This is a genomic window from Marinobacter fuscus (assembly GCF_003007675.1).
GTDB classification, from domain to species: Bacteria; Pseudomonadota; Gammaproteobacteria; order Pseudomonadales; family Oleiphilaceae; genus Marinobacter; species Marinobacter fuscus.
Map to the genome: position 1 here is coordinate 114,276 of NZ_PXNP01000076.1, position 112,851 is coordinate 227,126.

At 58.3% G+C, this 112,851-nt stretch carries 113 protein-coding genes, 3 pseudogenes and 1 riboswitch (2 of these 117 running past the window's edge); of the genes and pseudogenes, 68 read left to right on the top strand and 48 right to left on the bottom strand.

Annotation, left to right across the window (positions count from 1 at the left end; all coding sequences use genetic code 11):
• Window positions 1–214, top strand: partial view of a succinate dehydrogenase iron-sulfur subunit gene (locus C7H09_RS10065; protein WP_106762392.1) — the final stretch only. Its footprint begins 500 nt before the window's first position; only the last 214 of its 714 coding nucleotides appear in the window; its start codon lies beyond the left edge, outside the window; it ends in the stop codon at window positions 212–214.
• 43 nt (window positions 215–257) lie between these two features.
• Here the strand turns inward: C7H09_RS10065 and C7H09_RS10070 are convergent, their stop codons facing one another.
• Window positions 258–572 carry a hexameric tyrosine-coordinated heme protein gene (locus tag C7H09_RS10070; protein ID WP_201785338.1) on the bottom strand — a complete coding sequence of 105 codons (315 nt, stop codon included), beginning with the start codon at window positions 570–572 and terminating at the stop codon, window positions 258–260.
• 342 nt (window positions 573–914) lie between these two features.
• On the opposite strand from C7H09_RS10070, the gene C7H09_RS10075 reads away from it, so the two are divergent.
• The 4 genes from C7H09_RS10075 to C7H09_RS10090 are packed head-to-tail and all read left to right on the top strand — an operon-like array spanning window position 915 to window position 6,052.
• A complete protein-coding gene (locus C7H09_RS10075; protein ID WP_106762393.1) occupies window positions 915–2,522 on the top strand; it encodes a cbb3-type cytochrome c oxidase subunit I in 1,608 nt (535 codons plus the stop codon).
• Window positions 2,519–3,124 (top strand): cbb3-type cytochrome c oxidase subunit II, encoded by a 606-nt coding sequence (locus tag C7H09_RS10080; RefSeq protein WP_058341682.1) that lies wholly within the window; start codon window positions 2,519–2,521, stop codon window positions 3,122–3,124. The genes C7H09_RS10075 and C7H09_RS10080 overlap by 4 nt, the downstream gene beginning before the upstream one ends.
• An 8-nt stretch (window positions 3,125–3,132) precedes the next feature.
• Window positions 3,133–3,729 carry a c-type cytochrome gene (locus tag C7H09_RS10085; RefSeq protein WP_206074303.1) on the top strand — a complete coding sequence of 199 codons (597 nt, stop codon included), beginning with the start codon at window positions 3,133–3,135 and terminating at the stop codon, window positions 3,727–3,729.
• A gap of 1 nt (window position 3,730) precedes the next feature.
• On the top strand, window positions 3,731–6,052 hold the full coding sequence (locus tag C7H09_RS10090) for a heavy metal translocating P-type ATPase (RefSeq protein WP_206074304.1): 2,322 nt from the start codon (window positions 3,731–3,733) through the stop codon (window positions 6,050–6,052).
• Here the strand turns inward: C7H09_RS10090 and C7H09_RS20220 are convergent.
• Window positions 6,032–6,139 (bottom strand): annotated as a pseudogene (locus C7H09_RS20220) (DUF2892 domain-containing protein); the annotation flags it as partial. The gene C7H09_RS10090 and the pseudogene C7H09_RS20220 overlap by 21 nt on opposite strands.
• A 64-nt stretch (window positions 6,140–6,203) precedes the next feature.
• Here C7H09_RS20220 and C7H09_RS10100 point away from each other — a divergent pair.
• Window positions 6,204–6,653, top strand: a complete 450-nt coding sequence (locus tag C7H09_RS10100) for a hypothetical protein (protein ID WP_106762394.1) — start codon at window positions 6,204–6,206, stop codon at window positions 6,651–6,653.
• A 128-nt stretch (window positions 6,654–6,781) separates the two neighbouring features.
• Here C7H09_RS10100 and C7H09_RS10105 read toward each other — a convergent pair whose 3' ends face one another.
• The 5 genes and pseudogenes from C7H09_RS10105 to C7H09_RS10125 form a co-directional block, all read right to left on the bottom strand.
• Complete coding sequence (locus C7H09_RS10105) at window positions 6,782–7,147, bottom strand: DUF488 domain-containing protein (protein ID WP_106762395.1); 366 nt, start codon at window positions 7,145–7,147, stop codon at window positions 6,782–6,784.
• Between the two features lie 37 nt (window positions 7,148–7,184).
• Entirely contained in the window at window positions 7,185–7,889 is a 705-nt protein-coding gene (locus tag C7H09_RS10110) for an anaerobic ribonucleoside-triphosphate reductase activating protein (protein ID WP_206074305.1), read from the bottom strand.
• A gap of 1 nt (window position 7,890) precedes the next feature.
• Window positions 7,891–8,037 (bottom strand): anaerobic ribonucleoside-triphosphate reductase, encoded by a 147-nt coding sequence (gene nrdD, locus C7H09_RS10115; protein WP_106762396.1) that lies wholly within the window; start codon window positions 8,035–8,037, stop codon window positions 7,891–7,893.
• 97 nt (window positions 8,038–8,134) lie between these two features.
• Window positions 8,135–9,844, bottom strand: a pseudogene (locus C7H09_RS10120) (ribonucleoside triphosphate reductase); the annotation flags it as partial.
• A 145-nt stretch (window positions 9,845–9,989) separates the two neighbouring features.
• Window positions 9,990–10,193: riboswitch (cobalamin riboswitch) on the bottom strand.
• 68 nt (window positions 10,194–10,261) lie between these two features.
• Window positions 10,262–11,272 carry a YeiH family protein gene (locus C7H09_RS10125; protein WP_106762509.1) on the bottom strand — a complete coding sequence of 337 codons (1,011 nt, stop codon included), beginning with the start codon at window positions 11,270–11,272 and terminating at the stop codon, window positions 10,262–10,264.
• Between the two features lie 252 nt (window positions 11,273–11,524).
• Between C7H09_RS10125 and C7H09_RS10130 the strand changes: the two genes are divergently transcribed.
• Entirely contained in the window at window positions 11,525–12,511 is a 987-nt protein-coding gene (locus C7H09_RS10130; protein ID WP_106762398.1) for a carbon-nitrogen hydrolase family protein, read from the top strand.
• Window positions 12,512–12,520: 9 nt separating this feature from the next.
• Here the strand turns inward: C7H09_RS10130 and C7H09_RS10135 are convergent, their stop codons facing one another.
• Entirely contained in the window at window positions 12,521–13,852 is a 1,332-nt protein-coding gene (locus C7H09_RS10135) for a ferredoxin reductase family protein (protein ID WP_106762399.1), read from the bottom strand.
• 201 nt (window positions 13,853–14,053) lie between these two features.
• On the opposite strand from C7H09_RS10135, the gene C7H09_RS10140 reads away from it, so the two are divergent.
• From C7H09_RS10140 to C7H09_RS10150, 3 genes are read left to right on the top strand one after another with little or no spacing between them, the layout of a single operon-like run.
• Window positions 14,054–14,692, top strand: coding sequence for a TetR/AcrR family transcriptional regulator (locus C7H09_RS10140; protein ID WP_165794814.1), 639 nt, complete (start codon window positions 14,054–14,056; stop codon window positions 14,690–14,692).
• Complete coding sequence (locus tag C7H09_RS10145; RefSeq protein ID WP_106762401.1) at window positions 14,676–15,998, top strand: efflux RND transporter periplasmic adaptor subunit; 1,323 nt, start codon at window positions 14,676–14,678, stop codon at window positions 15,996–15,998. The genes C7H09_RS10140 and C7H09_RS10145 overlap by 17 nt, the downstream gene beginning before the upstream one ends.
• A complete protein-coding gene (locus tag C7H09_RS10150) occupies window positions 15,995–19,087 on the top strand; it encodes an efflux RND transporter permease subunit (protein WP_106762402.1) in 3,093 nt (1,030 codons plus the stop codon). The genes C7H09_RS10145 and C7H09_RS10150 overlap by 4 nt, the downstream gene beginning before the upstream one ends.
• 39 nt (window positions 19,088–19,126) lie before the next feature.
• Here the strand turns inward: C7H09_RS10150 and C7H09_RS10155 are convergent, their stop codons facing one another.
• Both C7H09_RS10155 and ubiU read right to left on the bottom strand, forming a co-directional pair.
• Entirely contained in the window at window positions 19,127–20,020 is an 894-nt protein-coding gene (locus C7H09_RS10155) for a U32 family peptidase (RefSeq protein WP_106762403.1), read from the bottom strand.
• 13 nt (window positions 20,021–20,033) lie between these two features.
• The gene (ubiU, locus tag C7H09_RS10160) at window positions 20,034–21,029 is read right to left on the bottom strand and encodes a ubiquinone anaerobic biosynthesis protein UbiU (protein ID WP_106762404.1); all 996 of its coding nucleotides are present in this window, start codon (window positions 21,027–21,029) and stop codon (window positions 20,034–20,036) included.
• A gap of 283 nt (window positions 21,030–21,312) precedes the next feature.
• Between ubiU and C7H09_RS10165 the strand changes: the two genes are divergently transcribed.
• Window positions 21,313–23,334, top strand: a complete 2,022-nt coding sequence (locus tag C7H09_RS10165) for a methyl-accepting chemotaxis protein (protein ID WP_106762405.1) — start codon at window positions 21,313–21,315, stop codon at window positions 23,332–23,334.
• Between the two features lie 46 nt (window positions 23,335–23,380).
• Here the strand turns inward: C7H09_RS10165 and C7H09_RS20225 are convergent, their stop codons facing one another.
• The 3 genes from C7H09_RS20225 to hemN form a co-directional block, all read right to left on the bottom strand.
• Window positions 23,381–23,515: a putative transporter small subunit gene (locus C7H09_RS20225; RefSeq protein ID WP_240616553.1), complete on the bottom strand. Its 135-nt coding sequence runs from the start codon at window positions 23,513–23,515 to the stop codon at window positions 23,381–23,383.
• Entirely contained in the window at window positions 23,512–25,188 is a 1,677-nt protein-coding gene (locus C7H09_RS10170; protein WP_106762406.1) for a sodium:solute symporter family protein, read from the bottom strand. Before C7H09_RS10170 ends, C7H09_RS20225 begins: the two co-directional genes overlap by 4 nt.
• A gap of 475 nt (window positions 25,189–25,663) precedes the next feature.
• Window positions 25,664–27,073: an oxygen-independent coproporphyrinogen III oxidase gene (gene hemN, locus C7H09_RS10175; protein WP_106762407.1), complete on the bottom strand. Its 1,410-nt coding sequence runs from the start codon at window positions 27,071–27,073 to the stop codon at window positions 25,664–25,666.
• Between the two features lie 197 nt (window positions 27,074–27,270).
• On the opposite strand from hemN, the gene C7H09_RS10180 reads away from it, so the two are divergent.
• Window positions 27,271–28,803, top strand: coding sequence for a cryptochrome/photolyase family protein (locus tag C7H09_RS10180; protein ID WP_106762408.1), 1,533 nt, complete (start codon window positions 27,271–27,273; stop codon window positions 28,801–28,803).
• Between the two features lie 91 nt (window positions 28,804–28,894).
• Window positions 28,895–30,166, top strand: coding sequence for a transporter substrate-binding domain-containing protein (locus C7H09_RS19885; RefSeq protein ID WP_106762409.1), 1,272 nt, complete (start codon window positions 28,895–28,897; stop codon window positions 30,164–30,166).
• Here C7H09_RS19885 and C7H09_RS10190 read toward each other — a convergent pair.
• Window positions 30,163–31,851: an HAD family hydrolase gene (locus tag C7H09_RS10190; RefSeq protein WP_106762410.1), complete on the bottom strand. Its 1,689-nt coding sequence runs from the start codon at window positions 31,849–31,851 to the stop codon at window positions 30,163–30,165. The two genes, C7H09_RS19885 and C7H09_RS10190, sit on opposite strands and share 4 nt — an antisense overlap.
• A 67-nt stretch (window positions 31,852–31,918) precedes the next feature.
• On the opposite strand from C7H09_RS10190, the gene C7H09_RS10195 reads away from it, so the two are divergent.
• The 6 genes from C7H09_RS10195 to C7H09_RS10220 all read left to right on the top strand — a co-directional run bounded on the left by C7H09_RS10195 (window position 31,919) and on the right by C7H09_RS10220 (window position 36,906).
• Window positions 31,919–32,059, top strand: a complete 141-nt coding sequence (locus C7H09_RS10195) for a DUF2256 domain-containing protein (protein ID WP_106762411.1) — start codon at window positions 31,919–31,921, stop codon at window positions 32,057–32,059.
• On the top strand, window positions 32,059–32,232 hold the full coding sequence (locus C7H09_RS10200; protein ID WP_106762412.1) for a deoxyribodipyrimidine photo-lyase: 174 nt from the start codon (window positions 32,059–32,061) through the stop codon (window positions 32,230–32,232). The genes C7H09_RS10195 and C7H09_RS10200 overlap by 1 nt, the downstream gene beginning before the upstream one ends.
• A complete protein-coding gene (locus C7H09_RS19760; protein WP_133166223.1) occupies window positions 32,216–32,533 on the top strand; it encodes a hypothetical protein in 318 nt (105 codons plus the stop codon). The genes C7H09_RS10200 and C7H09_RS19760 overlap by 17 nt, the downstream gene beginning before the upstream one ends.
• Window positions 32,534–32,854: 321 nt before the next feature.
• Window positions 32,855–33,973, top strand: coding sequence for a helix-turn-helix domain-containing protein (locus C7H09_RS10210; RefSeq protein ID WP_106762414.1), 1,119 nt, complete (start codon window positions 32,855–32,857; stop codon window positions 33,971–33,973).
• 160 nt (window positions 33,974–34,133) lie between these two features.
• The gene (locus C7H09_RS10215) at window positions 34,134–35,636 is read left to right on the top strand and encodes a parallel beta-helix domain-containing protein (protein ID WP_240616554.1); all 1,503 of its coding nucleotides are present in this window, start codon (window positions 34,134–34,136) and stop codon (window positions 35,634–35,636) included.
• Between the two features lie 64 nt (window positions 35,637–35,700).
• Window positions 35,701–36,906, top strand: a complete 1,206-nt coding sequence (locus tag C7H09_RS10220) for an SO2930 family diheme c-type cytochrome (RefSeq protein ID WP_106762416.1) — start codon at window positions 35,701–35,703, stop codon at window positions 36,904–36,906.
• Here the strand turns inward: C7H09_RS10220 and C7H09_RS10225 are convergent.
• Window positions 36,866–37,561 carry an MFS transporter gene (locus C7H09_RS10225; RefSeq protein WP_206074307.1) on the bottom strand — a complete coding sequence of 232 codons (696 nt, stop codon included), beginning with the start codon at window positions 37,559–37,561 and terminating at the stop codon, window positions 36,866–36,868. The genes C7H09_RS10220 and C7H09_RS10225 overlap by 41 nt on opposite strands.
• Before the next feature lie 131 nt (window positions 37,562–37,692).
• On the opposite strand from C7H09_RS10225, the gene cadR reads away from it, so the two are divergent.
• Both cadR and C7H09_RS10235 read left to right on the top strand, forming a co-directional pair.
• Window positions 37,693–38,163, top strand: coding sequence for a Cd(II)/Pb(II)-responsive transcriptional regulator (gene cadR, locus C7H09_RS10230; protein WP_106762417.1), 471 nt, complete (start codon window positions 37,693–37,695; stop codon window positions 38,161–38,163).
• A 124-nt stretch (window positions 38,164–38,287) separates the two neighbouring features.
• Entirely contained in the window at window positions 38,288–38,938 is a 651-nt protein-coding gene (locus C7H09_RS10235; protein ID WP_106762418.1) for a cation efflux transmembrane domain-containing protein, read from the top strand.
• Here the strand turns inward: C7H09_RS10235 and C7H09_RS10240 are convergent, their stop codons facing one another.
• Window positions 38,939–39,856: an AEC family transporter gene (locus C7H09_RS10240; protein ID WP_106762419.1), complete on the bottom strand. Its 918-nt coding sequence runs from the start codon at window positions 39,854–39,856 to the stop codon at window positions 38,939–38,941.
• 187 nt (window positions 39,857–40,043) lie between these two features.
• Between C7H09_RS10240 and C7H09_RS10245 the strand changes: the two genes are divergently transcribed.
• The 8 genes from C7H09_RS10245 (at window position 40,044) to C7H09_RS20530 (ending at window position 47,193) form a co-directional block, all read left to right on the top strand.
• Window positions 40,044–40,493 (top strand): c-type cytochrome, encoded by a 450-nt coding sequence (locus C7H09_RS10245; protein ID WP_106762420.1) that lies wholly within the window; start codon window positions 40,044–40,046, stop codon window positions 40,491–40,493.
• Window positions 40,494–40,503: 10 nt separating this feature from the next.
• Window positions 40,504–41,919 (top strand): cbb3-type cytochrome c oxidase subunit I, encoded by a 1,416-nt coding sequence (locus C7H09_RS10250; RefSeq protein WP_106762421.1) that lies wholly within the window; start codon window positions 40,504–40,506, stop codon window positions 41,917–41,919.
• 65 nt (window positions 41,920–41,984) lie between these two features.
• The gene (locus C7H09_RS10255; protein WP_106762422.1) at window positions 41,985–42,935 is read left to right on the top strand and encodes a 4Fe-4S binding protein; all 951 of its coding nucleotides are present in this window, start codon (window positions 41,985–41,987) and stop codon (window positions 42,933–42,935) included.
• Window positions 42,936–42,948: 13 nt separating this feature from the next.
• The gene (locus C7H09_RS10260) at window positions 42,949–44,772 is read left to right on the top strand and encodes a nitric oxide reductase activation protein NorD (RefSeq protein ID WP_106762423.1); all 1,824 of its coding nucleotides are present in this window, start codon (window positions 42,949–42,951) and stop codon (window positions 44,770–44,772) included.
• 11 nt (window positions 44,773–44,783) lie between these two features.
• Complete coding sequence (locus C7H09_RS10265) at window positions 44,784–45,359, top strand: cytochrome c oxidase subunit 3 (protein ID WP_106762424.1); 576 nt, start codon at window positions 44,784–44,786, stop codon at window positions 45,357–45,359.
• Window positions 45,360–45,369: 10 nt separating this feature from the next.
• Window positions 45,370–45,609, top strand: a complete 240-nt coding sequence (locus tag C7H09_RS10270; protein ID WP_106762425.1) for a cytochrome C oxidase subunit IV family protein — start codon at window positions 45,370–45,372, stop codon at window positions 45,607–45,609.
• Window positions 45,610–45,765: 156 nt separating this feature from the next.
• A complete protein-coding gene (locus C7H09_RS10275; RefSeq protein WP_106762426.1) occupies window positions 45,766–46,875 on the top strand; it encodes a DNA cytosine methyltransferase in 1,110 nt (369 codons plus the stop codon).
• Window positions 46,876–46,968: 93 nt separating this feature from the next.
• Window positions 46,969–47,193, top strand: coding sequence for an HNH endonuclease (locus C7H09_RS20530; protein WP_420844189.1), 225 nt, complete (start codon window positions 46,969–46,971; stop codon window positions 47,191–47,193).
• A 45-nt stretch (window positions 47,194–47,238) separates the two neighbouring features.
• On the opposite strand, the gene C7H09_RS10285 is transcribed toward C7H09_RS20530, so the two are convergent.
• The 5 genes from C7H09_RS10285 to C7H09_RS10305 are packed head-to-tail and all read right to left on the bottom strand — an operon-like array spanning window position 47,239 to window position 50,708.
• A complete protein-coding gene (locus C7H09_RS10285; RefSeq protein WP_106762427.1) occupies window positions 47,239–47,613 on the bottom strand; it encodes a hypothetical protein in 375 nt (124 codons plus the stop codon).
• On the bottom strand, window positions 47,585–48,367 hold the full coding sequence (locus tag C7H09_RS10290; RefSeq protein ID WP_106762428.1) for a CbbQ/NirQ/NorQ/GpvN family protein: 783 nt from the start codon (window positions 48,365–48,367) through the stop codon (window positions 47,585–47,587). Before C7H09_RS10290 ends, C7H09_RS10285 begins: the two co-directional genes overlap by 29 nt.
• A 12-nt stretch (window positions 48,368–48,379) precedes the next feature.
• Window positions 48,380–49,105, bottom strand: a complete 726-nt coding sequence (locus tag C7H09_RS10295; RefSeq protein WP_206074308.1) for a substrate-binding domain-containing protein — start codon at window positions 49,103–49,105, stop codon at window positions 48,380–48,382.
• The gene (locus tag C7H09_RS10300) at window positions 49,106–50,326 is read right to left on the bottom strand and encodes a cytochrome D1 domain-containing protein (RefSeq protein ID WP_106762429.1); all 1,221 of its coding nucleotides are present in this window, start codon (window positions 50,324–50,326) and stop codon (window positions 49,106–49,108) included. It abuts the gene before it with no gap.
• Window positions 50,327–50,342: 16 nt separating this feature from the next.
• Window positions 50,343–50,708: a c-type cytochrome gene (locus C7H09_RS10305; RefSeq protein ID WP_106762430.1), complete on the bottom strand. Its 366-nt coding sequence runs from the start codon at window positions 50,706–50,708 to the stop codon at window positions 50,343–50,345.
• Between the two features lie 224 nt (window positions 50,709–50,932).
• On the opposite strand from C7H09_RS10305, the gene C7H09_RS10310 reads away from it, so the two are divergent.
• The 9 genes from C7H09_RS10310 (at window position 50,933) to C7H09_RS10350 (ending at window position 59,287) form a co-directional block, all read left to right on the top strand.
• Window positions 50,933–52,660, top strand: coding sequence for a nitrite reductase (locus C7H09_RS10310; RefSeq protein WP_106762431.1), 1,728 nt, complete (start codon window positions 50,933–50,935; stop codon window positions 52,658–52,660).
• Window positions 52,661–52,689: 29 nt separating this feature from the next.
• Window positions 52,690–53,154 (top strand): AsnC family transcriptional regulator, encoded by a 465-nt coding sequence (locus tag C7H09_RS10315; protein ID WP_106762432.1) that lies wholly within the window; start codon window positions 52,690–52,692, stop codon window positions 53,152–53,154.
• A complete protein-coding gene (gene ahbB, locus C7H09_RS10320; RefSeq protein ID WP_106762433.1) occupies window positions 53,151–53,687 on the top strand; it encodes a siroheme decarboxylase subunit beta in 537 nt (178 codons plus the stop codon). Before C7H09_RS10315 ends, ahbB (C7H09_RS10320) begins: the two co-directional genes overlap by 4 nt.
• A complete protein-coding gene (locus tag C7H09_RS10325) occupies window positions 53,671–54,162 on the top strand; it encodes an Lrp/AsnC family transcriptional regulator (RefSeq protein ID WP_106762434.1) in 492 nt (163 codons plus the stop codon). Before ahbB (C7H09_RS10320) ends, C7H09_RS10325 begins: the two co-directional genes overlap by 17 nt.
• Complete coding sequence (ahbB, locus tag C7H09_RS10330) at window positions 54,137–54,655, top strand: siroheme decarboxylase subunit beta (protein WP_106762435.1); 519 nt, start codon at window positions 54,137–54,139, stop codon at window positions 54,653–54,655. The genes C7H09_RS10325 and ahbB (C7H09_RS10330) overlap by 26 nt, the downstream gene beginning before the upstream one ends.
• A gap of 133 nt (window positions 54,656–54,788) precedes the next feature.
• On the top strand, window positions 54,789–55,988 hold the full coding sequence (nirJ, locus tag C7H09_RS10335) for a heme d1 biosynthesis radical SAM protein NirJ (protein WP_106762436.1): 1,200 nt from the start codon (window positions 54,789–54,791) through the stop codon (window positions 55,986–55,988).
• 11 nt (window positions 55,989–55,999) lie between these two features.
• Window positions 56,000–56,857, top strand: a complete 858-nt coding sequence (cobA, locus tag C7H09_RS10340) for a uroporphyrinogen-III C-methyltransferase (RefSeq protein WP_106762437.1) — start codon at window positions 56,000–56,002, stop codon at window positions 56,855–56,857.
• A gap of 97 nt (window positions 56,858–56,954) precedes the next feature.
• Window positions 56,955–58,403, top strand: a complete 1,449-nt coding sequence (locus C7H09_RS10345) for a cytochrome D1 domain-containing protein (protein WP_420844190.1) — start codon at window positions 56,955–56,957, stop codon at window positions 58,401–58,403.
• A gap of 170 nt (window positions 58,404–58,573) precedes the next feature.
• Complete coding sequence (locus tag C7H09_RS10350; protein WP_106762439.1) at window positions 58,574–59,287, top strand: Crp/Fnr family transcriptional regulator; 714 nt, start codon at window positions 58,574–58,576, stop codon at window positions 59,285–59,287.
• Window positions 59,288–59,326: 39 nt separating this feature from the next.
• Here C7H09_RS10350 and wrbA read toward each other — a convergent pair whose 3' ends face one another.
• Complete coding sequence (wrbA, locus tag C7H09_RS10355; protein WP_106762440.1) at window positions 59,327–59,926, bottom strand: NAD(P)H:quinone oxidoreductase; 600 nt, start codon at window positions 59,924–59,926, stop codon at window positions 59,327–59,329.
• Window positions 59,927–60,128: 202 nt separating this feature from the next.
• On the opposite strand from wrbA, the gene trhA reads away from it, so the two are divergent.
• On the top strand, window positions 60,129–60,797 hold the full coding sequence (gene trhA, locus C7H09_RS10360) for a PAQR family membrane homeostasis protein TrhA (protein ID WP_106762441.1): 669 nt from the start codon (window positions 60,129–60,131) through the stop codon (window positions 60,795–60,797).
• Window positions 60,798–60,801: 4 nt separating this feature from the next.
• On the opposite strand, the gene C7H09_RS10365 is transcribed toward trhA, so the two are convergent.
• Window positions 60,802–61,365 (bottom strand): YIP1 family protein, encoded by a 564-nt coding sequence (locus C7H09_RS10365; RefSeq protein ID WP_106762442.1) that lies wholly within the window; start codon window positions 61,363–61,365, stop codon window positions 60,802–60,804.
• Window positions 61,366–61,474: 109 nt separating this feature from the next.
• On the opposite strand from C7H09_RS10365, the gene C7H09_RS10370 reads away from it, so the two are divergent.
• The 3 genes from C7H09_RS10370 (at window position 61,475) to C7H09_RS10380 (ending at window position 65,223) form a co-directional block, all read left to right on the top strand.
• The gene (locus C7H09_RS10370) at window positions 61,475–62,629 is read left to right on the top strand and encodes an NnrS family protein (protein ID WP_106762443.1); all 1,155 of its coding nucleotides are present in this window, start codon (window positions 61,475–61,477) and stop codon (window positions 62,627–62,629) included.
• Between the two features lie 253 nt (window positions 62,630–62,882).
• Window positions 62,883–64,475, top strand: a complete 1,593-nt coding sequence (locus C7H09_RS10375; RefSeq protein WP_106762444.1) for an MFS transporter — start codon at window positions 62,883–62,885, stop codon at window positions 64,473–64,475.
• Between the two features lie 217 nt (window positions 64,476–64,692).
• Window positions 64,693–65,223 (top strand): ATP-binding cassette domain-containing protein, encoded by a 531-nt coding sequence (locus C7H09_RS10380; RefSeq protein WP_106762445.1) that lies wholly within the window; start codon window positions 64,693–64,695, stop codon window positions 65,221–65,223.
• Window positions 65,224–65,299: 76 nt separating this feature from the next.
• On the opposite strand, the gene C7H09_RS10385 is transcribed toward C7H09_RS10380, so the two are convergent.
• Together C7H09_RS10385 and C7H09_RS10390 are read right to left on the bottom strand one after the other, a co-directional pair.
• Window positions 65,300–66,805: an MFS transporter gene (locus tag C7H09_RS10385; protein WP_106762446.1), complete on the bottom strand. Its 1,506-nt coding sequence runs from the start codon at window positions 66,803–66,805 to the stop codon at window positions 65,300–65,302.
• 44 nt (window positions 66,806–66,849) lie between these two features.
• Window positions 66,850–67,311, bottom strand: coding sequence for a universal stress protein (locus C7H09_RS10390; RefSeq protein ID WP_106762447.1), 462 nt, complete (start codon window positions 67,309–67,311; stop codon window positions 66,850–66,852).
• Between the two features lie 268 nt (window positions 67,312–67,579).
• Between C7H09_RS10390 and C7H09_RS10395 the strand changes: the two genes are divergently transcribed.
• The 3 genes from C7H09_RS10395 (at window position 67,580) to C7H09_RS10405 (ending at window position 71,816) form a co-directional block, all read left to right on the top strand.
• Window positions 67,580–68,938 carry an MFS transporter gene (locus tag C7H09_RS10395; RefSeq protein ID WP_106762448.1) on the top strand — a complete coding sequence of 453 codons (1,359 nt, stop codon included), beginning with the start codon at window positions 67,580–67,582 and terminating at the stop codon, window positions 68,936–68,938.
• Window positions 68,939–69,042: 104 nt separating this feature from the next.
• Window positions 69,043–69,852 carry an ion transporter gene (locus C7H09_RS10400; protein WP_106762449.1) on the top strand — a complete coding sequence of 270 codons (810 nt, stop codon included), beginning with the start codon at window positions 69,043–69,045 and terminating at the stop codon, window positions 69,850–69,852.
• A gap of 362 nt (window positions 69,853–70,214) precedes the next feature.
• Window positions 70,215–71,816: a Fic family protein gene (locus C7H09_RS10405; protein WP_106762450.1), complete on the top strand. Its 1,602-nt coding sequence runs from the start codon at window positions 70,215–70,217 to the stop codon at window positions 71,814–71,816.
• Between the two features lie 50 nt (window positions 71,817–71,866).
• Here C7H09_RS10405 and C7H09_RS10410 read toward each other — a convergent pair whose 3' ends face one another.
• The 3 genes from C7H09_RS10410 to C7H09_RS10420 form a co-directional block, all read right to left on the bottom strand.
• A complete protein-coding gene (locus C7H09_RS10410; RefSeq protein WP_106762451.1) occupies window positions 71,867–72,199 on the bottom strand; it encodes a tRNA-binding protein in 333 nt (110 codons plus the stop codon).
• A gap of 124 nt (window positions 72,200–72,323) precedes the next feature.
• Window positions 72,324–73,055: an AraC family transcriptional regulator gene (locus C7H09_RS10415; protein ID WP_106762452.1), complete on the bottom strand. Its 732-nt coding sequence runs from the start codon at window positions 73,053–73,055 to the stop codon at window positions 72,324–72,326.
• A gap of 86 nt (window positions 73,056–73,141) precedes the next feature.
• Entirely contained in the window at window positions 73,142–74,041 is a 900-nt protein-coding gene (locus C7H09_RS10420; protein ID WP_106762453.1) for a DMT family transporter, read from the bottom strand.
• Between the two features lie 125 nt (window positions 74,042–74,166).
• Here C7H09_RS10420 and C7H09_RS10425 point away from each other — a divergent pair, with 125 nt between their 5' ends.
• Both C7H09_RS10425 and C7H09_RS10430 read left to right on the top strand, forming a co-directional pair.
• Window positions 74,167–75,006 carry a helix-turn-helix domain-containing protein gene (locus tag C7H09_RS10425; RefSeq protein ID WP_106762454.1) on the top strand — a complete coding sequence of 280 codons (840 nt, stop codon included), beginning with the start codon at window positions 74,167–74,169 and terminating at the stop codon, window positions 75,004–75,006.
• Between the two features lie 192 nt (window positions 75,007–75,198).
• A complete protein-coding gene (locus C7H09_RS10430; RefSeq protein ID WP_106762455.1) occupies window positions 75,199–75,354 on the top strand; it encodes a DMT family transporter in 156 nt (51 codons plus the stop codon).
• 51 nt (window positions 75,355–75,405) lie between these two features.
• Here the strand turns inward: C7H09_RS10430 and C7H09_RS10435 are convergent, their stop codons facing one another.
• Window positions 75,406–75,909: a hypothetical protein gene (locus tag C7H09_RS10435; RefSeq protein ID WP_133166224.1), complete on the bottom strand. Its 504-nt coding sequence runs from the start codon at window positions 75,907–75,909 to the stop codon at window positions 75,406–75,408.
• A 186-nt stretch (window positions 75,910–76,095) separates the two neighbouring features.
• On the opposite strand from C7H09_RS10435, the gene C7H09_RS10440 reads away from it, so the two are divergent.
• Window positions 76,096–76,689, top strand: coding sequence for a LysE family translocator (locus tag C7H09_RS10440; RefSeq protein WP_106762457.1), 594 nt, complete (start codon window positions 76,096–76,098; stop codon window positions 76,687–76,689).
• Here C7H09_RS10440 and C7H09_RS10445 read toward each other — a convergent pair.
• Both C7H09_RS10445 and C7H09_RS10450 read right to left on the bottom strand, forming a co-directional pair.
• The gene (locus C7H09_RS10445) at window positions 76,651–77,508 is read right to left on the bottom strand and encodes an AraC family transcriptional regulator (protein WP_106762458.1); all 858 of its coding nucleotides are present in this window, start codon (window positions 77,506–77,508) and stop codon (window positions 76,651–76,653) included. The two genes, C7H09_RS10440 and C7H09_RS10445, sit on opposite strands and share 39 nt — an antisense overlap.
• Before the next feature lie 25 nt (window positions 77,509–77,533).
• On the bottom strand, window positions 77,534–77,911 hold the full coding sequence (locus C7H09_RS10450; protein WP_106762459.1) for a SirB2 family protein: 378 nt from the start codon (window positions 77,909–77,911) through the stop codon (window positions 77,534–77,536).
• A gap of 123 nt (window positions 77,912–78,034) precedes the next feature.
• Between C7H09_RS10450 and C7H09_RS10455 the strand changes: the two genes are divergently transcribed.
• A complete protein-coding gene (locus tag C7H09_RS10455) occupies window positions 78,035–79,219 on the top strand; it encodes an NnrS family protein (protein WP_106762460.1) in 1,185 nt (394 codons plus the stop codon).
• An 84-nt stretch (window positions 79,220–79,303) separates the two neighbouring features.
• Here the strand turns inward: C7H09_RS10455 and C7H09_RS10460 are convergent, their stop codons facing one another.
• Window positions 79,304–79,819, bottom strand: coding sequence for an SRPBCC family protein (locus tag C7H09_RS10460; protein WP_106762461.1), 516 nt, complete (start codon window positions 79,817–79,819; stop codon window positions 79,304–79,306).
• 201 nt (window positions 79,820–80,020) lie between these two features.
• On the opposite strand from C7H09_RS10460, the gene fabA reads away from it, so the two are divergent.
• Both fabA and fabB read left to right on the top strand, forming a co-directional pair.
• Window positions 80,021–80,530: a bifunctional 3-hydroxydecanoyl-ACP dehydratase/trans-2-decenoyl-ACP isomerase gene (gene fabA, locus C7H09_RS10465; protein ID WP_106762462.1), complete on the top strand. Its 510-nt coding sequence runs from the start codon at window positions 80,021–80,023 to the stop codon at window positions 80,528–80,530.
• 11 nt (window positions 80,531–80,541) lie between these two features.
• The gene (gene fabB, locus C7H09_RS10470; protein WP_106762463.1) at window positions 80,542–81,753 is read left to right on the top strand and encodes a beta-ketoacyl-ACP synthase I; all 1,212 of its coding nucleotides are present in this window, start codon (window positions 80,542–80,544) and stop codon (window positions 81,751–81,753) included.
• Here fabB and C7H09_RS10475 read toward each other — a convergent pair whose 3' ends face one another.
• Window positions 81,754–82,110: a helix-turn-helix domain-containing protein gene (locus C7H09_RS10475; RefSeq protein WP_106762464.1), complete on the bottom strand. Its 357-nt coding sequence runs from the start codon at window positions 82,108–82,110 to the stop codon at window positions 81,754–81,756.
• Between the two features lie 188 nt (window positions 82,111–82,298).
• Here C7H09_RS10475 and trhP point away from each other — a divergent pair, with 188 nt between their 5' ends.
• From trhP to C7H09_RS10515, 8 genes are all read left to right on the top strand, one after another.
• Entirely contained in the window at window positions 82,299–83,621 is a 1,323-nt protein-coding gene (trhP, locus tag C7H09_RS10480) for a prephenate-dependent tRNA uridine(34) hydroxylase TrhP (RefSeq protein ID WP_106762465.1), read from the top strand.
• 252 nt (window positions 83,622–83,873) lie between these two features.
• Window positions 83,874–85,322 carry a Fe-S cluster assembly protein SufB gene (gene sufB, locus C7H09_RS10485; protein WP_106762466.1) on the top strand — a complete coding sequence of 483 codons (1,449 nt, stop codon included), beginning with the start codon at window positions 83,874–83,876 and terminating at the stop codon, window positions 85,320–85,322.
• 254 nt (window positions 85,323–85,576) lie between these two features.
• Window positions 85,577–86,335: a Fe-S cluster assembly ATPase SufC gene (sufC, locus tag C7H09_RS10490; protein WP_106762467.1), complete on the top strand. Its 759-nt coding sequence runs from the start codon at window positions 85,577–85,579 to the stop codon at window positions 86,333–86,335.
• A 15-nt stretch (window positions 86,336–86,350) separates the two neighbouring features.
• Entirely contained in the window at window positions 86,351–87,637 is a 1,287-nt protein-coding gene (gene sufD, locus C7H09_RS10495) for a Fe-S cluster assembly protein SufD (protein ID WP_106762468.1), read from the top strand.
• Window positions 87,638–87,641: 4 nt separating this feature from the next.
• On the top strand, window positions 87,642–88,895 hold the full coding sequence (locus C7H09_RS10500; RefSeq protein WP_106762469.1) for an aminotransferase class V-fold PLP-dependent enzyme: 1,254 nt from the start codon (window positions 87,642–87,644) through the stop codon (window positions 88,893–88,895).
• Window positions 88,896–88,907: 12 nt separating this feature from the next.
• Window positions 88,908–89,264: a HesB/IscA family protein gene (locus C7H09_RS10505; RefSeq protein WP_106762470.1), complete on the top strand. Its 357-nt coding sequence runs from the start codon at window positions 88,908–88,910 to the stop codon at window positions 89,262–89,264.
• A 35-nt stretch (window positions 89,265–89,299) separates the two neighbouring features.
• Window positions 89,300–89,842, top strand: coding sequence for a putative Fe-S cluster assembly protein SufT (gene sufT, locus C7H09_RS10510; protein WP_106762471.1), 543 nt, complete (start codon window positions 89,300–89,302; stop codon window positions 89,840–89,842).
• A complete protein-coding gene (locus C7H09_RS10515; protein WP_106762472.1) occupies window positions 89,839–90,300 on the top strand; it encodes a SufE family protein in 462 nt (153 codons plus the stop codon). Before sufT ends, C7H09_RS10515 begins: the two co-directional genes overlap by 4 nt.
• Window positions 90,301–90,303: 3 nt before the next feature.
• Here the strand turns inward: C7H09_RS10515 and C7H09_RS10520 are convergent, their stop codons facing one another.
• On the bottom strand, window positions 90,304–91,518 hold the full coding sequence (locus tag C7H09_RS10520) for a flagellar assembly protein T N-terminal domain-containing protein (RefSeq protein ID WP_106762473.1): 1,215 nt from the start codon (window positions 91,516–91,518) through the stop codon (window positions 90,304–90,306).
• A gap of 23 nt (window positions 91,519–91,541) precedes the next feature.
• Window positions 91,542–92,093 carry an LPP20 family lipoprotein gene (locus C7H09_RS10525; protein WP_106762474.1) on the bottom strand — a complete coding sequence of 184 codons (552 nt, stop codon included), beginning with the start codon at window positions 92,091–92,093 and terminating at the stop codon, window positions 91,542–91,544.
• Window positions 92,094–92,295: 202 nt separating this feature from the next.
• Between C7H09_RS10525 and C7H09_RS20230 the strand changes: the two are divergent.
• The 5 genes and pseudogenes from C7H09_RS20230 to trmL all read left to right on the top strand — a co-directional run.
• Window positions 92,296–92,427: pseudogene (locus C7H09_RS20230) on the top strand (conjugal transfer protein TraF); the annotation flags it as partial.
• A 130-nt stretch (window positions 92,428–92,557) separates the two neighbouring features.
• Window positions 92,558–93,679: a tRNA nucleotidyltransferase/poly(A) polymerase-related protein gene (locus C7H09_RS10535; protein ID WP_106762475.1), complete on the top strand. Its 1,122-nt coding sequence runs from the start codon at window positions 92,558–92,560 to the stop codon at window positions 93,677–93,679.
• A 13-nt stretch (window positions 93,680–93,692) separates the two neighbouring features.
• Window positions 93,693–94,433 carry a pteridine reductase gene (locus tag C7H09_RS10540; protein ID WP_106762476.1) on the top strand — a complete coding sequence of 247 codons (741 nt, stop codon included), beginning with the start codon at window positions 93,693–93,695 and terminating at the stop codon, window positions 94,431–94,433.
• A 109-nt stretch (window positions 94,434–94,542) separates the two neighbouring features.
• Window positions 94,543–95,721 (top strand): acetyl-CoA C-acetyltransferase, encoded by a 1,179-nt coding sequence (locus C7H09_RS10545; protein ID WP_106762477.1) that lies wholly within the window; start codon window positions 94,543–94,545, stop codon window positions 95,719–95,721.
• A complete protein-coding gene (gene trmL / locus C7H09_RS10550; protein ID WP_106762478.1) occupies window positions 95,721–96,185 on the top strand; it encodes a tRNA (uridine(34)/cytosine(34)/5-carboxymethylaminomethyluridine(34)-2'-O)-methyltransferase TrmL in 465 nt (154 codons plus the stop codon). The genes C7H09_RS10545 and trmL overlap by 1 nt, the downstream gene beginning before the upstream one ends.
• Here trmL and C7H09_RS10555 read toward each other — a convergent pair.
• From C7H09_RS10555 to C7H09_RS10590, 8 genes are all read right to left on the bottom strand, one after another.
• Window positions 96,143–96,958, bottom strand: coding sequence for a heme ABC transporter ATP-binding protein (locus tag C7H09_RS10555; RefSeq protein WP_106762479.1), 816 nt, complete (start codon window positions 96,956–96,958; stop codon window positions 96,143–96,145). The genes trmL and C7H09_RS10555 overlap by 43 nt on opposite strands.
• Window positions 96,958–97,992, bottom strand: coding sequence for a FecCD family ABC transporter permease (locus C7H09_RS10560; protein ID WP_106762480.1), 1,035 nt, complete (start codon window positions 97,990–97,992; stop codon window positions 96,958–96,960). Before C7H09_RS10560 ends, C7H09_RS10555 begins: the two co-directional genes overlap by 1 nt.
• Entirely contained in the window at window positions 97,989–98,837 is an 849-nt protein-coding gene (locus tag C7H09_RS10565) for a heme/hemin ABC transporter substrate-binding protein (protein ID WP_240616555.1), read from the bottom strand. The genes C7H09_RS10560 and C7H09_RS10565 overlap by 4 nt, the downstream gene beginning before the upstream one ends.
• Complete coding sequence (locus C7H09_RS10570) at window positions 98,834–99,910, bottom strand: hemin-degrading factor (protein WP_106762481.1); 1,077 nt, start codon at window positions 99,908–99,910, stop codon at window positions 98,834–98,836. Before C7H09_RS10570 ends, C7H09_RS10565 begins: the two co-directional genes overlap by 4 nt.
• A 16-nt stretch (window positions 99,911–99,926) precedes the next feature.
• Entirely contained in the window at window positions 99,927–101,036 is a 1,110-nt protein-coding gene (locus tag C7H09_RS10575) for an HmuY family protein (RefSeq protein ID WP_106762482.1), read from the bottom strand.
• Between the two features lie 45 nt (window positions 101,037–101,081).
• Window positions 101,082–103,082, bottom strand: coding sequence for a TonB-dependent receptor plug domain-containing protein (locus C7H09_RS10580; RefSeq protein ID WP_106762483.1), 2,001 nt, complete (start codon window positions 103,080–103,082; stop codon window positions 101,082–101,084).
• A 149-nt stretch (window positions 103,083–103,231) separates the two neighbouring features.
• On the bottom strand, window positions 103,232–103,729 hold the full coding sequence (gene secB / locus C7H09_RS10585) for a protein-export chaperone SecB (protein WP_106762484.1): 498 nt from the start codon (window positions 103,727–103,729) through the stop codon (window positions 103,232–103,234).
• A 132-nt stretch (window positions 103,730–103,861) separates the two neighbouring features.
• Entirely contained in the window at window positions 103,862–104,278 is a 417-nt protein-coding gene (locus C7H09_RS10590) for a rhodanese-like domain-containing protein (protein ID WP_106762485.1), read from the bottom strand.
• A 208-nt stretch (window positions 104,279–104,486) separates the two neighbouring features.
• Between C7H09_RS10590 and gpmI the strand changes: the two genes are divergently transcribed.
• The 4 genes from gpmI to C7H09_RS10610 all read left to right on the top strand — a co-directional run bounded on the left by gpmI (window position 104,487) and on the right by C7H09_RS10610 (window position 109,469).
• Entirely contained in the window at window positions 104,487–106,034 is a 1,548-nt protein-coding gene (gene gpmI / locus C7H09_RS10595) for a 2,3-bisphosphoglycerate-independent phosphoglycerate mutase (protein WP_106762486.1), read from the top strand.
• 16 nt (window positions 106,035–106,050) lie between these two features.
• Window positions 106,051–107,190: a murein hydrolase activator EnvC family protein gene (locus C7H09_RS10600; RefSeq protein ID WP_240616562.1), complete on the top strand. Its 1,140-nt coding sequence runs from the start codon at window positions 106,051–106,053 to the stop codon at window positions 107,188–107,190.
• 84 nt (window positions 107,191–107,274) lie between these two features.
• Entirely contained in the window at window positions 107,275–108,660 is a 1,386-nt protein-coding gene (locus C7H09_RS10605) for a S41 family peptidase (RefSeq protein WP_106762487.1), read from the top strand.
• On the top strand, window positions 108,657–109,469 hold the full coding sequence (locus tag C7H09_RS10610) for a divergent polysaccharide deacetylase family protein (protein ID WP_206074309.1): 813 nt from the start codon (window positions 108,657–108,659) through the stop codon (window positions 109,467–109,469). Before C7H09_RS10605 ends, C7H09_RS10610 begins: the two co-directional genes overlap by 4 nt.
• Here the strand turns inward: C7H09_RS10610 and hisF are convergent.
• The 5 genes from hisF to C7H09_RS10635 all read right to left on the bottom strand — a co-directional run.
• Entirely contained in the window at window positions 109,466–110,239 is a 774-nt protein-coding gene (hisF, locus tag C7H09_RS10615; protein ID WP_106762488.1) for an imidazole glycerol phosphate synthase subunit HisF, read from the bottom strand. The genes C7H09_RS10610 and hisF overlap by 4 nt on opposite strands.
• Before the next feature lie 14 nt (window positions 110,240–110,253).
• Window positions 110,254–110,991, bottom strand: a complete 738-nt coding sequence (hisA, locus tag C7H09_RS10620; RefSeq protein WP_106762489.1) for a 1-(5-phosphoribosyl)-5-[(5-phosphoribosylamino)methylideneamino]imidazole-4-carboxamide isomerase — start codon at window positions 110,989–110,991, stop codon at window positions 110,254–110,256.
• A gap of 206 nt (window positions 110,992–111,197) precedes the next feature.
• The gene (hisH, locus tag C7H09_RS10625; RefSeq protein ID WP_106762490.1) at window positions 111,198–111,839 is read right to left on the bottom strand and encodes an imidazole glycerol phosphate synthase subunit HisH; all 642 of its coding nucleotides are present in this window, start codon (window positions 111,837–111,839) and stop codon (window positions 111,198–111,200) included.
• A gap of 30 nt (window positions 111,840–111,869) precedes the next feature.
• The gene (gene hisB / locus C7H09_RS10630) at window positions 111,870–112,463 is read right to left on the bottom strand and encodes an imidazoleglycerol-phosphate dehydratase HisB (RefSeq protein ID WP_106762491.1); all 594 of its coding nucleotides are present in this window, start codon (window positions 112,461–112,463) and stop codon (window positions 111,870–111,872) included.
• 104 nt (window positions 112,464–112,567) lie between these two features.
• Window positions 112,568–112,851: the 3' portion of an SRPBCC family protein gene (locus C7H09_RS10635; protein ID WP_106762492.1), read on the bottom strand. 178 nt of this gene lie beyond the right edge of the window; only the last 284 of its 462 coding nucleotides appear in the window; its start codon lies beyond the right edge, outside the window — the gene reads right to left on this strand; its stop codon occupies window positions 112,568–112,570.

Below are 112,851 nucleotides of genomic sequence, written 5' to 3' on the forward strand. Positions count from 1 at the left end.
GTACATCGGGCCTTCCGGGCTGTTACAAGCCTACCGTTTTCTGGTGGATTCCCGCGATACCGCCACCCAGGAACGACTGGTCCGACTGGAAGACCCATTCAGCGTGTTCCGCTGTCGGGGCATCGGCAATTGTACCGCCTACTGCCCGAAAGGCCTGAATCCGATGAAAGCCATTGGCCATATCAAGACCATGCTGGTAAAAACACGGGTGTGAGACAGACCCGGCCAGACGCGGTACTGGTCGGGTGCTCAGCGTTTTATTTCCAGTAGTTATTGGCAGCAGCCACGGTCTGAAAGTGCACCGCAATCACTTCTGAGGCGTGGATCAGTGCCTCACCATCCTGGGAATACTCGGCTCGCTCACGAAACAGCACCTCCTTGTTCGACTGGGTACTTTTCACGCCCATACGGGACAGCTTGATCGCCAGTTCAAATCCTTGCTGCGGGGTTTCGGTGATCAGGCTCGGCAGCCAAACGTCGGTCTTTTTTTCGTCTTCGGCGTGGCCAGCCAGGGGAAACGCTAACAGTACAGCAGCCAGTATCATCAATGACTGTCGTTTTAGATGGGTCATCTGAAGCTCCTTGATCTCATCTCTTGTTATTTGGACATCCAATGGCGGCCCCTTAACCGAATACCAAGGCCACCCTCTCAACATTAAGAACTACGATAGAGCCATTTTCAATACACCTTAAGTGCCAAAAGAAATCATCAAAAAGCGCTTCTCCCCGAAAAATCGCCTTCACGGCCAGGGTAAATTGATCTGAATCAATTTACCGTTCGATACTTCCGCCGGTTAATCTTATGGTTACCAAGGGTTGTGCTGAAAAGAGCCTGTCAGGCACATCCGTTTCACTCACTCACATTGAATACGGTCAAATTAACGCATTTTAAATAAATCTAATCGGGAAGATCTATGACGCCCACCATTGCCGTTCTCCTGATCATCACCTTTCTGCTCTCGACTGTCGGCCTGTTACTGCTGATCTGGTCGATCGCCAACAATCAGTTCAGTCACGGCCAGCAATCGGCCCGAACGATTTTCTCGCCCGGCGAGGAAGGTATCGGTGAAGACCCCGCAGAAGCACCACAACGGCAAAAACAGGAATTGCCCGATGCCGAATACCGGGCGCGGCACGATGCCGACCAATCCTCCCGCCTGGCAACCCTGAGTTGGCTGTCGTCCAGCGTCTTCTGGTTATTACTCGGTTCTGCCTACGGCTTGCTTTCATCGGCCAAGATGCACATGCCGGAACTGCTGGCGAACAGCGAGTTTCTGACCTTTGGCCGGGTTCGCCCCATGCACCTGAATGCGGTCACCTATGGCTGGGCCTCCATGGCCGGGATTGCCATTGCCCTTTTTCTGATTCCGCGGTTGTTCAAAACCCGCCTGGCCGGCGGCCGGTTTGCCGTTATCGGTGCCGTGCTCTGGAACATCGGCCTGGTGCTCGGGCTGGGGGCCATCAACCTGGGCCTGTCTGATGGTAAGGAATGGCTGGAGTTTCCCTGGCAGATTGACCTGTTGTTCGTGATCGGGGGTGCCCTGGCCGCGATTCCATTGCTACTGACCGCAAAACAACGAACCGTTTCCCACCTTTACGTCACCAGCTGGTATTTCTTGGCGGCGTTGGTGTGGTTTCCGTTCCTGTTTCTGATCGCCAACCTGCCCTACACCTTTCCGGGCACCTCCGGTGCCACGGTTAACTGGTGGTTTGCCCACAACGTGCTCGGGCTCTGGGTAACACCCATCGGCATCGGCATCGCCTATTACATGATCCCGAAAATAATGGGGCGGCCGATTATTTCCTATCAGCTATCGCTCATCGGCTTCTGGTCGCTGGCACTGTTCTACAGTCAGGTGGGCATCCATCACCTGGTGGGCGGCCCGATTCCCACCTGGCTGGTCACCCTGTCAATTGTGCATAGCGTGATGATGTCGATCCCGGTTATTACCGTCGCCATCAACCACCACGGCACCATGATGGGCAACTTTCACCGGTTGAAAGACTCACCCACACTGCGATTTGTCTGGATCGGCGCGTTGATGTACACCGTGTCGTCGTTACAGGGTTCCATGGAAGCCCTGCGCAGCGTCAATGTGATTACCCACTTCACGCATTACACCGTGGCCCACGCCCACCTGGGCATGTACGCCTTCCTCAGTTTTATTCTGTTTGGCGCGGTCTATTTCATCATGCCCCGGCTGATGAACTGGGAATGGCCGTGGCGGCGGTTGATTGCCCTGCACTTCTGGCTGGTAAGCATCGGCATCCTGATTTACGTGGTGTCTCTGACCATTGGTGGCTGGAAACAGGGCGTGGAACTGCTCACCGCCGACACACCGTTTATGGATATTGTAAGAATGACTCTGCCTTACCTCGAAGCAAGAACCATCGGTGGCAGCCTGATGACTGCTGGCCACATCGTTTTTGCGTTCCATTTTGTCGCCATGCTGTTGCGAAAAGGCCGGCTGCAAGACCAGCCCACCCTGTTTCGTAATCCGGCCCGGGAGGTAAGCCAATGAAACGCGCACTCGCAATCATGGTCGGCGCCGCGCTGATTCTGCTGCTGGCCACACTGACACTGGTGGTTATGCCCTATCTGCAAATGTCGGCAGAACAGGTGCCACCAGACTTGAAACCCTACACCGAGCGGCAACTCGAAGGGCGGCAAATCTACATTGCCAACGGCTGCGTTTACTGCCACAGCCAGCAGCCCCGCGATCCGTCCTTCGCCAGCGGCGACAAAGACCGCGGCTGGGGCCGCCCGTCGGTGCCCGGCGACTATGCCTACGACACGCCCCACCTGCTGGGCACCATGCGTACCGGGCCGGATCTGTTCAATATCGGTGCCCGCCAGCCCAGTAAAGACTGGCACCTGCTCCATCTTTATAACCCGCAGGCGGTGGTGAAAGACAGCATCATGCCACCCTACCGGTTCCTGTTCCGCTGGGTTCGCTCGGTGGGTGAGGACGACACTGTCGTCCGCTTGCCGGAACCCTATGCTCCGGAAGAAGGCTACATCGTCCCCACAGAACAGGCGCTGGCCCTGGTGGACTATCTGCTGGCTCTGGATCGAACCTATCCGGCACCGACGCTGCCCGAACCTGAAAAGACCCAGGAGTAACTGCCACCGTGATAACCGACAACGAACGCGCACGCCAGAGAGAAAACCCGGAACCCGAAGAAGGGATGCGGAAGACCCCGATGATCGTTTTGCTGTGGATTGCCGTGCTGATTGTCTGGGGGGTGGGCTACTACGCCTACAACATCGGCAAGCCATTACTGGGCGGCGACAGCCGCACGGCGCCAGAGGTAAACGTCAGCAGTGCCGGCGGCGAAGGCGGCAGTGGTATCAACGGAAAAACCGTATTCAATGCCCAGTGTGCAGCCTGCCATCAGGCTAATGGCCAGGGTGTGCCAGGAGCCTTTCCACCGCTCGCCGGCAGCAAGTGGGTGGTGGCGGCCCGCGATATTCCGATCGCTATTGTTCACGACGGGCTGCAGGGCCCGGTGGAGGTAAAAGGTCAGACTTACGAGGGCATGATGCCCGCGTTCAAAGGCACCCTGAGCAATGACGAAATTGCCGCCGTGCTCAGTTACATTCGTCAGGAATGGGGCAACCAGGCGGAACCCATCACCGGGGCCCAGGTGGAGGAACATCAGGCTGGCGTTGGCGAACGAGGGCCCTGGTCAGCCGATGAACTGAAGGAAACCTATCAGGCCCCCTGATGTGAACGCGCCACGCGTAGCAAGCAAGCAACAACCGGACGACACCATCCTGTTCGTTCGGGGCATGTACTGCGGCAGCTGTGCAGCCGCGGTGGAAAGCCTGCTCAAACGCCAGCCGGGGGTGCTGGATGCGGCCGTCAACTTTGCCGCCGGCACCGCCCTGCTGCGCTGGGACACCTCTCAAACCGGCATTGCAGCGTTGGCGCAGGTGGTTCACCGGCTGGGTTATCGACTGCAGGATGCGCCGCCGAGCGCTAATAGCCAGGGGGTCGATCTGGCCCGTAAGAAACTGCAGTGGCGACTGGCCGCTGCCGTAGTGTTCGGGATGTGGTGCATGATGCCCGCGCTGCTGGTTTACCTTGCGCCTCTGGGGCTGGTGGAGCCGGAGGCAACCTGGCCACTGGCGCTGGCCAGCGGCGTGTTTGCCCTGCCTGTCATCACCTACTCCGGCGCCCACTTCTACCACGCTGGCTGGCGCACGCTGCGCATGGGGGTGCCCGGGCTGGATACCCTGATTACCTTCGCGGTGGTGGCCGCCACCCTGCTATCCGCCTGGCGCCTGAGCCAGGGCGAGAGCCACGTCTACTTTGATGCGGCGGTCATGCTGATTACCTTTCAACTGATTGCCCGGCTGCTGGATACCAATGTACGGCGCCGGGCCACCGACATCATTCACCGCTATCTGGGTCAGAGCAACAGCAGCCCGGTGACTCTCGACGACGGCAGTTGCCGGCAAATACCGGCAGACCAGGCAACACCGGGCATGCATATTTTGCCGGAGGCCGGGCAACCGCTCTGCCTGGATGGCCAGATCGGCGCGGGCGAAGCACTGATCGATTTTGCGCTGATCACCGGCGAGAGCCAGCCCGTCCCGGTTCGGCCCGGCGACCGGGTGTATGCTGGCTGTGTAGTTATTGAGGGCTGCCCGAAAATCCAGGTAACCGCAGGGGTCGGCCAGCGGCGAATCGATGGTATTACCCGTGCCATACATCAACTCTTGTGCCGGAAAACTTCGCTGCAACGGCTGACCGATCGCATTGCCCGGGTGCTTTTACCCACCGTAGTGGTTGCAGCGTTGGCCTCGGTGGTGCTGGCCTGGTTTCAGGGAACAGCGCCGGGTGAATCACTGGCCCGGGGGCTGGCCGTGTTGATCATCAGTTGCCCCTGCGCCCTGAGCCTGGCCATTCCATTGGTGATAATGATGGGGTATGCCCGGCTGGCGACCCGGGGCATTTTGTTGCAGGATCCAGCCGCCTTTGAGTTGGCGGCTGATATTGAGGTGGTGGTTTTCGACAAAACCGGCACGCTCACCACCGACCGCCCCGCCATCGCAGCCTGCCATCCACAACCCGGCTGGACACCTCAGGCCCTGTTGCAACTGGCCATCAATACCCTGCAGGGCTCCAGCCATCCCACGGCCCGGGGCCTGGCACTGGAAGGTGCCCCCAGCCTGCCCGAAGACATGGGGACCCGCACCGCCATACCCGGCCAGGGAACCCTCTGGCGGTTAGCCGAGCATCGGGTACTGGCTGGTCGAAGTCGCTGGCTGGCACAGCAGGGAGTGAGCCTGCCAGAGTTGGCAGATACCGGCATGAGCCTGCACCTGGCCTTCGATGGCCAGTACGCAGGCCGGATTGATTTTCAGGAACGGCTGAATCCCGAGGCTGCCGGGCTAATCGAACAGCTCAAAGCCCGGGGCATCGCCATCTATATGCTCAGTGGCGATACCCGACGCTCCAGCCTGGCGCTGGCAAAACGCCTGAACATACCGCCAGCCAGGGTGATATCCGAAGCGTCACCGGAGCAAAAACTGCGGGTTGTCGAAAACCTGCAGAATCACTACCCCACCGCATTTATCGGCGATGGACTGAACGATGGCCTGGCGCTGGCTTCTGCCCGCATCGGCATCGCCATCAACACCGCCCCGGAGGCCGCTCAATCGGCCGCGGCGGTGCAGCTTACCGGTGGCCTGGGCACCGTTGCCAGCACGCTTGATTTTGCCCGCCAGGCGCGGCGGCTGATGCGGCAGAACCTGGTGTGGGCCATCGCCTACAACGGCCTGGCTCTGCCGCTGGCGGTAGCAGGCTGGGTGCAACCGGTGATCGCCGCAGTGGCTATGTCCCTGAGCAGCCTGTGTGTGCTCGGCAACAGCCTGCGCATTCACCACGGCGATCAAACCCCGATCAACACCTCCGAACCCGGTCAAACCAGGTCTGAATCACGCATCCCGCAGCCCGAGCTTGCGCAAGATCATCATCGCCGGGCACCATCGGGTAAACGCCGACTGAATCAGGTTGAGTGCTATAAAGCCGGTGAACAATAACCAGTAAGGGCTTACGTAATGGGCAAGCAGGATCGACACCAGGGTAAATACCCCGGCCATCAGGCGAAGGCCTTCATTAACCGTCATAATCAATCTCCCAAGTTGGTATAAAAACCTAAACCATCCCCTTTATCCAAAACAGGACGTGTTCATGTCACTGGCCGAAAAACTCTGCCTCAGCGCCGCTGCGCTTTTCTTTATCACCGGCCTGCTGACCGGTGTCTGGAAGTACGCCTGCATAGCCCGAAGCCCCAGGGCTGCGGCACCGCGCTATGTGGACATTGCCCACCGCAGCTCCCTGATGTACAGCTTTGCCGCGCTGTTACTGGCCTGGCTGGCCCGCTACAGTGTTTACCCGGATTGGCTGAACACCCTGGCGGCCGCTTCTGCCCTGAGCTTTTTCGCACTGGCCATTGGCACCTACATAATCCACGGCATTCTGCGCGACACCAGCAACCAGTTACGCAAGCCACACCGGCTGGGCACAGCCTCCCTGCCTGGCTGGCTGATACACGGCTTTATGGTGGCCCTGATTGTTGCTGAAATCGGCGGCTCGCTGATTCTGAGCACAGGCGCCCTGACCGGAATCTGGAACCTGTAACCAAGCTTATCGCCATTACCCGCCCGGCTCAGTGACAATGTCACCAAGCGCTCGGGCCTGTTGGCGAATCCGATGTCTGTGTGGGCGAGGTGTTCCGGCTGGATGATGCGGAGTAGGGAAATTTAATGTTACGGCAGGCGATTGGTTAACAGAAAATCCCGCAGCGCCACCGCATTGTTGTGTTCGGTATCTTTGGCGGCGAACACCAGCGTGATTCGCTTGTGGTCTTCCAGGAGTGCCATAAAAGCCTGCAGATCTTCGTCTGCCTCGGCTTGCTTCAGCTCTTCCAGATACCGGTTCTGAAACTCCGGCCACTTATCCGGGTCATGGCCAAACCATTTACGCAGCTCGGTGGAGGGCGCCAGCCCTTTCAGCCAGTGATCGATGCCAGCATCTTCCTTGGCTACACCTCTGGGCCAGATGCGATCCACCAGCACCCGGGGCCCGTCGGAGCGGGCGGCGGTGTCGTAGGCGCGTTTCAGGCGAATATCCATCAATGCTCCCCTTTATCGTGAACATAGCAATTCCAGCCTACTCCCGAAACTCCAGGGTTTCAAAGAGCGGACGCAGGGTGCTACAAACTCGCTGGCGATCTTCGCCGCTCAGGGCTTTGGTGCCAAGTTGTTCATTCAGCATCTGCTCACTCCGGGCTGGCTGTACTGCAAATCGGCGAACTCCCCGTTCTGCCAAACGTTGGCCCACACGCACCACCTGCTCGGCACTCTGCAGCGCAGCATGCCAGGTTAACCGGCACTCGAAGTCAACACTGGCCGCTTGCAACACATCAATCGCGGCCCAGCTATCCAGCCCGGCCCGGCGATTAGTGGTGATCACTTCGTAGTCGGAAGGTAACGCCTTGATATCCAGCCCAACCCAGTCCAGATACGGCAGTAAAGGCGTCAGCCGTTTGAGTTGCGGCACACCGGTATGAAGGCCGTTGCGGAATCCGAGTGCCCTTGTCTGCTGCAGGGCAGGTAACAGCGCCGCCTGGATTGTCGGTTCTCCGCCGCTGAACACCACCGCATCCAGCAGGCCTCGGCGCTTTAAAAGATGCTCTAACGCTTGCTGCCAGTTGATTCCCCCCGCCACCTTCCGCCGGGGAATCAAGTGGAGGTTATGGCAATAGTGGCAACGCCAGGGACAACCCTGCAGAAACAGGGTTGCCGCCAGGTGTTGCGGATAATCGACGGTGGAGAAGGCGGCCATGCCTCCAATCACCAGGTTATCCGCCGTCATTTCAACGCTCCCGGAAGTGGGTGCGTTCGCGGTGCTCGGACTGTTTGCCTTTATTGAAGGCAGAAACCGGGCGGTGGTAGCCCATCACGCGAGTCCAAACTTCACAACGCTGGCGCTGGCTGTTTTCAAGTGGCTTCTGGTTTTCCATGTCGTTCTCCTTTTGCTTTACAAAAAAGCCGGTGTCGACGATGGCTTACGGCAACACCGGCGAGTCAGGAACCAGGCAAACTGCCTGGTTCCACGATTCATACCGATGTTGTGGCCTTGTCAGGCAATGCCTGGCCAGCCAGCAACAGCTCGTCGCACCTGGGGCAGAACTCATGTTCGCCATTCAGGTAACCGTGTACCGGGCAGATGGAGAATGTCGGGGTGACAGTAATGTACGGCAGCCGGTAGTTCTCCAGAACGGTTTTCACAAACCGGGCACAGGTGGCGGCATCGCTGATGCGCTCGCGCATATATAAATGCAGCACCGTGCCACCGGTATAGCGGGTTTGCAGTTCATCCTGCAAATCCAGCGCCTCAAACGGGTCGTCGGTATAGCCCACGGGCAGTTGGCTGGAGTTGGTGTAGTAAGGTGCCTCGTCGGTGCCCGCCTGCAGTATGTCGGGAAAACGCTTACGATCTTCCCTGGCGAACCGGTAGGTGGTGCCCTCGGCAGGTGTAGCCTCCAGGTTGTAAAGATGCCCGGTTTCTTCCTGGTACTGCTTCATTCTGTCCCGCACATGATCCAGCAATTCCAGAGCGAACTCCCTGCCCCAGTCACTGCTGATATCTTCCCGGTCATCGGTGAAGTTCCGGATCATCTCATTCAGGCCATTGACCCCAATGGTTGAAAAGTGGTTTCTCAGGGTACCCAGATACCGCTTGGTATAGGGAAACAGACCTTCCAGCATCAGTTGCCCGATGACCTGTCGCTTGGTTTCCAGGCTGTCACGGGCCAGATCCATCAATTGATCCAGCCGGGCCATCAAAGCAGGTTTGTTACCTCTATACAGATAACCCAGGCGGGCGCAGTTCACGGTCACCACGCCCAGCGAACCGGTCTGCTCGGCCGAGCCGAACAGGCCGTTGCCACGCTTGAGCAATTCGCGCAGATCCAACTGCAGGCGACAACACATGGAGCGCACCATGTTTGGCTCAAGATCCGAGTTCAGAAAGTTCTGAAAATACGGCAGGCCGTAACGGGCGGTCATCTCGAACAATCGCAGGGCGTTTTCGGAGTGCCAGTCAAAATCCCGGGTTATGTTGTAGGTGGGAATGGGAAAGGTGAACACCCGCCCCATGCTGTCACCGGCGGTCATCACCTCGATATACGCCCGGTTGATCATGTCCATTTCAGCTTGCAGATCACCATAGCTGAAAGGCATCTCCTCGCTCGCAATCACCGGAATCTGATCCCGCAAATCCTCCGGGCACACCCAATCAAAGGTGATGTTGGTAAAAGGCGTTTGGGTGCCCCAGCGGGAAGGCACGTTCAGGTTGTAGACAAACTCCTGAATGCACTGGCGCACGGTGGCGTAGTCGAGATTATCCTTACGGATAAACGGTGCGAGATAGGTATCGAAAGAGCTGAAGGCCTGGGCTCCGGCCCATTCATTCTGCAACGTGCCGAGGAAGTTCACCATCTGGCCGATGGCGCTGGAAAGGTGTTTCGGCGGTGCTGACTCCACTTTGCCCGGCACTCCGTTCAGACCTTCATGGAGCAGTGTCCGCAACGACCAGCCTGCACAATATCCGCTGAGCATATCCAGATCGTGTATATGAATATCGGCGTTTCGGTGAGCTTCCCCAATGGCGGGCGTGTAAACGTCGTTCAGCCAGTAGTTGGCGATGACTTTGCCCGCTGTATTCAGGATCAGCCCGCCGAGCGAGTAGCCCTGATTGGCATTGGCGTTTACCCGCCAGTCACTGCGGTGCAGGTATTCCCGGACCGTGCCGGAGATATCCAGTTTCGAGGCGTCTGAAGACGGTGCATGGGATGGGGTGGCGGGCATGTTTCCTCCTGAAAGCGCGTCGGGGGCAGCCTCTCGCGCTGTCAGGAGATCAGGCACAGCTACGCCATGCCAGATCATCTGATCACCCTGAGCCGCGAAGGTGCCATTTATCATTTGCCTGGCAGGTCTTCGGACTCAGGGGCTGTGAACCTTCCGGTTCGGCCTTGCGGGGCGACTTCCCGGCAATTGCCAGTGTCTCGCTGCCCCACTCGTTCCCCAATACCGCTGCGCGTCAGTTCCGGAGTCTCACCGGATTCCGCACCACAATCACAACATGTTGTGGATTACCAGAACGCAAACACTATATACGGGACTTTCGGTCAACTCAAGATATTATTTATTTTATTTAAATGTTTAGAAATTACGGTAACCGGATTAGCCCAGAATCAGCGGCGTCACCACAGCACCACCCACCAGCAAGGTAATGAACAGACACAATGCCAGCACAAAGGGCTTTACACCCAAACTTCTAAGGGCTTCGATCCGGGTCTGGAAACCCAGCGCCGCCATGGCCATGGTCATGGCGACCTGCCCCGCCAGTACCAGCCCGCCCTGAATCTGGCCAGGTAACTGAAGCACACTGTTGAGCCCGACAACCGCCATGAAGCCAAAGGCAAACCAGGGGATAATCAGTTTCTGCGCGCCCTCTCCTGCATATTCGGCAGCTTCCGCATGAGCAGCACGGTGGCGATTCCAGATTTGCCCGATGACCAATAGGAAGGGCACCAGGAGCATCACCCGAACCAGCTTCACAATCACCGCATTGGTGAGGGCATCCTGGCCCACCGCACCACCGGCAGCGACCACTTGCGCCACCTCATGCACAGTAGAGCCGATGTACACTCCGTACAAACCTTCATCCCAGCCCATGATCGGGTAAAGAACCGGATAGACAAACATCGCCAGGGTACCAAACAGCACCACAGTGGCCACCGCCATAGACGTTGCCGCCGGTCGTGACCGGATGGTGCCTTCGGTGGCCAGTACCGCAGCCGCCCCGCAAATAGCACTGCCGGCACTGGTCAGAATGGCGGTGTCGCGGTCCAGTTTCAGCCAGCGGGTACCCAGCCAGTAACCTGCCGTGGTAATGGTCACTACCACCAGGCTATCCAGCAGCACCACTTTTGGCCCAAGGGCCATCAGTTGTTGTACCGTGAGGGAGAAACCGAACAGCACGATACCGCCTCGCAGCAACCAGCGGGCAGAAAACCCCAGGCCCGGCGCCACGCCCTTTAACCGTTTCCCTGCGGCCAGGTTACCAAACAAGAGCCCCAGCAACAGGGTAAACACCAGAGGCCCCAGGCCGGTTTGCTGCACCGGCGGCAAAGCGGCAATGCCATAGCCTGCCAGTGTCAGAAACGCACACCATGCCAATCCCCTGAACATCTCCATCTCCGAACTTTTTAATATATGGATATTCTATAGTTTGCGAATATATTTCAAAAACGGGCGTTTTGCATTTGTTTAATCGATTCTATCGATATAATCCGGCATGACTCTGACCATCCCGGAGCAGGCCTCGCATTGACCTACAATGCCACGGTGAACTGTGAACAAGCGTGATAGGCTGCCCCCAACCTTGCGACCAGAAGGCGATAGACCAGAACCTCCACCATCAGCCATACAACTGGAGACAGAGTGTCGGGTGCAAAAAAGGAAACCCCAGAACTGACTCGCGTGGCAGCCCTGCAGATGCAAGGCCGGGTTGGTGATATCCAGTATAACCTCCACCACGTGAGAGAGTTACTGGATGAAGCCATACACCAGAAGGCAAAAGTGATTGCCGTGCCAGAATTCTTCACCACGCCCGTCGTGGAGAATCCCAGGCTGTGGGCCGCCAGTCTGCCCCCGGAAAACCCGGCACTGGACCTGCTGAAAGAGTACGCGAGGGATCATCAACTCCTGATTGGCGGCTCCTACCTGGAGCACCGCCCGCAGGGTGATGTGTATAACTGCTATACCCTGGTACAACCGGATGGCCAGGTGAGCCGGCACGACAAAGACCAGCCCACCATGATCGAGAATGCTTATTACACTGGCGGACGCGATGACGGCATACACCAAACCTGCTTTGGCCGGGTCGGCACGGCCGTTTGCTGGGAAACCATTCGCACCCGCACCCTTGAACGCTTGCACGGCAAGATTGATTTTGCCATGACCGGCAGCCACTGGTGGTCGCCGCCATTCAACTGGTCAGTTCTGAAAGGCTTTATCGACACCATGGCCAGCATGAATGCCGACTACATGGCGGAGGCACCGGGTCAGTTTGCGCGTATGCTTGGTGTTGCCAACCTACACGCGGCACATTGCGGATCACTGGGAGGCACCATCCCGATGGCACCTTTCGGCCTGCCCTCTCCCCGATATCAGGGAGAACTGATGGGCGAGGCGCAGATTATCGACAACACAGGCAACCAGCTGGCTCGCCGCCACCGCCACGAAGGCCCCGGGGTAATTACCGCGGACCTGGAGTTGACACCCGGAGAGCCTTCACTGGAAACGCCCGATCGCTTCTGGATTCCAGGGCTCGCCTGGCGCTTCCGGTTCTTCTGGCAGCAGCAGAACTGGTGTGGGCGAAGCCTTTATCAGAAAGCCCGGAAGCAAGGCTGGCTGCAGCACCAGTAAGCACACCTGTCAACGCATATCAAAAAACTCCCGGTGCATCCGGCGGGCCGGGATACCCCATTTCCGGAACTGGCTGAACAGGGTCTTGGCCAGACCTACCGGGCCGCAGAACCAAAGACTGGCCTGCTGCCAGTCGGGCACGGCATCCCGGATTTCCTCCGGTGTCAGTCGGCCCTCGGTACGACTGCATCGAATAACCAGGTTAACGCCCGCGGCTTCAGCATCCGCCCGCAGCTTTGTCAGAGCCTCCTCGCTGACATCGGCAGTGGGGTGGAACAGGTAGATAGTACGATTATCCGGTTTGCTGGCCAGGCGCCCCATCCGGGCAATAAACGGCGTGATCCCTATGCCCGCGCCTACCCAGATCTGAGTGCGGCAATCATCTTCAAAATCAAAACCGCCATAGGGCCCCTCCAGTGTAACCGGCATGCCCTCGCAGATCCGGTGGCTGGCCCGGCGAGTATGGTCCCCCAGTTCCTTGACCACGAATTTCAGACACCGGGTTTCCGGGTTCCAGTCTGAAGCAATGGTATAAGGGTGAGGGCCCTCCGCAGCATCCGACGTAATAAAGGCGAACTGCCCGGGGTTATGGAGGGACCAGTCCTGCTCGACCCTTACCAGAAACTCGAAGACTCTCAGCTCCGGATATCGGGTTACCGAAACCACCTCCCCCGGCACCTTCCGGACCTTGCCCGGCCAGCCAAGCAGAAGTAAAACCGCTGCGATACTGCCGGCGACAACAGCGAACTGGGTCAGCCAGCCAATCGGCGCCGCCCAATAATCAAACTTCATCAGGATAAAGCTGTGCCAGGCCAGGGGCAGAAAAGCCACCGCCAGCAGTTTGTGAGTTTTACGAAACAGGTGGTAAGGAAAGGCTTTTACCAATGCCAGCACAATCAATACGGCCGCGGCGTAGAAAGCCCATTCTCCCAAAGTTTCTGCCAACCCCCTTTGGCCGCGGAACCAGGCTTCAAGGCCAGTGAGTTGCTGTCCCGCCCCTTTGCCGGCCGGCTTCTCCAGCCAGCCCCAGCCCACCATCCACTTGGTGCCCTTGGCCCACCACCAATGCAACGTAGCCAGCACCAGTGAACCAATGCCCAGCCATTTGTGCAGCCGGTACACCTTGTCGAGACCACCAACCCAACGCTCCAGAATCCGGAGCCGCAGCGCCAGCACCAAAGCCACCGCCATCATGACCACAGCAAGAACCCCCGAATACTGGACAAACACCGACCGGAACGGGAAGTAAGCAAACGGGCTCACCCAGAGGCTATCGGCTGCGAACCAGACAGCACTGACGACTGCAACCAGCCCCCAGAAAAACAACGGAATACGCGACATGACAATTTCCTCTGCGTCGCCATCAACAAATAGCAAACTACGCTTACCACCGATCGTAATGCTTGAGGTAAATCAAACCGGATGGCCTTTACACGGCTTTTACCTACACCCTGAACCATGACTTGCCCACCTTGCTTCTTGCGTAATCGGCAACCACCTACCAGAATAAAGCAATTGATTACTTTCTTCAGGGAAGCTCCAATGGCAACCACAAAAGCGCCCGAAAAACGAACCTACCAAAGCACCGAACTGCGCCAGTCCGCCACTATCGAGGCGGTCGTCCAGCTGTGTGCCGAACAGGACCCGGCCACCCTGACCACCGCCCGGATTGCCGATGAAGTGGGGCTGTCGCAGGGTGCGCTGTTCAAGCATTTCCCGAACAAGAACCGGTTGTGGGAATCCGTGGCCGGCTGGGTTTCGGAGCAGCTGACCAGTCAGGTATTCCGCGAGGCAGACCGGCACAAGCACGCTGACCAGGCCCTGGAAGCCATGTTTCGCGCCCATGTGGGCTTTATCGCCCGACACCCGGGCATTCCCCGCCTGATGCTGGGTGAGCTGCAAAAACCCGGCAACGGCCCCGCCAAAACCATCGTCCGCCAGGCCCTTGCCCGCTACCGCAAAAAGGTGGTCGGTTTACTGAAGCTAGGCATCGAACAGGGGCGCATAGCCGCCGGTATCGATACCGAAGCGGCGGCGGTGTTGTACCTCGGCGCCATTCAGGGGCTGGTGGTTCAGGCAATGGTCAGCGGAGAGATTGCGACGCTTGAGCAGACTGCCCCCCGAATTTTCAAACTTTACAGCGCCAGTTTTCAGGAGATGAGCAATGACCCGGAAAAATAAACTGACGCTGGCGCTGGCCCTGATTGCCGGCATTGCCTTTGTGGTCATCATGGTAAAGCTGAAACAGCCACCGGAAAGGGTCGAGGCGCAGGCAACCGCAACGCCAGTGCGGATTATGGAGGTCACGCCCCGTGAGTTCCGTACCGAAGCCCGCGGTTATGGTCAGGTGCTGCCGGCCCGAAGCTGGAATACGGTGGCCAACGTGGGTGGCCGGGTTGTCTGGAAACACCCGGAGCTGGAGAGCGGCAATATCATCTCGGAGGGCACGCGGCTGCTAGAGATCGACCCGACCCGCTATGAGCTGGCCGAAGCCTCCGCCAGGGCCGACCTGGCTGGCATTGAAGCGGAGCTGCGACAACTGGACCAGGAAGAACGCAATACCGGCGAGTTACTCAAGCTGGAAGAACGCCGGTTAACACTGGCACGGCGGGAGCTGGACCGGGCTGAAACCCTGGTGGCTCGGGGGGCCCTGTCGCAAACCCGCTACGAAGAACAACAACGGGCCACCCTGCAACAGGAGCAGGCAGTCCAGACCCTGCGCAACCAGCAGAACCTGATTCCTGCCAGGCGGGAGACCCTGCAAGCCCGTATGGCCAGAACCGAGTCTGCCCTGGCCAGTGCCCGGGAAGACCTGGACGACACCCGTTTTGAAGCGCCCTGGGATCTGCGTGTCCACCAGGCCGACATCGACACTGGCCAGCATGTCAGCCCCGGGCAGACGCTGTTCATTGCCGACGACATCACCCGCGCCGAAGCCACCGTGCAGCTGGAAGTGGCGGAACTGCGCCGGGTGCTGTCGCAGTTGTCCGGGGGCAGCCTGCCGGAAACCGGCTCCAACAACCGCTTCGCCGACTTTCATGACCAATTACCCCTGGACGACCTGAATATCCGGGTAACCCCCACCAACGTGCCGGATGCCCACTGGCCGGGCAAACTCACCCGGGTCACCAGCAGCCTGAACCAGGCCACCCGCACCGTTCAGGCCGTTATTTCTGTAGACGAACCCTACCGAAACGCCAACCCGCCGGCACGCCCGCCCCTGGTCCGCAACATGTTTGTGCAGGCCAGCATTACCGCGCAGACTCCCGAGCCCGTCATCGTTATCCCGGCCAGCGCGGTGCATCAGGGCGTGGTGTACCTTGCCGACGACGACAACCGCCTGCAGCGCCAGCCCGTGTCTGTCGCCTGGCAACAAGGTGAAGATGTCGTTATCGATAAGGGGCTGGCACCGGGAGACCGGCTGGTTCTGGATGACCTGGTTCCGGCCATCGACGGCACTCTGCTGGCTCCGGGAGATCAGCCATGATCCGCTGGTTCGCGGGCCACCCGACCGCCGGTAACCTGCTGCTGATTCTGATTCTGGCAGCAGGCCTGTTCGCTGCCCCCAACCTGACCCGGGAAACCTTCCCCGACTACCTGCCGCCGGAAGTCAGCATCACCATGGAATACCGGGGTGCCACCGCTGCGGATGTGGAGGAAGCCATCTGCCAGCGGCTGGGCGAAGCGCTGCAGCGGGTGGATTACATGAGGGAGGTTTCCTGCACCGCCCGGGACAACCAGGCCCAGACCATTGCCAGCATGGAACCCCGGGGTGATATGGGCCGGTTCCTGGACGATATCCGCACGGAAATCGAAGCCCTGACCGACCTGCCCGAAGAAGCCGAAGACCCGGTCATCCGTGAGCTTTACCGCACCAGCCTGGTCGCCGCCATCGCGGTGTACGGGCCCATGAGCTTCTCTCACCTGGAAGCCTACACCAGCCAACTGGAAGACCGCCTGTTCGCCATGGACGGCGTGGCCGATGTGATTCCCGTGGGCCTGTCCCAGCGCCAGTGGCACATCGAAGTATCCCGCGACCTGCTGCGCCAGTATGGCCTCGGCGTACGCGACATAGCCCGGGCCATCAACAGCCAGAACCTGGACATGCCCCTGGGCACCATCGAGACCGACAGCCAGGACATCCAGCTGCGGTTTGTGGATGAACGCCGTTCCCTGCAAGCCCTCGCCGAGTTGCCGGTTATAGGCGGACAAGCCGGCGCTGTGCTGACGCTGGGCGACATTGCCACCATCACCGAGGCCCACGAACGGGAAGAGGAACGGGTGGACTTCAACGGCCAGCGCGCCATCGTTCTGGAGATCCACAAAAACCGCCATGACGATGCCCTGCGGGTGATGGATTCCCTGGAAACCTTTATCGACGAGGAAAAAGCCCGCCGTGGTGGCAATGTCGAGCTGAAAATCACCCAGAACATGACCTCGATTGTGAGGGACCGCCTGCAAATGCTGGTGGGCAATGGCATCACCGGGCTGCTGCTGGTAGGCCTGGTGATGGCCCTGTTCTTCCGCCCCCGCCTTGCCTTCTGGGCGCTGTTCGGGCTGCCGACTGCGTTTACCGGTGCCTTTGTGGTTATGGCCCTCACCGGCCTGTCCCTGAACATGATCACCCTGGTGGCCCTGCTGATGGCCATCGGTATCGTGATGGACGACTCGGTGGTGATCACCGACAACATTGCCCAGTGGCACGCCGACGGCAACAATCCGCTGGAAGCTGCCGCCAGAGGCACTCAGGAAATCCTGCCCGGCGTGCTGTCATCGTTCCTGACCACCATTTCGGTCTTCATTCCCCTGGCCTTTCTGGCCGGCGAGCTGGGAGCCGTGCTGGAAGTCTTGCCGGTGGTTTTGATCGCCGCACTGGCCGCATCGCTCATCGAAGCCTTCTGGATACTGCCCCACCACCTGAAAAGTGGACTGGGCAAGAGGCGCGTGAACCCCCCTTCCCCTTTTCGCACCGCCTTCGACAACGGCTTTGAAAAAGCCCGAGAGCACGTCGGGCGGCTGGCCGACGGCGCTATCCGTTTCCGGTATGGCGTACTGGCGGCCATGCTGTTGATACTTCTTGGCTCTGTGGGGCTGATGGCCGGTGGCCATGTGCGTATGGAAGCCATGCCAGAAATCGACGGCGACGTACTGGAAGCCCGGGTGCTGATGCCCCAGGGCACGCCCCTGCACCAGACCCGGGCTATTACCGAACGCATCACCTCGGCCATGCTCCGGCTCAACGAGGAATACACGCCAGACCAGCCCGACCAGCAAGCACTGGTACAGAACATCCAGACCCGCTTCAACCAGCACGCCGGTGCCGGCGAAAAAGGCGCCCACGTGGCCACGGTGATGGCCGATTTGCTGACCGCGGAGCTGCGCACTGTGGACCTGGCCACCCTCACCGACCGCTGGTACGAAGAGATCGGTGAGATACCCGGGCTGATTGCCCTGAACATCCAGGAGCCCGGATTCGGCCCCGCCGGCATTCCGATCGAAATCCGCCTGCAAGGCAGCGACCTGGGTGAACTAAAAGCCGCTGCCCGGTACCTGGGTGCCGAAATCGCCCGCTACAACGGCACCTTCAACGTGCTGGATGACCTTCGGCCCGGCAAGCCCCAGCGCATACTGTCACTGAACGACACAGCACTGTCCCTGGGATTAACCGCCGCCGAAGTGGCCAGCCAGGTTCGCACCGGCTTGCTCGGTGATATCGTGGATACCGTACAGATTGGAGACCAGCACATAGAAATCCTGCTGCGCCAGACCAGCGCTGAACGCAACACACGGCAATTCCTGGAAGATACGGTGATCACCACCGGCAAAGGCCAGATGGTGCCGCTGCGGGAAGTGGCCACCATCACCGAGGAACGGCAATGGTCGCAGGTCACCCGCATTGACGGCCTGCGCACGGTGACGGTCTCGGCCGATGTCAACGGCCGGAAGACCAATGCCGATGCCATTATCACCGACCTTCAGAACACGGTATTCCCAGAGCTGCGCGAACAATGGCCGGAGGTCACCCTGCAGGTGGAAGGTCAGACCGCCCGCTCCCGGGAAACCGGCCAGTCCATCGCCCGGGGGTTGCTGATCGGGCTGCTGGGAATTTTCCTGATCCTGTCGTTCCAGTTCCGCAGTTACCTGGAACCGATCATCGTGATGCTGGCCATCCCGGTGGCCTTTATGGGAGCCGTGTGGGGCCACATGCTGATGGGCTATAACCTGTCTATGCCCTCGCTGATCGGAGCCGCCTCACTGGCCGGGATTGTCGTGAACAACGCCATTCTGCTGGTGCAGTTCATCAAGAGTTACCGGGAACAGGGCATGAACGCGCGGGAAGCGGCCGGTGCCGCCAGCCGTGCCCGGTTCCGGGCGATCCTGATTACCACCAGCACCACCGTCGCCGGCATGCTGCCCCTGCTGGCAGAAACCAGTACCCAGGCCATGGCGGTGATTCCGCTGGTGATCTCGTTGGTGTTCGGCTTGCTGGTGTCCACCGTGCTGATCCTGGTGGCCTTGCCAGCGCTCTATGCCATTCTTGAGGATCTGGGCTGGGCCCGTAATAACGGGTCCTGACGTAAAGGCCGGGTTCAGTGTCCCAGCCTTTGCTATTGTTCAGGCACCCACCAGGTCCATTCCCGGCTTGCCATACCAGTACCCGTTACATGGCGGGGCCTCCACCAGCTGCAGCGGGTCCGCGGCCGGCACTTCTCCCCGTCGCACCTGATCAAAGCGTTTGACCACCTCGTCCATGCCCTGATGCTCCGGGCTCAGGCGCACGGTGCTGACCCCCATGCGCTCCATATCCGGCAGTTCCCGCATCAGGTCGTAGCGGGAGCCGGAGAGCGTGGAGATGCCGTTAATGCGGAACAACTCCTGGCTTTCCCGGGAACGCAGTTCCATGCCATCCGGATGCTCAAGGCAACGGAATTCGCAGTTGTCTTTGGGCAGGTTGTAATGGCGAGCTGTGAAACAGCGGGACGACCATGCAAGTGGCAGAAAGCCCCAGGAGAACACCTCGGCGGGCAGATCCAGGCCGTCGGTCTTCAGCTCCCGGATCAGCTGTTCCAGGGTCTCCTTGCCCAGTTCCACCGGCAGGTTCCAGCCCACCAGCCCCTGCCGGGCGAGGATGTTCAGCGTGGCCACATTGTAGATGTTCATGGACGGGCCGGTGATGAATTTCAGCCCGTTGCGGATGGCCACCTGCACGGCGCTCTGATCGTTAGCCTCCACCAGAAATTCATCCTGCTCGCAGAACCGGCGCAGGCGGCGCAAGTCGGCTTCGGACTCAATCAGTGTCAGTGTCGAGAGCACCACGTTCTTGCCGCAGGCTTTCAGATCCCGGGCCAGATCCAGCCAGTCATCAGGCTTGAGTTCCCGGCGGCGGGAGCAGACCACCTCGCCCAGGTAAATGGTCTCCACCGGCCACTCGGCAGCTTTAGCGTAGAAATCAAATACCGACTGCTTGGACCAGAACCACAGAATCGGGCCCAGAGATAAGTTCATCATAAACAACGAAACCTTATTTCCACTTGCGATGGTAGGCGCCAATGGTGGTCAGACCGCCCTCGGATAATCCCGCCAGCGTGCTGTTCCAGGCACTCTCTACAGAAAACTGATCCGGATTCGTCTGCACCCGGTTCAGAGCCTGGCGCCAGGTGCTGGCCACATCGGCAATGTAAGCCGGGCTGCGCTGGCGGCCTTCGATCTTCACCGCACTGATGCCCAAAGCTTTCAGTTCCGGCAACAAGTCCAGCGTATTAAGGCTGACCGGCTCTTCAATGGCGTGGTACACGCTACCCTCTACCTCAAACCGCCCTTTGCACAGGGTCGGGTAACCGGCCGACTCGCCCTGTCCGTAGCGGTCAATCAACACATCGTTCAGGCGGGACTCCAGGCCCTGGGGCGTTTCCTGCCAGCGCACCGCTTTGGCGGGTGAACAGGCACCCCGGGTGTTGGGGGATTCATCGGTCAGGTAGGACGACAGATAACAGCGGCCTTCGGCCATGATGCACAGGCTGCCGAAGGCGAAGACTTCCAGTTCAACCGGGCTGTGTTTGGCCACGCCCCGCACCTGGTCCAGCGACAGCACCCGGGGCAACACAGCCCGGCGGATGTCGAAGTTGTCCTTGTAGAACGACAGGGCCTCATGGCTGGTGGCCGAGCCCTGCACCGAAAGGTGGCGCGGAATGTCCGGGTGCTTGTTGGCGGCATAATCCAGCAGGCCCATATCCGCCAGAATAATGGCATCCACGCCAAGGCTGGCGGCACGATCCACCGCCGTTTTCCATTGTTCCCAGCCGTCTGGCTGCGGATAGGTATTGATGGCGCAGAATACCCGGCTGCCTTTGGCATGGGCGTATTCGATGCCTTCTGCGGCGCGTTTGTCATTGAAGTTCAAACCGGCAAACTGACGGGCGTTGGTGCTGTCCCGAAAGCCGAAATAGACGGCATCGGCGCCGTTATCAACGGCGGATTTCAGCGCGGGAAGACTGCCCGCCGGGCATACAAGTTCCATGGGGTTCTCCGCTGCTCAGGTTGGCCGCACCATACCCGCCAAAGCGCGCCTCCACCTTGACCTTTGTCACCGGATTGCCCGAAAACTTACTAACTACCTCTTGAGGAATACCCCAAGGCATTTCGCCGCCCCTTATAAAGCACCATAAAATCAGTTAATTAAACCACTGAAACATGACGTTACAGGGGACGACTTACCTCTTCGCCTACCCCGATGCGCCAATGGTAAGAACTGCTACACTTGCCCAGAATGGAATCTGTTCTCAATGAAGAGGCCCCCACCTATGTCATTGCTCAATAACCTGTCCATGCGCGGCAAGCTGGTCACGCTTGTGCTGCCAGCGCTGCTGGTCATCCTTTTTTTCGCCATTCAGAACATCAGCCGTAATCTGGACACCCTGACAGATATGCAGGAATTTCAGGCCATGGCCAGGCTGGCGGAACTGGGGGACCCCCTGGTAGCAACGCTGCAGCGGGAGCGCGGTCGCTCCGCCATTTTCCTGTCTACCTACACAGACTCGGATGAGGAGCAACCCGCCGCGACGGCACTGGCCAGCCAACGCCGGGAAACCGATCAGACACTGCAACAATACCTCAGCGGTATTGAGGCTTTGACGGCAGACAGCGATTTTGATGCCACCATCAGCCGCAGCATTGAGCAGTTCCGTCACAGCATCAGCAAACTGGCGGAACTGCGCCGCGCCATTGACGCACGGGCCTTGGCCAATTCCGACTCAGTAAGCCGGTACAGCGGGCTGATCATGCAAATGATCGAACGGGTGCCCCTACTGGTACGGCGGGCCTCAGACCCGGCGCAAACCCGGCAGATCAGCGCCTATTTCTCGCTGGCGCTCGCGGCAGAGATGGCAGGCAGGGAACGGGCAGTGGGTGCCGGGGTGATCGAGAGCGGCGGCTTTGAACTGCCCACAATCAGTGGCATCGCCAACCTGTGGGGGCAGCAGAACGCATTCTTCCAGAGCGCCATTGAAATGCTGCCCGGCGAGTCTGATATGCGGGCAAAGCTCGAGCGCTTTGCTGACAGCCCGGAGAACCAGAACTTTCAGGCTCAGCGCACAACACTGTTCAGCAACCCATCGGGTATGTATTCCCTGAATGCCAATGACTGGTTCAGCGCTGCCACCCAACGCATTCAGTCCATCAACCAGATTCGCGGCGAACTGCTGGCCACGCTCGATACTCTGGCAAACGAGAAAGTCAGCGAAGCCAGAACCGACCTGATCAGCGCGGGCATAATTTCTCTGGTCGCCATTCTGGTGGTGATTCTGCTGATGGCGGTTATCATCCGGGCGATCAGCCTGCAGGTGTCCAGCTTGCTGGATGGGGTTCGCCACGCCCGGGACGAGAAAGACCTGTCCAGGACCATCCCGGTGTCCAGCAAGGATGAAACCGGCACCATTGCCCAGGCCATCAACGAACTGTTCGGCCGGTTCAGTGACGCCCTGCTTCAGATCGACAAAGCCGCCGTCCAACTGGCCACCTCCACCGAGGAAACCAGTTCCACCGCCGGGCACAATGCCACCCAGGTAAAAGGGCAACAGCAACAGATCGAGCAGGTCGCGGCGGCGACCGAGGAAATGACGGCCACCTCGGAAGAAATTTCCCAGAACACTCTGCAGGTGGCCGACGCCTCCAGCCGGGCCATGGAGCGCAGCCGTACCGGCGAGGCGGCACTGCGCACCAGCGTCAGCCAGATTCATTCACTGGCGGCTTCGGTACAGGAGGTTAACCAGGTCATCACCGAGCTTGAGGCGCGCAGCAGTACCATCAGTGATGTGGTGGACGTTATCCGGAAGGTTGCCGACCAGACCAACCTGCTGGCGTTGAACGCCGCCATTGAGGCGGCCCGGGCGGGCGAGCATGGTCGCGGCTTTGCGGTGGTGGCCGATGAGGTTCGTACGCTGGCCCAGCAAACCCACGAATCCACCACCCGTATTGAGGAGATCATCAACGGCTTCCGCGATATTACCGACAGCGCCAGCAGCTCCATCAGCGCCAGCCATCGTCTGGCGACGGAGACCAGCGAGCAAACGGCGGAGATGGAGAAGACCTTCGCTGAGATTATTACCGATGTAAACAGCATTTCCGATATGGCCACGCAAATCGCCACCGCGTCGGAGCAGCAGGTCGCCGTCACGCGGGAGCTGGCTGGCAGTATGGAGTCGGTCAGCGAAGTGGCCATTCTGACCCTGACCGGCTCCCAGGAAATTACCCAGGTAACCCAGGAGCAGGCCAGGCTGGCACGGCAACTTCAGGATCTGGCAAACGAGTTCCGTGTTGCCGATTAACCGAAAAGTCCGGGTGCCCCAGGGCAGCCCGGACACTTCCTCTGCCCTACACCAGGTCTTCGTCGGTCTTCCGGGCGCGGCGGACATCACGGACAACCGCGCCGCAAATCACCGCCAGAACGCCCAGCGTTAACGCTGGCCAGACAAGAATATAAGCACCGTAGACAAGTTCGTTGGTCATTTTGCACCCTCCGGTAAGTAGTCTGAGTGGTCTTCAATTTCCACCTCGTCGTAGCTGCCAACGCGCTGGCGAATGAGGTCGAAATCAAACTTTTCTTTGCTGAACAAAGTCATGGCTGTGCACACAATGGTGCTGGTTCCGTAAGCGGTCAGGGAGGCCATCAACACGCCGTAATCCCGCAGGAAACCGGTGGCATAAACCAGCATAGCCAGCAAGGTCAAAGAACCAGCCACCAGGCCCGCCGTGCGCCCGAAAAAGCCAAACACCATCAGGCCGATTACCACCGCACCACCAACCGACGCCAGCACTTCAAAGGCCAGCACGGTCAGCCCGGTCATCTCCAGCAGTTCAAAGCGGGCGATGCAGAACAGCGCCATGGCAATGGCCACCGACCAGGTAAATGCTGCGTTGGTGACTCTGTCCCAGTAACAGCTCACGATCACCGGGAACACAATGGCGCCCCACAGAGCCCCCACGAACACCAGCATCACCAGAATATCCAGCGAGAAGCTGGCAAAAATAAGGCCTGCTGCGGTGGCCACAATCATGGTGATGCGCCCAACCAGCATCATGGTTTTGGGATTGGGGTTATCACCCGCCAGGTTCTTGCCATAGACATCCGCCATCATGATGGTGGAGAGCGCAGACAGGTCGGAATCGGCCGTCGATGACAGGGAACCGATCACCAGCACAAAAAACAGCGCCACAAAGAACGGCGACAGATAGGTCGACACCATCTGCGGAATCAGGTTGTTCATCTCGCCGTCAATGGGCGTCATGCCCACCGACAAGGCCATCAGGCCAATCATGCCCAGGCCAATCACAATGGCGCCGTAACCCAGTGTGGCAGTAACGAAGGTGGATTTGATGTGCTTTTCCCGCACCGCAAACAAGCGCTGGGAAATGGTCTGGTTACCAATGGCGTAGGCCAGCACGGCCACAAAGAAGGGCGCCCCCTGATTCATGATGGCGTCCACCGAGAACAGGCTGGCCTGCTCGTCGGTCATGCGGCTCAGGCCTTCCACCATGACTTCGGTGCCACCGGCAGAAAACAGCACGGCGGGAATGATAATGATGGCGATGGCCATCAGTGCCACCAGCTGGGCGAAGTCGGTGAACACCGAGGCCCGGAAGCCGGAGGTCAGGGTATAGGCCAGAACCCCCACGCCCGCCACAATCACACCGGTCTCAAACGACAACGGCGACAGCACCGATACCAAAGCTCCGGCGGCGGTGAAGTTCACCATCAGGCTGATGATGCTGCCCATGATATTGGAGACCGCCAGAATCAACTGGCTTGAGGAGCCATGACGGGCATGAATCAGTTCACCCAGGGTGTGGCCGTTGGGGGCCAGTTGCCGGAAACGACGACCGAAGGGATAAATGAACAGAATCATCAGCGCGCCCCAGAACCCGTAATGAATGGGGCCGGACACGCCGTATTTATAGCCGGAAGTGGCGGCGGCATAAAAAGAAGCGGCCCAGATCCAGGTGGCCGTCATACTCGCCGCACCCATGCCGAAACCGACATGGTGGCCAGCCACCATGAAGCCGGAGGTATCTTCTTTGTCTTTCTTGATCAGCAATGTCAGTAGATAGGTACCGCCGTAAAAGGCGGCCAGCAACAGCAAGACGGTCGCTGTTGAAAACTGCGTAAAACCGTTCTCGTTCAAACCGGACCTCGTATTTTTTACAACATCAAACACCCTCCCCCACAGGTACGAACGGCACGCGTCCGCGACCGTAAAGACCGATGCAGGTTCCGGAAGGGCAAACGGATAACAAAGGCGCTGAGCAGCACCGAAAATCAGGAGAAAGCTAAGCTAAGGAAAGCTCAGAAGGCACAGCAGCCTGTTGAAGTATTTAGACGTCATTATAGTTTCCATCCTGTTTAACGGACGCGCGTGAGTGCTGCGGGAGTCACCGTTTTCCGGAGAACACCAGAATTAGCGGAAAACCTGTATTGCAGGCAAGCACATCCAACACTATGGGTAAGGAGGGCCAAACCATACGCAAAAACCACACCAGAGTCCAGTCTTTAGACCTCATAACATTAGCGTGCATCATTTCTGACAAGGTCGGATATAACGATCATCAACAAAAAAGGCTGCACAAGGCAGCCTTTCAGAGACATCCGGCGATACCGGTTCAGATAATTCGCGAGAACCGCTGGCTGGCGCCATCCTTGCGGTACAAATCGAAGATCTGGCAAATGGCACGGATCAACAAACGCCCCGCAGGCTGCACCTGCAAGCTGGCTCCGTCATCCGCGATCAGTTCATCCTGAATCATCGGCTTGAGCCGGTTCAACTCGTCGGCAAAGTAGCGATCAAAGTCCTCACCCCAGGCCGTCGTGAACTGCTGGCGATCCAGCCGGAACTGGCAAATCAGCTGCCCGATCACCCAGCGGCGAATGCGGTCGTCTCTGGTCAGGGTAATGCCACGCACGGTGGCCAGCTGGCCAGCATCGATTGAAGCTTCCCAGGATGGCAGATCGTGATTATTCTGGAAGTAGGCGTCGTCGGTCTGGCCAATGGCAGAGACCCCCAGCGACACCAGATCGCAATCGGAATGGGTGGTGTAGCCCTGGAAGTTGCGGTGCAACCGCCCTTCTCGCTGGGCCACGGCCAGGCTGTCGTCCGGCTTGGCAAAGTGATCCATACCAATGTACTCGTAGCCTGCATCCAGCAAACGGTTGATGGTGTTGTGCAAAATGGTCAGCTTTTGCTGGGGCGTAGGCAGGGTGTCGCCCTGGATTCGGGTTTGCGGGTAGAAGCGATCCGGCAAGTGCGCGTAACTGAACACCGACAGCCGATCAGGCGACATCTCGATAACCGCTTCGAGGGTTTCGGCAAAGCTCTCCGGCGTCTGATAGGGCAGGCCATAAATCAGATCCAGGTTGATGGAGCGGAAGCCCAGGCGCCGGGCTTCGTTCAGCACAGCTTCGGTCATATCCCGGGGCTGGATCCGGTTGACCGCCTTCTGTACCTCGGGGTTTACGTCCTGAACCCCCAAACTGATGCGGTTAAAGCCCAGATCCCACAGGGTCGACAGGGTATCCTGGTCGACTTCCCGGGGATCAATCTCCACGCTGTAGTCGCGCTCGTCGCCGGTTTCCAGATTGAACAGCTCACCATAACCGGCCATCAGATGCTGCATCACATCTTTCGGCAGGAAGGTCGGGGTACCACCGCCCCAATGCAGCTGTTGTACCGGGCGATCGGCGCCAAACAGTTTTGACTGAATCGCCGCCTCTTTCAGCACCCGCTCGACATAAGGCATGGCTTTGTCGCGTTTCTTGGTGATCACCTTGTTACAGGCGCAGTAGTAACAGAGGTGGGCACAGAACGGCAGGTGGGTATACAGGGAAATCGGCCCACCCGCCGCCTTGCTCCGACCTGCGGCCTTGACCATATCCTCCACTTTATAACTCTGAGTGAACTCCACCGCGGTCGGATAAGACGTGTAGCGGGGGCCGCTCAGATCGTAACGACGGATCAGATTTTCATCCCAGATAAAGGCGGGAAGGGTATTTGCTGCAGAGGTATCGGAAGCCATAGAGAACTCGACTATCAAAGAATTCGGTAACCCGGAAAGCGGCCATTATGCCCCATGGCGCTGGGTTATCAGTTGATGCGGGTCATCGCCACGCACGCTGTAGTGTTCAAGTGTACCAGCATAACCACTGAACCACCCTTGCGCCCATGGCGTATTCTGCCTACCTCTAAAGGAACATTTCACACGGAGCCTGCGCCATGGCCAACCTCATCCTGATCCTCGGGGATCAACTGACCACCCGGCTCTCGGCACTGGAAAACGCCGACAAGAACAACGACCTGGTAGTAATGGCGGAAGTCAAAGAAGAAGCCAGTTACACCAACCACCACAAGAAAAAATTGGTATTCATTTTCAGCGCCATGCGCCACTTCGCCCAGGCACTGACCGGGCAAGGCTGGCGGGTGCACTACCAGGAATATCAGCCGGACAACGAAGCAACCTCCCTCGGCCAGGTACTCACGCAACGGGTAAAAGAACATCAACCGGCGCGGATAATCGCCACCGAATGCGGCGAGTGGCGCCTGCACCAGCAAATGAGCCAGTGGCAAGACACGTTAAAGGTTCCGGTAGAGATTCGGCCGGACACCCGCTTTGTCTGCAGCAAACCCGAGTTCGCCGACTGGGCGCAAGGCCGCAAACAATTGCGCATGGAGTTTTTCTATCGCGAGATGCGCAAGAAAACCGGCCTGCTGATGAGCCCGGACAACGAGCCCGAGGGCGGCAACTGGAACTACGATGCCGACAACCGCAAGAAGTGGTCCGGCAAGCCGCCAGCACCGGCGCCGTTCCGGATGGAACCGGACGACATCACCCGGGATGTCATCAAACTGGTCGAACGCCACTTTTCAGACCACTTCGGCAGCACCGAAGATTTCCACTTTGCCGTAACCGAACAGCAGGCCTGGCAGGCCCTGGAGCACTTCATTGACTACGCCCTGCCCTGTTTCGGTGATTATCAGGATGCCCTGTCCGATACCGAAGACTGGCTGTTTCATTCCATTCTGTCGCCCTACCTGAACACCGGCCTGCTGGACCCATTGGATGTGTGCGAAGCGGCCGCCCGGGCCTGGCATTCCGGGCAAGCACCGCTGAACGCCGTGGAAGGGTTTATTCGCCAGATCATCGGCTGGCGCGAATTCGTGCGCGGCATCTATTGGCTGCTGATGCCGGACTATGCCGACGAAAACCGGCTGGGCAACACCCGCAAACTGCCCTGGTTCTACTGGACGGGCGACACCCGCATGCGCTGCATGCACAAAGCCATCGATGCCACCCGGCGCAACGGCTACGCCCACCATATTCAACGGCTGATGGTTACTGGCAACTTCGCGCTGCTTACCGGCATCGAGCCAAAAGAAATTTGCGACTGGTATCTGGCGGTGTACATCGACGCCTTCGACTGGGTGGAACTGCCCAACACACTGGGCATGGTGATGCACGCCGACGGAGGCTATCTGGGCTCCAAACCCTATGCCGCCAGCGGCAAATACATTCAAAGAATGTCGGATCACTGCCAGAACTGCCACTACCGGGTTCAGGATGCCACCGGCGATAAGGCCTGCCCGTTCAACAGCCTGTACTGGCACTTTCTTGACCGCCACCGCAAGGCGTTCGCCAGCAACCCCCGCATGGCCATGATGTACCGGAACTGGGATCGCCAGGCAAGCGACAAGAAGCAGGCGCTGATCGCCCGTGCAGAGTGGCTGCTGGATAACCTGGACAGCCTCTAAACCTGTGTGTCCAAAGCGAATTGCAGAAAACACCGCCTAACACTGCTATGCTTTTCCAGTTGCGACAAACCCTTCGTTGCTGGAGACCTCCATGAAATTTCGGGCCCTGATTATCGGGATACTACTCATCGCCGCTTCAGGCACTGCGCGGGCCCACCATGAGATCATCAGCCTTTACACCTTTTCCGCCCCCCCATATCAACACAGCGAAGCCAACATCCCCGTGGTGATTGGCGAGACCACCACCACAGTCCGATGCGCCATGGAGCGTGCCGGTTTTCAGAGTAAAATAAGCCTGATGCCGCAGAGTCGCGCCAGATATTCGCTGGAACGCAACCTGGTTGACGGCTATTTTGCGGTCGAGTCGTCGCCAGTAATGGACGCAATGGCAGAACCCACTCATCCGGTGGCACTTGAGGAATGGTACTGGTTCTACACCGCCTCCTCGTTGCCCGCTCCGGAACAGGTCAGAATTGGTGTCGTCAGAGGCAGTAACGAAGCTCTATGGATGGAAGGCCATGGTCTGAAACCTTTTATCAGCGTGGCCAGCGCAGAACAGTTGCCAGCGCTGCTTGAGCGCAGACGTATTGACCTGGCGCTGATGGATCAGCGCGCCATGGCAGATCTACAGGAGCCCGGGGAAAAAGAATCTGTACGATTGAATTCCAGTTTCGTTCGCTATGCGCCCTTGCACCTTTACGTTAATCGCCCCTTTACTGATCTACACCCGGAATTTTTAACCCGCTTCAACGATGAACTGGCCCACTGCTCGGCCCCCAACGTAGCGCTTTCAGAACAGGAAACCGCCCGAATACAGTCAGTGGCCAAGGCCCTGGCAAAGGATCTTTCAGCAACCCTCAACCTGGAAAATGCCATCGCCCAGGGCCCCGAGTCGGGCAACCTCACCAGTATTCTCAATAAGGATATGCTCTGGCAGGTTCTGGCCCCTCACCACCCGACACCACTGGCCGACGAAATCCTGCAGTTACCGGCATCCCGTACGCTGGCCAGGTGGCAATCAGAACAGGCTTCTCTGGTAACAGAAGTCCTGCTGACCAACGAATCCGGCGCTATGGTGGCCATGAGCCAGCTATCATCCGACTACTGGCAAGGGGATGAAAACAAGTTCAAAAACCTCGTAATGGAAACCGAACACGGACCCAAAAGCCGAACGTCCATGCTGATTTCACCGGTCGACTACGACCCCTCCACGGGCCGTTACCAACTGACCGTGAGCTTCCCGGTTCCTCTTGCCGAGCCAAACAACGGCCTGCTTGGTGTGCTGATTTTTGGCCTGGATATAGAGCAGGCATTGAAGGACGAAACGATACCGATGCCGCCTGAGCGCCGAATCGAACCCTAAGGCGGCCCGATTTCACAGGCCAGTACCAGCGCCCAGAACTCGGAAAAATCATTCACCACCACATCCGGCTTGTCCGGGTGCTTATGGGTGCCCGGGAAGATCCGGTTCAGCCAGGGCAGATCCCACTGGGCGCCGTTAAAGAAGACCGCCGTCATGCCCGCGCGTTTTGCCGCAATAATATCCGTGGTGGAATCCCCTACGTACCAGACACTGGGGTCCGGCGGGTAATCCAGTTTCTGCACCGCCAGCAGCAATTGGTCGGGATGGGGCTTGCGCAGCGGCGTGTCGTCACCGCACACGTCCACATTGAACAGGCTCGTCCAGCCAACCTCTTCCACCGCCGCCAGTTCATGCTCGAAGAATTCCCGGTCCCGGTTGGTTATCACCCCTACCTGTATGCCCAAGCGGCGCAGGCCTTCCAGCATCTCCCGCACCCGGGGCTCAAACGCCTTCACCGTACCGTAGTGGTTGCGATAGTGATGATTGAAGGCTTTGTGGGCGATTTGTTTCGCCTCCTGATCTTCTCCGAACAGCACCTCGAAAATATCGGTGCGTGAGATCTTCCGGTCTGCCTTCACTTTCGGGTGCAGCTTGGCAAACTCCCGCACATAGGCCACCAGGCGGGCGTCTTCCGGCGTTTTGCTGTCCTCCGGCGCCACCATACGGCTCATCAGGCCCAGGTGATGGAAGTCCGGCAGCATGTCATCCACCGCGTGGTACATGGCGTCTAGCGTATCCACCAGAGTCGCGTGCCAGTCAAACAAAATCACCGCGGGCCGGATCAGCCGCACCACCGCCGGATGCCAATCGGGCTCGATGCGGGGCTCCGGGCGCTCGGGCGGTGGGAAAGGTGCTGGCCGTACGCTGGCCAGCGACGCACTGAAGACATCCGGCTGCCGGGCCTGCAATTCCACCAGCAAGTCCATCAAGGCTTCAAAACTGTCGACCACCGCCGCAGGCCCATCCCGCCGGGTAAACCAGCTGGCAATGCGCTCAGGATCCCAGCAGGCCCCGTTGTAAAAAATACCGGCCACACCCGCCCGGTGGGCGGTCAGCATGTCGATGTAGCTATCCCCCACGTACCAGGCGTGTTGATTCGCCGGGAGTCCCAGCTTTTCCAACGCCTTCAGGATCACCTGGGGATCGGGCTTGTATTCGGTTACGTCGTCGGCGCAGACGGTCGCATCAAACAGGTCGAGCCAACGGCCGTTGTCCAGAATCTGCAGTTCTTTGTCGAGAAACTCCCGGTTGCGGTTGGTGGATACCGCCAGCTTGATGCCCGCAGCCTTCAGGGCCGACAGATACTCACGGGCACCGGGCTGAAACGGCTTCACCTTCCCGAAATACTTGCGATAAGCCTGGTTGTAGGCATGGTGGGCAATGCGTTTGGCGGGGACATTGTCGCCAAAGATGGCGTTGAAGATATCGGTACGAGATACCCGGCGCTCGGCGAGAATGCGCGGGTGCAGGCGCCGATAGATGCGGATGTAGCGCACCAGCCGGGCATCGTCTTCGGTACGGCAGGCGTCTTCGGGCAGAAGCTGCTCCACCAGCCCCAACTCTTCGAGTTGTGGCAGCATATCCTCCATGGCACTGAACATGGCATCATGGGTATCCACCAGGGTGCCGTGCCAGTCGAACACCATCACTTTAGGTGGCAGAACACGCTGTTCAGGTCGAAACATGAAAACCTCTGCAAAGTCAGCTGCGTATATCTACAGAAATCTCTTTGATTAAAGCCAGAATACGTCAATGCACAAGAAAAGCCACTTACCCAATAAAACCTGCCCGGTGTGCCAGCGCCCGTTCAACTGGCGGAAAAAATGGGCCAGAGACTGGGATCAGGTAAAGTACTGCAGCGAGCGCTGCCGGCGCCAGCGAGGGCACCACTAATGGCGATTGTCGTCTGGTTCAAACGGGATTTGCGAGTGGCAGATCACGGGCCTTTGCTGGCGGCTGCCCGCAGCGGGCAGCCGGTTATTCCGCTGTATGTGGTCGAACCGGGATACTGGCAACAGCCGGACACCTCGCAACGGCAATGGGCGTTCGTTGAAATTACGGGATAGGGATACCTGGGGCTCACACTGGCACCGCCTTATCCAAGACCCGGACATTGAGGATGCTCCAAAATCCCTGTCGGCTCCGGATACGTCCGGGTGGCCGGAGCAGATTCCGCAACCGCCGAAGTTGAACCCTGACGCCTGCCCGAACCGGCAGGCGGGCGGCAGTGACCGGGCAGACGCCCTGCTGAACTCATTTCTGGAACGCCGCTGCGTGGGCTATCAGTACAATATGTCGTCGCCGCTCACCGCCCACCGGGCCTATTCCCGACTGAGCCCCACCTGGCCTGGGGTACCATCAGCCTGAAAACCGTGTACCAGCATTCCAAACAGGCGGGTGAACACCACAACACCCTGCCCAGAAAGAAGAAATCAGCCGCAACGTACAGAACATCGCCGAACTCAGCAGTCTGTCCGCCGAGGATATGGCTGCCAGCCTGAAGGAAGTCGAAGCACTTCGGAAACTGGCTGAAGAGTTGTCCGGGGCGATGAGTGCGTTCAAGCTCTGAGTTGATCAAGCGGGTGTAGGGTTGCCGCCTCGCCTGGCTAACCGGTCGATGTTCTGCCCTGGAAAACTCCTTTATACTGGGCTCACGATAAAAAAAAAGAGTCTTTGCAAAGGTTCTCCATGCTCACGCTCACCGGCTTTGGCCTGGGATGCCTGGCATCCCTGTTCATGATTTCCTGGCGGGATCTTAGGCACTTGCTGGTTGGAAAGCTGTTTCTGCTGATCATTGTGGCAGCTTCCGCCTATCTGACCGATCCGCTCGTTCCGTCTGGCTGGCGCTGGATCACCTCGGATCTGCAAACGGCACTGCCACTGCTGTTCTGGCTGATGTGCCAGCTAATCTTCGCGCCTCGCCCGAAACTGCTCAGCCCCTGGGGGGCGATGGCACTTTACAGTTTTCTGGCACCGGCTCTGTCCCGGCCGTTTATTGAATCCGGAGTCTGGACAGGCTGGGCGGTCTATCTAGGCTGGAATCTGGGGCAATGGTTCGAATACATTGTCGTGTTACATGGCGTTGCCCATGTTATCCGCCATTGGCGGGATGACCTGGTTGAAACCCGACGCACGGCCCGTCTTGCGCTGCTGTTGATTCTCGGTAGTGCCGTGGGTGTTGCAACGATCAGCCTGAATTTCGGGATCTATCACGATGCGTCCCGGGGCCTCATTGTGAGCCTTGCATCGCTGGCAATTCTGTTTTGCATCGCAACCGCCCGGCCAGGCTTGCTGGAATTATCCGCCATTGCAATGCCGGAGGGCCCGCCGGCTCAACCGGGAAGTTTCGAATCCCACAGCCAGGTTCCGGCACCCGCAGCAGCTCAACAAGCCAGGCTTTCGTCAACTCCGACAGAAGACAATGATGCCCGACAACTGCAGTCCCTGATGCAAGACGGTTTCTTTCGACAGGAAAAGCTCACCCTTGCCAAACTGGCCGATGCCCTGAAGATTCCGGAATATCGGGTTCGCAAAGTGATCAACCAGACACTGGGCTATCGCAACTTTAATGATTACATCAACCAACTACGCATCGCCGAGGCAAGGGATCGCCTGGTTCAAACGCCCGAAGAGCCCATCCTGAACATTTCTCTGGACGTGGGCTACCGAACGCTAAGCTCGTTTAACCGGGCGTTCCGGGACTGCACAGGCACCACGCCCACCGCCTTCAGGGAGCAGAAACTGGCAAACCGGAGCTGTGCAAATAATGAAATTTCACTTTTTAACCAGCCACGAAGTCCAACATAGATGAACGCGCAACACCTTGATAAAAAGCATTTTTCATAATTTGCACAGTGGTTGAACGCTTCTGCACAACGCTTCCATTGGCCTGCACTGACCCCTGACTCCTATTGTGGTAGTGCCTGATCAGCAACAGGCACCTATAACAACAATGGAGAACGTTCAAATGACTGCAGACCAAGGCAAGCGCCAGAGCGCTGGCGTGATTGGATTGACCCTGGCACTCGCCCTGACCGGCTGCGGGGGCTCAGATAATGACAACAACGATTCTGCTTCTCAAAATCCTGCCTTCCCTGATGATGCCATCATGCTGCCTGCCGACGACCTGACACGGGCCGCCAAGGAAGCCTTTATCACCGCGGAATCCGGCGACGTGATCGTGTTCCCCGAAGGCCGCTTCCAGATCAGTGACACCCTGACCTTTGACGGCGACTCTGCCGGAACCGGAACACCAATCTCCAATATCACCATTCTCGGCTACGGCAAAGACAAAACCATTCTCGACTTCAGCCAATCCACCGGCGGTGACGGACTGTTCGTACAGAATGGCCAGGGTATCGAGATTCGGAATCTCGGCGTTTACGAAGCCGCCAACAACGCCATCAAGCTGATCAATACCGACGGCATTGTTCTGGATTCTGTTGCCACGGTCTGGGAAGGTGAACTGAACAAGGACAACGGCGCCTACGGCCTGTACCCGGTTCAGAGCAAGAACATTCTGATCCAGAACTCCTATGTGCGGGGCTCAGCCGATGCCGGTATCTATGTTGGCCAGGCAGAGAACATTGTGGTTCGCCGCAACATAGCGGTTGAAAACGTGGCCGGTATCGAGGTGGAAAACTCCATTAACGCCGATGTGTATGACAACGAAGCCAGAGGAAATACCGGTGGCATTCTGGTCTTCGACCTGCCTATCGGCCAGGGCTACTACGGCTCCAACGTCCGGGTGTTCGATAACCAGGTCACCGATAACAACACCGATAACTTTGCCAACGCCAGTGAGTTCGCCGCAGGTGTTCATATCGTGCCTCCCGGCACCGGCATCATTGTGCTCTCAACCCCGGATGTGGAAATCTACAACAACACCATCACCAACCACGACACCTTATCCGTCGCCATCACCAGCTACCTGCTGGCCGATGATACCCTGCTGACCACAGGTGCCGCGGAATATGCCCCGGTTGTTGCAGACGGCTGGACTCCGGTGCCAAGAAACATTCAGCTTCGCGACAACGACATCTCAGAATCCGGTGCCAGCCCAAGGGGCAAACTGATTGAAGACATCATTGCGGGGTACACCGCGTTTCACGGCGGGCTTCCGGCCGTACTCTACGACGGTATTGGTGAGCTAATGGCCAATTCGGGCATGGCAGCGGCCCTGCTCGGCGCACCATTTGGCGACGGCGAACGCATCTGCGCTTCGAGTAATGGCGGTGTCAGCTACGGCCAGGTGTATGGTACCGACCCGACTGACCCGGCCAACGGTTTGCAAAACACGCCATCAGCCCCTGAAGCAACCCTGAAGTTTGAAGCAACGCAAACCGGGCTTCTCGCCTGCAGCACACCGCCAACTCGGCTGGCGCCAGCCAAAGCCACCATCAACGGCAAAGCGTACGGCTGCGCAAGCAATGAGACTGGCGATCCAAGTGCCGCGTCCTGCGCCCTCTGACCCATTCCTCAGCATTAACCCACACACCCTCTGCAACACGGGGTGTGTGGGCGGAGAGAGTTTCATGACAACAATAAAACGAAGCGTTATTTTCTCCAGCTTGCTGGCTCTTGCAGCCTGCGGCGGAGGCAGTGGCAGCAACGATACCGCCACACCACCAACCCAGCCCGAGTCGGCGTGCGCCAATAGCAGCGGTGTTATCAACGCCGCAGCACTTGCCAGTGAAAACTGCGAAGCGTTATCTGACTATCGACTATTCCAGAACCCGAGCGACCCCACCCGCAACCCGAATGGTGGCGGCATCCCCTACGACCTGAACACGCCCCTGTTCAGTGATTACACCAGCAAATACCGTTTTGTCTTCGTTCCCGAAGGCACCAAGGCGGCCTATTCAGAGCAAGAGAGTTTCGACTTTCCCGTCGGCACAGTGATCACCAAAACCTTTGCCATGCCTGCCGACACCGCCTTCCGGGGCATCGACAATGAAACCAAGCTCGAAACCCGGCTATTGATTCGCCGGCAAGCGGGCTGGGCCGCCCTGCCCTATATCTGGAACGATGAAGGCACCGAAGCCACTCTGGCCATTGCCGGAGACAGCCTGCGGCAAACCGTGATCCATAACGGCAAGCAACTGGGCCCCTTCACCTACAGCGTGCCGGATATGAACCAGTGCAAGCAGTGCCATCAGCTCAAAGCAGATTCCAACAGCTCCGTCAGCCGGTTTGAGCCCATTGGCCCCAAAGCCAGACACCTCAACGGCAACTTCGACTACGGTACAGAAGGCACGCAGAACCAGCTGATGTTCTGGCAGCAAGCGGGCATTCTGGAGGGGCTTCCGGCCGACCTATCGACGGTCGACAAGGTGCCGGTGTATCAGGACAGCGACCTGCAAAGCCTGGGCAGCAAAACCGAGGCGGAGATACAGGCCCTGGCGAAAGGTTATCTGGACAGCAACTGTGCCCATTGCCATCGCCCGGAGGGCGGCGCCAGCAATACCGGCCTGAACCTGGAATACTGGCGGGACTTCGAAACTGCAAAATTCGCCCACGGTGTGTGTAAGAAGCCGGTTGCCTACGGCGGCGGCAGCCTGAGTTTCGACATCAAACCCGGCGACGCTGAAAACTCGATTTTGCATTTCCGAATGCAAGCCACCAACCCGGGCGACCGGATGCCGGAAATCGCCCGTTCTCTGACCCACGAGGAAGGTGTCGCCCTGGTGGCGAAGTGGATCAATAACCTGACCGGAGACTGCACCAACTCTCAACCCTGAGCGCCATTGCGCCTCGGCCAACCCCGAACCGGGCAATCAAACTGCCGGTGAAAAAGGATGGCGCATACATACCCAGAACATGCCACTGCATGATAAACGCCACGTCGGACATGGCGTAGCCCGCGCTTCGCATGGCCAGCGGAGTGGCCGTCATCACCAGCACCATAATGCCGTAACCGATGGCACCCGACACCAGGGCAACCAGAAACGCGGCCAGCACGCCTCCGGCCAGCACAAACGATATGGCCCGGCTGCGAAAGGCCGGGCTGGCCACATCTACCGCGGCAAACCGGTAATACATGGCGAACCCCTGGTACAGCCCCAACAATGCACTGCCCGCACAGAATAACCAAAAGGATTCCACCGCTACCGCCCAGAAACTCAGCGCACCACCGGCTACGCCACCGAACACTGCACCGGTAACAAACCCGGCACGTCGACCGACCCGCTTCATGAACAGCGAAGCTGGCAGAGTGGACACCACGGTTCCAATCATCATGATGGCAATGGGCAAAGTGGCCAGGCTGGAGTCCGGGCTCAGGCGCTGGCCGATCACACCGCTGAGGGTCATCACGGTGATCGCGGTAATCATAAACATTACCTGACTGACAACCAGGTTGGCGACGTTGCGTTTTTCCAGACGGTAGGGGTTCAAAGCATGGCTCCGGGGCTTACGAGCGGTGAAAACAATTCACTCACAGGTGTTGCCAGTGTGGCGGGACATCGGCGAGGCTATAAGGTAATCGCTGGCGAATAACAGCAGGTAGATAATAGCAGGAACGGGACATGAAAATCGGCGCACTTTCCCGACAGGCAGAAGTCCCTGTCGAAACCATCCGCTACTACGAGAAGATCGGACTGATGCCGCCCCCTGAGCGCGGTGAGAACGGTTATCGCAGTTATCGTCAGGATCACCTGGATCGTCTGCTGTTCATCCGGCGCTGCCGGAATCTGGATATGGCGCAAGACGAGATCCGCGAGTTGATCCGGCTGGCGGAAAACCCCACCGCCGATTGCTCGGAAGTGGATGCCCTGCTGGAACGCCACCTGCACCACGTGCGCGCCAGGCTCCGAGAACTGGCCAGCCTGGAAGGTATATTGGTCAATCTGCAACGGGCCTGCGCCACTCCGGGCACCATACAGGAGTGCGGCATCCTTGGTGGCCTGTCAGCGGAAATAGGCCGGGTTGCAAACGCCCAGTCACCGTCAGCAGAGCACAACCATGTACCCGGCACCCATGGCAACGGGAACACCTGATGGCCATTGATAACCCGTTCGCCTTCTCGCTCGCGCCCGATGAATTCGAAAAAATCGGCACAAGCCTTGACCCTGTAGCAACTACAGGGTTTTAAATAGAAACAAAGATTCATTGGAGGTTTCTATGGCTTGTTCCTGTTCGGCTCCCGAACCCAAATTTCCTGCCCCGGGCTTTCGCAAAGCTCTGTGGATTGCCCTTTGGGTCAACCTGGCGATGTTTCTGGTGGAAGGGGTCGCCAGTATCCAGTCCGGATCGGTTTCACTGATGGCCGATGCCATCGACTTCTTCGGAGACAGTGCCAACTACGTGCTGTCGCTCAGTGTGCTCAGTATGGGCATGCTCTGGCGCGGCCGGGCGGCGATGGTCAAGGGGCTGACCATGACGGTTTTCGGGTTTATCGTCTGGGGCCGGGCGCTCTGGGTGATGCAGAGCGGAGTGGCACCGGAACCGCTGACCATGGGCGCCATTGGGATGCTGGCGCTGGTCGCTAACGTTGTGGTGGCGGTAATTCTGTTCCAGTTCCGCGAGGGGGATTCCGATATGCGCTCGGTCTGGCTATGCAGCCGCAACGACGCCATTGGCAACCTGGCAGTTATGGGTGCCGCTCTCGGTGTATTCGGTACCGGCAGTGCCTGGCCGGACCTGATCGTCGCGGCCATTATGGGCACTCTCGCCATTACCGCCGGCATCAGTGTGGTGCGGCACGCCCGGGTCGATATCGACGGGGCCAGAGCTTCAGCCGCCCAACCCGCCGAGGTGCCCTGCAATAACTGATCAGAACACCCAGGCGACCATCAGCGGAATGTACAGCAGCGCAAAGAAGGTGCTCAGCAACGTGGTGCCTGCTGCCTGTTTCGGAGAGGCATCCAGCAGAGTGGCAATCACCACGGTATTCGCGGCGATGGGGACAATGGAAATCAGGAAAATGGCCCGATGCACCGCCGGGCCGTAAATGCCCAGTACCTGGCTGTCCAGCCACCAGAACCCCAGCGCAAACAGCGGCCAGACAACAAACTTGCCGAAAAACGCCAGGCCGGTAAACCGGAGATTACCCGCCAGCCCCCTCAGGCTGACAATCCCCATTCCGATAATCATCATGCCCAGCACACTGTAAGCACCCCGCAAGTTATCGAACAGGGGCTCGAAGACCTCCGGGATTGAGGCACCAGACAGGTTCAACGCCACCGCCAGCAAAAATGCATACACCGACGGCAGCCGCGCCACCCGCACCAGGGCATCACCGATGCTGTATTTGCCCCGGGCCGCCAGATAGAAGCCTACGGAGTTCTCGAACAGTGTGGTGCCCAGCATACAGACGATATAAAGCGCCAGGCCCTGCTCCCCGAACAGCAACAAAGCCACCGGTATCCCAAAATACCCCGTGTTCCCCGTGCCCACAGACAAGGGAATCACGGTGGCACTGCCATCGGACAACCAGCGGCGGGCAATCGGCATATGCAGCAGGGCGATGACGGTACAAAACCCGAATACCAACAATGGCAGCAGAATCACTTCGGTACTCAGGGGCGCAGCCATCACCCCGGAAAACACTACCGAGGGCGTCATGATGTAGAGCATGATGCCCGCAATGTGCTTGCCACTGGCCTCCAGAAAACGCCCCGCCAGCCAGCCCAGCAGCACCGTGACATACAGGGGCAAAAGCTTGAGCAACAGAGCCAGGGCTGCAGACATGGGGTCTCCGGTTTCGGGGCTGAAGATACGTCGGGCGGGCAGTCTATCATCTACCTCCCTGGAGGTAACTCCCCAGCGCAATGGAGAAAGTTCCAACCATCTTTGATAATCATCAATAGCATTGGGGATACATCTTTATATCCTAGTGGGGCAGTCAGGTATTTCAAACAACCAAGGAGAGAGACCTATGGCCGAGCGCTTTACCAAAAGCATGGCCAGGAACATATATCTGGGCGGGAGTGCGTTCTTCGTCCTGTTGTTCCTGGCTCTGACTTTTGACACTCAGCTGCGTGCTATGCCCGAGCGGGATAACCGCGAGGAGCTCACCGAGCAGGTAGTCCGTGGCAAACATCTGTGGGAAAAGAACAACTGTGTCGGTTGTCATTCCATCATGGGCGAGGGTGCCTACTTCGCGCCTGAACTGGCCAACGTGTTTGATCGCCGGGGCGCCGGTGATACCGAGGTCTTCAAGTCTTATATGAAAGCCTGGATGAACGCCATGCCCACCAACATTCCCGGTCGCCGCCAGATGCCGAACTTCGGCCTGACCGACGCGGAAATCGAGGACCTGGCTGCCTTCCTGGAGTGGACATCCAAGATCGACGACAACAACTGGCCACCCAACATCGAAGGCTGAGGGAGCAGATATGAAATACGAATCTCAAAGGGTCGCCATGCCCTACTTCATCTTTGCCCTGATTCTGTTTGCCGGCCAGATTGTGTTCGGCCTGATTCTGGGTCTCCAATACGTTGTGGGCGATTTCCTGTTTCCGGAAATTCCATTCAACGTTGCGCGGATGGTGCATACCAACCTGCTGATTGTCTGGCTGCTGTTCGGCTTTATGGGCGCCACCTACTACCTGGTACCGGAAGAAGCCCAGACCGAGCTGCACAGCCCGTTGCTGGCGTGGATTCTGTTCTGGGTATTCGCCGCTGCCGGCACCCTGACCATTCTGGGCTACCTGTTTGTGGACTACTCCACCCTGGCGGATATCACCATGAACAAGCTCTTGCCCACCATGGGCCGAGAGTTCCTGGAGCAGCCCACGATCACCAAGATCGGCATAGCCGTGGTGGTTGTCGCCTTCCTGTACAACATCGCCATGACTGCGCTGAAAGGCCGCAAGACCGTGGTCAACATTGTACTGATCACCGGCCTGGTGGGCCTGGCCGTACTCTGGCTGTTCTCTTTCTATAACCCGGGCAACCTGGCCACCGACAAGTACTTCTGGTGGTTTGTGGTTCACCTCTGGGTAGAAGGCGTGTGGGAACTGATCATGGGTGCCATCCTGGCCTATGTACTGATCAAACTGACCGGTGTTGACCGCGAAGTGATCGAGAAGTGGCTGTACGTGATCATCGCCATGGCCCTGATTACCGGCATCATCGGTACCGGCCACCACTTCTTCTGGATCGGGCCGCCCGAGTACTGGTTGTGGCTGGGCTCTGTGTTCTCTGCGCTGGAGCCGCTGCCGTTCTTCATGATGGTGGTCTTCGCCTTCACCATGATCAACCGTCGCCGCCGGAACCACCCGAACAAGGCCGCCACCCTTTGGGCCATGGGGACAACCGTTATGGCCTTCCTGGGCGCTGGCGTGTGGGGCTTCCTGCACACCCTGGCACCGGTGAACTACTACACCCACGGCAGCCAAATCACCGCCGCCCACGGCCACATGGCCTTCTACGGTGCCTACGTGATGATTGTACTGACCATCATTTCCTACGCGGTGCCGATCATGCGTGGCCGTCCATACGGCAACAGCAACACGGCGCAGATTGTGGAAATGTGGGGCTTCTGGCTGATGACCATCTCTATGGTGTTCATCACTCTGTTCCTGACCGGCGCCGGAGTGTTGCAGGTGTGGCTGCAGCGGATTCCGGAAAGCGGCGAGGCACTGTCTTTCATGGCGGGCCAGGATCAGATTGCCCTGTTCTACTGGATGCGATTCGTCGCCGGTGCCTTCTTTATGGCTGGCCTGGTGGTGTACTTCGGCAGCTTCTTCATCAAGGGCGCAGCCAGCCCGGCTGAAGAAGTCCGCGGTCCCGCCACAGCCGATGCCTGATAGATAAGGCTTAACCGCCGGGGCTATCGGGCCCCGGCACATTCCCTGAACCCTGGACCGTTTCCGTGCATGCGCAGACCGTTAACCCGAAAGACACCCTGCAACAGAAGCGCCTGATTACCCGCTGCGCCTTCTTTCTGTTGTTTCTGCTTGCGCCTGTACTGAATATTTTCCGTTACGACCTGACCGAAACCCACTTTGTTCTTTTCGGGTTTCCCCTCTCATTCAACCTGAATCTGAACTGGGTTGCCCAGAGCACCCCCACCGAAGTGGCCGGGCAGATTCTGTTCTGGTTCATACTGCCGATTATGGTGCTGGTGCCTCTGGTGCTCTGGATAGCGTTCAAATGGGGCCGTCTGTACTGTGGCTGGCTGTGCCCGCATTTCTCTGTGGTGGAAACCATCAACGGCCTGATGACCCGCATTACCGGCCGCCCCACCCTCTGGGAAGCCCTGAAAAAAGGCAGTACCGGCAAAATTATCCACTGGGTAGGCCTTACCCTGGTGTGTGGCCTGATCGGTTTTTCCTGGGCGCTGGCGATGTTGTCCTATCTGCTGCCGCCCATTCCCCTGTACACCGACCTGGTCACCGGCCAACTCAGCCTTTACCCGAGCATTTTTCTGGCGGTCGCCACCTCGGTGTTTACCTTTGACTTTCTGTTTGCCCGGCACCTGTTCTGCAAATACGGCTGCGCCTTCGGCATTGTGCAGAGCATTGCCTGGATGACCAACGGCAAGGCGCCGGTGGTCACGTTCGATACCGCACGGGCCGCGGCCTGCCGGGACTGCACCAAAGCCTGTGACGAAGCCTGCCCGATGCGACTGCCAACCCGCAGCCACAAACGGGCGAAATTCAGCTGTACCCAGTGCCTGCAATGCGTAAGCGCCTGCCGGGAAGTACAGAAAGACAACCCGGAAGGCTCCCTGCTGACCTGGGAGCCTGGCCAACCCGGCAAGCAGACGGTGCTGATACCGGTTCGCCAGGTCGATGTTGCGCCGCGCCAAACGCGGGCCTGAAAGAGGATACAAAATGGAAGAGTGGGTCGGACTCAAATGGCATGATTATGTTACCCGCCAGGCCATGGGAGAGTTTCCCGAATACGCCGTGCACCTTAAAGACGAGGCCCGAACCCTTGGTGTGCTGTTTCGCGCCATGGGCGGCGATCCGGCGCTGAGCCTGGTGACCGCCGAGCCCCGGCACTTCCAGATCCGGCGCCGCTTCCTGCAGAAGCTGGCAGGCACCCACCGCAAGTTCGAACTGGCCTGGCGCGACGAAGAAAGCCTGCGCCTGCCTGACCGCCTGGCGCTGTTCCCTTCGAAGAAAATCAACCGGGAACTCTACCTCTGGCTGGCCGCGCTCGCCTCGCTGGGGGAAATTCATCACCACAGCTGGCTGCAGGGCAATCAGGCCATGGTGCAACAACTGCTGGCGCGCTGGCCGGGACTGGAGCCGGTGTATCAGCGGTTGGTCAAACACACCCTGCAATGGCGGCCAGACCCGGACAGCCTGCCCGCCAACGAAGGCAAACGGGAGCAGGCGATCCGCCAGGCCCTGATTCACCCGGGCAGCGTGGAGGAACTGCCAGACGCTCTCACCGACCCCTGGCCGGTGATTCTCTGGCTATATCCGGTACTGGCCCGAGGCAAAGTCAAAGGCCAGGTTCTGGGCGATGACAACACCAGTTCCCAACCCGGCGGCCTGGCCAAAAAACGCAAACGCCGCCGTGCCGAACGGGTGGATGCCTTCGACAAAGACCAGGGTCTGATGCTGTTCCGCCTGGAAAACCTGTTCTCCTGGTCGGAATTCATTCCGGTAGACCGGGCCGGTGATGACAGCGAAGAGGAAGACGCCGACGCCGTGGCGGACGACATGGATATGATCTCGGTGTCGCAAGACCGGCGCGAGGCGTCTTCCGCGATCAAGTTCGACCTGGATCTGCCTTCCGAAGAGCACGACGACCTGCGCCTGGGGCCAGGCATTCACCTGCCCGAATGGGACTGGCGCCGACAGGCGTTCCGGGAAAAATTCTGCTGCCTGCAACCCATGCTCAGCAAAGAAGCCGTCCCCAGCCCACTGCCGGAACACCTCAAGCGCCCGGCTCAAACCCTGCGCCGCCAGTTCAGCGCACTCAAACCGCTGCGCCAGTGGGAACGGCGGCAACTGGAAGGCGAAGAGCTGGATCTGGATGCCTGCCTGGAGCGGGCCGTGGAGTTTCAGCGCGGCAGCGGCGAACTCCACCAGAAGCTGTTCCGCCAGTGCAAGCAAAACCAGCGGGATCTGGCCTGCCTGATTCTGGCCGACGTGTCCTTGTCTACCGACACCTACATCAACAACCACCAGCGGGTGATCGACATTGCCCGGGATGGCCTGCAACTGCTCAGTGAGGCCCTCACCGCCAGCCGCGACCCCTTCGCCCTGTTCGCGTTTTCCTCAAGACGACGGGATCACATCCGTTTCCATCACCTCAAAGGCTTTGATGAACCCTACAACGATGTCAGCCGGGGCCGCATTCAGGCGCTGGAGCCGGGCTATTACACCCGCATGGGTGCAGCCATCCGGCAATCCATCAAACTGCTGCAGGCGCGGCCGGAAAGCCAGAAAATCCTGCTGTTGCTGACCGACGGCAAACCCAACGACCTCGACCTGTACGAAGGCCGCTACGGCGTGGAAGACACCCGCATGGCCGTTCAGGAAGCCCACAAGGCAGGCCTTATCCCCTTCTGCGTCACCATCGACGAAGAAGCCAACGAATACCTGCCCTACATCTTCGGCAGCAGAAACTTTGTAGTGATCAAAGACCCGGTACAGCTGCCGGGCCAACTGCCCAAACTCTATATGAACCTGACCCGCTAACGGAGACCGAAATGACCGAACTTCAGGCCCGGCGCCCAGCACACCTGCCCGGAGACATCGCCGTCTGGATTTTCATTTTTGCCGAACTGGCCGTGTTTGCCATCATGTTTATCGGCTTTGGCATCGCCCGCAGCCTCGACCCGGACACCTTCCACGCCGGGCGCCAGGCCCTGCATCCCTGGACCGGGCTGATCAATACCTTCGGCCTGATCACCGCCAGCTATCTGGTGGCCCTGTCGGTACATCGCCTGCGCGACCGCAAACCCGGCACCGCCGCCCTGCTCTGGGCCGGTGTCGCCGCCTCGTCCATCTACACCTTCGGCAAACTCTGGGAATACGCCGACCTCTACAGCAACGGTTACAACCTGGGCACCGACACCTTCTTCATGTTCTATTTCTTCCTCACCTTCTTCCACTTCATGCACGTGGTACTGGGCCAGATCATCCTGGTGGTGCTGGCGGTAAAGGTAAAGAAAGGCGACTACAACGGCGATGACATGAACGGCATGGAATCCGGCGCCTCCTACTGGCACATGGTCGACCTGGTGTGGCTGGTGCTGTTCCCGATGCTTTACGTGCTGGCTTGAGGAGACTGATATGTTAGCGGTTTACGTTGCCCTGATGATCTGCACCATGACCCCGGTGATCGCCATGCAGGCCGGTGCCGACCTGTCCGTTCTGGTGTGGCTGGTGTTCGCCCTGGTGATTGTGAAAGCCGTGCTACTGGTCGACCACTTCATGGAAATGAAACACGCCCCCTGGGGCTGGCGCATGGCCGCCCAGGGCTGGGCGATTGTGGTCGTGGCTGTGTTGGCGGGGGTTCGCTGGCTGGGTTAGATGAAATAAAATAGCGCTGATCGCGGTTATAATCCCCACTTGTTTTTTGCCTGCGAAGCAACGAAGCTTGCTCACTCGGCCTTCCTATAATACTGTACATATAAACAGCATCCGGGTAACGGCATACATATTCAAGATCGTGCACAGGGGCGACCAATGGCGAGCAAGCACCAACTGATCGATCTGTTCTGTGGAGCAGGCGGACTGTCTTTGGGATTCACAGATGAACGGTTTTGTGGCGATTTCGAGAGCATTCTGGCTATTGATAACAATATAGACGCGGTCAATACCTATAATGCGAATTTCGGTAGTGACCAGCACTGTCATCACGCCAATATTGATCACTGGCTCGAATCCCACCAGGTTCCGCCTGCCGATATCGTGATTGGCGGCCCGCCATGCCAGGGCTTCAGTCTGCTCAATAAAAATCGAGAGGGTGATATTCGCCGGGCCCTGTGGGAGCCCTACATGGATATTGTCGAACTATCCGGAGCCTCCATATTCGTCATGGAGAATGTCCCCGGGTTACTGAAAAGCCCGGAGTTCTCGGACATTTGCAAACGCGCTGGCGACCTGGGGTTCGAACTGCTCCAACCCGCCGTTTTGAACATGGCAGATTACGGCACCCCGCAAACGCGAAAGCGAGCCATCGCGATCGGCATCAAAGTCGATGACTTCAAGTTTGGTATGCTTCCGGATTTCCCGCCGCCCAAAACCCATTCGGCACCGGGGATCTCGGATAACCTGCCGGATTGGCGTACCGTGAAAGAGTTTATTTCCGATTTACCAGAACCGGAAGGCACCGAGATTCGCCATTCAGAAGCGCCTCCTTTGAATCTGCATTTTGGCAGAACACCTACCCAGCAAAGCCTGGAAAGGTACAGAGCCGTGCCCCCGGGAGGAAATCGATTTGATCTCCAGCGCAATCGCCCGGACATCACGCCCCAATGCTGGATTAACAAAAAGTCCGGAGGTACAGACCTTTTCGGCAGACTCTGGTGGGACAGACCGTCGGTAACCATTCGCACCGAGTTTTTCAAACCGGAAAAAGGGCGATATCTGCATCCAAGCATGGACCGGCCTATTACTCATAGAGAGGCCGCACGCCTCATGTCTTTCCCTGATGACTTCGTCTTTACCGGCAGCAAAATTGAAGTAGCGCGCCAGATCGGCAATGCGGTTCCACCCATTTTTGCCGGTGCCGTGGCACGCTTTGTCTCCGACCTTATGGCGCACAAGAAATCAAACGAGAGGAAAGTGGCGTAGCATGGCCCGGCGCTCTCAACGAAACAACCCTGAACAGCTCCGCAGGCACCTGCGCATGATCGAAAAATACCAGACCCAGTTCGAATAAAAGTACTGGAAAGGGACGGCTTCACCTGCCGACACTGTGGATGGAACCCCGAAAACGGCAACTCCGCCGATCGCTATCGTACCCTTCTGGAACTGCATCACATAGAGCATCACGCCAAAGGTGGAGCGAACACTCCCGAAAACCTGATTACGCTATGCAATATCTGCCACGATGAAGTTCATCGCGGCAATATTGCAGCAGACACGTTGACCTCTGTTCTAAAAAGTTAAGTGGCTCAGGATCGTCCTTTGTGCCTCTCCTGAGCCCCAGAAAGATCAGATCAGCTTTTTCGGAAACGACGGCGGCTTGTGCCCGATGGCCTGCGCCAGTGAAATCATCCCCCAAAGCACGAACGAAGTGTGAAGCACCACCGCCCAGACAATCGCGTAAGTCCAGAATAACCCGGTGTTGCCGTACACAAGCCAGCAAATCGCCACCCCGGAGCTGATCAACACTGCGCCGAGAATCGACATATACACCCCGGCCTTGCTGTGGGCCCGGCGCAGCTCACTGGCTTCACCGGATTTTATGGCAATGGTCAGCAGCACCAGAAAGCCAATGATCGGCAACGCCAGCAAGTTCAGCAAATACCAGATAACCGGAGCAATCGCCCCGGGGTCTTTAGTCTTCAGACTGTCCGAATACCGCATACACCACCTCCATCAGTGCATTTACCGTAACCGCATCGTCCGACAGCGGTTCAATCATACCGGCCCGGCAGGCCTCGATATGAGGCATACCCGACGCCACCAGATACGCTGTATGGATCAGCAACCGGGTAGATGCCGCTTCCTCCAGATCGTGATCTTTCAGCTTTCTCAGGGAGGTTGCCAGATCCACCAGCTGTTTTGCCAGCGCCTCGTCACAACCAGATTCTTCCTGGACGATCTTCTGCTCCAGAGCCGGTTCCGGATAGTCGAAACTCATCGACACAAACCGTTGCCGGGTGCTGGGTTTCATGCCCTTGAGCAGACTCTGGTAGCCGGGGTTGTAAGACACCACCAGCATAAATCCGGGCGCGGCCTGCAGCAGCTCGCCCGTGCGCTCGATGGGCAGTTCCCGGCGGTCATCCGCCAGCGGATGCAACACCACCGTCGTGTCTTTGCGGGCTTCCACCACCTCGTCAAGATAGCAGATGCCGCCTTCCCGAACCGCTCGGGTCAGCGGCCCGTCTTGCCAGTAAGTGCCTTCGGGCCCGATCAGGTGTCGGCCCACCAGGTCTGAGGCGGTCAGATCGTCGTGACAGGCCACGGTGTACACCGGCCGCCCGAGTTTTTCGGCCATATAGCGCACGAACCGGGTTTTGCCACAACCGGTTGGCCCCTTGATCAGCACCGGAAGGCCGTTTTCAGCGGCGGCGGTGAACAGTTCGACTTCGTTGCCTGCGGGTTGATAGAAGGTCATGCAGAGTCCTTTTCAGTGCGGGGAGCCGGTTCTGGCAAAGCCGTGAACCCACTCCGGAAAAACGATGAATATCTGCCGGTCGTCACTGCGTTTCAGGTCGGCCAGTGCCGCCAGGCAGGGTTCGCCAGCAGCCGAACCCAGCGGCTGTTCGGCATACCAGCCTGCGCCTGAAACCTCGGCGCCTTGCCAGGTAATGGTCAGCCCCTGGGCTTCAAGAAACGGCGTTACCAGCCCCAGCTCCGACACCGCAGCATGGGTATTATTGTGCAACAACAAGCCCAGAGCAGAGCTGAAGTCCCCAGCCTCGTAACGCTGGCCCTTATCCGGCCGGACACCCTGCTGTGCCAGGGCTGCCAGCGCCAGGCTGCCGGACAGCGGATCGGCACCGGCAATCAGCGATACACCCCGCCCCTCCAACTCGGCCAGCGAACCGACGCCAGCGGTCTTGCGGGTTACCCAGACCGGTACTGGCAACTCGCCAACCCGGTTCAGAGCAGTCAATACCAGCCGCCCTTCTGTTACAGCGGGCCGGTACACCAAATCAGCCGCCTGGCGCTGGTTGAAGCCCAGTTCCACCTCGCAGTTGCGGCTGGCCAGGTACTTATGCAATCGATAACCGGCCACGGTGGTGGAGCGGGCGTCGGTGCTTACATTCAGCCGAAGTGGTTCGCCCGCCTGGGTAAGCCCGGCGGCGAACAACCCCGCCGCCAGCAGCCATCCACTTCGAACAGGTGTCACTTACAGGCCCAGCCTGTGGGCCCGGCTGGTAAAGAAAATACCGGACGGTTTGTGAGCTGGCAGTGTTGCCACTGGCTCCAAGGTACGGGTGCTGTAAACGGTCACCCGGTCGCTGTCCCGGGAGGATACCCAGACCTCTTCACCCCGGGGCGTGAACTCCATATGCAGTACCGATTTGCCCGGCGCCAGCGTACGAATAATTTTCCGGGTCTGGGAATCGATCACCTGCACCACATCATTCTTCGGATGGGCAAAGCTGACCCAGATCTGCCGATTATCCGGGCTGGACATCACAAACACCGGCTGGCCCTGCACGGGGATGCGATCCACCATGCTCCAGTCAGTCATATTGGCAACCAGCACTTCATGACGCCCCACCGCAGGCACAAAGGCGTAGCCATCGGCAATGGCCCAACCTTCCAGATGCGGCATCTTGTAAACCGGCAACCGCTGTTCGCCCTTGCCGTAGTCCGGCAGGATGGTCTGCGCCCCCTTTTCCGGTGCCCACAAATCCATCATCGACAGACCGTCTTCACCAAACAGCCCGGCGATGTAATAACGGCCGTCGGGCGTGATCAGAGAATCGTAGGGTTCCTTGCCCGCGTCGTACCGGGCAACATCCGGCGGTGTGGAATGCATGTCTACCGTCCAGATCTCGCCAGCCTCAAACAGGCTGAAGACAAACTGGTTACCCGGGGCATCCACCAGGCCCACCGTTTTCGACTGCCCCTGCTCACCCTCGGCATTGGTGTAGACCGCTGGAATTTCCATCAGGGTCTCCAGCGTTTCGGCATCAAAGATATTGACCCCGCCCGGTTCATAGTTGGACACCGCCACATAGCGGCCATCCTGGGAAATCGCGCCACCAATACTGTTGCCACCCTGAATCACCCGTTCGCTGATGGTGCGGGTAAGCAAATCGACTTTGGTGAGCCCGCCGTCACGACCAAACACATAGCCGTAACGCGCATCCCGGGAATACACCACCGAGGCATGGGACAGGTCGCCGAGCCCTTCCACCCGGCCAAGAATTTCGTGTTCCGAATGATCAATCACCAGCACCGACCCCGTGGCCCGCTCGATAATCAGCCCCAGGTCACCCGTGCCCCGTAAAGTCACGGGTTGATCGGCAGATGAAGATGAGGAGGACGATGGCAACGACTGACAGCCCGCAAGCGCGGTGGCCAGGCTAAGTACAACAGGCGCAAGATATCGTTTCATGGGAATCCTTGAGGCATCAGCGGCTTTGAAGGTCGGCGTGTTCCGGCGCAAGCAGCGCGCCGGATTTCAGTTGCTGGCTGATCCAGGCAATCTGCGGGTCCGTCAGCAGGGCTTTCCAGGGCGGCATGGCGGTACCGGGTACGCCTTCGCGGATAATGGCGGCAATGGCCAGTGCCGGCAGGCTGGCAATGTCTTCCGGCCTCAGAGGTGGCCCAAGCCCTCCCTTGAGTTTCAGCCCGTGGCAGGAACCGCAGTCCTGAATCACAAAATTCTTCAACTCGGCCTCGTTTTCCGGAGCGCCTGCGAGGGCGTTGGCCGTGATCAGCATCAAACCAGCCAGCACACTGTGCCGCCAGCGAAAGCCCGCAACGGACTTTTTCATTACAGCTCTCCCGAACGATGTATGGCCATGCTGCAATTCCAGCAAAATCATGACCTTGATATTGATTAAATTTGAGCAGGGTATCCACTGGTCTTTAGATATACAGCATATACCCATGGGGAGGTACTCTCTTGAAAAGCTATCTTTTTCTGACATTAATCAAGGCTCACAACCTATAACAAGAGAACCCTAGGAGTACTCTTGAACCCCAAGGAGAGACCCTGATGAGAGTAAGCCAAATGATGATCAAACCACTGGCCCTGGCCGTGGCCATTACGTCTATGGGCGTAATGACTGCCCAGGCCCAGACCAAGAAGCATGTAGACCCCGCATCCGCTGCCTATGAAAGCGCACCCAGCGCGATCGACGCAGCCTCTGCCAAAGTTGTGCGTTCACCGGGTGCCCCGGATCTGACCGACGCCGAGTTTGAAAAGGCCAAGCAGATCTACTTCGAGCGTTGCGCCGGTTGTCACGGCGTTCTGCGTAAGGGCGCCACCGGCAAGCCGCTGACCCCGGACATTACCCAGGAGCGCGGTATTGATTACCTGAAGGCCTTCATCAGTTACGGCTCTCCGGCGGGTATGCCGAACTGGCTCACCTCCGGTGACTTCGACGAAGCCACCGTCGAACTGATGGCCAAGTACATCATGCACGAGCCGCCCCAGCCTCCCGAGTATGGCCTGGAAGAGATGAAGGCCACCTGGGAAGTGGTGATTCCGCCCGAGGATCGCCCCACCAAGCAGATGAACAAGCTGAACCTGAAAAACCTGTTCAGTGTGACCCTGCGTGATGCCGGTGAAATTGCGCTGATTGACGGCGACACCAAGGAGATCGCCCACATCATCAAGACCGGTTATGCGGTGCACATCTCCCGGATGTCTGCCTCTGGCCGGTACCTGTTTGTTATTGGTCGTGACGCCCTGGTGAACATGGTTGACCTGTGGATGGAAAACCCGGACACCGTCGCCAAGATCAAGGTTGGCATGGAAGCCCGCTCTGTCGAGACCTCCAAGTACAAGGGCTGGGAAGACAAGCTGGCGATTGCCGGTACCTACTGGCCGCCCCAGTTCGTGATCATGGACGGTGAAACCCTGGAGCCGAAGAAGATCGTAGGCACTCGCGGCATGACCGTTGGCACCCAGGAATACCATCCGGAGCCACGGGTTGCGGCCATCGTTGCCTCCCATGCGCACCCGGAATTTATCGTCAACGTGAAAGAAACCGGCAAGATCATGCTGGCCAACTATGAAGACCTGGACGCGCTGTCCATCACCACCATCGACGCCGCGCAGTTCCTGCACGACGGTGGCTGGGATGCCAGCATGCGTTACTTCCTGACCGCCGCCAACAACTCCGACAAGATCGCTGTTGTGGATGCCCAGGATCGTAACCTGGAGGCCCTGGTGGATGTTGGCAAGATCCCACACCCGGGACGTGGCGCCAACTTCATCGACCCGGATCACGGCCCGGTATGGGCAACCTCTCACCTTGGTGACCAAACCATCCAGATGATCGGTACCGATCCGAAGAACCATCCGGACAAAGCCTGGAAAGTCGTACGCACAGTCGATGGCCAGGGTGGTGGCTCACTGTTCGTGAAGACCCATCCGAAGTCCAAGAACTTGTATGTGGACACAGCTCTGAACCCGGCCGAAGCGGTCAGCCAGAGTGTTGCAGTCTTCGACATCAACAACTTCGACAAAGGCTATGAAGTACTGCCGATTGCCGAGTGGGCCGATCTTGGCGAAGGACCCAAGCGTGTGGTTCAGCCCGAGTACAACGTGGCGGGTGACGAAGTCTGGTTCTCTGTCTGGAATACCTCAGACAAGAAATCAGCCATCGTGATCGTGGACGACAAGACTCGCAAGTTGAAGAAGGTAATCAAAGACGAACGCCTGATTACCCCGACTGGCAAGTTCAACGTCTACAACACTCAGCACGACGTGTACTAAGCCCGGCCCCGGCCCGAAGGAGCAATCTGATGAGACTGGATGCGGCAGACAGGCAACTGATCGACAGGTACCAACGAGACCTGCCGGTTTGTGAGCGCCCCTATCAGGAAATGGCCGAAACACTGGGCCTGACCGAAGACGAGGTAATCACACGCCTGTGCCGCCTTCAGGAACAGCAGGTACTCAGCCGGGTCGGGCCGGTGTTCGAACACAGCCGGGCAGGCGCCAGCCTGCTGGCTGCCGTCGCGGCACCGGAGGCCCAGATGGATCTGGTGGCCGCGCGCATCAATCGTGCCCCGGGGGTAAACCATAATTACGCCCGGGAGCACACCTACAACCTCTGGTTCGTGATGACCGCGCCGGACGAAGACACGCTGGACGAACGGCTGGACGAACTGGAGCAGCAGTTGAAGCTACCCATACTCAGACTTCCGATGGTCGAGGGTTACCACATCGACCTGGGCTTTGCGATTGACTGGGAGGCTCTGCCATGAATGTGCCCGCCAGCAACCAGCCCCAAAATTTTTTACTGGATCCGCAGGCCGTGAGCGCCTGGGGATTGCTCCGTTTGCGGGAACAACTGGAAAACGGCCTGCCGCTGACCCCCCGGCCCTACCAGACACTGGCCGAGCGTACCGGATTAAGCGAGCCGCAAGTTATGGACGCCATTCAACAATGGCAGACCCAAGGCCTGATCAAGCGCCTGGGGCTGGTGGTCAAACACCGCACCCTCGGCTACCGGGCCAACGCCATGGTGGTTTGGGATGTTCCCGATGAACAGGTGGGCATTCTGGGCAAGACCTTTGCCTCAGTGCCCTTTGTCACCCTTTGCTACCAGCGCCCCAGGCGGCTTCCAGACTGGCCCTACAACCTGTTTTGCATGATTCACGGAGTCAATCGGGATCGTGTGCTCGGACAACTGGACACCATGATCCGGGAACAAGGATTACAGCACATCCCGCACGCCGTACTTTTCAGCAACAAAGCCTATCTTCAGCGCGGAGGCCGCTATGTCAGCAATTGCTGAACGCAAGGATGCCGATTTACCCCTGCCCGAATTCACGCCGCTGGAACGGGCCATTATCAACCGTCTGCAGTACGGTTTACCGCTAACCCGCACACCCTACAAAGACGTTGCCAACGAACTGGGCGTGTCAGAAACCACCTTGCTGCAACATCTGAAAGCGTTGCTCGACAACGGCACTCTCACCCGCTTCGGCCCCATGTTCCACGCGGGCGAAATGGGCGGCGGGCTGACCCTGGCCGCCATGCGGATTCCGCAACAGGATTTTGTCCGGGTAACCGAGCAGGTCAACAGCTTTCCCGAAGTGGCACACAACTACCGCCGCGAACACGAGTTGAACATGTGGTTTGTACTGGCCACGGAAACCCCGGAAGGCATTGCCGAAACCATTGAGCGAATCGAGTCGCTCACCGGCTATCCGGTCTACAACATGCCCAAGGAGCAGGAGTTCCATGTCCACCTCCACTTTGAAGTCTGAGCCTTTAAGCGCAGAGGATCGGCAACTGATTCTGGCCACCCAATCCGGCCTGCCCCTGGTACCCGACCCATGGGCCGAACTGGGCGAACAGCTGGACATGCCTGCCGACGAAGTTCTTTCCCGCTTCCAGCAAATGCAGCAGAGCGGCGTGATTCGCCGGGTTGCGGCAGTGCCGGATCACTACCGGCTGGGCTACCGGTTCAACGGCATGACCGTCTGGGATGTGCGGGATAATGACATCGCCATGCTGGGCGAAAGGGTCGGCTGCCTGCCCTTTGTCAGCCATTGCTACCAACGGCCCCGGCACCTGCCCTACTGGAGCTACAACCTGTTTGCCATGGTGCACGGCACCAGCCGGGACGAAGTGGAACACAAGGCCGGGCTGATTCGCGAAGTACTGGGCGGTGCCTGTTCCGGACACACCATTCTGTACAGTTCTGCCATCCTGAAGAAAACTGGATTACGGCTGAGAAAACAAGCAGATAAGCAATAGCACGTACCCCCTGACCTACTCCATCAAAGGTATGGATACAGGCCACAGACAGGGGGATAGTTGGAAGGGTAGAGAGCTGCAAAAGGCCCGCCCGGAGAGGCAGACATGCCACTCCTGATGAGAGAGAGAACTTATGTTTCGCATGACTCGTTACATCAAAAGTCTGATGAACCCGGCGCCGGTGCGCCCGGTGCCCAAGCCCAGCGGCCCGGTGGTGATCTGGAACCTGATCCGCCGCTGCAACCTCACCTGCAAACACTGCTATTCCATCTCTGCTGACATCGACTTCAAGGGCGAGCTGAGCACCCAGGAAGTCTACAAGGTCATGGACGATCTCAAGGTCTTCGGGGTTCCGGTACTGATTCTCTCCGGCGGCGAACCTTTAATGCGCCCGGACATTTTCGACATCTCACACCGCGCCAAAGCCATGGGCTTTTACGTGGGGCTGTCCACCAACGGCACCCTGATCACCGAAGAGAACATCGACAAGATTGCCGAGGTGGGTTACGACTACGTGGGCATCAGCATCGACGGCCTGGAGCAGACCCACGACGAGTTCCGCCAGAAGAAAGGGGCTTTCAGGGAATCCATGCACGCGGTGGCCCTGTGCAAACAGGCGGGCATCAAGGTGGGCCTGCGCTTTACCCTGACCCAGGACAACTACCCCGAACTGCCCGCCATGCTCGAGATGCTGGATGAGCATCAGATCGACAAGTTCTATCTGTCGCACCTGAATTACTCCGGCCGGGGCGGCCGCAACAAGAAGCGCGATGCCTGGTACGACATGACCCGCGAGGCCATGACCCTGCTGTTCAACCACTGCCACAACGAACTGCAGCGGGGTATTGAACGGGAATACGTTACCGGCAACAACGATGCCGACGGCCCCTTCCTGATTGAATGGGCCAAAGAGCACTATCCCGACCAGGTGGAGGCGCTCACCCAACGGCTGACCAACTGGGGTGGCAACTCCTCCGGTGTGAACATCTCCAACATCGACAACCTGGGCGTGGTGCATCCAGACACCTTCTGGTGGGATCACAACCTGGGCAGCGTGCGAGAGACGCCTTTCTCGAAGATCTGGTCTGAAACCACCGATCCATTGATGCAGGGTTTCCGCCAGCACCCACGGCCTGTGAAAGGCCGCTGTGCCGACTGCAAGTTCCTGACAATCTGCAACGGCAATACCCGGGTGAGGGCCTACAACGTCTCCGGCGACTTCTGGGAAGAAGACCCCGGCTGCTACCTCACCAACGAAGAAATCGGCGTGGTGGACACCACCCCGAGACGGGTCGCCGCACCGGTGATCGAAATTCCGGTTCACAACCTGTAAGGAACTGTGCCATGACCACAAACACCCGAAAGAAGTGCCTGGTGGAGTTCCAGTTAGCGGAACAACCCTTGCGGGCCGGTGAGGTTGCCATTGTCGGCGCAGGCCCGGGAGATCCGGGGCTGTTAACGCTGCGCGCCCTGATGCTGATTCAGCAGGCCGACGCCATTGTGTACGACCGCCTGGTATCGCCGCAGATTATGGAACTGGTGAACCCGAGGGCCGAGCGCATTCACGTGGGCAAAGCCAGCGGCTGCCACTTTGTTCCCCAGGAAGAAACTAACGAACTGCTGGTACAACTGGCCATCCAGCAACGCCGGGTGGTTCGGCTGAAAGGGGGCGACCCGTATATCTTCGGCCGAGGTGGCGAAGAGGCTGAGTTTCTGGTCGATAACGACATCGACTTTCAGGTTGTCCCGGGCATCACCTCCGCCGCCGGATGTGCGTCTTACTGTGGCATTCCCCTTACCCATCGTGATTATGCCCAGAGCGTGACGTTCGTTACCGGCCACCGCAAGGCCGACCAGACGCTGGAGCTGAACTGGCAGGTGCTGGCCGCGCCGGGGCAGACGCGAGTGTTCTACATGGGCCTGCACAACGCCCCGACCATCGTCCGGGAACTGACCGCCCACGGCCTGTCCGGGGCTTGCCCGGTGGCGCTGGTGGAGCGTGGCACCACGCCTCTGCAACACATGACAGTGACCACCCTGGACGACCTGGTGGCTACCATCGACCGGGAAGGCTTTCAGCCACCAACACTGATCATTGTCGGCGAAGTGGTACAACTGGCAGACAAGCTGGCCCGCCCCGCCCTGGCTGGCTGGCACAGCGCCCTCGCCGGGCCGGTCGCCGCCAGTCGCACCTCTGCATAAACCTGTACCACCGCTGAACAACCAGGAGCAGTCACTGGTGAACCTGAACCAAACCCGCACACACCTGGCCGGAATCCTGATTCTGGCCAGCAGCCTGATGCCCACTCCGCTACTGGCGGCAACAAGCTCAGACACTGAAACCCTGTATTTGCAGCAATGTGCTGCCTGCCACGGCCCGGATCGCCTGGGCGGCATGGGCCCGGCCCTGCTGCCGGAAAACCTCGGGCGACTGAAGGCGAGCCAGGCGGAAAAAGTCATTCGCGAGGGCCGCCCCGCCACCCAGATGGCAGGCTACGCCAAGATCCTGAACGATCAGCAGATCAGTGCCCTGACGGACTTCATCTATCAGCCACCAAGCCACGAGCTGAAATGGGGCGAAGCAGAAATCCGCAACAGCCGGGAAGTCAGCCATGCCCAGGGTTCCCTGCCGGACAAGCCGGTGTTCGACGCCGATCTGATGAACCTGTTCCTGGTGGTGGAGATTGGTGACCATCACGTCACCCTGCTGAACGGCGACACCATGGAACCCATCCATCGCTTTGCCAGCCGGTTTGCCCTGCACGGCGGCCCGAAGTACAGCCCCGATGGCCGCTACGTGTATTTTGGCTCCCGGGACGGCTGGATCACCAAATACGACATATACAACCTGAAGGTGGTGGCGGAAGTCCGGGCCGGCATCAACATGCGTAACATTGCCGTGTCTGCCGACGGCCACTACGTGATGGCCGCCAACTACTTACCCCACACCCTGGTGTTGTTCAATGCCGCCAATCTGGAAATGCTGGATTTTATTCCGGTACAGAACAGCCAGGGCGACAGCTCCCGGGTGAGCGCCGTCTACACCGCCCCACCCAGAGGCAGCTTTATCGCCGCACTGAAAGACATCCCTGAAGCCTGGGAAATCACCGTTGAAAATCGCAAAGCGGCTGTACGACGGATGACCACCGACACCCTGCTGGATGACTTCTTTTTCGACCCCGGCTACCAGCACCTGATCGGTGCCGCCCGGGACGGCAAGCACGGCGTGGTGATTGACCTGGACAGCGGTACCACCACCGCCGAACTGCCCCTGCCCGGCATGCCTCACCTGGGCTCCGGCATCACCTGGGAATATGAAGGCCGCCGGGTAATGGCGACTCCGCACTTCCGGGCTGGTGCCATTTCCATCATCGACATGGACACCTGGGAAGTGATCAAAACCCTGGAGACCGAAGGCCCGGGCTTCTTCATGCGCAGTCACGAAAATTCCCGTTACGCCTGGGCCGATGTGTTCTTCGGGCCCAACGCCGACAAAGTGCACATCATCGACAAGCAGACCCTGGAAATCGTCAAAACACTGCAACCGGAGCCCGGCAAGGTGGCCGCCCACGTGGAGTTTGACCGCCACGGCGAGAAGCTGCTGCTGAGCATCTGGGATGACGACGGTGCGGTGATCGTTTACGACGCCGACAGCCTTGAGGAAGAAAAACGCATTCCAATGAAAAAGCCGTCCGGCAAATACAATGTCTGGAACAAGATCAACTACGAAGAGGGCACCAGCCATTGACACCCCGGGGCGGGCTGCGCCCGCCTTTATCCTCATACGGCCCGACTGGTCTCGCCGGGCCGTAGTTGCTCTTATCGATTCCGTCAAACAGCCTTAATGGTTTAAGTCATTTCGTTCTTTCCAACTATGGTAGGATAATTGATCTACGCCAACGCAGTAGGGAACAAGATATGAGCAGCAGTTTCAGGCCCGCCGTGGCCTCGGCACCGTGCTTGCTGGGCAGTGACAGCGATGAACTGATTCATTATGACTCAGCCCCTGCGGAGGTGGCTTTGCTGAACGGCCTGAGCCACGCCTTTGGTATCTGCCTCAATGAAAACAAGGACGATCCCGACGCCCGCTTTCTCAGCCATCTGGCCAGCCTGTTCAAGCAACAGCGGGTAGACCTGGAAACACCTCTGGAAAAGCACGACCGCCCCTGGGGCAATGTGTATCTGATCCAGTACGGCATTGTGAGACTGTTCCGGGAATCGAACTCCGGCAAGGTCGCGGTACATCACTTCTTTACCGAAGGCGATCTGATCTGGCCGGTATTCGGCCGTAGTCGCACTGTTCGCAACACCCTGTGCCTGACCAGCGTGCTACCGGCGACCTTGTGGGTGGCCGATTTCGCCGCCTTTCGTTCAGCCATCCAGAGTTATGGCGACGGCCTCTGGCACAATTTCGCGTTGGTGCTGACTGAAGAAATTGCGGAGCTGACCAGCATGCGGGAATATCGCAAACACACCATGTCAGCCCGCGAACGCTACCAGTTACTGCTGGATGAGTACCCGGAATTGGTCAAACGTGTACCCGATAACCAACTGGCATCATGGCTCGGCGTGGTACCGGCCACTTTCTCCCGGCTGAAAACCTCTTTCGCGAAACAAGGCAAGCCTGCCTGAAGCTGCGGCGATTCTGCGCCGCAGCCTGCTTTGCCAGCTTCACCCGTGCAGTTTTGCGGCCAGGCTGGCCACATGCCTGCCCTGGAAACGCGCAATCGCCAGTTCCTTTTCACTGGGCTGGCGACTGCCGTCACCGCCAGCGATGGTCGACGCGCCGTACGGGGTTCCACCACTCACTTCGGAGATATCAAAAAACTCCGGCGTACCATAACCCACGGGCACCAGCACCATGCCGTGGTGGGCCAGGGTCGTCCAGAATGAGGTGATGGTCTGCTCCTGACCACCCCCGGTGCCGGTCGAGGTAAACACACTTCCCAGCTTGCCAAACATCTTGCCCTCGGCCCATAGGCCCCCGGTCTGATCAAGGAAGGTGCGCATCTGGCCCGCCATGTTACCGAAGCGGGTGGGCGTGCCGAAAATCACGGCATCGTAATTAGCGAGTTCTTTCGGATCGGCCACCGGAGCCGACTGGTCGGCCTTGCCTCCTGCTGCCAGAAACGCCTCATCGGTCATGGTTTCCGGCACCCGCTTCACTACCACATCCACACCGTCAACGCTGCGGGCACCGTCGGCAATGGTGTTGGCCATGGTTTCAATATGGCCATACATCGAATAATAAAGCACCAGAACTTTTGCCATTTCATGCACTCCGTTGTGTTTCAAAAAGACCAGCAAAGCCTAACCGGCGAGCGCAAATGAGGAAAACGGAAGATTTCCGCCAGTTTGTTCAGTTTTTCTGATCAGGACACAATGTCTATCACAAGTTTTATTTGCGTACACCTGTACGCTGAAATATCCTTTGGTTGTTTTTGCCATTCACCACGCAGGCCAATACACGCTTATGAGCCCGAACCATTCCCTGACAAACTCTCCCCACCATCGAATTGAAGAATGGATCAACAGCGCAACCCACGGCCTGGGCGCCCTGCTGAGCGTGGCGGGCACTGTGGCTCTGATTGTTGGCGCCAGCCGCCTGGGCGATGCCTGGAAAATCGTCAGTTTCAGCATCTTTGGCGCCTCACTGATCCTGCTGTACCTGGCCTCAGCTCTGTACCACGGCGCCCGACACCCGAGACTGAAAACGGCCTTCAAAACACTGGATCACTGCGCCATCTTTCTGCTGATTGCCGGTACCTACACACCGTTTCTGCTGGTGAACATGCGAGGCACCACAGGCTGGACGCTTTTTGCGGTCATCTGGTCGCTGGCGTTAACCGGTGTGATTCTGAAGGTGATTTTCCGAAACCGGTACAAGCTGGTAAGGGTGGGAATCTACATTGCGATGGGCTGGCTGATTACCTTTGCTTCGTCGGATCTGGTGGCCAACCTGAGTGAGACGGCGCTGCACCTGACCATCGCCGGCGGCATTGTCTACACCGCCGGGGTTGCGTTTTACCTGGCAGACCGCGTGCCCTACATGCATGCGGTCTGGCATCTGTTTGTGATTGGCGGCAGCGCCTGCCATTTCAGCGCGATTTACTTTGGTGTTCTACCCCACGCTGTTGCCTGACGCCTCAAAACGCCCAAACCATGGCCATCAACAAGCCCCAGGCCAGCAGAGACGCCGCCATCACGGTGTAGGTGGCGGACATCGCCAACACATCATTCTGGGTTCGTTTACAAAGAGAACGAATACCCTGATAAATCAAAGCGCAGGACAAGAACATACCCGCGAACACCGCCAGCACACTCACTGCCAGCACCGGCACCAGCAGCGCCAGTGACGACAACCAAAGGGGCAATGGCGCAATGGCTGCCAGCAGGTAGGAATCCTGGTAGCTGACCTGCAGATTGTGGCCATCCAACACCGCCTTGATCAGCCACCCCATCACGAAGAACGTCAGTAACTCCGCCAGAAACAGGATGGTGGTTATAAAGCGCCACTCCTTGTCGGCAAATCCCTGAATAAACGCATCGCCGTAGTGCGTCCCGGCGTAATACAGCAGCACCGGTGGCAGAAACGACATGGGTACAACGATCACCCAGGCCAAAAATGGAATGGAAAAATCCATTCGTCGAAGATCCTGCCAGACGCCGTTTCCGGAGAACGGCAGGCTAAGCAGTTGTGTGATTGTCATGACAACCCCCTGTATCATGTCTTGTTGATGATACTTTTAGTGAAGCCATGCCATTCCTTCAAGGACATCACATGACTTTAGGCAAGTCTGACGCAAGCCTGGCCCGCCCATGACGACCAACAAGCCCCAAAAGCCCTTCCACGCGTTCTGGCTGTTCTTTCCTGCCGCCGCCATCTGGGCAGCGCTGGTTGTGCCGCTGTCTGTGCACGCCGTGCTGTCCGGTTCTGGCTGGCCGCCCGGGCTTCTGGGGGCTGGCCACGGCCATGAGCTGATCTTCGGTTTCGCTCTGGCGTTAATTGCCGGCTACACGCTCGGGCCCCAACCCTGGCGCATTCTGGCGCCCCTGGCAGCACTCTGGCTCGGCGCCCGGCTTGCCTGGCTACTCTTCCCGGACGCGCTGGCAACCCAGCTGCTGAGCCCGGCCTTTGCACTGCTGCTGGCCTACCGGGTGGTGCCGCGTTTTCAGGCCGCAAAAAAATGGCGCAACAAAATTGCCGGGCCACTGATTCTGGCCCTGTGTCTGCTGGCCCTGCTTTACCTGCTGGTGTCGGCAGGCCTGCCGTTTCCGGCCACCGCCACGGTAATGCACACTGCCATCATCGGGCTGTTGCTGCTGATGACCTTTATGGGAGGGCGAATTATCGCCCCGGCGGTGGCTGGCACTCTGGAAAAACGAGGCATCCCCCTGCGGGCTCGGGTACAGCCCCGGCTGGAGGGAGCGCTGTTGATCCTGCTGCCCCTGGCAATGGTAGCTATGCTGTTTCCAGTCGCCCGCACCACCACAGGGTTTCTGCTTGCGGCAACAGCGGGCCTGATTCTGGCCAGAACACTGCGCTGGAAACTCTGGCACTGCCTTGACCGGCCCGACCTTCTGGTGCTTGCCCTGGGCTATCTGTGGCTGGCCGCTGGTGCTCTGGTAACCGGCTATCACCTGCTGGCCGGGAAAGCCGTGCTGCCCGCGCTTCACATCATTGCGATTGGCGCTTTGGGTACGCTGTCGTGCAGTGTGATGTTAAGGCTGGCCTGGCAGCGTGCCAAACGGCAATTCCCCCCGGCCTGGCAGGTACTTGCCATGGCCCTGTTGATGGGTATTGCCAGTCTCGCCCGGTATCTCGCGGGCGCCACGCCCTTTGCCCGGCCTGGCCACCTCTGGCTGGCAGCAGCCTGCTGGTCACTGGCCTTCGCCGGGGTCAACATTCAACTGCTGACGCTCTACAACACAAGCCACTCCGCCGGGCCCAGAGCAACATCCGCCCGGAAATGAATGGCTACCTCTACTGCGCCAGCACCGGGGCGAACTACCCCCTCCGGCGTACCACTCTTATAAACTATTGTTTTATATTAATTTAAAAGAACAAAAACCAAACCTGGCAAACACTCGAGAAGCAAGATCATAACGGCAGAATTTTTCCTTGATAATCATCAGGAATGAACAGCAGCTCTCCTTTGCACAATGGCGCAAAGCCGTGAAGGCCATCGTTTTGGCCACTTCAGGCGAACCATCGAGGAGCAAAGCCATGGCAAAAACCAACGCCGACATTGAACACTGGGACGTCGAAAGCGAGGAGTTCTGGGAACGCGAGGGCAAGAAAGTCGCGTCCCGCAACCTGTGGATATCCATACCCAGCCTGCTGATGGGGTTCGCCATCTGGCTGATGTGGGGCATGATCACCACCCAGATGCAGAACCTGGGTTTTGCCTTCAGCGTTGAGCAGCTATTCACCCTCAGCGCCATCGCTGGCCTGTCTGGCGCTACCCTGCGTATTCCCGCCTCATTCATGATCAAGATTGCCGGAGGCCGCAATACCATCTTCCTGACCACGGCCCTGCTGATGATCCCGGCGTTCGGTACCGGCGTTGCGCTGATGAACCCGGACACCCCGTTTATCGTGTTCCAGGCGCTCGCTCTGTTGTCCGGCATCGGTGGCGGTAACTTTGCCTGCTCCATGAGCAACATCAGCGCCTTCTACCCCAAGAGCAAGCAAGGCTATGGCCTGGGCATGAACGCCGGGCTGGGTAACTTCGGCGTGACCACCATGCAGATTCTGATTCCGCTGGTAATGACTGCGGGCGTATTCGGCGCGCTGGCCGGTGATCCGATGCAGCTGCAAAGCCCCAGCGGCACCCTGATCGGCCGGATTGAGGCCGGTACCGACACCTGGATCCAGAACGCTGGCTTCATCTGGATGGTGTTCCTGATTCCGCTGGCCTTTGCGGGCTGGTTCGGCATGAACAACCTGAAGGTGGTGACACCCAACCCGGGCAACCCCATGTCGGCCTTTGGCAAGATTCTCGGCCTCTACGGCGTTGGCGTACTCACCTCCGCCGCCGGTGTCTGGGCCCTGTCGGTGATGAATATGTGGCTGGCATTGCCGGTAACCATTCTGCTGACCCTGGCGCTGCTGCGCATGATCCCCGGCGACATCAAGCCAAACATCAAGAACCAGTTCGCCATTTTCAGCAACAAGCACACCTGGTCTATGACCGTGCTCTACATCCTGACCTTCGGCTCCTTCATCGGGTTCTCCGCCGCCCTGCCACTGTCCATCAGCGTCATTTTCGGCAACATGATGGAAGTGGCAGCCGATGGCACGGTTACCCGCGTGGTCAACCCGGACGCGCCCAGCGCCCTCACCTGGGCCTGGATGGGGCCGTTCGTGGGCGCGCTGATTCGCCCGGTGGGTGGCTGGATCTCCGACAAGATGGGCGGCTCTATCGTTACCCAGATCATTTCCGTGATCATGGTAGTGGCATCGGTGGCCACGGGCTACGTCATGATGCTGGCCTACAACTCAACCGACCCGAACAGCTACTTCGCCCTGTTCCTGATCCTGTTCATTCTGATGTTCGCCGCCAGCGGCATCGGTAACGGCTCCACCTTCCGCAGTATTGGCTACATTTTTGACCAGCAGCAGAAAGGCCCGGTACTGGGCTGGACATCTGCGGTAGCTGCCTACGGCGCTTTCATCGCGCCCCGGGTAATGGGCCAGGAAATCCAGGCTGGCACTCCGGAAGTGGCCATGTACGGGTTTGCAGTGTTCTATGCGGTGTGCCTAGTGGTGAACTGGTGGTTCTATCTGCGCAAGAACGCCTACATCAAAAACCCGTAATTACCCAGCCTGAAGCGTTAAACCTCTGCTCGCCGGCCCACTGGGTCGGCGTCTTCCGTTGCGGGTTGTTCATTTCGTGCCCACAGGTGTACTATCTGATCCGTTCATTTCCACTCTGAGGTATTCGTCCGATGCGCTACTGATGCCGCCGTTGTGAAACGGCCAGTCTCCACCGCCCCATCAGCAGGGGGAGCTATTGGCATCTCTGGAATACCGCATGACGACTATCTATCTAACGCTGCAAGACGTGTCTTATGTTCTGCCGGATGGCAGAGCGCTCTTTTCCGGCCTGACCCAGGCGTTCGATCAACAACCAACAGGCTTGGTTGGCCGCAACGGCGTGGGAAAAACACTACTGGCTCGCATTGAGCGTGGCAGCACCCGGACTGAGGATTTCGATACCTTGGCCGATCAATGGGACATACGGCAACGGGTGCAAGCCCAACTGGAACGCAGCGGAATGGGCCATCTTGACGCAGCCACCCCTGCCAGCACCCTGAGCGGCGGCGAGCGTCTCAAGGGTGCCCTTGCCTGCCTGCTCTATGCAGATTCCCCGCCACAGCTATTGTTGCTGGACGAACCCGACAACCACCTGGATCTACCGTCACTGCAGGCCCTAGAAGCCCTGCTTCGGGGCTATCCGGGCACACTTGTGGTGATCTCCCATGATGATTCGTTTCTGGGCAACATCGCGCTAACCGATTATCTGTACGGAACCGACCAGGGCTGGAATATGAAGCCTCTTTGACCGGGCTTGAGCGCAAAAACCCGCCGGGATTGCTCCGCGGCGGGTTGTCACAGTTTCGGGTTCCGGGGAACCCTTGTTAGCGGGCAGTCTGGGCAGCCAGTCGCTGGCGTTCCTCTTCTTCGATCTGACGATCGACCGAGGACACATGGTACTCGTCGGAGAAGCCACTTTCTGGCTCCTTCAGCCACATGATGCACAGCACCCAACTGATAAAGGCACCGGCGGCAATGATGAAGAAGAACTGGGTCGGGGTAACAAAGGTGAAAATGGTCAGGTACACCACCGCACCCACGTTGCCGTAGGCCCCCGCCATGCCGGAAATCTGGCCGGTTAAGCGGCGCTTGATGGATGGGATAATTCCGAAGGTGGCCCCTTCCGCGCCCTGCACGAAGAAGGACGTAAACACGGTAATCGCCACCGCCACAATCAGCGGCCAGTTGGAATCCAGCAAGCCCATCAGGGCAAAGCCCACAGAGATACCGAACATGTAGCTTAGCATCACGAAGCGGCGGTTACCCATGCGGTCGGAGACCAGGCCACCCATGGGGCGCGCCAGCAGATTGACGAACGCGAAGGAAGCGGCAATCAGCCCCGCAGCGGTCGCACTGAGGCTCCAGGTTTCCTCGAAGAACATCGGCAGCATGGAGACTACCGCCAGCTCCGCGCCAAAATTGGCGAAATAGGTGCTGTTCAGGGCGGCTACGCTGTTAAACGGGTATTTGTCGTCCTCTGGCACGCCTTTTTTCAGAATCGGGACGTTAACCCGTAATATCTGCACCACCTGGTAGCAAACGATGGCAAAGATCACCGCGTAGCAGACTACTGCCCCGGTTGCGGTCAGGTAGCCCATATTCTGAATACGCCAGACCAAAATCGCCAGAACACCCACCAGCGGAATCGTCCACAGGATCAGCTTAACCATATCGCCCCAGCTACTGACTTCCAGTGCCACCGCCTTCCGGGGCTTGCGGTGTACGGTGCCGACCGGGCCGTCGGTAATGGCGAACCAGTAATAGATACCGTAAGCAGCCATCACAATAGCACTCTGGGCGATGGCCCAGCGCCAACCGTCATCGCCGCCGTACATGGTAATGGCGATGGTGGGCAGAGACATGGCCGCAGCGGCGGAGCCAAAGTTACCCCAGCCCGCGTAAAAGCCCTCGGCAAAGCCGATATCCCGGGGCTTGAACCACATGGCGGTCATGTGAATCCCCACCACAAAGCTGGCGCCAATGGAGCTGAGCACCAGACGGCTGACCAGCAACTGAGTCATGGTGTTACCGAAGGCAAACACCAGTGCCGGAATGGACATCAGCACCATCAGCACCGAGAACACCCGGCGCGGGCCGAACCGATCCAGCGCCATTCCCACGATGATCCGTGCCGGTATGGTCAGCGCCACGTTGCAGATGGCAAACAGGCGCAAGTCGTCTTTGGTCAGCCAGTCGACGCTCTTGAGCATACTGGACGCCAGCGGCGCCATGTTGAACCAGACATAAAAGGTAATAAAGAAGGCAATCCAGGTCAGGTGCAGTGCCCTGATTTCCGGATTGCGGACGCGGAATACGTCAGCGACTTTCATTTCAGCCTCCCGGGGCTAGCAAATAGAAACACAGGCGCCCGCCATCACAGGCTGGGCAGAATCAGGAGCGGACACTGGATGCGACGGGCCAGGAACGAGCTGACGCTGCCGAAGGTCATGTAATCCAGTTCATCCACGAAATAGGTCAGGGAGCGGGCAATAAAGCCGCCATCCGGTTCATGACTATGGCGTGCAATCACCAGCATATCGGGCCGGACTTTCTTCTCCGCCGCGAACAGCAGGCTCTTGCGGGCATCGCCCTCCAGCATCAGGGTTTCTGCCTGCACCTGTTCGCTGTCGCACACCGCCATGGCTTCCTGCAGGTGGGCCTTGAGCTCGTCCACTTCCTGCTGGAACAAATCCTCATTCCCGGCGGTAATGTCCCGGGGGTTTTCTGCCACCGCCACCAGCACGATCTGCGGCTCCAGCCGCCGGAACATGGTGATGGTCTGGGCCAGTGCCAGCTTCGCGTTTCGCGAGCCGTCGTAGGCAATCATGATCTTCATGGGTGTCTCCGGTCTGTCACGCCCGGCTGCGGGCATTTGGATAAGGAATGATCAGCATTACTCCACACCCGACACCCGCCATAATTGATATATCTCAACGAATGCCCCGCCTACCCCACCAGAGAAATCAAGAGCTATCCCTTGCCGCCACTTCCCGATTGCTGACCTACCCCCTGATCACCCTTCTGGAGGTACCTCCAATGCGCTCACCACCAAAACCGGCAATTTGCTAAGGTTTCAAAAGGCCTATCTGGACAGGATTTCCGACATGACCACCACCAACAGCTCGCTTCCAGGCCACCGGGAACAGTACCGGGCACTGGGCCTTTCCACGTTCGCCTTCACCCTGTGTTTTGCGGTGTGGACAATTTTTTCCATCATCGGTATCCGCATCAGTGAACAGCTTGGGCTGTCCGACACCCAACTCGGGCTGTTAATGGCCACGCCGATACTTACCGGTTCTATCAGCCGCCTGTTTCTGGGCATCTGGACAGACCGGTATGGCGGCCGTTGGGTATTCGGCATTCTGATGCTGACCACCGCCGCCTGCGTGTATCTGCTGACCTTCGCCACTACCTACGCGATGATGCTGGTGGGTGCTTTAGGGGTTGGGCTGGCCGGTGGCGCCTTTATCGTCGGGGTAGCTTACACCGCGGCCTGGTTCGAGCCATCCAGACAAGGCACCGCGCTGGGCATCTTCGGTGCGGGCAACGTTGGCTCGGCAGTGACTAACTTCGGTGCACCATTTCTACTGGTGGCCTTCGGCTGGGAAAAAACTGCGCAGATTTACGCCACCGTGTTGGCGGTGATGGGCATGCTGTTCATTCTGCTGGCGAAAAACGATCCGCTGGCGGAGGAACGCCGCGGCGCCCGGCAGAAATCCTTTGCCGAACAGATGGCACCCTTACGGGAGCTTCGGGTCTGGCGCTTTGCCCTCTACTATTTCTTTGTGTTCGGCGCCTTTGTGGCGCTGGCACTCTGGCTACCCCACTATCTGATCGGCGTCTACGGCCTGGACATTAAAGCCGCCGGGATGATTGCCGCGCTCTACACCATTCCGGCCTCCCTGTTCCGGGTTCTGGGTGGCTGGCTGTCAGATCGCTACGGCGCCCGCCGGGTGATGTACTGGACGTTTATCGCGTCGGTGGTTTGTACCTTCCTGCTCAGTTATCCGCCCACCCGCTACGTGGTGCACGGCATTGATGGCGACCTCAGCTTCACCCTGGCCATGAGCCTGCCCGCGTTTGTGGTGCTTACCTTCATCCTTGGCTTTTTTATGTCGCTGGGCAAAGCCGCCGTCTACAAACACATTCCGGTGTACTACCCGAAGCACGTGGGCGCCGTAGGGGGTGTGGTGGGCATGATCGGCGGTATCGGCGGATTTATCCTGCCCCTGACTTTCGGCGTATTGAACGACGTGACCGGCATCTGGCAAAGCTGTTTTATGCTGATGTTCCTGATCGTGGCGGCCGCACTGGCCTGGATGCATTACGCCATTCGTAAGGCCGAACGTGTGGAATGGGCGGCCCACACCGAGCAGACAGACCTGCCGGAACTGGCGTCACCGCAACTGTTCTACCCGCTCAGTCGGGGCCACAACACCCGCCCTCCCCGTAAACCCGACTGAACAACAGGCCCGGCGACAGAGCAGCAGCCATTTTCCTGCTTTGTCACCCGGGCCCGGGGCATTAGAATGCACGCCATTCCTTTTTGCTCCGGAGCCTTACCGCAATGTCCATGGACATGAACCCCGCCAGTCGGTTTGCGCAACTCAAGCGCATTGAATCGAGCACGGTTTTTCAGACTGTGGTGATTTCCATCATCATCCTTTCGGCCCTTACCATCGGCGCCAAAACCTACGATCTGCCGCCGTTGTTCGAGCACAGCCTGTCGGTGATGGACAACGCCATCACCATATTCTTTCTGATCGAAATCCTGTTCCGGTTTGCCGCCTGTCCGCGGAAAAGCCGCTTCCTGATGGATGGCTGGAACCTCTTCGACACCCTGGTGGTGATTGGTAGCCTGATCCCGCTGGATAATTCGGAAGCGGTATTGCTGGGCCGATTGCTGCGAGTGTTCCGGGTGCTGCGCCTGGTGTCGGTAGTGCCGGAGCTGCGTTTTCTGATCAACTCCCTGCTCAAAGCCATTCCCCGCATGGGTTACATCGCCCTGCTGATGTTCATCATTTTCTACATCTACGCGGCCATGGGCTCCATGTTCTTCGCCAGCGTGGACGAAGAACTCTGGGGCGATGTGGCCATCTCCATGCTCACCCTGTTCCGGGTGGCCACCTTTGAAGACTGGACAGATGTGATGTACGCCACCATGGCGGATTATCCACTGAGCTGGATTTACTACCTGACCTTTATCTTCCTGACCGCCTTCGTATTTCTGAACATGATGATTGGCGCCATTCTGGAAGTGATGGGAGAAGAGCAGAATGCCCGCCAGGCACAACAGGCTCACGATGAGCGGGATGAGATTGTTCGCCAATTGCACGCCATTCAGCGTCGGCTGGATGAATTATCAAACAGGGACTGAGCAGGAGGCTGGCACGCCATTCCTCAAAATACAAGGCTGCGCTGGCGCAGGCGGATTATCCAAGGCAGGGTGCTCCAACAGAAGCAACAACGTAAGCCTCGCTCCTTCGCTCATAGGCGTCGAGGGGACGCGCGCGTGGCGCCGGAGATTCTCTGTTTCATCGGCTTCAGACTGAAGCGCTTCGAAACCCTCACAAATAGAGCTCCACGCAGCAGTTTTTTTCCTTTGGGTTCCGCCTTCTGATCATCGTTTGCGCGAGCTATCAAAGATCATGCGCAATCGAAAATGCGGAATTGCTCTAAACATTAACTGATTTTTCGGTAATATAATTAAATTAGCGGTATTACAGGGAGGCCAGGAAAATGAATGAATGGGTGGGCTACGCGTGGCTGACGAAGACCCTTAATTTACCGGTCACCCAAAAACTTTCAATAGTTAGCCAGATCGGCCGAGATCGAAAGACATCATGTAATGATGGAGTCCGCCATGAGGTATACCGCCCGCAAGCCAAGCCCAACGACACACCGGTTGCCCACCTGGCGTTTGCACTCAAGCATGAGGGGGTGAATCTGGAAGTATTGAGTCGCGTGTTTTCAGTGCTGAATAAACAGCAACTCAATGACTGGATTGCCTCAGAACCGAGCGGTCAGTACGCCCGCAAAGCAGGTTTTCTCTATGAGTGGCTAACAGGTGACCGCCTGGACGCCCCAAGTGTCTCAGGCAACTATCAGCCGATTCTGGATGCTCAAGAAGTCATCGTGGCCACCAATGTGATTAAGAACCGTCGCTGGCGAATCGATGACAACCTTCCAGGAACTCCAGCCTTCTGCCCTGTCATCCGACGCACCGACCTACTGAAGCTGACTGAACACTATGATGTCGCCAAACGCCTGGAAGATATAAAACAAGACTACGGCACCGATATGATAGAAAAGAGCGCAGTATGGCTCACCATCCGGGAATCCAGAGCCAGTTTTGCTATTGAGCATGAAGGTGACCAGAAGAGCAAGATTCACCGGTTTGCGTTGGCCATGGGACGCTATTGCGGGAAAATAGATGCACCCTTGGCTCCCGCAGCGTTGACTGAGCTACAACGGAGCATTCTGGGCACCAGCACCATCCGCCCAGGCCTTCGACAGTCGCCGGTGTTTGTGGGTTCCGGAACGCAGGAAATGGGCACCTATGTACACTACATAGCGCCGGATGCCCGCAATATCGCACCCATGCTGGAAGGCCTCCAAACATTCCTGGAAAGAACACAAGGGGAAAGCCCTATCGTCCGCGCGGCTGTGGCCAGCTTCGGCTTCGTTTTCATCCATCCGCTGGCCGATGGCAATGGTCGGATTTCCCGGTTCCTGATCAACGACACTCTCAGGCGAGACGCGGCGGTACCAGAGCCACTACTGCTTCCGGTATCGTCCACGATCACCAGGTCAACCAATAGCCGAGCCACCTACGACAAAGTTCTTGAGGCCTATTCCAAGCCGATGATGTCCAGGACAGTTAATGACATACATTTTGGGGGCCGAACCCGCTATCCGGATGGCGTGGTGTCGGACTTTGAGTTCACGGGCAGCGATATTCTGCGCCCGAGCTGGCAGTATCCTGATCTCACGCATCAGGCGGAATACCTGTTCCACATCATCCATGAAACAATCGAATACGAGATGCGCTACCAGGTGCAAAGTCACAGTGCCTATATACACGCCCGGGATCGGGTGAAGGACGTGCTCGAAGGGCCAGATGAACACATCGATCGAATCATGAGGTCGGTTGAGCAAAACAATCTGTTGGTCAGCAACAAACTGAAGAAAGACTTCCCTGTGCTGGCGGACGTCGGACTAGCCAAAGACATCACTCAGATTGTCCGCGACTACATCAACAGCAAGCCAGTGCGCGCTCCTTACGAACCGGAGGCGGAAATAGAAGCAATGCCCCCGACTTCCGCCGGCAATGACAAATGACGCGTGAATGGTTAATAGCAGGTCTTTGTAAATGTTTCCGGTGAGTAAGGTCAAAGCAGCCTCCCACCATTTTCAACCGGAAAATCCGGCGTTACCAAGGCCACGCCACCCGCCTCCGTATGCACCCCGGTCACCAGGCATTCCGACACGAAAGGGCCGATTTGCTTGGGAGGAAAATTGGTAACGGCGAGCACCTGCTTGCCTTTAAGCGCTTCCTTGTCGTAGAGCTCGGTAATCTGGGCACTGGATTTACGAACACCAATCTCGGGGCCGAAATCCACTTTCAACTTGTAGGCGGGTTTTCGTGCTTCAGGGAAATCTTCTACCTCAATGATCGTGCCGATCCGTAGCTCTACCTTTTCAAAGTCATCCCAACGAATCATATTTTCACTCCTAAGCAACAAAGATCGATCAATAGACAGTTTCAGGCTCGGGCTGCCAGTTATGGTTTTCGAACCTGCAGTTTATAAACCCAGAGGGCAAGGAAGCTTTCGGATTACGGCAGCATTATTTCGATTTTCGGCGAAAATAACCGGGTGGTTTGCCGAAGTGGCGGGAAAAGCGATCACTGAAAGACGACAGTGAGCTGTAACCCACGGCGTCAGCAATACGCTGGATATCAAGGTCTGACTGTTCCAGTAAACGCCATGACTCCTGCATACGCAGCTCAGTCAGATAATGGTGTGGTGTCATGCCCATCTGCTTACGAAACAACTCGTAGAGCTGGCGAACGCTCAGGTGGGCGACAGTCGCGAGATCAGCAGCAATAATTTTCTGGTGGAAGTTGTCGTCAATGAATTGCTTTGCCGCAGATACCCGCCGATCCAGGTTCAGTTTGTCGCCGTGGCGCTCCTGCAGAAGCTGAATCAATAGCAGCAACATCTGGTGCTCTGTGTGAGATGAGCCGTCCCCGATTACCAGTTGCGAGTGCAGAAACCGAACGTAATGCAACAAAGCCGAATCCAGCTCAACAAAAAAAGGAAGCCGATCCAGTGCCGGGGCCAGGGCCTCTGGCAAATCCGCCACCAGAAACTGATTTACCTCCGTTGCAAAATACCCGTGATCCCTGCCGGAGGGGATAACAGCAGCCCGGCTTCGCTCGACAGCGCCCTCGGTTTTGTTGACAGACAGAGACAGCTTACCCAGCAAGGGCAACACCAGTTGGTGATGGCCATGAGTATGTTGTTTTCCCTCGTTATCATAACTTCGCAGGTGAAGGTTTACGCCGGACGATGTCATACACGGAGTATATTCGAATGTCTGTGTGTGCAGGAGCCACTTGCTATACGCCAGCAACCATACCTTTAAAATTGACAGCCTGGACTCTACTGGCGAACGCTGCTTTCGTAAATAACCTTGCTCGTTCTCGGTTGCCAGAACATGATCACGTTTCCCGTGATAGTCAAACTCACTCCAATCATCGCCAGTGGTGTCCAGCTGTAGCCTTCGAACACCGTTGAGATGGCCAGAGCGACGATCGGAAACAACACGGTGGCATAACCCGCCCGGGCCGAGCCGATTCGGGCCGCTAATACAAGATAAGCGGTAAAACCAGCAACAGACCCAATAACCGCAAGGTAAACCAACGCCAACCAGTAGGCCGGGGTGGTTGAGAGAACCAGCGGCTGGCCACTCACAAGAATTATAGTCAACAACGCAAGCGCGCCAATACCCATGCCCCAACCATTGGCAGTGACAGGTGTGATCCCCAAGGCACTGTTTTTCCGGGAGGCCATAGTCCCAAAAGAGAACATCAGCGTGCCAAGCACAGCCCAGCCAATTCCCTGAAGCACGCCAAGGTGATGACTGGCGAATAGGTCGCGCCAGAAAACCAGTAGCAGGCCTGCCGTTCCTACGCTGCCGGCAAGAATGGTTCGCGCTGTAATTTGATCGCCAAAGAATAGCCGAGCGTTGACTGCATTGAAGATCGATGCCAGCGAGAAAACGATCGAAACCAACCCTGACGGGATCAGCGCAGACGCTTTATAAAGACCGACGAAATTGAAGCAGAACAAACAAAGTGCCTGGATAACCACGAACCGCCAGAAGGCCGGGCGCTTGAGCCGTCGCATCATCACCAGCCCGGCCAGCATGATCAGACCGGCCAGGGCGAAGCGGAAAAAGATGGACACGATTATCGGAACCTCACTGATCTGGGCCGCAATAGCAATCCAGGTGGTTCCCCATATAAGAACGGTAGTAGTGAACAGGGTTATATTGTTCATGGCAGGCCTTCAACTTTCCCTTGATGGCACTACGTTAAGTGTTTTCCCCTGTCAGGTTTTGCACATTCTTGCGGTGTTTTTTTTCGAATTAACCAGGGGCGATCATGCTTTGGTAAGCTTGAGTCATGTCGCAAACTGTTGAACACTTCCTTGGCCGCTCCAACGCCGAAAACCTTGCCACCAGCTTGGATCTGGGCGCAGGTTGCAGTGTCGCAATCTGGGAAAACCAGAATGACCACGTGCGATACGAAGCGCCGAACAATCATACTTTCAGTCTTTACCTGAAGGGTGGAACCGGAACCCGCCGTCTCGATGCTGGTGGAATATCCGGCTGGCCTGGCGCCGTGTGCGTCATGCCTGCGGGACAAAGCTCGGAGTGGGAAATAACCCAACCGTTCCGCTTCGTTCACCTGTACCTTTCCGATACAAGGCTGCGCAGCCAATTTTCGGAAGCCCACGACTGCGACGCTCGCCTTCTTGACCTTGTTGAGACCAACTTTGCAAACAAGCCAGATCTTGCGCTACCGCTGGCAGAATTGGCTCGCGCCGTGTTTTCGCAGAATACACTTCAGGCAGACAGCGCCATGGCTGATCTGGTGGGAGCCCTTCCCGGGCGGCAAATGCGCGTTCTTGGAGGGCTTGCCCCTCATATTCTGCGGAGAGTGGACGACTATATTGAAGCTTATATCGCGGCGCCAATTCACCTCAATGACCTTGCCTCACTGGCGAATATGTCCGGATTCCACTTCCACCGCATGTTCCGTCTGGTGCGCGGGTGCCCGCCGCACAGTTGGGTTACCATGCGGCGGGTCTGCCGCGCCAGGGAACGTCTATGCTCTGATACACCGATTGCAGACATTGCGGTCAATTGCGGCTTTTCCAGCCAGAGCCATCTTACCCGCGTTTTTCGAGCGCAGACTGGTCGAACGCCCGCACAATTTCGCAGGCTTGCTCATGACATTTGATATTTCTCAGGCGAGCGAAGCGTCTTTCCTGGCCGGAGCGGCGTAATCTTCCCGTTTACTATTACCTACGGAAACAGGCGCCAAGGCCGAACATTCCTCCGGCGAATAACCGTTTATAAATAATCGAATTTCTCGAAATAAAAGTACGGTGTGATACAAATCCGCACCATTCTTGAAAAGCCGAGAGGCTCCATGAAATCATCGTTCCCGTTATTAGCCTCCTCCTTGATTGTCCAGGCCTTGCTGGCGGGGGCGGTTGTCCCGTTCCAGGCTGCCAGCAATGCGCTGTTGGGCCGTACCTTAGGGCATCCGCTCTGGGGGAGCAGGACTTCTCTAATGAAGTGGTGAAGCCTGCTTTGTATCATTCATGATTGTTCCTTTCATCGGTTAGTGAATGGATCAGGTGATCCCGACCGAGCGTCGCGTGACACGACCCAGGGCCAGGGTGAGTCCGGCTGCCCCGATCACGAGTAACAGAGCGGGGACACCGTAAAGCAATACGGGACTAGACGGTGCAAGCACGGTGGCGACTGGCGAGGCTACGCTTGCTCCCACAAATAATGTGAAGGTGTAGAGTGAAAGCGTCAGGCCCCGATTGGAGTCAGACGCGGCGCCGGACAGAGTAATGATGAGCCCCGGCACCGCGAGGCCTACACCGCCAGAAACCAGCCCTGCCCCTGGCAGGGTCAGAGCGCTACCGAACCCCGATAACGCAAGCCCGGCAGCGCACAGCAACAGCCCGGCTCGTGCCGTCGCAGGCGCCCCAATGCGGTGGCTAATGGGTGCCGCCAAAAGGCAAAGAGCGAGCGGCGGCAGACCCACAAGGCGAACAACCTGCGGATCAAAACCACCACCGGTACCCATCGCCGTCCCAGCCTGGAAGATCACAAACCCGAACAACACGGTTAGCGCCGCGCCCCAACCAGCAACAATCAATGGATTGCTGAAAAGACCGTCGCTCGGCCCTTATCCCGGATTGGCCCGCGCCGCTGTGGGCGACCCACCGAACCAACCACCTCAATTTTGTTCAATACCAGAGCGAACTCTCGGGCCAGACTCTGCAAACCAAACAAGCGGAGCGCATCACCCATGAACCTTTCTCTGATTTTACCCATGTCTGCCTTTGCCCTGGCGGCCTCCATATCCCCAGGGCCAGTCAACCTGGTGTGCCTGAGCAGCGGCACTCGTTACCCTGCCTCTCAGGGACTGGTGTTTGTCACCGGTGCCACCCTGGGGTTCGTTGCGCTGTTTATGGCTGTAGGGCTGGGGCTATACTCGCTGCTGATCATGCTGCCCATCGTCGAGGTGCTGCTGCGATGGGGAGGCATTGCCTTTTTGCTCTACCTGAGTGTCAAGCTGGCTATGGACAGCGGCCACTTACCGGAAAACCGTTCTGACAAAGCACCCGGTTTTGGCACGGGCGCGCTCATGCAATGGCTTAACCCCAAAGCGTGGTTAGCTTCGGCGTCTGGCATCGGTGCCTACACCAGCGCAAATGACCTGCAACACATTACGCTGTTCGCTCTGCTGTATCTGCCCATCTGCTGGCTGTCGCTGGCCTGCTGGGTCTATGCCGGAGCTTTCTTGCGCCGCCATGTCCAGCAACCTGCGGTATTGGTTACCGTCAACCGGACATTGGCTTTGTTACTGGCGCTCAGTTGCCTGTATCTCATTAGCGGATGAGATACACCGATATTGCTTGGGCGTTGCCGCCATCAGTCGCTTGAACGTGCGCTGGAAGTGTGGCTGATCGGCAAACCCGGCGTTAACTGCTGCGTCGGCAATGGGAGCGCCATTTGCCAATTCACGACGCCCAAGTTGAATGCGCCGGTTCACCAGGTAGGCGTGGGGCGTAAGGCCAAAATACTGCCTGAATGCGCGAATCAGATGGCCCGCGCTGTAACCCGATATTTCACAAAGCATATCCAGCGAGAGATCGTCTGCCGCGTGCTCATCCAGGTAACTGGCCAGCGCCTCCAGTACCGGAGGCGCCTTGGGCTGCCGGGCCTGGGGCTGCCCTGCCAGTTCGTGCATCAGATCCGACAGAAACTCAACTACCGCAGTCTGTTTTTCAAGAAGACCAGATTGCGGCTCAAGCAGGCACCTCGCCAATTCACAGTAGCGCTCATACCATATAGGGTCTGACACGGTGGCCGTAGAAATGTCCTGCCATTGCGGGCCCGGCAACAAACCAGCCCCATGGCGGAGAGCCGCCAGCCAGGGGGTATCCACATACAGCATCAGATAGCCCCAGGGCTGATTATCGATGGGATTGCAGGCGTGAACCCACTCCGGGTTTATCAATACCAGATCGCCTGCCCGCACCCGGTAATGATCCTGTCGATACTGGAAAGTGCTTTCGCCGCCGGTAATCGCGCCTATCGACCATTGGGTATGGCTATGGGGCGCGTAACAGACCTGGCGCCCATCACCTACCTGGCGCAACTCAACATAAGGCAAGCGGTGGTCTCGCCAAAAAATCGGCGTACCTGGGGTGCTCACATTGAATCCTCTATCAAGCTCTTGTTTAGAACAGAGCCGGTTTGGCCATGGCCAGGTGTAGGATCGCGCTCACCTGCACCAGCGCCAGTACCGCCGCAGTAATACGCACCGGTTTGCCGAACGCAGGTTTAAGAGCAAACACGCCAGCCACGATGTAGCCGAACAGCAATACAATCTTGGCAATCAGCCAGCCCGGCATGGCCGAGGCGTAACCGGCCACAAACACCAGAGAAATGGCCGCCACCAGCAGCACGGTGTCGTTGATATGAGGGATGAAGCGCAGGGGCGTCTGGCGCCAGCCCGGGCGCCCCACAGCGTCCAGCAGCAAGCGCAGTGCGAACAGGGCGATAGTCAGGTAGGCTGTGGTCATGTGCAGATGCTTCAGAATCGTGTAAGACGTCATGAAAATTCCTTTGCCAACATTGGGTTTGACGCCATTGTACGCAAACTACCCCCAAGCAGGTATGGTTAATGGCGGCACGGCGTTATAACATATACCTTAAATATATGTATCTTGGAGACTTCTATGCAGGCCATCCCGACAGCTCCTGACAAGGCCTCTGCCAGTATCAGCCAGCTCTTTTCCTACCCTTTCCGAATCTTTTTCCTGTCCATGACGGTGCTGGCCATTGTTGCCGTGCCACTGTGGATTTTAGAAGTCACCGGGGTTGTGCAACTGCCCCTTGCCCTGCCTGCCCTGTTCTGGCACCAGCATGAAATGCTGTTCGGATTCCTGACTGCCGCCATCGCGGGTTTTTTGCTGACCGCCGTGTGTGTCTGGACGCAGACCAACCGAACCCATGGCCCGCTACTGGTCGGTCTCTGGGGGGTATGGCTTGCGGGCCGCCTGCTGCTGGCCTTTGGTGGCAACCTGCCGGAGTGGCTGGTTCAAGGCGTGAACCTGGCCTTCCTGCCCCTGATCATGATTGATGCAGGCTGGCGGGTCTGGAAAGCAGGCCAGAAGCGGCAAATCATGATTCTGGTGGTGCTGGGGCTGTTGTGGCTGATGCAGATCGGTTTTGTAACCCGCCTCGACATGACCTTCAGCTATGGCGCACTGATTATGGCCATGGCCCTGATCAGCATCATTGGCGGGCGCATCACACCCGCCTTTACGGCAGGCTGGCTGCGCCAGCGCGGCGGTAATGCCGAGGCGGTGAAAATGGTACCTGCGCTGGATATGGCCACCCTGTTCTGCATGATCCTGCTGCTGGCGTCTCTGGTCACCGGCTGGAAAATGGTGACGGCAGCATTGGCGGTGGTTGCCGCTGTCTTGATGCTGGTTCGCCTGGTTAACTGGAAAGGCTGGCTGGCTCGCAAAGAACCCCTGCTTTGGGTTCTGCATCTGTCCATTCTCTGGGTGCCGGTAGCGCTGATCCTGCTGGCAGGTTCTCTGGTGGCCGACTGGCCAAGCAACGCCTGGAGCCACGCCGCTGGCGCCGGTGCCATTGGCTGTCTGATTCTGGGTGTTATCGCCCGGGTGGCGCTGGGCCATACCGGCCGCCCACTGGTGCTGCCCCGCGGCATGGTACTGGCCTTTGTGGCCTTACAGCTGGCTGCCGTCATCCGGGTACTGACCGCGTTCAGCCTGATCCCCTGGCACCCGGGCATTGGCACCAGCACACTGCTTTGGATTCTGGCCTATGGTGTGTTCCTGGTGCGCTACACCGGCATTCTGGCCAGCCCACGCCCCGATGGTCGGGAAGGCTGAGCAAGACGGAAAACTGGCTATGAAAAAGCCCGGGGATTCCCGGGCTTTTTTTTGATTTTGGCCTTCTGAGTCAGCCTGAATTGCTCAGGCCGCCAGACTTTCTTTCAACACCTGCTCGAAATGCTTTCGCGCCAAACGAAAGCGATCTGCCGGAAAGTGAATACTTACACCCTCAAGCGCCGCCATCAGCATCTCCAGGTGCGCATCCCATCCGGCGCAGGCAATGGGCACCAGCTCGTCATCAGGCAGCAGCAAGGTCAGTGACAGGCGGGTACCGGCACCTTCGGGCTCCAGCGCCCAGGTAAGCGGCCGCTCCGGTGAATCTCCGGAACTCCAGGAATAAGCCAGCAGGCGGCCGGGCTGGCAGGCGGTAATCGTGCAGTCAATGGGCGTGCCGCTATTCCCGAAGTCGAGCTGTACCCGGCCACCTTTGCGGGCATCAAGAAAGCCCGGTGCCAGCCAGCGGGCCAGATGCACAGAATCGGTCAGCATGGCCCAAACAGTTTCCGGTGCATGATCAATTAACCTCTCAAGGCGCACCTCTACGCGGCCATCTTCAACATCAACCTGCCCTTCAATCACCATCTGATCCACGGACATAGTTCCTCCCCGCCAGGTTCATTTCACCAACCGGGAATGCTAACGGGCCCGCACCAGAACCGCCTTGATGCCCATCAAAGCTGATGCCCGACAGCCTTTTCGAAGCGTCACAAGGGCAATTATCCACTAAAGGTCAATAGCCGTTCACGAAACAAACGCTAAAGTATATGAATCGATTACAAAGCAGAGAATAGTGGCAACATGTACCCTGATCACTTTGATAAAGAAGACCTGATCCGCTGCGGGCACGGTGAATTATTCCCCGGCGCCATGCGTCTGCCCATTGATGAAATGCTGATGGTAGACCGCATTACCCACATCGCCGGAGACGACGGCGAATTCGGTAAGGGCAGCCTGGTTGCAGAACTCGACATCAACCCAGACCTCTGGTTCTTCAAAGTGCATTTTCAGAGTGACCCGGTGATGCCGGGTTGCCTTGGGCTGGATGCCATGTGGCAACTGGTCGGTTTCTTTCTGGCCTGGAGTGGTGGCGAAGGCAAAGGCCGCGCCCTGGGTGCCGGCGAAGTGAAATTCTTCGGCCAGGTACTGCCGGACAATAAAAAAGTGACCTACCGCCTGGACATCAAGCGGATGATTCGCCGCAAACTCACCATGGCCATTGCCGATGCCCGGATGGAAGTGGACGGGCGTGAAATCTATACCGCCAAAGACCTGCGGGTCGGCCTGTTCACATCGACTGACGATTTTTAGGAGCTAACACGATGCGTCGCGTTGTAGTTACCGGCATGGGGATTGTCTCCAGCCTTGGAACCAACCAGAAAGAAGTTGCCCAGTCCCTGCGCGAGTCCCGCTCTGGCATCGCCTTCAGCGAGGAAGCCCGGGACAACGGCCTGCGCAGTCACGTTGCCGGCAAAATCGACCTGAACCTGTCGGAACTGATTGACCGGAAAATCCTGCGCTTCATGTGCCCGGCGGCGGGCTACAGCTATCTGGCGGCCAAAGAAGCCATTGACCAGGCCGGGCTGAGCGACGAACAACTGCGCGCCAACAGCACCGGCGCCGTGTTCGGCACCGGCGGCGCTTCCACCGTGGAACTGCTCGACGCCATCGACACCCATCGCGACCGCGGTTTGCGCCGGGTTGGCCCGTACCGGGTGCCGCGCACCATGGGCAGCGCCATCAACGCCTCGATCACCACCGCGTTTGGCATTACCGGAATCAACTACGGCATTACCTCTGCCTGTGCCACCAGCGCCCACTGCATCGGCCATGCTGCCGACCAGATTGCCCTGGGCCGCCAGGATGTGATGCTGGCCGGTGGTGGCGAGGACATCCACTGGACACTGAGCCTGATGTTCGACGCCATGGGAGCGCTGTCTACCAAATACAACGACACCCCGGAAAAGGCCTCACGCACCTATGATGCCGACCGTGACGGCTTCGTCATCTCCGGCGGCGGCGGGGCTCTGGTGCTGGAAGCCCTGGAACATGCAGAAGCCCGCGGCGCCACCATCCTGGCAGAACTGGTCGGCTTTGGCGCCACTTCTGACGGCGCCGACATGGTTGCCCCCAGCGGTGAAGGCGCTATCCGCTGCATGCAGCAGGCCATGGCCAACCTCGACGGTGAGATTGCCTACATCAACACCCACGGAACCAGCACACCGGCTGGCGATGTTACCGAACTGAAAGCCATCAAGCAGACCTTTGGCGACAAAATCCCGCCACTAAGCTCCACCAAGCCTCTGTGCGGCCATGCACTGGGCGCGGCAGGTGTGCACGAGGCCATCTACAGCCTGATCATGCAGCGCGAGGGCTTCATTGCGCCTTCGGCTAACATCGATAACCTGGATGAAGGCGCCGAAGGTTACCCGATTGTGCGCGAGCGCCAGGACAACCAGAATCTGGATCTAGTGATGAGCAACAGCTTCGGCTTTGGCGGCACCAACGCCTCCCTGGTCTTCAAGAAAGTCTGATCAGGATAGGCGAAGCGAACGGTATTCAGCTGGCGGCGTTCCCATCCAGCGCTTGAACGCCCGGCTGAATGCGCTCAATTCCGAAAATCCGAGCTGCTCGGCAATCTCCACCAGCGGCTTGGATTTATCTTTCATGTAGGTCAACGCCTGCTCCCGGCGCACCTGCTCCAGCAATGCCGCAAAGGTCAAACCTTCCTTGCGCAATTTCTTGTGCAACGTGTACCGGCTCATATTCAACTGGCCAGCCACGGTTTCCACACCAACCTTACCCCGCTCCAACTGCAAACGAATCAGCTTGCTGACCTTGGTGCTCATGGAACGCTTTGATTCTTCAGGCTTCAGCCGCTCTGATGCCATGTAGGTGTCTCCTGTCATTCCGTTAGACTCCACTCTCTCAACCCTCTCAGCGTACACATGTTAGCTGAAACAGATCAATACGACCTTTGAGCGAGATCAATGGCAACCCCATCTGATTAAAGCATAATCGCTAAACGCCAGAATGCCCCATCTGCATCCATTCGTTTTTGCTATCTCCCGGAGAAACCATGATCACCCCGGAACTGCTTGCCCCTGCTGGCACCCCAGACCACCTGGAAACCGCCTTCGCCTACGGCGCCGACGCCGTTTATGCCGGCCAGCCCCGCTATTCACTGAGAGTAAGAAACAACAGTTTCAAAGATGTGTCTGCCCTGGGCGCAGGCATTGCCCGGGCCCACGAGCTGGGCAAGCAGTTTTACCTGGTCTCCAACATCGCGCCCCATAACAACAAGGTGCGCAGCTACCTCCGGGATCTGGAACCGGTGATCGAACACAAACCCGACGCCCTGATCATGTCCGACCCAGGGCTGATCATGCTGGTGCGGGAAAAATGGCCTGACCAGCCCATCCACCTTTCGGTGCAGGCCAACGCTGTTAACTGGGCCACCGTGGAATTCTGGCGCCGACAAGGCATCAGCCGGGTGATCCTGTCCCGGGAGCTGGCACTGAACGAAATTCGCGAAATCCGCGAACACGTCCCCGGCATGGAGCTGGAAGTGTTCGTACACGGCGCGTTGTGCATGGCCTACTCCGGCCGCTGCCTGCTGTCTGGCTATATGAACCACCGCGACGCCAACCAGGGCGCCTGCACCAACGCCTGCCGCTGGAACTACAAGGAAGTCCAACACAGCCACGACCAGACCGGCGATTTGATCGCCAGCTCCGCCGACCCGGTTGAAACCTTCGAGCCAAAGGAAATCCTGCTGGAAGAGCCCAACCGTCCAGGCAGCTTTATCCCCGCTTACGAGGACGAACACGGCACCTACATCATGAACTCCAAAGACCTGCGGGCGGTGCAGCATGTGGCCGAACTGGTCAAGATGGGCGTGCACTCTCTTAAAATAGAAGGCCGCACCAAGAGCACCTATTACGTCGCCCGCACCACCCAGGTGTACCGCAAAGCCATCGACGACGCCGTCGCGGGCAAGCCCTTCAACATGGACATGATGAACGAACTCGAAGCCCTGTCGAACCGGGGCTACACCGAAGGCTTCCTGCGCCGCCACGTACCTCAGGAATACCAGACCTACGAACAGGGCTCTTCCTTCCTCGGCACCCAGCAAGTCGTCGGCACCATCACCGATGCGGACGACCGCTGGCTCACCATCGACGTCAAAAACAAATTTGCCCCCGGCGACCAACTCGAACTCATCACCCCAGCCGGAAACCTGCGCTTCTCTGCAAACACCATGGAAAACCGCCACGGTGAAGCCATGGCGTACGCGCCGGGCAGTGGCCACATCGTCAGAATCCCGAAACCCGCCAACTTGCCAGAAAAGCTGGACTTCACCTACCTGACAAAGGTTTTCCCGGAAAACAGCGCTTCCTGAAAAAGGCTCCGAATAACCTTCCAATATCCAACAGCAAACCAAACTCTATTCCTGTAATAGCGGCACCCTTGGTGCCGCAAAGGCCAACTAAGGTATAATCCCTACTCAACCGATTTAATACCTGACTATTTTACTCTGGTATTGTATAATCGCTCGCCAGAAGCAACGGGAAAACAGGCAAAACCTGTCCCGCCACACAGAACCCGATTGCAGGGCACGCGCCCTCGATGAGAGAAATACGGAGCGACGATCATGGCGACCACCGACAACGAGGTGAAAGAGCTGATCAAACGGGAGTACGAGCACGGTTTCGTGACCGAAATCGAATCCGAAACCTTCGAACCCGGCCTGAACGAAGACGTCATAGCCCGACTTTCTGCAATCAAGAAAGAACCGGAATGGATGCTGGAGTGGCGCCTGAAAGCTTACCGTCGCTGGCTGGAAATGGACGAGCCCGACTGGGCCCACGTTGGCTACCCGAAAGTCGATTACAACTCGATCTCCTACTATTCGGCACCCAAGCGCAAAGAAGACATGCCCCAGAGCCTTGACGAAGTCGATCCAGAGCTGCTGAAAACTTACGAAAAGCTGGGCATCCCTCTGCACGAGCGCGAAAAACTGGCGGGCGTGGCCGTTGATGCCGTGTTCGACTCGGTCTCCGTTGCCACCACTTTTAAAGAGCCCCTGGCCAAAGCGGGCGTGATCTTCTGCTCCATTTCAGAAGCCGTTCACGACTACCCGGAACTGGTCAAAAAATATCTGGGCACCGTGGTACCCCAGGGCGACAACTTCTTCGCAGCCCTCAACTCGGCGGTCTTCTCCGACGGCACCTTCGTCTACATCCCCAAGGGTGTGCGTTGCCCCATGGAGCTGTCGACTTACTTCCGTATTAACGCCGCCAACACCGGCCAGTTCGAGCGCACCCTGATCATCGCGGAAGAAGGCAGCTACGTCAGTTACCTGGAAGGCTGCACGGCCCCCATGCGGGACGAAAACCAGCTGCACGCGGCGGTGGTTGAACTGGTAGCGCTGGACGATGCCCAGATCAAATACTCCACGGTGCAGAACTGGTACCCGGGCGATGAAGAAGGCAAAGGCGGCATCTACAACTTTGTCACCAAGCGCGGCGCCTGCATCGGCAAGAACTCCAAGATCTCCTGGACGCAGGTAGAGACCGGATCTGCCGTCACCTGGAAATACCCGAGCTGCGTATTACGTGGTGATAACAGCGTTGGCGAGTTCTACTCGGTGGCACTGACCCACAACTTCCAGCAGGCCGATACCGGCACCAAGATGATCCACCTGGGCAAAAACACCACCAGCACCATCATCTCCAAGGGCATCTCGGCTGGCAAAAGCTCCAACGCCTACCGTGGCCTGGTGAAATTCGGCCCCGGTGCCGAAGGTGCGCGCAACTTTACCCAGTGCGATTCGCTGCTGATCGGCGACCGCTGCGGCGCCCACACCTTCCCGTACATCGAGAGCAAGAACAAGTCCGCCATCGTGGAGCACGAGGCCACCACCTCCAAAGTCAGCGACGAGCAGATGTTCCTCTGCCGCCAGCGTGGCATTGACCCGGAGCAGGCCGTGTCCATGATCGTGAACGGCTTTTGCAAAGAGGTATTCAAGGAGTTGCCGATGGAATTTGCTGTTGAAGCTGGCAAGCTGCTGGAAGTCAGCCTTGAAGGGTCGGTTGGTTAAACAGTTTGCCCCGCTGGCCTCGGAGGAGGTCAGCAAGTGGGGAGGTTTCGCCGATTGTTTTGGACGGCAAATATAAAAGTATCGCGGAAGCCATCGGGCAGGCCCTTCCGGGATCGTCAAAATCAGGGATGATTTTGTCGAGCGTACATGGACGTATTTACAGCGTATCCCGGAAGGGCCTGCCCGATGGCTGACTCACTCCAACACTGGAGCGGGCAAAAGAATTTAGTCGGTTAAAAGAGAGAAGCGTACAAATGCTGAGTATCAAAAACCTGCACGCATCCGTTGAGGACAAAGAAATCCTCAAAGGCATCAACCTGGAAATCAAACCAGGGGAAGTTCACGCCATCATGGGCCCGAACGGCTCAGGCAAGAGTACCCTGTCACAGGTTCTGGCAGGCAACGAAGCATTTGAAGTCACCAGCGGTGAAGTCACCCTGAACGGCGAAAACCTGCTTGATCAGGAAACCGAAGAACGCGCACGCAATGGCGTATTTCTGGCGTTCCAGTACCCGGTGGAAATCCCCGGCGTCAGCAACCTGCAGTTCCTGCGCACCGCCGTCAACGCCATGCGCAAGCACAAAGGCGAGGAAGACATGAACGCCGCCGAGTTCATGAAACTGGCCAAAGAAGTGTCCAAACAGGTCGACCTCGACCCGGCCTTCCTCAAGCGTGGCGTAAACGAAGGCTTCTCCGGCGGCGAGAAAAAGCGTAACGAAATCATGCAGGCATTGCTGCTGCAGCCAAAACTGGCGATTCTTGACGAAACCGACTCAGGCCTCGACATCGATGCCCTGAAAGTGGTGTCTGATGGCGTTAACGCCCTGCGCTCCGAAGACCGCGCCATTCTGATGGTGACCCATTACCAGCGCCTGCTGAACCACATTGTGCCGGACTACGTTCACGTACTGGCCGGTGGCCGCATCATCAAATCCGGTGGCCGCGAGCTGGCCCTGGAGCTGGAAGAAAAAGGTTATGGCTGGCTGGGCATCAAAGACGAAGCCAGCAACTGATCAGGAGGCCTTGGAATGAAATCTGCACCCATGCTTTCCAGCGCCTTCCTGCATCCGGCCGGGCAGTCCCTGCCCCAGCCGCTGCTGGCGTTGCGCAAAGACCGGGCAAGCGCTCTGGTCGACATGCCGCTGCCTACCCGCAAAACCGAAAACTGGAAGTATTCCAGCAAGTACCTGAAGCTGGCCGACGACATGGCCATTTCACTGCCCGCCGACGGCACAGTCGGCAGCAGCCTGGCCGTGCCGGGCTACAAGGTGGTGTTTCTGAATGGCGTGATGATTCCGGAAGCCAGCGAATACCCGGATCTGGACGGCATCCTGATTCAGAGTTTCAGCGATCTGGACGACGAACAGGGCCAGGCACTGGCAGAGCAGCTTGGCCGCACCCTGAACCACGACCAGGCCCAGTTTGCGCGCCTGAACGGTGCCCGCTTTGAAGATGGCCTGCTGGTTCGTCTCAAGCCCGGTGCAGTGCTGGATCAGCCGCTGTTTGTCATCCACGAAACCACCGCAGACGCCAGCGGCTCAGCTTACCCGCGCATTCTGGTAGAAGCTGGCGCCAACAGCCAGATGACCCTGGTAGAAGAGTACATCTCACAGGGCGAATCGGCGGCGTTCACCAACACCGTCACCGAATTCACACTCGCCGAAGGTGCCAATATCACCAACATCCGCCTGAACATGGAAGGCGAGAATGTACAGCACATTGGTGCCACCGGTGTTGTTCAGCAACGCAGCTCCCGCTTTGAAAGCCATTGCGTCGGCTTCGGCGGCCCCTTGCGCCGTCACGATCTGCAGGTTCGGCTGGAAGGCGAAGGCGCCGAGTGCAAACTCAATGGTGTGGTGGTCACCCAGGGTAAGCAACACTACGACAACCACACCTGCATAGAGCACATTGCCGCGCACTGCAACAGCGAGGAAACCTACCGGAACATCGCTGCCGACCAGTCCCATGCGGTGTTCAACGGGCGCATTCATATTCACCAGGACGCCCAGCAGTCCAACGCGAATATGAACAACAAGAACCTGTTGTTGTCGAACGGTGCCGAGATCGACACCAAGCCCGAACTGGAAATCTATGCAGACGACGTAAAATGTGCCCACGGCGCCACCATTGGCCAGCTGGATGAGACCTCCCTGTTCTATCTGGTCTCCCGGGGCATCGATCGTCGTCAGGCCAACGTATTGCTGACCATGGCGTTCATCAACGAGCTGATGCAACAGATTCCAGTCGAAGCCGTGCGGGAAACCGCACAAACGCGGCTAAACGAATTCTTCGAGCAAACCTTTCAGGAGGCCTGAGGGCATGACTGACCTGTCTGTGGCAAACAAGACCAGTACACCGGTGTTTGACGTGACGGCCATTCGCCGGGATTTCCCGATTCTGGCCCAGCAAGTGAACGGCAAGCCCCTGGTGTATCTGGACAACGGCGCATCGGCCCAGAAGCCGCAAGCCGTAATGGACGCCATGGACCGTTATTACCGGGAAATGCACTCCAACGTGCATCGTGGCGCCCACACCCTGGGCGACCGGGCGACTGCGGCCTTTGAAGGGGCGCGGGAAACCGTTCGCCAGTTTGTGAATGCAGCCAGCACCCGGGAAGTCATCTGGACCCGGGGCACCACCGAAGCCATCAACCTGGTGGCCAATGGCCTGGCCCCGCGCCTGAAGGCCGGTGATGAGATTCTGGTCAGCCACATGGAGCACCACGCCAACATCGTGCCCTGGCAGATGGTGGCCGAGCGCACCGGAGCCAAAGTGGTGCCGATTCAGGTAACACCCGAGGGCGAACTGGATCTGGAGTCGTTCGACCAGCTACTGGGCGAGCGCACCCGCGTGCTGGCGCTGACCCACGTTTCCAACGTGCTGGGTACGGTCAACCCGATAGCCTCACTGATTCAGAAGGCCAAAGCACAAAGCGTTGTCACCTTGATTGATGGCGCTCAGGCGGTGCCCCACTTCCAACCGGATGTGCAGGCTCTGGATTGTGACTTTTACGTATTCTCTTCCCACAAACTGTTCGGCCCCACCGGCATCGGCGTGCTTTATGGCCGGGCCGAGCTGCTGGAAGAGATACCCCCGTACCAGGGCGGCGGCGAAATGATCGAACGGGTATCGTTCGAACGCACCACCTGGAACGTATTGCCGTATAAATTTGAAGCGGGCACCCCGGCCATCGCCGAAGCCGTTGGCCTGGGCGCAGCCATCGAGTACCTGAACCGGCTCGATCGCAACGCCATGGAAGCTGCCGAGAACGCGCTGCTGCAGCGGGCCAATGCTCTGATTGAGACGGTACCCGGCATGGAAATTATCGGCACGGCCCGCAACAAGGTGCCGGTGATGTCGTTCAAGATTGCCGGCCTGCACCCCAGCGATATTGGCACTCTGCTGGATCAGCAGGGCGTTGCCATACGCACCGGCCATCACTGTGCCATGCCGCTGATGGATTTTTACGGCGTACCCGGGACTGCCCGGGCCTCGTTTGCGTTCTACAATACCCTTGAAGAGGTCGAAACACTGTTTACCGGCCTGCAGAAAATACAGCGCCTGTTTGCCTGAGGAGATGGACACATGACAGCCGAAGTCTTCACACCGAACAGCGTCAACGTGACCATGACGCCAACCGCAGTTAAGCACGTTCGCAAGCAACTGGACAAAAAACCGGAAGCCAAAGGCATTCGCCTGGCGATCAAAAAAAGCGGCTGCTCCGGCTTCAAGTATGAAACCCAATGGGTGGAAACCCCGGCCGAAGATGACCGGGTCTTCAACATCGATGGCGTGGATGTTTTCGTCAAAGAAGAACATCTTCCGTTGGTGAATGGCATTGAAATTGATTTTGTCACCGAGGGTGTCAACTCCCTGTTTCGCTTCCGCAACCCCAACGCCACAGCGGAGTGCGGGTGTGGTGAAAGTTTTACGGTGGCTTAAGGTCGCAAAATAGCGTTAGAAAAGGCTCAGAGATTATGCAAGAACGCGAAGTCGTCCTGACAAAGCGCGAAGTGGAAGCCCGTCTGGTGCCCGCCGGAACGGAGATTATGATTCCGGCAGATACCTTCGTGACCATCACCCAGTCTCTGGGGGGCAGCTTTACCGTGGCAGTCAACGGCAACCTCGCGCGTATTGAAGGCCACGACGCCGATGCCCTGGGCAAGCAACCGCTGGAAAGCAACTTCGACACCCCGGAAGACGGCACCATCAATGAGAACCAGGTGTGGGAAGCTCTGGGCAACTGCTACGACCCGGAAATTCCCGTGGATGTAGTCAACCTGGGACTGATCTACGAGTGCAAAATTGAGAATGGCACCGAAGACGGTAATCACGTGTACATCCTGATGACCCTGACCGCCGCTGGCTGCGGCATGGGCCCGGTGATCACCGACGACGTGAAGCGCAAGGTGGAGCATGTGCCCAATGTGGACAAGGTAACCGTTGATCTGACCTTTGATCCGCCCTGGAACAACGATATGCTCACCGACGAAGCCAAACTCGAACTGGGAATGTTATGACCGCCAGCAAGGAACAGTTTCTGAACAACCCTCTCGGCCAGGGCACAAACCTGGAAGAGGTACTCGACGCTTTCGAATTTCTCGACGACTGGGAAGAGCGCTACGCCTACATCATCGACCTGGGCAAGCAACTGCCTGCCTTCCCCGATGACCAGCGCACGGAACAGAATTACGTACACGGCTGTCAGAGCCAGGTCTGGCTGATTCACCACTACGACGACAGCAGCGGCAAGCTGTTCCTGATGATCGACTCGGATGCGATGATTGTGCGCGGTCTGGCGGCGATCATTCTGGTGGCCCTGAACGCCAAGTCACCCCGGGATTTGCTGGCCACCGACATCGACGAACTGTTCGAGCGGCTGGATCTGTTCCGCCACATCTCCCCCACCCGGGGCAACGGCCTGCGCGCCATGGTCGGCAAGATCCGGGATATTGCCGCGGCCGAAGCTGCCGCCTGATCGCTACCAGATAATGGCCAGGTCATCCCGCTGGATATTGACCTGGCCAGCTTCTGTGCTCATTCGCCCGTTGCTGAAATCCGGATGCACGTTATTCAGCACTAATGTAGCCCCGGTATCTGACAGCTCCGGCGTACCCTGCAAACTGTCGAAATAGCGCTGGCTGCGGTACAGACTCAATTCCTGGCCAGGCCTCAACCCTGCCGTGGCGCCCGAAGCCAGAGTCACATGCTCACCCGCCACCCGGGTAATTCGGGTCATAAAGGGCTGACACGCCAGAGCCTTACTCACCGCGCCGGCCATATCGTCCATAACACCGCTTACTGCCCGCCCCCACTCCGTGCCAGAAAAGCCAGCTGAGGCAAACCCGCCGCTACCACTGCCGCTTGGCTGCCAGGGCGCGAGAGTTTCGAAGCGCTGACGCAATACCGGCGAACCGCTGAAACCATCGAATATCATCAACTCAACGGCGAACCGGCGCCGAGTATCCACTCTGTTGAACCGGCGCTTGATACGATCCGCAATGGAACTGCCCCATGCGCCAGGATCCGCAAGACTTATGTCCCGAATGACACCGGATACCACAAACTGTGCGCCCAACTCCCGCGCCAGCTGTACGACATTGGTTAAGTGGTTGCTGGCAGGGTTGGCCTGCGCTGTCGGAGCATCCGGTAAGTTCGAGAACAGCTGCAAAGAGGTGGCTCCCAGAACCTCCATGGAATACCGCGCCTGGAGGCGGGCCACCAGTGCCCGAGGGAGTTCCTGCGCAGCATCATTAAGGCCCGGACTGCCAGCCTGTACCGGGCGAAGAACCGGAAAAGCTGTCACCGCAACACGCTTGCGTAAACCGCTGGCCTCAGCAGCCTTGCACATGCTTTCATCACTGGCATCAGCCCCCGCCATGTCTGCCCGGACGATAACCCGCAACAGATTCCCGCGACGGTACTCGTCCACAATGGTGGCATTTCGTACCTTGGCCTGGGCAGACAGCTCAGTGTACGACTGGGTAAGCTCACCATTTTCTATAGTATCGGTGGTGCTTACCCTGGCTTCATACTGGAGCGCCAGGTCACGCATCGCCGCCTGACGAGCTTCAGCCCGGGCCTGCGCGAGGTTGCCCTCGCGAATATTGGCGTGGCCCACTCCCTCCAACACGGCCGCCTGCAGTACACCGGTACAGAGCCCTAGAAGACACAGGAAAAACACACGTATCGTCATCGAATCGTCACCTTTTAGGCAGCTCAGTCCAGGTAATAAAGAGAATCTGTGCGCCCGGCCTCCACATCCCCTGCCCGGTCACTACGGCGCGGCATGGGAATAGCACAAACATCGCGCACCTGATCATCAGCCACCTGAGCAACGCAGTTCCGAAAACGTGGCTCCAGACGCAACTCCATCACCGTCTCCACCACACCATCGCTGTGCTCATTTACGGCGACCATCCGAGCGCCTCGGATGTAGCTGTCTACATAGGTGCGAAAGCTGTCGTTATTGAGCACAAAGTCGTTCACGGTGGAGCTGCCAAAAATCACCGTGCCATATACGCGCTCAGCAAGATTTCGGTAGGCGTCCAGCCTGGACACGCGCCTGGCCATCAAGCGTTTGCGCGGATTAACCCGATCCTGCCCGACATTTTCATAGGTACCAAAACCGCTCACCCGGACGGTAATAGGCTCGAACCGACGGTTTGCACTATCCGAGCGGTCAGTTTCCTGGCTTCCGCCCCAGATAGAAGAGCACCCCACCAGGTTGAGAGGCAATAGCACACACAACAGAACCCAGCGCAAGGTCATTATCCTGTCTCCAAACCACAATTTTCAGAATCCATGAAAAAATCACACCAGATTCATTAAATCATTGAAAAACATAGCTATCGTTCTAAAACACTATAGGGCTAACCGCCGGAGCGGCAAAAAGCCGCCACCCAGCCACCGGCGTTTCACAAGATATTACTCATCGGCTGGCACACCAAAAGAAGCGTTCGGCTTTGAAGTCGACGGCATCGAAGAAGATACCCAATGAACCGCAGGCCTGGGCCTGAATATTGTTGGCGTGCGGGTTGATCTGGGTGCGCTATTCAGCAGCGCCGATACCGGAGCGGCACTGGAGCTGGGCACCTCGTTCTGACTGGTGCTTTGTGCCCGGTTCGGGTAATCCGGGCCGGGCTTTTTACGTTTTGCGCTGCTATTTGCCTCAGGCGCCCGCCAGCCGGATAATCTGCCGACAATCCTCCGGTCGACAAAGGTCCGCGTTAAACATGCAAATCTATCTGGTGGGCGGCGCTGTCCGCGACAAACTGCTTGGTCTTGAGGTAAAGGATCGGGACTGGGTGGTGGTCGGCACCACCCCCGAGACCATGATCAGCAAGGGCTACAAGCAGGTCGGTGCCGATTTCCCGGTGTTTTTACACCCGCAGACCGGCGAGGAATACGCACTCGCGCGCACGGAGCGTAAACAGGGGCGCGGATACCATGGATTTACCGTCTACAGCGCCCCCGACGTTACCCTGGAAGACGACCTGAAACGCCGGGACCTCACTATCAACGCCATGGCCGAAGCTGAAAGCGGCGAACTCATCGACCCGTTCAATGGTCTGGCCGATCTGGAACAGAAGAAGCTGCGCCATGTGTCCGAGGCATTTGAAGAAGATCCGCTGCGGATCCTGCGCACAGCTCGTTTTGCAGCGCGCCTGCAGCCCATGGGATTCAGAATTTGCAGCGAAACCCTGAGCCTGATGCGCACCATGGTCGCTGGCGGTGAGCTTGACGCACTGGCACCGGAACGGGTCTGGCAGGAAATCCAGCGCGCACTGCATGAGCGGGCGCCCGGCGTGTTCTTTGATGTGCTGAAGCAAGTAGGTGCGCTGGCAGCCCTGATGCCCGAGCTGGCCGCGGAGCCCGCCATGCAGCAAGGCCTGCAGGCCCTGCAGTGCATGCACCGAACCCAAGGCAGCACGGCGCAACGCTATGCAGCACTGCTATCCGGCATTGATGGTGCGCTCGCATTGAAGCGCGCGAATATCATGAAAAGCCCGAACGACTGTCGGGAACTGGTTCGATTGTGCTGCCGGTTTATGGCCGAGCTCCGCGATATGGAATCGGCGCGGAACCTGGCGCCAGAGTTACTGGCCAGCCTGATGGATGAAGCTGATCTGTGGCGAAGGCCAGAGCGTTTCGACAGCCTGCTCGCTACTCTGAACTGCACACTGGGTAACCACGGCCCCGCTCTGATAAACCATCTGGAATCTGCCGCCCGCCAGGCCCGGAGCGTAACACCGCAAATATTCCTGCAGCAGGGCATACAGGGCAAAGCCCTGGGCGAGGCAATCCGGAACGAGCGACTGGCTCGTATCAAGGCAACACTGCATTCATCCGTTTAAGGAAATCGCCACCATGGACTACCCCGTTGCCCTGATTACCGGCGCAGCCCACAGGCTGGGCGCGCGTGCCGCTGAAACCTTGCACCGCCGTGGCTGGAACCTGGTTATTCACTATCGCAACCGGGAGGCCGAGGCCCGGGCGCTGGTTGCCCGGTTAAACCAGCGCCGCCCGGAATCTGCTATCTGCCTGGCGGCGGATCTGGCCGATCCGGCACAACTGCAGAAACTTGCAAAGCAGGCCGGTGAGCACTGGCAGCGGCTGGACGCACTGGTAAACAACGCCTCTGTGTTCTATCCCAACCCGACGGAAGAAGCCACCGAACAGGACTGGGATAGGATAATGGGCGCCAACCTGAAAGCGCCTTTCTTTTTGCTTCAACACTGCCTTCCGGCGCTGAAAGCCGCCCGCGGCAGCGTGGTGAACCTGATCGATATCTACAGCGAAAAACCCCTGGGTGACCACCCGCTGTACTGCGCCAGCAAGGCGGGCCTGGCCGCACTGACCCGCTCCTGGGCCAAAGATCTGGCGCCTGAGGTGCGGGTGAACGGGGTTTCTCCCGGTGCCATTCTCTGGCCCGATGGCGAGGCCGCCGTCGATGAAACCTATCAGCAGGCGATACTGGCCAAAACACCCCTGGCCCGTACCGGCAACCCAGACGACATTGCCAGTGCCATTGCCTATCTGATTTGCGACGCGCCGTTTGTCACCGGGCAAGTCCTGGCAGTTGACGGTGGCCGCAGCCTGAACATGTAGCCGCCTTAAACTTTGGTTGTTTTGGCGCCTTGGGGCTTTACCGCTACAATGCCCGCCATTGCAAAAAGCAGAGTGCCGGGTAATCAGGCACCCAATACGGAGAAGCCCCATGCGTGATGTAGTAATTGTAGCCGCGAAACGTACCGCCATTGGCAGCTTTGGCGGCGGTCTGTCCAGCCTGCGAGCAGACCAGCTGGGCTCAGCGGTAATCAAGGCCGTTCTGGAAGAAACCGGAGTCGCCGGCGAGCAGATTAACGAGGTTATTCTTGGCCAGGTGCTCACCGCAGGTTGCGGTCAGAATCCGGCGCGCCAGGCCACCATCAATGCGGGTCTTCCCGCATCTGTACCGGCAATCACCATCAACAAGGTATGCGGCTCCGGCCTGAAGGCTGTGCACATGGCGGTGCAAGCCATCCAGTGTGGCGACGCCGAGATGATTCTGGCCGGTGGCCAGGAAAGCATGAGCCAGTCGCCGCACGTGGTTCCCAACAGCCGCAACGGCCAGCGCATGGGCAACTGGAACATGATCGACACCATGATCACAGACGGTCTGTGGGATGCTTTCAACGATTACCACATGGGCATTACCGCCGAGAACATCGTTGAGAAGTACGGCATCAGCCGGGACGAGCAAGACGCCTTCGCGGCTGCCTCCCAGCAGAAAGCCGTGGCCGCTCAGCAAGCAGGCCGTTTTGATGGCCAGATCGTGCCGGTGAGCATTCCCCAGCGCAAAGGCGATCCGATTGTGGTCGACAAGGACGAGTGCCCCCGCGACGGTGTCACCGCTGAGAGCCTGGGCAAGCTGCGCCCGGCGTTCAAGAAGGACGGCACGGTGACCGCTGGCAACGCGTCCTCCCTAAACGATGGCGCAGCGGTGGTGATGGTATGCAGTGCCGACAAGGCAAAAGAGCTGGGCCTGACCCCGCTGGCCACCATCAAGGCCCACGCCAACGCCGGGGTAGACCCGACCATCATGGGCACCGGCCCGATCCCCGCCAGCCAGCGCTGCCTGGAGCGTGCAGGCTGGACCGTGAACGATCTGGACCTGATTGAAGCCAATGAAGCCTTTGCCGCCCAGGCGATTTCCGTCAACCGGGACCTGGGCTGGGACACCAGCAAGGTAAACGTGAATGGTGGCGCCATCGCCCTGGGCCACCCCATCGGCGCTTCCGGCTGCCGTATTCTGGTCAGCCTGCTGCACGAAATGGTTCGCCAGGATGCGAAGAAAGGTCTGGCGACCCTGTGCATCGGCGGCGGCATGGGCGTGGCCCTGGCTGTGGAACGTTAATGCTGCACGTGGTTCTGTACGAGCCGGAGATACCGCCGAACACCGGCAATATCATCCGGCTGTGCGCCAACACCGGCTGTCAGCTACATTTGATTGAGCCTCTGGGGTTCACCCTGGAAGACAAACAGATGCGGCGGGCCGGGCTGGATTACAGCGAATACGCCACGGTGAAAATCCACCCGGATTACGCCAGTTTCCTGGCCAGTGAGCAGCCCGAACGCCTGTTCGGCCTGACCACCAAAGGTTCTGAGCCCTACCATGAAACCCGGTTTCAGGATGGCGATTATCTGATGTTCGGCCCGGAAACCCGGGGCTTGCCGGAAACCGTACGCAACAGTCTGGCCGACGGCCACCGCCTGCGGGTGCCCATGCGCCCGGAAAGCCGCAGCCTGAATCTGTCCAATACCGTGGCACTGGTGGTTTACGAGGCCTGGCGGCAAACCGGCTTTAACGGCGCCGTCTGAGCCCGTGTCTGGCCCAGGGGAATCACCAGAGGGTACCCCTCGGGCAACTCGACAACCCGGGCCTGAAATCCGTAAACCGCGTCTAACACCTCGGGCGTGAGTACCTCCCGGGCTGCCCCCTCGAGCACGCAGCGCCCTGCCCGCATCATCACCAGTCGATCCGCATACTGGGCGGCCAGGTTCAGATCATGCACCACCGCCAGCACCGCGACACCCTGCTCCCGGGCCAGCCTGTGCACCCGCTGCAGCACCAGTTGCTGGTGGGCCGGGTCTAACGCCGAAGTGCATTCATCCAGCAACAACAGTCGGTCGCCCTCAGTATCGAAAATCTGGGCCAGAACACGGGCCAGTTGCAGCCGCTGTTGCTCGCCGCCCGACAACCCTGGCACCAGCCGGTGTCGAAGATGGCTGATTTCAAGATCAGACAGCAGGTGTTCAACCAGTTCATCGGCACGGCCCGGGGACTTGGCAGAGAGCCCCAGCCGAACCACCTCTTCAGCGGTTAGCGGAAAGTTAATATCAACCCGCTGAGGCATAACGCCCCGGTGGCGGGAAAGTGCCTGCGGGCACCAGTCGGCCAACGCCTGCCCAGACACAAAAATCTCACCCCGGGCGGGGGCATCGCCGCTCACAGCCTTCAGCAGGGTCGATTTCCCCGCCCCGTTGGGCCCCAGCAGCATCACCAGTTCACCGGCGGCCACGCTCAGGCCGACACCATGCACAATTGGCGTCGAGCCAAGGCTCACATGCACATTCCTGATATCCAGTACCATCACATCACCCGGGTTCTTAGCAAAAGCGCCAGAAAGAAGGGCCCGCCAATCAACGCCATCATCAGCCCAATGGGCAGCTCGGCCGGTGCAACCACCACACGGGCCAGCGAATCTGCCGCCACCAGCAAAGTGCCGCCCAGCAAGGCACTGAACGGCAATACGACTCGATGGCTGGCCCCCAACACCTGGCGCACCAGATGGGGCACCACCAGCCCGACAAAACCAATCAGCCCGCTGACCGCAACGGCCGCTCCCACGCCAAGTCCTACCACCACAATAGCCACTTTTTTAACAGTATCGGTACGGTAGCCAAGATGGCCGACTACCGACTCGCCCAGCAAAAAAGCATCCAGCGGGCGCGCCAGCCAGGGCGCAAGCACCAGTGCCAGCACCATAAAGGGTGCGCCCAGCACCAGATCATCCCAACCGGCATGGCCAAGGCTGCCCATAGTCCAGAAGGTAAGAGATCGCAACTCTTCGTCGCTGGCGTAGAACGTCAGCAGCCCGGTACCGGCGCCCGCCACAGCGTTAATGGCAATGCCTGCCAGCAACAACGTCGCTACCGCAGTCTGGCCGGAGCGGTTAGCGATCCGCCAGGCCAGCAGTACCGTCAGGCTTCCGCCAGTAAATGCGGCAATGGGCAGGGCCCAGTCGCCGGTCAGCGCCAGCCAGCCACCCAGCCAGGTGTTACCCAGCACGATAACGGCAATCGCGGCCAGCGAGGCACCGGCCGACACCCCGATCAGGCCGGGGTCGGCCAACGGGTTACGAAACAATCCCTGCAAAACCGCACCACAGACCGCCAATACCGCGCCCACCAGAAACCCCAGTAGAAACCTGGGCATTCGCACTTCCAGTAGCACCATAGAGGCCACCGGGTCGGCGGCTTCCTTGCCGGCTATTACCCGCAGAATGTCGGCGACGGACAAAGGGTAAGCACCACTGGAGACCGAAACCAGCGCCACTGCAAGGGCAGCACTACCCAGTATCAGCAGCGCAGGCGTCGAGTCCAGACGGCCGGAAGGTGTCATCATCGGGTAGCAACGTTCGGGTTGGCAGGCAACGCTTTGCTCACAGCAGCCATGGCGTCCACCAACCGGGGGCCAAAGCCGAGCAACAACATACTATCGGTCTTCAGCCTGTGCCCGAGCTTCCAGGCATCCAGCAACTTTAACTCTGGCCAGTTGTCGATATTAAACTGCCCGGGTACCGATTCGGCGATCACAATGGCATCGGGCCGGGAAGCCAGAATTGCTTCGCGACTGGCAGGCTTGTAGCCTTCCAGATCGGTGAAAGCGATGTCTGCATTCACTTCATTCAACAACGCCTCGGCCGCCGTGTTCTTGCCAGCCAGCATTACCGTGTGGTTGCCCGCAGCCAGTACGAACAGCACTTTTGGCCTATAACCACGGGCTTCTGCTGCCGCATGCAGGTTGTTAATACGGGCCTGAAGGTCTGCAACCAGTGCAGTCGCCTCCGAACCCCGGCCCAGCAACTCACCAACACTTTCCACCCGCTTCAGGGAGGCTTCTGAACTCCAGGCAGACGGCAGAATTTCTACCTGAACTCCCGCCTTTCGTAAGCGATCGAGATTCTTTGCCGGTGCCGCTTGCTCAGAGGTAATCAGCAGGTCTGGCCTCAGTGCCAGTACACCCTCAAAAGGCAGTGCACGCAGATAGCCGATTTTCGGTAATGCTGCCGTTTGTTCCGGGTAGCCGCTGGTGGTATCAACGCCCACCAGCATAGACTCGAGGCCCAACCGGTAGACAATTTCGGTGATTGCGCCATCGGCGGTAACCAGACGGGTATCCGCTGCAGCAGACACCCCCGGCAATACCATCGCCACAGCCAACACGATGCTGGCCAGTTGCGATCTCATGACAGCGCCTCCAGGGAGCGGGCCTGCTCGCGCCAGTGCTCAGACTCCGGAATGCCCGGTTTACGGTCACCGAACACGGTAAGAAGCAGTTCGCCTCCGGCATTGAACGCTTCAACAGACGTGATCATGCCATCGGTCGACGGCCTGCGAACCAGCCACCAGCGGGTGATAGACTCGGTATTCACATGCAGGTTGAACTTGCTATCAAGCACATTCATCCAGGGGCCGCTGCGACGCAGGTTCTCTACCTGCCCCGTCCAAATCTGAACAATGCCCGGATTACCCACAAAGATCATGGCCCGGCACTGATTATCCCGCAGCAGTTCCAGCAGGCGATCACACACGTCATCTTTTGGCCGGCTCAGCTCGGTTGCCCATTCGCCCCGCAGCAGCTCCAGGGCGGTCAGCCGGTCGGCACCGGTCTTTTTCAGCAGTGCGCCAAAGTGATGCACATCCTTGAGCTTGCTCCAGCCATCCCGCAGGGCTTCAACATCAATGCTGTCCGCATCTGCACGCTCCGTCGCCGGGCGGCTGCCATTGGGAATGAACGGTTCCAGTTCATCGGCCGCAAAATTCTCAACCAGCGTATCCCAGGCGGCTCCGTCAGTTTCGTCCACACGGTAAATCTTATGCACCGCGGCACCGTACTTATCAAAAAACTGCAGGCTTTCCCGCAGCCCGGACCGAACCTGCTCTTTCACCCGATAGCCCCAGGCCCAGGCCTTGAAGAACACACGGATATCAATCTCACCCACCGCCAGCCCCATAGCGCCGGAACCGCCTGCGGTGAAATCCTTGAAGGTGCCGGTCACCTCATGCACCACCTGCTCGTTGCGGGTCAGAATCATCACGGGCCCCACCGCTTCCAGCGCCTTCAGGATGCCGGGAAAATCTTTCTTCAGCGGAATCAGGGCCTCACCGGTACGTACTCGCATCAGCTCCATTTCGCTGACACCCAGCTTTTCAGCCATTTGCCGAACCCGCAGGTTGGGCTCTTGCTCCAGCAATACCTGCAAACGTACTGCCAATGCCTGCTGGGGCTCATCAATCGTGTTCTCGATCGTGCCTTGCATACTCTTCTCCTCGTTATTATTGGGTAGACACCGGCAGCCAACGCACGGTTGGGTTACCGCTTACACCCGCCTCGTTGTAGTAGCCAACAACCTGCAGCGCCCAGACGGCCGACTCTGCATTTTCAACATCGGCTTTAATCAGATAAGTCCGGTAGTTCGGCCAGAGCTTGTGCATTCCGGTCAGGTTATAGGCCTGCCAGGTGTGGTCTGAGAACACACCGCCGGTGCTGTCGGTCAGGTACAGCTGGCTGATTCCCGGGTCGGCCGCCAATGCGTCCGCTTCCGCCCAGGACATAGGATCGGATGCGCCACCCTTACCAGTGCCACTTACGCCGCTGTTGGACTTCAGATACCAGTCGCGGCCAGAGAATCCGACTTTGACGTCCCAGGAAGCGCTGGCGTTGCAGTCCACGGTAGTGGCTGTGTCAAAGTCGTAGCAGGCATCACCCCCCTGGTAGCCCGCAGGTGGCGTAAAAGAAACAGGTGTTGAAGAGAACGCGGCAGCGCCATCGGCCTGGACATAAAATTCGAAAGTGAAACTCTCGATACCCTGGCCGCCACGGGTAGGGAAATTGAATTCCTTCACTTTCATCCGTGCGTAACTGTTGCCTTCGGCGGAGCGAACCAGGTAAGCCACGTCTGGCTTGGCCTCAATCACGCCGCTGCTCATGTTGTACTCGGACCAATCCGACGCCACACCAAAAGCGCTCGAGAAGGCATCCTGCTGCCAGCTCTCCGGCTCAGAGAAAGTACCGCGAAGATGCTCCTCTTCCGAGTTGACCGTGGCATTGGTAAACACACTGGGGTTCGGCTCGCCACTGGCGTCATAGAAATCGTCCTGAGCCACCGCCAGTACACCGCCAACCTTGCCTGCGCCGGAGGCACCGCTATTCAGCTTGAAGGCCAGCCGGTTAGCGGCAATGTGCCAGGTGTCACTTTCACTAACGATCTGCCCGGATTCCAGGTTCAGGTACACGGTACTGTCCGCGGCTGGCAGCAGAACGCTGGAAATATCATCGCCGGTCGCCTGATCGTCCTGGCCGATCTTGTTATCGCTTCCGCCACAGGCCGTCAGGGCAATGGCTGCAGCCAGTGTGGCCGGTACTTTAAGTCTGGAAAAATGCATTTCTTACTCCGTTGAAACCAGGGAAGGTTGTTGTCAGTTGCGGGCTCAATTCCCAAAAGCCAGTGACACGCCGGCGTAGATAAAGCGGCCCGCCACCGGCCGGAAATCATCAGCATCGGAAAAATCCCGCTGTTCATCGGTGGCATTATCGGCACCGGCAAATAGACGCAGCTGGTCGTTCAGCTGGTAATTAAGTTTCAGATCAATAGCGGTAAATGCGGGAGACTCAGAGCCACTTGCCGCGTCGACAAACTCCTTGCTCTGGTAGCGGACGCGTGCCGTCCAGGACAGCCCCGGCAGCACCAGCGGGCCATCCACCCCAAAAGACGCCTGATGCGCCGGGCGCCGGTTAAGATCGTTGCCGGTCTGGCGGTTTTCGGTTCGGGTCAGGGTGTATCCGGCGGTGAGCCGCCAATGCTCATCCGGCTCCCAGCCTGCGGTTGCCTCAAGGCCAAAGGTGCGGGCTTCAGCAATGTTTTCGTAACGGAATACCATAACCCCGTCATTGCGTTCGCTCGTCGCTTCCGGATCTTCAGCGGTCTGAATCAGTTGTTCGATATCGTTCAGGTAAGCATTCGCTTCCAGCCAGACGTTACGATTCCAGGACACTCCGGCGCCAAGCTGATAACTCACCGACTCTTCAGGTTTGAGGTCAGTAAAGCCTTTCACCACGTAGCCCAGCTGGCTGTGGTCAAAGGTAAAGTGGCGTTCTTTCAGGTTGGGCACCCGATAGCCTGCGCCCACACCACCCCGCACGAACGCGGTCAGCTCTGGAGTTTGCACCAGGTCGTACCGGGCATTTACCTTGGGTGCCGTGTGGCCACCGAAGTCAGAATCGTGCTGCACACGTACCCCGGTCACCAGCTCAAATGACGACAATGGCATCCAGGTGTCCTGCAGCCAGAGCTCGCGGCTATCCCGGTCACGCTCATTGGCACCACCCAGTTCTGAAACACCGTCAACCGACTGCTCCAGTGTTTCACGCTGCAGATCCACTCCCCCCATCAGGTGATGACTGGCGCCAACGGATCGGCCGAGATGTCCTGACACCCGGGATAGCGTCGATTCTGCCTGGCGGTCGTCAAAGCTCCCCTGGGCTGAGTATTTAAGGGTATTGTCCTCCAGCACCTCGTGCACCGCCGACCATCCGGCTTGCAACCCGGCACCGAGACCATGATCACCAGACACGCCAACGCGCGTACGGTAGACATCTTCGTCCTTACCCTGACGTATAACGAACGGCGGTTTACGGGCAACGAACCTTGAGCCTGACTCTTCTTCAAACCGGGCAACACTGGCCGTCAGCCTGTGATCTTCAGACGGATTCCAGTCCAGCCTGGCGGTCAGGTCGGTTCGGTCATATTCATCGCCAGGGCGCGCCCAGGTCTCCGGCTCCGGGTCTACTCCATCGGAATGCTGTTGTGATGCAGACAAACGCAGAGCGAACTGCTCCGCGCCACCCTGAACACTTGCCCGGGCACTGTAGCGGGCGGGCTCCAGCGACTCGCCAGAGGGGTTCTGATCCCCATAACTCCCAGCATCGGTGGAAAAGCTGCCAGACAGACCGGTTTTCGGTGCCCGGGTAATGATATTAACGACACCACCAATACCCGAACTGCCGTATTGGGCCGACACCGCGCCCTTGACCACTTCGATACGCTCAATGTCAAGAACCGCAAGCTGACTGACATCAACTGAAGAGCCAGTGGTGGCAGTCATAGGCATGCCATCGATCAGAATCAGTACCCGGTCTGCCTCCACGCCCTGAAGCCAGACCTCATAACCGGGCTTGCCGTGGATTTCCCGTAACTGCAGCCCCGGCACATTAATCAGCGCCTCCTTCAGGTTTCGGGCATGGCTTTTTTCCAGTTCGCGGGCGGTCACCACCTCTGTCCGAACCGGCGTGTCGAGCAACTGGCGCTCCATTCGGGTGCCGGTAACCACCAGCTCGTCCAGATAGCCTGCTTCGCCGGCAAAGCCAGATTGCGGATGTGCCAGCAGCAGACAGCAGGCAACTGATGAGAGTATAAATCTGAGGCGAAACATATGTGATAACCATTCGCAAACTTTAACGCGAACGATTGTCGTTTAGTTAAAAGGGAAATTCAACTGTTTTTGAGAAGAATCAAGCGGGCATAAAAAAACCGGCCTAAGCCGGTTTCTTGTATTCAGTGATCAAGCTACAAAGCGGCAGATTAATGGGCCTGCTCTTCCTTCGCCTGACCTTCAGCTTCTTCTTGCTTGCGCTGGAGGGCCTGAGCGTAGATAGCGTCGAAGTTCACCGGCGCCAGCATCAGAGCGGGGAAGCTGCCCTTGTTGACAGTGGCATCAATCGCTTCACGGGCATAGGGGAACAAGATCGTTGGGCAGTAAGCACCCAGCATCTGGCCCAGTTGTGCGCCCTCAATGCCGGAGATCATGAAAACACCGCCCTGCTGGATCTCAACAATATAGGCAACCTTCTCGCCCACTTTGGCAGTGATGGTCAGCGACAGAACAACTTCGTACTGGTTATCGCTCACCTTGTTGTGCGAAGTGTTCAGATCCAGGTTAACCTGGGGCTTCCACTGCTCCTGAAAGACCAGCGGCGAGTTTGGCGACTCGAACGACAGATCCTTTACGTAGATACGCTGAAGCGCGAACTGGGGTTGGTTCTCGTTTTCGTTGCCTGCGGCTTGCTGATTCTCAGCCATGATCAGTCCTTTCGTTTCCGTAGTAATGGGCAAGGCCCGTTGTTATAGGGTTCTCTGCCGGAACAGTTTACTGTCAGCTTCCGGACGGTAATGTGAAACAGTGCGCCAGATCGCCGGTCAGATCAAGACCCGCTATTTTTTCACCAGCGGCAGGTTGCTGCCTTTCCAGTCTGCAATGCCACCGTTCAGCCGCACCACATTAGCAAAGCCTTCGGCATTCAGCTGCTTGACGGCCATGGCTGAATGCTGGCCCATCTTGTCGACCACAACGATCTGTTTTTCCTTGTGCTTGGAAAGCTCATTGACGCGGCTTTTCAGGCTGTTCAGCGGAATATTCACCGAGCCGGTAATTCGCCCTTCATTAAATTCTTTGCGATCACGGATATCCAGCACAAAGGCTTCGTCTTTGTTAATCAGCGTGATGGCACCCTGCGCGGAGATCTTGGCACCGCCACGCCGGGACTCCAGCACAACAATGGCCAGCAGGAACGCCGCAAACAGAGACACAAGAATGTAGTGGTTGATGACGAATTCAAACAAGCGATCCATGAAACTACCCTGAAAATTGGTTTGGCCGGATTATACACACCCCTGCCAGCTCAAAGAAGGCGCAGCCTGGCCCTGCCCCACTGCCATAGATCAAAGGTATCGTGGTAATGAAATACCCCGCGCCGCCGTTCGTGGCCTGAGTAAATGAAAACGGTTACAATCCACCCCACTTTTACCTTGTTCTTTTTTCAACCAAGCGGACAACACGATGACCGAGACGCGCAAACCCACTGCACTGATTATTCTCGATGGCTGGGGCCACCGTGACCCGGCAGATGACAATGCCATCTCCAATGCGAACACGCCTTTCTGGGACAAACTCTGGCAGAATCAGCCCCGAACCCTGGTGAACACCTCCGGCATGTTCGTGGGGCTGCCACAGGGACAGATGGGCAACTCGGAAGTCGGACATATGAATCTGGGTGCCGGCCGGGTGGTCTACCAGAACCTGACCCGCATCGACAAAGATCTCGAAACCGGCCGCTTCCAGAGCAACAACGCTCTGTGTGCCGCGATTGATAAAGCCGTCGCCAACGGCAAAGCCGTCCACCTGATGGGGCTGCTCTCACCCGGTGGCGTTCACAGCCATGAAGATCACATTCTCGCCGCTGCGGATCTGGCAGCAGCCCGCGGTGCCCGGGAAGTTTACATCCACGCCTTCCTCGACGGCCGGGACATGCCGCCCCGCAGTGCCCGCCCGTCTCTCGAAAAAGCCGCTGCCAAGATGAAAAGCCTGGGCGTGGGCAGGGTGGCCACTATTGTTGGCCGCTATTTTGCGATGGATCGGGACAACCGCTGGGATCGGGTGGAGGCCGCCTATAATGCCATGACGCTGGGTGAAACCGAGTTCACCAGTGAAGACCCGGTATCGGCTCTGGAACAGGCCTACGAGCGCGGTGAAAACGATGAATTCGTTAAACCGACGCACATTCGGGCCGATGGCCAGCCTGCTGGCACGATCAACGACGGAGATGCGGTACTGTTCATGAACTTCCGTGCCGACCGTGCCCGGGAAATGACCCGCACCTTCGTAGATACGGGCTTTGATGGCTTTACCCGCCGCAAACACCCGGAACTGGCAGACTTTGTCATGCTGACCGAGTACGCCGCCGACATCAAAACCTCCTGTGCCTACCCCCCGGAGAAGCTGAGCAACGGGCTGGGCGAACTGATGGCAAATACCGGCAGAACCCAGCTGCGCATTGCCGAAACTGAAAAGTACGCCCACGTGACCTTCTTCTTCAATGGCGGGCTGGAAGCCCCGTTCGATGGTGAAGATCGCATTCTGGTGCCCTCGCCAAAGGTGGCCACCTACGATCTGCAGCCGGAAATGAGTGCGCCGGAAGTCACTGACAAGCTGGTGGAAGCCATCAAAAGCGGCAAGTACGACCTGATCGTCTGCAACTACGCAAACGGTGACATGGTCGGCCACACCGGAAAACTCGAAGCTGCCATCAAGGCGGCCGAATGCCTGGATCAGTGCGTACAGCGAGTGGTGGAAGCGCTGGACGAGGTAGGCGGAGAAGCCCTGATTACCGCAGATCACGGCAACTGCGAGCAGATGACCGACCCCAATTCCGGGCAGGTGCACACCTCACACACAATCGGCCCGGTACCGCTGGTGTACACCGGTCACCGGAAGGTAAGCCTGAAAGACGATGGCAGCCTGTGCGACATCGCCCCAACACTGCTGGCACTGATGGATGCCGAAAAGCCCGACGAAATGACCGGGCACAGCCTGGTTGATTTCCACTGAACAGCGGGCATCCGGTATCTTGAGACGACTGATAGCGGTGGCACTGGCCCTTACTCTGGGGGCTTCGCCCCTGCCTGCCCGGCAGGATGTGTCTCCTGAGCAGATCAAGGCTCTCAAACAGCAGATTGCTGGCATCGACCGGTGGCTGACAGATGCGGAGAAAGACCGTTCGTCCCTCGAACAGGAGCTTACCGCAACCGAGCGAAAAATCAGCGCGCTGACCCGGGATCGGGAAGCCTTGCGCAAGCAGGCGCAGGATCTTCAGGCCCGGCTGAGCGGTCTGAGGGAAAAAGAACGGGAACTGACTGCCACCCTGGAAAAACAGCGCATCAGCCTGAAAAACCAGGTTCGCGCTGCCTGGATGGAAGGCGATGCGCCTGCCCTGAAAGTCTTGCTGAATGAAATCAAACCCGGCGAAATTGCCCGTACGCTTACCTACTACGAATATCTGAGCAAAAACACCGTTGCCCGGCTGGAGGCCTTCCAGAGTAACCTGCAGGCTCTGAAAACCGCCCGGCAAGATGCACAGGCAACCAGCACCCGGCTTGCGAAAACCGAAGCTGACCTGGAACAGCGGCGGCAGGAACTGGCCAGCAGCCGCCAGCAACGGCAACAGACACTGGCGGCACTGAAAGCTGATATACGCAGCCGCCGCAGCGAACGGGAGACTCTGGAGGCAGACCGAAAACGGCTTGAGCAACTGCTGGAAGAAGTTCAGCAGGCCATCGCCAACATTCCTGCCCCGAACGAATCCAACCCGTTCAAATCACTGCGGGACAAGCTGCCCTGGCCTGCGCGCGGCAAAGTTGTCAGCAACTACGGCGCAACCTATGCCGACGGCAAACTCAGGCGCAGCGGTATACTCCTTAACACCGCCGAGGGTGCCGAAATAAAATCCGTACACTACGGTCGGGTAGTGTTTGCCAACTGGTTGCGCGGGTTCGGGCTGATGACCATCATTGATCACGGCGACGGCTATATGTCGCTATATGGCCACAGCAGCAGCCTGTTCACCGAACCCGGCGACTGGGTTTCTCCCGGCGACACCATTGCACTGGCGGGGCGTACCGGCGGCACCGAAGATCCGGCGCTGTATTTCGAAGTACGCAGAAACGGTAAACCGGTGAACCCGCGAAGCTGGCTGGGCAAGTTATAACAGGGCTGACAAACGCATTCCCGGCAGCCATACTGTCGCAATCAGGAAGCTGTCCAACTACTGGAAACAAAACAGGATAATTGAATGAAACGGGCCGGAAGCACACCAAACACCCCTCTATGGCGTTCCATCATTCTTGCCACCTGCTGTTTCACCGCTTCCGGGCTGGCACTGGCCCAACCAATGCCAGACGCTTCTCAGGACAGCACGCGGGTAGAAATCAAACTGCCGGACCCTGAAGAACAGTTGCCCCTGGATGATCTGCGCAAATTCACCGAGGTGTTCAGCCGCATCAAGGATGCCTACGTGGAAGAGGTTTCCGATACCCAACTTCTTGAGAGTGCCATCAAGGGCATGCTCTCGGACCTGGATCCTCACTCCACCTACCTGGCGCCTAAAGACTACGAAGAACTGGAAGAAAGCACCTCAGGCGAATTTGGCGGCCTGGGCATCGAAGTCGGCATGGAAAACGGCTTTGTTAAAGTAATTTCGCCCATCGACGATACCCCGGCCCAGAAAGCAGGGGTACAGGCGGGCGATCTGATCATCAAGCTCAACGAGAAGCCGGTCAAAGGCATGGCATTAGAGGAAGCCGTCAATCTCATGCGCGGCAAGCCGGGCACCGTGCTGACTCTGACCATCATGCGCGAAGGCGAAAGCGCTCCCGTGGAGATCGACGTTACCCGGGATGTCATCAAGGTTACCAGCGTCAAATCCCGGATCATCGAGAATGGCTACGGGTACGTCCGCATCACCCAGTTCCAGGCAGAAACCGGTCGCCAGTTCCGCAAAGCACTGACAGACCTGGAAGCTGAACACGGCAGCACCCTCGACGGACTGGTCATCGATTTACGCAACAACCCGGGCGGCGTTCTGCAGGCGGCAGTCGAAACCGCAGACGCCCTGCTGGACGAAGGGCTGATTGTCTACACCGAAGGCAGAATTCAGAGTTCCCGCCTGCGCTTCAGCGCACGGGCCGGCGACCTGATGACCAGCACCCCAATCGTCGTACTGATCAACGGTGGCTCGGCGTCTGCCTCGGAGATTGTTGCTGGCGCCCTGCAGGATCACGGTCGCGCCGTCGTCATGGGCACCCAATCCTTCGGTAAAGGCAGCGTACAGACGGTGATCCCTCTGGATGAGACCCACGCCATCAAGATGACCACCGCCCGCTATTTCACTCCGGATGGACGCTCCATTCAGGCCACCGGCATCAAGCCGGACATCGAAGTTCGCCCGGCTGAACTGAAGGAGTTGGCCAGCCAGCCTTTCTTCACCGAAGCGGATCTATCCGGCCATCTGGAGGGCGAGAACGAGCAGGAGGCCCGGGAGCAGCGAGAAAAAGCCGCTAACGCCGAAGCGTCGGCGGCAGACAGAGACTATCAGTTGCGCTCTGCTCTCAACCTGCTCAAAGGCATGAGCATCTTCAACAGCAAAAACAGCAGCAAAGCGCAGGGTTCTGACCAGTGATTTTCAGGTTTACCCTCGCCTTGCTGGCGGCCCTGGCGTGCGGCTCTGCGCTCGCCAAAACGCCCGGGGAGCCACAACAGCCCACCATCGCCATCATTATCGACGATATGGGCCACAATCTTTACGAGGGCGAACGCCTGGCAAAAATTGACCAGCCGCTCACCCTTGCGTTTCTCCCCTTCCGCAAGCACACCGTGCAACTGGCAAAACTGGCCCACAGCAAGGCTAAGGAGATCATGCTGCACGCACCCATGGCCAACACCCGTAACTTCGGCCTTGGCCCGGGCGGCCTGACCGCCAACATGGATGAACAGGCCATTACCCGCACCCTTCGCCGCTCCCTGCAATCCATTCCCCACGTAACCGGCGTGAACAACCACATGGGCAGCCTGCTCACCCAGCAGCTCCAGCCCATGGACTGGGTAATGCAGGAGCTGGATCGCTATCCGCTCTATTTTGTCGACAGCCGCACCATCGCCTCATCCATTGCCGGCAGTGTCGCTGCGGCCTATGGCATTCCCAGCCTGACCCGGGATGTGTTTCTGGATCACGAGCAAACCGAGGAGTTTGTCGACCGGCAGTTCCGGCTATTGATTGAAACCGCCAAACGCAACGGCACAGCCATTGGTATCGGCCATCCCCATGCGGTAACGGTGGATTATCTGGAGAAGCATCTGCCCTTGCTGGATGAACAGGGTATTGCCGTTGCAACCGTCAGCGGCATCTGGGCGATGCGCAATGGTAATCGAGAGATGTTTGCAGAAGGCGACAAGCAGGCCATCCGGCCTGCTTACGCTCGCCACGATTAATCGCGCACTTCAATGCCCTGGGCTTTCATAAAGGCCTTGGCTTCGGGGATGGTGTGCTGGCCAAAGTGGAAAATCGAAGCGGCCAGCACCGCGTCGGCACCTCCGATGGTGACACCGTCCGCCAGGTGCTGAAGCTCGCCAACGCCACCCGAGGCAATGACCGGCACACTCACCGCATCACTGATGGCCCGGGTGAGCCCCAGATCAAAACCAATCTTGGTGCCGTCCCGGTCCATACTGGTCAGCAGTAATTCTCCGGCACCCATCTCGACCATCTTTTGTGCCCACTCTACCGCATCCAGGCCGGTGGGTTTGCGGCCGCCGTGGGTAAAGATTTCCCAGCGGGGCTCTTCACCCTCGGCGCTGACCTGCTTGGCATCAATGGCCACCACAATACACTGGCTACCGAAGCGTTCTGCCGCCTCTTTCACAAACTCGGGGTTGAACACCGCGGCGGTGTTGATAGACACCTTATCGGCACCGGCATTCAGCAGTTTGCGAATATCCTCTACGGTGCGCACACCACCGCCGACGGTCAGCGGGATAAACACTTCTGCCGCCATACGCTCTACGGTTTCGTAGGTGGTATCACGGCTTTCATGGCTGGCGGTGATGTCCAGAAAGGTAATTTCATCCGCACCCTGTTCGTTATAACGGCGGGCAACTTCCACCGGGTCTCCCGCATCGCGGATATCGACGAAGTTAACGCCTTTCACCACCCGGCCTTTGTCTACGTCGAGGCAGGGAATAATGCGCTTGGCCAGTGCCATGGTTCTCTCCTTGATCAGTTTTTCAGGCTGTCGCAGTAGGCCTGGGCTTCGGCGACATCGAGGGTGCCTTCGTAGATGGCGCGGCCGGTGATGGCACCGATCACGCCTTTGTCGGCCACAGTCGCCAGGCGCTTGAGGTCGTCCATGTTGGTAACGCCGCCGGAGGCAATCACCGGAATTCCGCCTTCTTCCGCCAGTTTGGCGGTGGCTTCCACGTTCACGCCCTGCATCATGCCGTCGCGGGCGATGTCGGTGTAGACGATGGATTCCACGCCATCGTTGGCGAACCGCTTGGCCAGATCAACCGCCATGACTTCAGAGACTTCGGCCCAGCCGTCGGTGGCTACGCGACCGTCTTTGGCGTCCAGGCCGACAATGATGTGGCCGGGGAATTCCTTGCACATCTGGGTAACAAATTCCGGCTCTTTCACGGCTTTGGTGCCGATAATGACCCACTGTACGCCCGCTCGCAGATAAGCTTCGATAGTTTCTGCAGAGCGGATGCCGCCCCCGATCTGGATCGGCAGATTGGGGTATTTGACGGCGATGGCTTTGACGATTTCGCCGTTGACCGGTTCTCCGGCGAAGGCGCCGTTCAGGTCGACCAGGTGCAGTCGGCGGGCGCCAGCGTTCACCCACTTGGTGGCCATGTCGACGGGGTCGTCACCGAATACGGTGGAGTCGTCCATGCGGCCCTGGCGCAGTCTTACGCACTTGCCGTCTTTCAGATCGATTGCGGGGATGATCAGCATATTTGTTCCTTCGGAATTGGTTCGCTGGGAGTTTGGCGCCCGCCCACTGCTACGGGGTAAGCCTTCCGGGACACGCGGTGAATACATCCATGTACGCTTGACTGCAGCATCCATGCTGCAGACAGTCCCGGAAGGCTTACCCCGCATCAGCGGGCTACATTTCACTTGCCCGCTCGAAACATCGGGCCAGAGTGCGGGTAACCGCCTCAGCTCTTTCCAGTCCAGTTGGTAAAGTTTTCCAGCAGTTGCAAACCAGCCCTGGCACTTTTTTCCGGGTGAAATTGCACTGCGAAGATGTTGTCTTTTCCCACCGCGGCCGCCAGGTCTACACCGTAACGGGTACGACCAGCCATGTCGGCATTGCCTTGGGCTTCGGCGTAGAAACTGTGTACGAAGTAGAAGCGGTCGCCATCAGGAATCTTCTGCCACAGCGGGTGGTCTTGCGAATGCCACACCTGGTTCCAGCCCATGTGCGGAACCTTCAGGCGTTCATCGCTCTCCCGGAGGTTGTCACCGAAATAACGGACTTCGGATGGAAACAGGCCAATACCCTCTACCCCGCCGTTTTCTTCGCTGCGGGCCATCAGCGCCTGCATACCCACGCAGATGCCGAGGAACGGGCGATCCCGGGAGACTTCACGAACCAGATCCACCACACCCAGGCGGTGCATTTCGGCCATGCAGTCGCGGATGGCGCCAACGCCGGGCAGAATTACCCGGTCGGCTTCGCGGATTTTGGCGGCATCGCCGGTAACCAGTACGGTACTGTCCGGAGCCACGTGTTCCACGGCCTTGCGTGCAGAATGCAGGTTACCCATGCCGTAGTCGATGATGGCGACGGTCTTCATGGTTTGTGAGTTTCCTTTGGTGACCGGGGGTTACAGGGCGCCTTTGGTGGAAGGCATGATGCCCGCCATGCGCTCGTCCATTTCGATCGCCATGCGCAGTGCGCGGCCGAACGCCTTGAACACGGTTTCAATCTGATGGTGGGTGTTCTTACCTTTCAGATTGTCGATGTGCAGGGTCACCATGGAGTGGTTAACGAAGCCGTGGAAGAACTCTTCAAACAGATCAACGTCGAACCCGCCCACGCTGGCGCGGGTGTAAGGTACGTTCATGCACAGGCCGGGGCGGCCAGAGAGATCGAGCACCACGCGGGACAAGGCTTCGTCGAGCGGCACGTAGGCATGGCCGTAACGGCGGATGCCTTTTTTGTCGCCAACGGCCTGCTTGAACGCCTGACCAAGGGTGATGCCGATGTCTTCCACGGTGTGGTGGTCATCGATGTGGGTATCGCCGTTACAGGTGACGCTGAGGTCAACCAGGCCGTGACGGGCGATCTGATCCATCATGTGATCAAGAAAAGGCACACCGGTGTTGAAGGTGGCCTGGCCGGTACCGTCGAGATCGATTTCTACCGTTACCTGGGTTTCAAGGGTATTGCGCTCTACCCGAGCCTTACGTTCAGCCATGGAGACTCCGTGATAAAAACTGGCACGCTGCCAAATACGATGATCCGTGGATTATACCTATTAACGCAGCCGGAGTCCCGCCACCGAACGTAATGCCGGTTTCCTCAGAAGGCTTGCTTGAGGTTGTTCATGTAGGTATCGACCAGGCTGTTGAACTCGTGCTTGATCACCGGGCTGATGGCCAGCTTGAGAAGACTCGGCAGGGGTACGGTAAGTTCAGCGCTGGTCTGGAATTTCAGCGTGGTGAGGTTGTCGTCTTTGCGGGTGATTACCCAGGAGCCGCTGACCACGCCATTGCCCTCGCCTTTAACCGGCGTCCAGGAAATAGTTCCCGCGTCTTTGTCTGCGTGATAAGTGCAGGCATAAACAGACTGGATGGCATGCTTGT

Excerpts from the sequence above, each read along its gene's own strand:
- C7H09_RS10070 (WP_201785338.1), bottom strand. The coding sequence starts at position 572 with ATGACCCATCTAAAACGACAGTCATTGATGATACTGGCTGCTGTACTG.
- C7H09_RS10075 (WP_106762393.1), top strand. The coding sequence starts at position 915 with ATGACGCCCACCATTGCCGTTCTCCTGATCATCACCTTTCTGCTCTCG.
- C7H09_RS10080 (WP_058341682.1), top strand. The coding sequence starts at position 2,519 with ATGAAACGCGCACTCGCAATCATGGTCGGCGCCGCGCTGATTCTGCTG.
- C7H09_RS10100 (WP_106762394.1), top strand. The coding sequence starts at position 6,204 with ATGTCACTGGCCGAAAAACTCTGCCTCAGCGCCGCTGCGCTTTTCTTT.
- C7H09_RS10105 (WP_106762395.1), bottom strand. The coding sequence starts at position 7,147 with ATGGATATTCGCCTGAAACGCGCCTACGACACCGCCGCCCGCTCCGAC.
- C7H09_RS10110 (WP_206074305.1), bottom strand. The coding sequence starts at position 7,889 with ATGACGGCGGATAACCTGGTGATTGGAGGCATGGCCGCCTTCTCCACC.
- nrdD (WP_106762396.1), bottom strand. The coding sequence starts at position 8,037 with ATGGAAAACCAGAAGCCACTTGAAAACAGCCAGCGCCAGCGTTGTGAA.
- C7H09_RS10125 (WP_106762509.1), bottom strand. The coding sequence starts at position 11,272 with ATGTTCAGGGGATTGGCATGGTGTGCGTTTCTGACACTGGCAGGCTAT.
- C7H09_RS10135 (WP_106762399.1), bottom strand. The coding sequence starts at position 13,852 with ATGTCGCGTATTCCGTTGTTTTTCTGGGGGCTGGTTGCAGTCGTCAGT.
- C7H09_RS10140 (WP_165794814.1), top strand. The coding sequence starts at position 14,054 with ATGGCAACCACAAAAGCGCCCGAAAAACGAACCTACCAAAGCACCGAA.
- C7H09_RS10145 (WP_106762401.1), top strand. The coding sequence starts at position 14,676 with ATGACCCGGAAAAATAAACTGACGCTGGCGCTGGCCCTGATTGCCGGC.
- C7H09_RS10150 (WP_106762402.1), top strand. The coding sequence starts at position 15,995 with ATGATCCGCTGGTTCGCGGGCCACCCGACCGCCGGTAACCTGCTGCTG.
- C7H09_RS10155 (WP_106762403.1), bottom strand. The coding sequence starts at position 20,020 with ATGATGAACTTATCTCTGGGCCCGATTCTGTGGTTCTGGTCCAAGCAG.
- ubiU (WP_106762404.1), bottom strand. The coding sequence starts at position 21,029 with ATGGAACTTGTATGCCCGGCGGGCAGTCTTCCCGCGCTGAAATCCGCC.
- C7H09_RS10165 (WP_106762405.1), top strand. The coding sequence starts at position 21,313 with ATGTCATTGCTCAATAACCTGTCCATGCGCGGCAAGCTGGTCACGCTT.
- C7H09_RS20225 (WP_240616553.1), bottom strand. The coding sequence starts at position 23,515 with ATGACCAACGAACTTGTCTACGGTGCTTATATTCTTGTCTGGCCAGCG.
- hemN (WP_106762407.1), bottom strand. The coding sequence starts at position 27,073 with ATGGCTTCCGATACCTCTGCAGCAAATACCCTTCCCGCCTTTATCTGG.
- C7H09_RS10180 (WP_106762408.1), top strand. The coding sequence starts at position 27,271 with ATGGCCAACCTCATCCTGATCCTCGGGGATCAACTGACCACCCGGCTC.
- C7H09_RS19885 (WP_106762409.1), top strand. The coding sequence starts at position 28,895 with ATGAAATTTCGGGCCCTGATTATCGGGATACTACTCATCGCCGCTTCA.
- C7H09_RS10190 (WP_106762410.1), bottom strand. The coding sequence starts at position 31,851 with ATGTTTCGACCTGAACAGCGTGTTCTGCCACCTAAAGTGATGGTGTTC.
- C7H09_RS10195 (WP_106762411.1), top strand. The coding sequence starts at position 31,919 with ATGCACAAGAAAAGCCACTTACCCAATAAAACCTGCCCGGTGTGCCAG.
- C7H09_RS10200 (WP_106762412.1), top strand. The coding sequence starts at position 32,059 with ATGGCGATTGTCGTCTGGTTCAAACGGGATTTGCGAGTGGCAGATCAC.
- C7H09_RS10210 (WP_106762414.1), top strand. The coding sequence starts at position 32,855 with ATGCTCACGCTCACCGGCTTTGGCCTGGGATGCCTGGCATCCCTGTTC.
- C7H09_RS10215 (WP_240616554.1), top strand. The coding sequence starts at position 34,134 with ATGACTGCAGACCAAGGCAAGCGCCAGAGCGCTGGCGTGATTGGATTG.
- C7H09_RS10220 (WP_106762416.1), top strand. The coding sequence starts at position 35,701 with ATGACAACAATAAAACGAAGCGTTATTTTCTCCAGCTTGCTGGCTCTT.
- cadR (WP_106762417.1), top strand. The coding sequence starts at position 37,693 with ATGAAAATCGGCGCACTTTCCCGACAGGCAGAAGTCCCTGTCGAAACC.
- C7H09_RS10235 (WP_106762418.1), top strand. The coding sequence starts at position 38,288 with ATGGCTTGTTCCTGTTCGGCTCCCGAACCCAAATTTCCTGCCCCGGGC.
- C7H09_RS10240 (WP_106762419.1), bottom strand. The coding sequence starts at position 39,856 with ATGTCTGCAGCCCTGGCTCTGTTGCTCAAGCTTTTGCCCCTGTATGTC.
- C7H09_RS10245 (WP_106762420.1), top strand. The coding sequence starts at position 40,044 with ATGGCCGAGCGCTTTACCAAAAGCATGGCCAGGAACATATATCTGGGC.
- C7H09_RS10250 (WP_106762421.1), top strand. The coding sequence starts at position 40,504 with ATGAAATACGAATCTCAAAGGGTCGCCATGCCCTACTTCATCTTTGCC.
- C7H09_RS10260 (WP_106762423.1), top strand. The coding sequence starts at position 42,949 with ATGGAAGAGTGGGTCGGACTCAAATGGCATGATTATGTTACCCGCCAG.
- C7H09_RS10265 (WP_106762424.1), top strand. The coding sequence starts at position 44,784 with ATGACCGAACTTCAGGCCCGGCGCCCAGCACACCTGCCCGGAGACATC.
- C7H09_RS10270 (WP_106762425.1), top strand. The coding sequence starts at position 45,370 with ATGTTAGCGGTTTACGTTGCCCTGATGATCTGCACCATGACCCCGGTG.
- C7H09_RS10275 (WP_106762426.1), top strand. The coding sequence starts at position 45,766 with ATGGCGAGCAAGCACCAACTGATCGATCTGTTCTGTGGAGCAGGCGGA.
- C7H09_RS10285 (WP_106762427.1), bottom strand. The coding sequence starts at position 47,613 with ATGCGGTATTCGGACAGTCTGAAGACTAAAGACCCCGGGGCGATTGCT.
- C7H09_RS10290 (WP_106762428.1), bottom strand. The coding sequence starts at position 48,367 with ATGACCTTCTATCAACCCGCAGGCAACGAAGTCGAACTGTTCACCGCC.
- C7H09_RS10300 (WP_106762429.1), bottom strand. The coding sequence starts at position 50,326 with ATGAAACGATATCTTGCGCCTGTTGTACTTAGCCTGGCCACCGCGCTT.
- C7H09_RS10305 (WP_106762430.1), bottom strand. The coding sequence starts at position 50,708 with ATGAAAAAGTCCGTTGCGGGCTTTCGCTGGCGGCACAGTGTGCTGGCT.
- C7H09_RS10310 (WP_106762431.1), top strand. The coding sequence starts at position 50,933 with ATGAGAGTAAGCCAAATGATGATCAAACCACTGGCCCTGGCCGTGGCC.
- C7H09_RS10315 (WP_106762432.1), top strand. The coding sequence starts at position 52,690 with ATGAGACTGGATGCGGCAGACAGGCAACTGATCGACAGGTACCAACGA.
- ahbB (WP_106762433.1), top strand. The coding sequence starts at position 53,151 with ATGAATGTGCCCGCCAGCAACCAGCCCCAAAATTTTTTACTGGATCCG.
- C7H09_RS10325 (WP_106762434.1), top strand. The coding sequence starts at position 53,671 with ATGTCAGCAATTGCTGAACGCAAGGATGCCGATTTACCCCTGCCCGAA.
- ahbB (WP_106762435.1), top strand. The coding sequence starts at position 54,137 with ATGTCCACCTCCACTTTGAAGTCTGAGCCTTTAAGCGCAGAGGATCGG.
- nirJ (WP_106762436.1), top strand. The coding sequence starts at position 54,789 with ATGTTTCGCATGACTCGTTACATCAAAAGTCTGATGAACCCGGCGCCG.
- cobA (WP_106762437.1), top strand. The coding sequence starts at position 56,000 with ATGACCACAAACACCCGAAAGAAGTGCCTGGTGGAGTTCCAGTTAGCG.
- C7H09_RS10345 (WP_420844190.1), top strand. The coding sequence starts at position 56,955 with ATGCCCACTCCGCTACTGGCGGCAACAAGCTCAGACACTGAAACCCTG.
- C7H09_RS10350 (WP_106762439.1), top strand. The coding sequence starts at position 58,574 with ATGAGCAGCAGTTTCAGGCCCGCCGTGGCCTCGGCACCGTGCTTGCTG.
- wrbA (WP_106762440.1), bottom strand. The coding sequence starts at position 59,926 with ATGGCAAAAGTTCTGGTGCTTTATTATTCGATGTATGGCCATATTGAA.
- trhA (WP_106762441.1), top strand. The coding sequence starts at position 60,129 with ATGAGCCCGAACCATTCCCTGACAAACTCTCCCCACCATCGAATTGAA.
- C7H09_RS10365 (WP_106762442.1), bottom strand. The coding sequence starts at position 61,365 with ATGACAATCACACAACTGCTTAGCCTGCCGTTCTCCGGAAACGGCGTC.
- C7H09_RS10370 (WP_106762443.1), top strand. The coding sequence starts at position 61,475 with ATGACGACCAACAAGCCCCAAAAGCCCTTCCACGCGTTCTGGCTGTTC.
- C7H09_RS10375 (WP_106762444.1), top strand. The coding sequence starts at position 62,883 with ATGGCAAAAACCAACGCCGACATTGAACACTGGGACGTCGAAAGCGAG.
- C7H09_RS10380 (WP_106762445.1), top strand. The coding sequence starts at position 64,693 with ATGACGACTATCTATCTAACGCTGCAAGACGTGTCTTATGTTCTGCCG.
- C7H09_RS10385 (WP_106762446.1), bottom strand. The coding sequence starts at position 66,805 with ATGAAAGTCGCTGACGTATTCCGCGTCCGCAATCCGGAAATCAGGGCA.
- C7H09_RS10390 (WP_106762447.1), bottom strand. The coding sequence starts at position 67,311 with ATGAAGATCATGATTGCCTACGACGGCTCGCGAAACGCGAAGCTGGCA.
- C7H09_RS10395 (WP_106762448.1), top strand. The coding sequence starts at position 67,580 with ATGACCACCACCAACAGCTCGCTTCCAGGCCACCGGGAACAGTACCGG.
- C7H09_RS10400 (WP_106762449.1), top strand. The coding sequence starts at position 69,043 with ATGTCCATGGACATGAACCCCGCCAGTCGGTTTGCGCAACTCAAGCGC.
- C7H09_RS10405 (WP_106762450.1), top strand. The coding sequence starts at position 70,215 with ATGAATGAATGGGTGGGCTACGCGTGGCTGACGAAGACCCTTAATTTA.
- C7H09_RS10410 (WP_106762451.1), bottom strand. The coding sequence starts at position 72,199 with ATGATTCGTTGGGATGACTTTGAAAAGGTAGAGCTACGGATCGGCACG.
- C7H09_RS10415 (WP_106762452.1), bottom strand. The coding sequence starts at position 73,055 with ATGACATCGTCCGGCGTAAACCTTCACCTGCGAAGTTATGATAACGAG.
- C7H09_RS10420 (WP_106762453.1), bottom strand. The coding sequence starts at position 74,041 with ATGAACAATATAACCCTGTTCACTACTACCGTTCTTATATGGGGAACC.
- C7H09_RS10425 (WP_106762454.1), top strand. The coding sequence starts at position 74,167 with ATGTCGCAAACTGTTGAACACTTCCTTGGCCGCTCCAACGCCGAAAAC.
- C7H09_RS10430 (WP_106762455.1), top strand. The coding sequence starts at position 75,199 with ATGAAATCATCGTTCCCGTTATTAGCCTCCTCCTTGATTGTCCAGGCC.
- C7H09_RS10440 (WP_106762457.1), top strand. The coding sequence starts at position 76,096 with ATGAACCTTTCTCTGATTTTACCCATGTCTGCCTTTGCCCTGGCGGCC.
- C7H09_RS10450 (WP_106762459.1), bottom strand. The coding sequence starts at position 77,911 with ATGACGTCTTACACGATTCTGAAGCATCTGCACATGACCACAGCCTAC.
- C7H09_RS10455 (WP_106762460.1), top strand. The coding sequence starts at position 78,035 with ATGCAGGCCATCCCGACAGCTCCTGACAAGGCCTCTGCCAGTATCAGC.
- C7H09_RS10460 (WP_106762461.1), bottom strand. The coding sequence starts at position 79,819 with ATGTCCGTGGATCAGATGGTGATTGAAGGGCAGGTTGATGTTGAAGAT.
- fabA (WP_106762462.1), top strand. The coding sequence starts at position 80,021 with ATGTACCCTGATCACTTTGATAAAGAAGACCTGATCCGCTGCGGGCAC.
- fabB (WP_106762463.1), top strand. The coding sequence starts at position 80,542 with ATGCGTCGCGTTGTAGTTACCGGCATGGGGATTGTCTCCAGCCTTGGA.
- C7H09_RS10475 (WP_106762464.1), bottom strand. The coding sequence starts at position 82,110 with ATGGCATCAGAGCGGCTGAAGCCTGAAGAATCAAAGCGTTCCATGAGC.
- trhP (WP_106762465.1), top strand. The coding sequence starts at position 82,299 with ATGATCACCCCGGAACTGCTTGCCCCTGCTGGCACCCCAGACCACCTG.
- sufB (WP_106762466.1), top strand. The coding sequence starts at position 83,874 with ATGGCGACCACCGACAACGAGGTGAAAGAGCTGATCAAACGGGAGTAC.
- sufC (WP_106762467.1), top strand. The coding sequence starts at position 85,577 with ATGCTGAGTATCAAAAACCTGCACGCATCCGTTGAGGACAAAGAAATC.
- sufD (WP_106762468.1), top strand. The coding sequence starts at position 86,351 with ATGAAATCTGCACCCATGCTTTCCAGCGCCTTCCTGCATCCGGCCGGG.
- C7H09_RS10500 (WP_106762469.1), top strand. The coding sequence starts at position 87,642 with ATGACTGACCTGTCTGTGGCAAACAAGACCAGTACACCGGTGTTTGAC.
- C7H09_RS10505 (WP_106762470.1), top strand. The coding sequence starts at position 88,908 with ATGACAGCCGAAGTCTTCACACCGAACAGCGTCAACGTGACCATGACG.
- sufT (WP_106762471.1), top strand. The coding sequence starts at position 89,300 with ATGCAAGAACGCGAAGTCGTCCTGACAAAGCGCGAAGTGGAAGCCCGT.
- C7H09_RS10515 (WP_106762472.1), top strand. The coding sequence starts at position 89,839 with ATGACCGCCAGCAAGGAACAGTTTCTGAACAACCCTCTCGGCCAGGGC.
- C7H09_RS10520 (WP_106762473.1), bottom strand. The coding sequence starts at position 91,518 with ATGACGATACGTGTGTTTTTCCTGTGTCTTCTAGGGCTCTGTACCGGT.
- C7H09_RS10525 (WP_106762474.1), bottom strand. The coding sequence starts at position 92,093 with ATGACCTTGCGCTGGGTTCTGTTGTGTGTGCTATTGCCTCTCAACCTG.
- C7H09_RS10535 (WP_106762475.1), top strand. The coding sequence starts at position 92,558 with ATGCAAATCTATCTGGTGGGCGGCGCTGTCCGCGACAAACTGCTTGGT.
- C7H09_RS10540 (WP_106762476.1), top strand. The coding sequence starts at position 93,693 with ATGGACTACCCCGTTGCCCTGATTACCGGCGCAGCCCACAGGCTGGGC.
- C7H09_RS10545 (WP_106762477.1), top strand. The coding sequence starts at position 94,543 with ATGCGTGATGTAGTAATTGTAGCCGCGAAACGTACCGCCATTGGCAGC.
- trmL (WP_106762478.1), top strand. The coding sequence starts at position 95,721 with ATGCTGCACGTGGTTCTGTACGAGCCGGAGATACCGCCGAACACCGGC.
- C7H09_RS10555 (WP_106762479.1), bottom strand. The coding sequence starts at position 96,958 with ATGGTACTGGATATCAGGAATGTGCATGTGAGCCTTGGCTCGACGCCA.
- C7H09_RS10560 (WP_106762480.1), bottom strand. The coding sequence starts at position 97,992 with ATGATGACACCTTCCGGCCGTCTGGACTCGACGCCTGCGCTGCTGATA.
- C7H09_RS10565 (WP_240616555.1), bottom strand. The coding sequence starts at position 98,837 with ATGAGATCGCAACTGGCCAGCATCGTGTTGGCTGTGGCGATGGTATTG.
- C7H09_RS10570 (WP_106762481.1), bottom strand. The coding sequence starts at position 99,910 with ATGCAAGGCACGATCGAGAACACGATTGATGAGCCCCAGCAGGCATTG.
- C7H09_RS10575 (WP_106762482.1), bottom strand. The coding sequence starts at position 101,036 with ATGCATTTTTCCAGACTTAAAGTACCGGCCACACTGGCTGCAGCCATT.
- C7H09_RS10580 (WP_106762483.1), bottom strand. The coding sequence starts at position 103,082 with ATGTTTCGCCTCAGATTTATACTCTCATCAGTTGCCTGCTGTCTGCTG.
- secB (WP_106762484.1), bottom strand. The coding sequence starts at position 103,729 with ATGGCTGAGAATCAGCAAGCCGCAGGCAACGAAAACGAGAACCAACCC.
- C7H09_RS10590 (WP_106762485.1), bottom strand. The coding sequence starts at position 104,278 with ATGGATCGCTTGTTTGAATTCGTCATCAACCACTACATTCTTGTGTCT.
- gpmI (WP_106762486.1), top strand. The coding sequence starts at position 104,487 with ATGACCGAGACGCGCAAACCCACTGCACTGATTATTCTCGATGGCTGG.
- C7H09_RS10605 (WP_106762487.1), top strand. The coding sequence starts at position 107,275 with ATGAAACGGGCCGGAAGCACACCAAACACCCCTCTATGGCGTTCCATC.
- hisF (WP_106762488.1), bottom strand. The coding sequence starts at position 110,239 with ATGGCACTGGCCAAGCGCATTATTCCCTGCCTCGACGTAGACAAAGGC.
- hisA (WP_106762489.1), bottom strand. The coding sequence starts at position 110,991 with ATGCTGATCATCCCCGCAATCGATCTGAAAGACGGCAAGTGCGTAAGA.
- hisH (WP_106762490.1), bottom strand. The coding sequence starts at position 111,839 with ATGAAGACCGTCGCCATCATCGACTACGGCATGGGTAACCTGCATTCT.
- hisB (WP_106762491.1), bottom strand. The coding sequence starts at position 112,463 with ATGGCTGAACGTAAGGCTCGGGTAGAGCGCAATACCCTTGAAACCCAG.